The sequence below is a fragment of the Panacagrimonas sp. genome (genome assembly GCF_965216805.1).
GTDB lineage: Bacteria > Pseudomonadota > Gammaproteobacteria > Nevskiales > Nevskiaceae > Panacagrimonas.
Window position 1 is genome coordinate 794867 of the sequence record NZ_CBDCGN010000002.1, and the last position, 112744, is coordinate 907610.

General features: G+C 65.9%; 101 protein-coding genes and 1 tRNA gene (2 of these 102 cut by a window edge). 69 read left to right on the forward strand and 33 right to left on the reverse strand.

The annotated features are described in order from the left end of the window. The 5 genes in view from ACOOHP_RS03830 to ACOOHP_RS03850 are tightly spaced (at most 53 nt apart) and all read left to right on the forward strand, a layout consistent with a single transcriptional unit that may run on beyond the window. Positions 1–553, forward strand: partial view of a CpaF family protein gene (locus ACOOHP_RS03830; protein WP_420465132.1) — the 3' end only. It extends 668 nt beyond the left edge of the window; only the last 553 of its 1221 coding nucleotides appear in the window; the start codon falls outside the window, past its left edge; it ends in the stop codon at positions 551–553. Beyond that, positions 550–1491 carry a type II secretion system F family protein gene (locus tag ACOOHP_RS03835; protein ID WP_420465133.1) on the forward strand — a complete coding sequence of 314 codons (942 nt, stop codon included), beginning with the start codon at positions 550–552 and terminating at the stop codon, positions 1489–1491. The genes ACOOHP_RS03830 and ACOOHP_RS03835 overlap by 4 nt, the downstream gene beginning before the upstream one ends. Further along, the gene (locus ACOOHP_RS03840; RefSeq protein WP_420465134.1) at positions 1491–2429 is read left to right on the forward strand and encodes a type II secretion system F family protein; all 939 of its coding nucleotides are present in this window, start codon (positions 1491–1493) and stop codon (positions 2427–2429) included. The genes ACOOHP_RS03835 and ACOOHP_RS03840 overlap by 1 nt, the downstream gene beginning before the upstream one ends. Further along, the gene (locus ACOOHP_RS03845) at positions 2426–3166 is read left to right on the forward strand and encodes a tetratricopeptide repeat protein (RefSeq protein ID WP_420465135.1); all 741 of its coding nucleotides are present in this window, start codon (positions 2426–2428) and stop codon (positions 3164–3166) included. Before ACOOHP_RS03840 ends, ACOOHP_RS03845 begins: the two co-directional genes overlap by 4 nt. Positions 3167–3219: 53 nt before the next feature. Continuing rightward, the gene (locus ACOOHP_RS03850; RefSeq protein WP_420465136.1) at positions 3220–3492 is read left to right on the forward strand and encodes a DUF3613 domain-containing protein; all 273 of its coding nucleotides are present in this window, start codon (positions 3220–3222) and stop codon (positions 3490–3492) included. A gap of 66 nt (positions 3493–3558) precedes the next feature. Here ACOOHP_RS03850 and ACOOHP_RS03855 read toward each other — a convergent pair whose 3' ends face one another. Genes ACOOHP_RS03855 through ACOOHP_RS03865 form a run of 3 tightly spaced genes read right to left on the reverse strand, consistent with a single transcriptional unit; the run spans position 3559 to position 6485 of the window. Further along, positions 3559–5484: a TadG family pilus assembly protein gene (locus ACOOHP_RS03855; protein WP_420465137.1), complete on the reverse strand. Its 1926-nt coding sequence runs from the start codon at positions 5482–5484 to the stop codon at positions 3559–3561. A gap of 12 nt (positions 5485–5496) precedes the next feature. Then, the gene (locus ACOOHP_RS03860; protein WP_420465138.1) at positions 5497–5982 is read right to left on the reverse strand and encodes a TadE/TadG family type IV pilus assembly protein; all 486 of its coding nucleotides are present in this window, start codon (positions 5980–5982) and stop codon (positions 5497–5499) included. A gap of 23 nt (positions 5983–6005) precedes the next feature. Then, positions 6006–6485: a TadE/TadG family type IV pilus assembly protein gene (locus tag ACOOHP_RS03865; RefSeq protein ID WP_420465139.1), complete on the reverse strand. Its 480-nt coding sequence runs from the start codon at positions 6483–6485 to the stop codon at positions 6006–6008. Positions 6486–6839: 354 nt separating this feature from the next. Here ACOOHP_RS03865 and ACOOHP_RS03870 point away from each other — a divergent pair, with 354 nt between their 5' ends. After that, positions 6840–9902 (forward strand): diguanylate cyclase domain-containing protein, encoded by a 3063-nt coding sequence (locus ACOOHP_RS03870; RefSeq protein WP_420465140.1) that lies wholly within the window; start codon positions 6840–6842, stop codon positions 9900–9902. Positions 9903–9946: 44 nt separating this feature from the next. On the opposite strand, the gene ACOOHP_RS03875 is transcribed toward ACOOHP_RS03870, so the two are convergent. Continuing rightward, a complete protein-coding gene (locus tag ACOOHP_RS03875; protein ID WP_420465141.1) occupies positions 9947–10690 on the reverse strand; it encodes a glutathione S-transferase family protein in 744 nt (247 codons plus the stop codon). A gap of 168 nt (positions 10691–10858) precedes the next feature. Here ACOOHP_RS03875 and ACOOHP_RS03880 point away from each other — a divergent pair, with 168 nt between their 5' ends. Continuing rightward, positions 10859–12676 carry a long-chain-acyl-CoA synthetase gene (locus ACOOHP_RS03880; RefSeq protein WP_420465142.1) on the forward strand — a complete coding sequence of 606 codons (1818 nt, stop codon included), beginning with the start codon at positions 10859–10861 and terminating at the stop codon, positions 12674–12676. A gap of 107 nt (positions 12677–12783) precedes the next feature. Here ACOOHP_RS03880 and rnd read toward each other — a convergent pair whose 3' ends face one another. Next, positions 12784–13875: a ribonuclease D gene (rnd, locus tag ACOOHP_RS03885; protein WP_420465143.1), complete on the reverse strand. Its 1092-nt coding sequence runs from the start codon at positions 13873–13875 to the stop codon at positions 12784–12786. Positions 13876–13967: 92 nt separating this feature from the next. On the opposite strand from rnd, the gene ACOOHP_RS03890 reads away from it, so the two are divergent. From ACOOHP_RS03890 to ACOOHP_RS03910, 5 genes are all read left to right on the forward strand, one after another. Further along, entirely contained in the window at positions 13968–14546 is a 579-nt protein-coding gene (locus ACOOHP_RS03890; protein WP_420465144.1) for a hypothetical protein, read from the forward strand. Positions 14547–14558: 12 nt separating this feature from the next. Beyond that, positions 14559–15932, forward strand: coding sequence for a UDP-N-acetylmuramate:L-alanyl-gamma-D-glutamyl-meso-diaminopimelate ligase (gene mpl / locus ACOOHP_RS03895; RefSeq protein WP_420465145.1), 1374 nt, complete (start codon positions 14559–14561; stop codon positions 15930–15932). 226 nt (positions 15933–16158) lie between these two features. Next, on the forward strand, positions 16159–17856 hold the full coding sequence (locus ACOOHP_RS03900; protein ID WP_420465146.1) for a DUF4394 domain-containing protein: 1698 nt from the start codon (positions 16159–16161) through the stop codon (positions 17854–17856). Between the two features lie 153 nt (positions 17857–18009). After that, positions 18010–19371, forward strand: a complete 1362-nt coding sequence (gene pmbA / locus ACOOHP_RS03905) for a metalloprotease PmbA (protein ID WP_420465147.1) — start codon at positions 18010–18012, stop codon at positions 19369–19371. A gap of 228 nt (positions 19372–19599) precedes the next feature. Further along, on the forward strand, positions 19600–20112 hold the full coding sequence (locus ACOOHP_RS03910; RefSeq protein WP_420465148.1) for a DUF3617 domain-containing protein: 513 nt from the start codon (positions 19600–19602) through the stop codon (positions 20110–20112). 6 nt (positions 20113–20118) lie between these two features. On the opposite strand, the gene ACOOHP_RS03915 is transcribed toward ACOOHP_RS03910, so the two are convergent. Together ACOOHP_RS03915 and mgtE are read right to left on the reverse strand one after the other, a co-directional pair. Continuing rightward, positions 20119–21183, reverse strand: a complete 1065-nt coding sequence (locus ACOOHP_RS03915; protein ID WP_420465149.1) for a phosphotransferase — start codon at positions 21181–21183, stop codon at positions 20119–20121. Between the two features lie 55 nt (positions 21184–21238). After that, entirely contained in the window at positions 21239–22588 is a 1350-nt protein-coding gene (gene mgtE, locus ACOOHP_RS03920) for a magnesium transporter (protein ID WP_420465150.1), read from the reverse strand. Between the two features lie 213 nt (positions 22589–22801). Here mgtE and ACOOHP_RS03925 point away from each other — a divergent pair, with 213 nt between their 5' ends. After that, a complete protein-coding gene (locus ACOOHP_RS03925; RefSeq protein WP_420465151.1) occupies positions 22802–23755 on the forward strand; it encodes a MerR family transcriptional regulator in 954 nt (317 codons plus the stop codon). A gap of 16 nt (positions 23756–23771) precedes the next feature. Here ACOOHP_RS03925 and ACOOHP_RS03930 read toward each other — a convergent pair whose 3' ends face one another. From ACOOHP_RS03930 to ACOOHP_RS03940, 3 genes are all read right to left on the reverse strand, one after another. Next, positions 23772–25283, reverse strand: a complete 1512-nt coding sequence (locus tag ACOOHP_RS03930; protein ID WP_420465152.1) for a SpoVR family protein — start codon at positions 25281–25283, stop codon at positions 23772–23774. Between the two features lie 121 nt (positions 25284–25404). Next, positions 25405–26658: a YeaH/YhbH family protein gene (locus ACOOHP_RS03935; protein WP_420465153.1), complete on the reverse strand. Its 1254-nt coding sequence runs from the start codon at positions 26656–26658 to the stop codon at positions 25405–25407. Positions 26659–26762: 104 nt separating this feature from the next. Then, on the reverse strand, positions 26763–28685 hold the full coding sequence (locus ACOOHP_RS03940) for a PrkA family serine protein kinase (RefSeq protein ID WP_420465154.1): 1923 nt from the start codon (positions 28683–28685) through the stop codon (positions 26763–26765). Between the two features lie 296 nt (positions 28686–28981). On the opposite strand from ACOOHP_RS03940, the gene ACOOHP_RS03945 reads away from it, so the two are divergent. Next, on the forward strand, positions 28982–29857 hold the full coding sequence (locus ACOOHP_RS03945) for a DMT family transporter (protein ID WP_420465155.1): 876 nt from the start codon (positions 28982–28984) through the stop codon (positions 29855–29857). A gap of 9 nt (positions 29858–29866) precedes the next feature. Here the strand turns inward: ACOOHP_RS03945 and ACOOHP_RS03950 are convergent, their stop codons facing one another. Beyond that, complete coding sequence (locus tag ACOOHP_RS03950) at positions 29867–30274, reverse strand: DUF2845 domain-containing protein (RefSeq protein ID WP_420465156.1); 408 nt, start codon at positions 30272–30274, stop codon at positions 29867–29869. Positions 30275–30384: 110 nt separating this feature from the next. On the opposite strand from ACOOHP_RS03950, the gene ACOOHP_RS03955 reads away from it, so the two are divergent. From ACOOHP_RS03955 to ACOOHP_RS03975, 5 genes are all read left to right on the forward strand, one after another. After that, complete coding sequence (locus ACOOHP_RS03955; protein WP_420465157.1) at positions 30385–32481, forward strand: protein-disulfide reductase DsbD family protein; 2097 nt, start codon at positions 30385–30387, stop codon at positions 32479–32481. Between the two features lie 66 nt (positions 32482–32547). Then, on the forward strand, positions 32548–33219 hold the full coding sequence (locus ACOOHP_RS03960) for a thioredoxin family protein (protein WP_420465158.1): 672 nt from the start codon (positions 32548–32550) through the stop codon (positions 33217–33219). Between the two features lie 133 nt (positions 33220–33352). Next, complete coding sequence (locus ACOOHP_RS03965) at positions 33353–34222, forward strand: crotonase/enoyl-CoA hydratase family protein (RefSeq protein WP_420465159.1); 870 nt, start codon at positions 33353–33355, stop codon at positions 34220–34222. Positions 34223–34338: 116 nt separating this feature from the next. Further along, positions 34339–35313 (forward strand): NADPH:quinone oxidoreductase family protein, encoded by a 975-nt coding sequence (locus tag ACOOHP_RS03970; RefSeq protein WP_420465160.1) that lies wholly within the window; start codon positions 34339–34341, stop codon positions 35311–35313. Then, on the forward strand, positions 35310–35660 hold the full coding sequence (locus ACOOHP_RS03975; RefSeq protein WP_420465161.1) for a hypothetical protein: 351 nt from the start codon (positions 35310–35312) through the stop codon (positions 35658–35660). Before ACOOHP_RS03970 ends, ACOOHP_RS03975 begins: the two co-directional genes overlap by 4 nt. On the opposite strand, the gene ACOOHP_RS03980 is transcribed toward ACOOHP_RS03975, so the two are convergent. Beyond that, positions 35602–36894, reverse strand: a complete 1293-nt coding sequence (locus ACOOHP_RS03980; protein ID WP_420465162.1) for a class I SAM-dependent methyltransferase — start codon at positions 36892–36894, stop codon at positions 35602–35604. The two genes, ACOOHP_RS03975 and ACOOHP_RS03980, sit on opposite strands and share 59 nt — an antisense overlap. A 57-nt stretch (positions 36895–36951) precedes the next feature. Next, complete coding sequence (locus ACOOHP_RS03985; protein ID WP_420465163.1) at positions 36952–37530, reverse strand: lysophospholipid acyltransferase family protein; 579 nt, start codon at positions 37528–37530, stop codon at positions 36952–36954. Positions 37531–37665: 135 nt separating this feature from the next. Here ACOOHP_RS03985 and miaB point away from each other — a divergent pair, with 135 nt between their 5' ends. The 9 genes from miaB to ACOOHP_RS04030 all read left to right on the forward strand — a co-directional run bounded on the left by miaB (position 37666) and on the right by ACOOHP_RS04030 (position 46075). Continuing rightward, positions 37666–39012, forward strand: coding sequence for a tRNA (N6-isopentenyl adenosine(37)-C2)-methylthiotransferase MiaB (gene miaB / locus ACOOHP_RS03990; protein ID WP_420465164.1), 1347 nt, complete (start codon positions 37666–37668; stop codon positions 39010–39012). A gap of 44 nt (positions 39013–39056) precedes the next feature. Further along, the gene (locus ACOOHP_RS03995) at positions 39057–40040 is read left to right on the forward strand and encodes a PhoH family protein (protein ID WP_420465165.1); all 984 of its coding nucleotides are present in this window, start codon (positions 39057–39059) and stop codon (positions 40038–40040) included. Then, positions 40037–40510 carry an rRNA maturation RNase YbeY gene (gene ybeY / locus ACOOHP_RS04000; protein WP_420465166.1) on the forward strand — a complete coding sequence of 158 codons (474 nt, stop codon included), beginning with the start codon at positions 40037–40039 and terminating at the stop codon, positions 40508–40510. The genes ACOOHP_RS03995 and ybeY overlap by 4 nt, the downstream gene beginning before the upstream one ends. Then, positions 40503–41351, forward strand: a complete 849-nt coding sequence (locus ACOOHP_RS04005) for an HlyC/CorC family transporter (protein WP_420465167.1) — start codon at positions 40503–40505, stop codon at positions 41349–41351. The genes ybeY and ACOOHP_RS04005 overlap by 8 nt, the downstream gene beginning before the upstream one ends. Positions 41352–41405: 54 nt before the next feature. After that, on the forward strand, positions 41406–42905 hold the full coding sequence (gene lnt / locus ACOOHP_RS04010; RefSeq protein WP_420465168.1) for an apolipoprotein N-acyltransferase: 1500 nt from the start codon (positions 41406–41408) through the stop codon (positions 42903–42905). Positions 42906–42996: 91 nt separating this feature from the next. Then, positions 42997–43584, forward strand: coding sequence for a hypothetical protein (locus ACOOHP_RS04015; RefSeq protein ID WP_420465169.1), 588 nt, complete (start codon positions 42997–42999; stop codon positions 43582–43584). Positions 43585–43710: 126 nt separating this feature from the next. Then, the gene (locus ACOOHP_RS04020; protein ID WP_420465170.1) at positions 43711–43878 is read left to right on the forward strand and encodes a DUF2256 domain-containing protein; all 168 of its coding nucleotides are present in this window, start codon (positions 43711–43713) and stop codon (positions 43876–43878) included. Beyond that, positions 43875–45443, forward strand: coding sequence for a cryptochrome/photolyase family protein (locus tag ACOOHP_RS04025; protein ID WP_420465171.1), 1569 nt, complete (start codon positions 43875–43877; stop codon positions 45441–45443). Before ACOOHP_RS04020 ends, ACOOHP_RS04025 begins: the two co-directional genes overlap by 4 nt. 68 nt (positions 45444–45511) lie before the next feature. After that, complete coding sequence (locus ACOOHP_RS04030) at positions 45512–46075, forward strand: hypothetical protein (RefSeq protein WP_420465172.1); 564 nt, start codon at positions 45512–45514, stop codon at positions 46073–46075. A 72-nt stretch (positions 46076–46147) separates the two neighbouring features. Here ACOOHP_RS04030 and ACOOHP_RS04035 read toward each other — a convergent pair whose 3' ends face one another. The 4 genes from ACOOHP_RS04035 to rlmKL form a co-directional block, all read right to left on the reverse strand. Beyond that, the gene (locus ACOOHP_RS04035) at positions 46148–46624 is read right to left on the reverse strand and encodes a glutathione peroxidase (RefSeq protein ID WP_420465173.1); all 477 of its coding nucleotides are present in this window, start codon (positions 46622–46624) and stop codon (positions 46148–46150) included. Between the two features lie 26 nt (positions 46625–46650). Continuing rightward, positions 46651–47628 carry a hypothetical protein gene (locus ACOOHP_RS04040; RefSeq protein ID WP_420465174.1) on the reverse strand — a complete coding sequence of 326 codons (978 nt, stop codon included), beginning with the start codon at positions 47626–47628 and terminating at the stop codon, positions 46651–46653. A gap of 144 nt (positions 47629–47772) precedes the next feature. Continuing rightward, complete coding sequence (locus ACOOHP_RS04045) at positions 47773–49521, reverse strand: acyl-CoA dehydrogenase family protein (protein WP_420465175.1); 1749 nt, start codon at positions 49519–49521, stop codon at positions 47773–47775. Positions 49522–49631: 110 nt separating this feature from the next. After that, entirely contained in the window at positions 49632–51893 is a 2262-nt protein-coding gene (gene rlmKL / locus ACOOHP_RS04050; protein WP_420465176.1) for a bifunctional 23S rRNA (guanine(2069)-N(7))-methyltransferase RlmK/23S rRNA (guanine(2445)-N(2))-methyltransferase RlmL, read from the reverse strand. An 86-nt stretch (positions 51894–51979) separates the two neighbouring features. Between rlmKL and yajC the strand changes: the two genes are divergently transcribed. From yajC to secF, 3 genes are all read left to right on the forward strand, one after another. After that, entirely contained in the window at positions 51980–52318 is a 339-nt protein-coding gene (gene yajC / locus ACOOHP_RS04055) for a preprotein translocase subunit YajC (protein WP_420465177.1), read from the forward strand. Positions 52319–52410: 92 nt separating this feature from the next. Beyond that, on the forward strand, positions 52411–54267 hold the full coding sequence (gene secD / locus ACOOHP_RS04060) for a protein translocase subunit SecD (protein WP_420465178.1): 1857 nt from the start codon (positions 52411–52413) through the stop codon (positions 54265–54267). A gap of 16 nt (positions 54268–54283) precedes the next feature. Continuing rightward, entirely contained in the window at positions 54284–55216 is a 933-nt protein-coding gene (secF, locus tag ACOOHP_RS04065) for a protein translocase subunit SecF (protein ID WP_420465179.1), read from the forward strand. Between the two features lie 182 nt (positions 55217–55398). Here secF and ACOOHP_RS04070 read toward each other — a convergent pair whose 3' ends face one another. Together ACOOHP_RS04070 and ACOOHP_RS04075 are read right to left on the reverse strand one after the other, a co-directional pair. Then, positions 55399–56373 (reverse strand): phospholipase A, encoded by a 975-nt coding sequence (locus tag ACOOHP_RS04070; protein ID WP_420465180.1) that lies wholly within the window; start codon positions 56371–56373, stop codon positions 55399–55401. Next, a complete protein-coding gene (locus ACOOHP_RS04075; protein ID WP_420465181.1) occupies positions 56370–56987 on the reverse strand; it encodes a type IV toxin-antitoxin system AbiEi family antitoxin domain-containing protein in 618 nt (205 codons plus the stop codon). The genes ACOOHP_RS04070 and ACOOHP_RS04075 overlap by 4 nt, the downstream gene beginning before the upstream one ends. Positions 56988–57248: 261 nt before the next feature. Between ACOOHP_RS04075 and ACOOHP_RS04080 the strand changes: the two genes are divergently transcribed. The 3 genes from ACOOHP_RS04080 (at position 57249) to ACOOHP_RS04090 (ending at position 61850) form a co-directional block, all read left to right on the forward strand. Further along, entirely contained in the window at positions 57249–59069 is a 1821-nt protein-coding gene (locus ACOOHP_RS04080) for a monovalent cation:proton antiporter-2 (CPA2) family protein (protein ID WP_420465182.1), read from the forward strand. 175 nt (positions 59070–59244) lie between these two features. Then, entirely contained in the window at positions 59245–60537 is a 1293-nt protein-coding gene (locus tag ACOOHP_RS04085; RefSeq protein WP_420465183.1) for an adenylate/guanylate cyclase domain-containing protein, read from the forward strand. Continuing rightward, the gene (locus ACOOHP_RS04090; protein ID WP_420465184.1) at positions 60534–61850 is read left to right on the forward strand and encodes an adenylate/guanylate cyclase domain-containing protein; all 1317 of its coding nucleotides are present in this window, start codon (positions 60534–60536) and stop codon (positions 61848–61850) included. Before ACOOHP_RS04085 ends, ACOOHP_RS04090 begins: the two co-directional genes overlap by 4 nt. Before the next feature lie 90 nt (positions 61851–61940). Here ACOOHP_RS04090 and ACOOHP_RS04095 read toward each other — a convergent pair whose 3' ends face one another. Then, complete coding sequence (locus tag ACOOHP_RS04095) at positions 61941–62684, reverse strand: hypothetical protein (RefSeq protein WP_420465185.1); 744 nt, start codon at positions 62682–62684, stop codon at positions 61941–61943. Between the two features lie 90 nt (positions 62685–62774). Here ACOOHP_RS04095 and ACOOHP_RS04100 point away from each other — a divergent pair, with 90 nt between their 5' ends. From ACOOHP_RS04100 to der, 11 genes are all read left to right on the forward strand, one after another. Then, positions 62775–63959 carry a class I SAM-dependent rRNA methyltransferase gene (locus ACOOHP_RS04100; RefSeq protein WP_420465186.1) on the forward strand — a complete coding sequence of 395 codons (1185 nt, stop codon included), beginning with the start codon at positions 62775–62777 and terminating at the stop codon, positions 63957–63959. Positions 63960–63998: 39 nt separating this feature from the next. Then, on the forward strand, positions 63999–64790 hold the full coding sequence (gene lgt / locus ACOOHP_RS04105) for a prolipoprotein diacylglyceryl transferase (protein WP_420465187.1): 792 nt from the start codon (positions 63999–64001) through the stop codon (positions 64788–64790). 118 nt (positions 64791–64908) lie between these two features. Then, a complete protein-coding gene (ndk, locus tag ACOOHP_RS04110) occupies positions 64909–65340 on the forward strand; it encodes a nucleoside-diphosphate kinase (protein ID WP_420465188.1) in 432 nt (143 codons plus the stop codon). A gap of 37 nt (positions 65341–65377) precedes the next feature. After that, the gene (rlmN, locus tag ACOOHP_RS04115) at positions 65378–66523 is read left to right on the forward strand and encodes a 23S rRNA (adenine(2503)-C(2))-methyltransferase RlmN (protein ID WP_420465189.1); all 1146 of its coding nucleotides are present in this window, start codon (positions 65378–65380) and stop codon (positions 66521–66523) included. After that, entirely contained in the window at positions 66520–67308 is a 789-nt protein-coding gene (gene pilW, locus ACOOHP_RS04120) for a type IV pilus biogenesis/stability protein PilW (RefSeq protein WP_420465190.1), read from the forward strand. The genes rlmN and pilW overlap by 4 nt, the downstream gene beginning before the upstream one ends. Beyond that, positions 67305–68282: a helix-turn-helix domain-containing protein gene (locus tag ACOOHP_RS04125; RefSeq protein WP_420465191.1), complete on the forward strand. Its 978-nt coding sequence runs from the start codon at positions 67305–67307 to the stop codon at positions 68280–68282. Before pilW ends, ACOOHP_RS04125 begins: the two co-directional genes overlap by 4 nt. Before the next feature lie 21 nt (positions 68283–68303). Beyond that, a complete protein-coding gene (gene ispG, locus ACOOHP_RS04130) occupies positions 68304–69404 on the forward strand; it encodes a flavodoxin-dependent (E)-4-hydroxy-3-methylbut-2-enyl-diphosphate synthase (RefSeq protein ID WP_420466942.1) in 1101 nt (366 codons plus the stop codon). Continuing rightward, a complete protein-coding gene (hisS, locus tag ACOOHP_RS04135) occupies positions 69401–70681 on the forward strand; it encodes a histidine--tRNA ligase (protein ID WP_420465192.1) in 1281 nt (426 codons plus the stop codon). The genes ispG and hisS overlap by 4 nt, the downstream gene beginning before the upstream one ends. Before the next feature lie 18 nt (positions 70682–70699). Next, positions 70700–71341, forward strand: a complete 642-nt coding sequence (locus ACOOHP_RS04140) for a YfgM family protein (protein WP_420465193.1) — start codon at positions 70700–70702, stop codon at positions 71339–71341. Continuing rightward, complete coding sequence (gene bamB, locus ACOOHP_RS04145) at positions 71338–72513, forward strand: outer membrane protein assembly factor BamB (protein ID WP_420465194.1); 1176 nt, start codon at positions 71338–71340, stop codon at positions 72511–72513. The genes ACOOHP_RS04140 and bamB overlap by 4 nt, the downstream gene beginning before the upstream one ends. Positions 72514–72520: 7 nt before the next feature. After that, positions 72521–73912, forward strand: a complete 1392-nt coding sequence (gene der / locus ACOOHP_RS04150; RefSeq protein ID WP_420465195.1) for a ribosome biogenesis GTPase Der — start codon at positions 72521–72523, stop codon at positions 73910–73912. A 459-nt stretch (positions 73913–74371) separates the two neighbouring features. Here der and ACOOHP_RS04155 read toward each other — a convergent pair whose 3' ends face one another. From ACOOHP_RS04155 to ACOOHP_RS04175, 5 genes are all read right to left on the reverse strand, one after another. Continuing rightward, positions 74372–75325 (reverse strand): ribose-phosphate diphosphokinase, encoded by a 954-nt coding sequence (locus tag ACOOHP_RS04155; RefSeq protein ID WP_420465196.1) that lies wholly within the window; start codon positions 75323–75325, stop codon positions 74372–74374. A gap of 159 nt (positions 75326–75484) precedes the next feature. Further along, a tRNA-Gln gene (locus tag ACOOHP_RS04160) sits at positions 75485–75559 on the reverse strand. A 50-nt stretch (positions 75560–75609) separates the two neighbouring features. Continuing rightward, positions 75610–76482, reverse strand: a complete 873-nt coding sequence (gene ispE, locus ACOOHP_RS04165) for a 4-(cytidine 5'-diphospho)-2-C-methyl-D-erythritol kinase (RefSeq protein WP_420465197.1) — start codon at positions 76480–76482, stop codon at positions 75610–75612. Between the two features lie 25 nt (positions 76483–76507). Continuing rightward, positions 76508–77158 (reverse strand): lipoprotein insertase outer membrane protein LolB, encoded by a 651-nt coding sequence (gene lolB, locus ACOOHP_RS04170; RefSeq protein WP_420465198.1) that lies wholly within the window; start codon positions 77156–77158, stop codon positions 76508–76510. A 3-nt stretch (positions 77159–77161) separates the two neighbouring features. Next, on the reverse strand, positions 77162–78991 hold the full coding sequence (locus tag ACOOHP_RS04175) for a tetratricopeptide repeat protein (RefSeq protein ID WP_420465199.1): 1830 nt from the start codon (positions 78989–78991) through the stop codon (positions 77162–77164). A 151-nt stretch (positions 78992–79142) separates the two neighbouring features. On the opposite strand from ACOOHP_RS04175, the gene hemA reads away from it, so the two are divergent. The 5 genes from hemA (at position 79143) to ACOOHP_RS04200 (ending at position 83734) form a co-directional block, all read left to right on the forward strand. Then, the gene (gene hemA / locus ACOOHP_RS04180; protein WP_420465200.1) at positions 79143–80405 is read left to right on the forward strand and encodes a glutamyl-tRNA reductase; all 1263 of its coding nucleotides are present in this window, start codon (positions 79143–79145) and stop codon (positions 80403–80405) included. Positions 80406–80562: 157 nt separating this feature from the next. After that, complete coding sequence (prfA, locus tag ACOOHP_RS04185; RefSeq protein ID WP_420465201.1) at positions 80563–81651, forward strand: peptide chain release factor 1; 1089 nt, start codon at positions 80563–80565, stop codon at positions 81649–81651. Then, positions 81648–82562: a peptide chain release factor N(5)-glutamine methyltransferase gene (gene prmC / locus ACOOHP_RS04190; protein WP_420465202.1), complete on the forward strand. Its 915-nt coding sequence runs from the start codon at positions 81648–81650 to the stop codon at positions 82560–82562. Before prfA ends, prmC begins: the two co-directional genes overlap by 4 nt. Positions 82563–82653: 91 nt before the next feature. Continuing rightward, entirely contained in the window at positions 82654–83397 is a 744-nt protein-coding gene (locus ACOOHP_RS04195; RefSeq protein ID WP_420465203.1) for a HesA/MoeB/ThiF family protein, read from the forward strand. After that, complete coding sequence (locus ACOOHP_RS04200) at positions 83387–83734, forward strand: hypothetical protein (protein WP_420465204.1); 348 nt, start codon at positions 83387–83389, stop codon at positions 83732–83734. The genes ACOOHP_RS04195 and ACOOHP_RS04200 overlap by 11 nt, the downstream gene beginning before the upstream one ends. A 70-nt stretch (positions 83735–83804) precedes the next feature. Here the strand turns inward: ACOOHP_RS04200 and purH are convergent, their stop codons facing one another. The 3 genes from purH to prmA form a co-directional block, all read right to left on the reverse strand. Continuing rightward, the gene (purH, locus tag ACOOHP_RS04205) at positions 83805–85397 is read right to left on the reverse strand and encodes a bifunctional phosphoribosylaminoimidazolecarboxamide formyltransferase/IMP cyclohydrolase (RefSeq protein WP_420465205.1); all 1593 of its coding nucleotides are present in this window, start codon (positions 85395–85397) and stop codon (positions 83805–83807) included. After that, positions 85394–85684: a helix-turn-helix domain-containing protein gene (locus tag ACOOHP_RS04210; RefSeq protein ID WP_420465206.1), complete on the reverse strand. Its 291-nt coding sequence runs from the start codon at positions 85682–85684 to the stop codon at positions 85394–85396. Before ACOOHP_RS04210 ends, purH begins: the two co-directional genes overlap by 4 nt. A gap of 115 nt (positions 85685–85799) precedes the next feature. Then, positions 85800–86693 carry a 50S ribosomal protein L11 methyltransferase gene (gene prmA, locus ACOOHP_RS04215; protein ID WP_420465207.1) on the reverse strand — a complete coding sequence of 298 codons (894 nt, stop codon included), beginning with the start codon at positions 86691–86693 and terminating at the stop codon, positions 85800–85802. A 205-nt stretch (positions 86694–86898) separates the two neighbouring features. Between prmA and ACOOHP_RS04220 the strand changes: the two genes are divergently transcribed. Both ACOOHP_RS04220 and ACOOHP_RS04225 read left to right on the forward strand, forming a co-directional pair. Beyond that, positions 86899–88263, forward strand: coding sequence for an MATE family efflux transporter (locus tag ACOOHP_RS04220; protein ID WP_420465208.1), 1365 nt, complete (start codon positions 86899–86901; stop codon positions 88261–88263). Positions 88264–88363: 100 nt separating this feature from the next. Continuing rightward, positions 88364–89725: an alpha/beta hydrolase family esterase gene (locus ACOOHP_RS04225; RefSeq protein ID WP_420465209.1), complete on the forward strand. Its 1362-nt coding sequence runs from the start codon at positions 88364–88366 to the stop codon at positions 89723–89725. A 35-nt stretch (positions 89726–89760) separates the two neighbouring features. Here ACOOHP_RS04225 and ACOOHP_RS04230 read toward each other — a convergent pair whose 3' ends face one another. Then, a complete protein-coding gene (locus tag ACOOHP_RS04230; protein WP_420465210.1) occupies positions 89761–90660 on the reverse strand; it encodes a TIGR01777 family oxidoreductase in 900 nt (299 codons plus the stop codon). A gap of 236 nt (positions 90661–90896) precedes the next feature. Here ACOOHP_RS04230 and rarD point away from each other — a divergent pair, with 236 nt between their 5' ends. Continuing rightward, complete coding sequence (gene rarD, locus ACOOHP_RS04235; protein WP_420465211.1) at positions 90897–91811, forward strand: EamA family transporter RarD; 915 nt, start codon at positions 90897–90899, stop codon at positions 91809–91811. On the opposite strand, the gene ACOOHP_RS04240 is transcribed toward rarD, so the two are convergent. The 4 genes from ACOOHP_RS04240 to waaA all read right to left on the reverse strand — a co-directional run bounded on the left by ACOOHP_RS04240 (position 91779) and on the right by waaA (position 98787). Further along, positions 91779–94820, reverse strand: coding sequence for a TIR domain-containing protein (locus ACOOHP_RS04240; protein ID WP_420465212.1), 3042 nt, complete (start codon positions 94818–94820; stop codon positions 91779–91781). The two genes, rarD and ACOOHP_RS04240, sit on opposite strands and share 33 nt — an antisense overlap. A gap of 79 nt (positions 94821–94899) precedes the next feature. After that, entirely contained in the window at positions 94900–96480 is a 1581-nt protein-coding gene (locus ACOOHP_RS04245) for an ATP-dependent DNA ligase (protein ID WP_420465213.1), read from the reverse strand. After that, positions 96477–97532, reverse strand: a complete 1056-nt coding sequence (locus ACOOHP_RS04250; RefSeq protein WP_420465214.1) for a ligase-associated DNA damage response exonuclease — start codon at positions 97530–97532, stop codon at positions 96477–96479. Before ACOOHP_RS04250 ends, ACOOHP_RS04245 begins: the two co-directional genes overlap by 4 nt. Further along, complete coding sequence (waaA, locus tag ACOOHP_RS04255; RefSeq protein ID WP_420465215.1) at positions 97522–98787, reverse strand: lipid IV(A) 3-deoxy-D-manno-octulosonic acid transferase; 1266 nt, start codon at positions 98785–98787, stop codon at positions 97522–97524. The genes ACOOHP_RS04250 and waaA overlap by 11 nt, the downstream gene beginning before the upstream one ends. Before the next feature lie 101 nt (positions 98788–98888). Between waaA and lpxL the strand changes: the two genes are divergently transcribed. The 16 genes from lpxL to glmU form a co-directional block, all read left to right on the forward strand. Further along, positions 98889–99833 (forward strand): LpxL/LpxP family Kdo(2)-lipid IV(A) lauroyl/palmitoleoyl acyltransferase, encoded by a 945-nt coding sequence (lpxL, locus tag ACOOHP_RS04260; protein WP_420465216.1) that lies wholly within the window; start codon positions 98889–98891, stop codon positions 99831–99833. A 107-nt stretch (positions 99834–99940) separates the two neighbouring features. After that, a complete protein-coding gene (locus ACOOHP_RS04265) occupies positions 99941–100906 on the forward strand; it encodes a tetratricopeptide repeat protein (protein ID WP_420465217.1) in 966 nt (321 codons plus the stop codon). Between the two features lie 28 nt (positions 100907–100934). Beyond that, the gene (locus ACOOHP_RS04270; RefSeq protein ID WP_420465218.1) at positions 100935–102131 is read left to right on the forward strand and encodes a L,D-transpeptidase Cds6 family protein; all 1197 of its coding nucleotides are present in this window, start codon (positions 100935–100937) and stop codon (positions 102129–102131) included. Beyond that, positions 102115–102780 carry a 16S rRNA (guanine(527)-N(7))-methyltransferase RsmG gene (gene rsmG / locus ACOOHP_RS04275; RefSeq protein ID WP_420465219.1) on the forward strand — a complete coding sequence of 222 codons (666 nt, stop codon included), beginning with the start codon at positions 102115–102117 and terminating at the stop codon, positions 102778–102780. Before ACOOHP_RS04270 ends, rsmG begins: the two co-directional genes overlap by 17 nt. Beyond that, entirely contained in the window at positions 102777–103565 is a 789-nt protein-coding gene (locus ACOOHP_RS04280) for a ParA family protein (RefSeq protein WP_420465220.1), read from the forward strand. Before rsmG ends, ACOOHP_RS04280 begins: the two co-directional genes overlap by 4 nt. 189 nt (positions 103566–103754) lie before the next feature. Further along, positions 103755–104618 (forward strand): ParB/RepB/Spo0J family partition protein, encoded by an 864-nt coding sequence (locus ACOOHP_RS04285; RefSeq protein WP_420465221.1) that lies wholly within the window; start codon positions 103755–103757, stop codon positions 104616–104618. A 157-nt stretch (positions 104619–104775) separates the two neighbouring features. Then, positions 104776–105156, forward strand: coding sequence for an ATP synthase subunit I (locus ACOOHP_RS04290; protein WP_420465222.1), 381 nt, complete (start codon positions 104776–104778; stop codon positions 105154–105156). Positions 105157–105264: 108 nt separating this feature from the next. Beyond that, positions 105265–106128 (forward strand): F0F1 ATP synthase subunit A, encoded by an 864-nt coding sequence (atpB, locus tag ACOOHP_RS04295; protein ID WP_420465223.1) that lies wholly within the window; start codon positions 105265–105267, stop codon positions 106126–106128. Between the two features lie 110 nt (positions 106129–106238). Next, on the forward strand, positions 106239–106514 hold the full coding sequence (gene atpE / locus ACOOHP_RS04300) for a F0F1 ATP synthase subunit C (RefSeq protein WP_420465224.1): 276 nt from the start codon (positions 106239–106241) through the stop codon (positions 106512–106514). A 75-nt stretch (positions 106515–106589) separates the two neighbouring features. Beyond that, positions 106590–107060: a F0F1 ATP synthase subunit B gene (locus ACOOHP_RS04305; RefSeq protein WP_420465225.1), complete on the forward strand. Its 471-nt coding sequence runs from the start codon at positions 106590–106592 to the stop codon at positions 107058–107060. Between the two features lie 12 nt (positions 107061–107072). Further along, entirely contained in the window at positions 107073–107609 is a 537-nt protein-coding gene (locus tag ACOOHP_RS04310) for a F0F1 ATP synthase subunit delta (protein ID WP_420465226.1), read from the forward strand. A 57-nt stretch (positions 107610–107666) separates the two neighbouring features. Then, positions 107667–109208 (forward strand): F0F1 ATP synthase subunit alpha, encoded by a 1542-nt coding sequence (gene atpA, locus ACOOHP_RS04315; RefSeq protein WP_420465227.1) that lies wholly within the window; start codon positions 107667–107669, stop codon positions 109206–109208. Between the two features lie 112 nt (positions 109209–109320). Further along, positions 109321–110187, forward strand: coding sequence for a F0F1 ATP synthase subunit gamma (gene atpG / locus ACOOHP_RS04320; RefSeq protein WP_420465228.1), 867 nt, complete (start codon positions 109321–109323; stop codon positions 110185–110187). A gap of 47 nt (positions 110188–110234) precedes the next feature. Beyond that, a complete protein-coding gene (gene atpD / locus ACOOHP_RS04325; RefSeq protein ID WP_420465229.1) occupies positions 110235–111611 on the forward strand; it encodes a F0F1 ATP synthase subunit beta in 1377 nt (458 codons plus the stop codon). A gap of 122 nt (positions 111612–111733) precedes the next feature. Further along, positions 111734–112153 (forward strand): F0F1 ATP synthase subunit epsilon, encoded by a 420-nt coding sequence (locus tag ACOOHP_RS04330; RefSeq protein WP_420465230.1) that lies wholly within the window; start codon positions 111734–111736, stop codon positions 112151–112153. A 67-nt stretch (positions 112154–112220) separates the two neighbouring features. Further along, positions 112221–112744, forward strand: the beginning of a protein-coding gene (gene glmU, locus ACOOHP_RS04335) for a bifunctional UDP-N-acetylglucosamine diphosphorylase/glucosamine-1-phosphate N-acetyltransferase GlmU (protein ID WP_420465231.1). Its footprint extends 886 nt past the window's final position; 524 of the gene's 1410 nt are visible here — the first part of the coding sequence; the start codon lies at positions 112221–112223; its stop codon lies off the right edge, out of view.

Sequence of the window (112744 nt, forward strand, 5' to 3'; positions counted from 1 at the left end):
CACGTTTCTGAATCTGCTGTCGCAATGGATTCCGCGCACCGAGCGCGTGATCACCATCGAAGACGCTGCCGAACTGCGCCTGGAGCACGAGCACGTGGTGCGCCTGGAAACCCGCCCGCCCAATCTGGAGGGGCAGCGCGCGGTGACCGCGCGCGACCTGGTGCGCAATGCTCTGCGTATGCGCCCCGACCGCATCATCGTCGGCGAGATCCGCGGCGACGAGGTGCTGGACATGTTGCAGGCGATGAACACCGGCCACGACGGCTCGATGACCACCCTGCATGCGAACACGCCGCGCGACGCCATTCACCGTCTGGAGTTGCTGGCGGGGTTTGCCGGCTTCACCGGCAGCGACAACACCTTCCGCGGTCAGGTTGCGGCAGCCATTCATCTGATCGTGCACGTCGCGCGCCTCGCCACCGGCGAACGTCGTCTTATGTCAGTCGCCGAAATCACCGGGCACAACGAACAGGGCATGTCGATGCGCGAGATGTTCCGCTACGACCTCGATCTGGCCGAGCATCAGGATCTGCGCACCGGGGGCGTAGCGTGAGCCTGCCGGACGTGAACCTGATGGCGGTGCTGTTGTTCGTCATGGCCGCCGGCACCGCGACCCTGTCGATCTGGCTGCTGATGTACGCCGACAGCCGTGCGCGACGCGACGAGATGTTGCTGCGTCTGCGCGCCGGCGACGAGCCCGAACTTGCAGCCAAGGCCTCGCGCGATGCGCAACTGCGCAGTCCGCTACTACGCACCGCTTGTCACATCGTCTGGCGAGCGGGCTCCCAAGCCGAGCCGGATACCGTGGCCAAGGTACTGTGGATTCTGGGCGCGATGGTGCCGGTGACCCTGCTGATCTTCGGCTGGTTCGGTGGCAGCATCGTGGTGGCGCTGGTCCTGGCCTTCGGTTACGGCGTTCTGCGGCAGCGCGCCGCCCGCCGCCGCGCCAAGATCGTGGAGCAGTTGCCGGCGTACCTGGAAGCCGGACTGCGTGTGCTGCAGGCCGGCAACACGCTGGAAGAGTCGCTGGCGCTGGCGGCGGCCGAGAGCCCGGAACCGCTCAAGCCCTTGTTTCAGTCGGTGGGCCGACAGGTGCGCCTGGGCGCGCCGGTGGACCAGGTATTGGCGGAGACTGCGGAGATTCACCGCATCCGCGACATCAAGGTCATCGCGCTGGCGGCGTCGATCAACCGCAAGTACGGCGGGTCGCTGCGCAACGTGTTCCGCAGCCTGATTGCGGCGATCCGTTCGCGCGATGCGGCTGCGCGCGAGTTGCGCGCGCTGACCGCGGAAACCCGTTTTTCCGCGCTGGTGCTGGCGATCATCCCGGCCGCACTGACGACCTACATCTACATCCAGAACCGCACCTACTACAGTCAGATGTGGGAGCTGACCGGCGGGCGTATAACCCTGATCCTGGCGGTGGCGCTGCAGGTCGCGGGGGTGGTGGTGATCTACCGCATGATGAGCGCCACCGAGGATAACGAGTGATGAGTCCGGGCTTGTTCGCCATGCTCATCGCAGCCGCCATCGTGCTTGGCGGCACCGCGATCGTCGCCGTGGTGTACCTGATCGCGCAGGGCAGGGAAGCGGCTCGTCTTAAGCAGCGGCTCAACCCGCTGGGGGTGCAGCCCAACGAGTTCTCCGGCGCTGGCTCCGGCGAGTTGCTGCAGTCCATCGCCAGCGGCGGCAAGAAGCTCGACGCGCTGGTGGATACCAGCAACGAGACTTCTCGTCTGTTGATGCAGGCGGGATGGCGGGCTCCGCAGCATCGCTTGATCTTCTACACTGCCCAGGCGCTGGTGCCCCTGCTGCTGCTGGGCGGGGTGGCGCTGATCGCCGTGTTCGGTACCGGCAAGCTGGCGCAGCCGCCGATGCTGCTGCTGTTCGCCATCAGCGGCGTGATGCTGGGCATGCTGTTGCCGCGCATGGTGCTGCGGTCTTCGGCCGCTGCGCGCGTGCGCCGCATCAAGGCCGAGGTGCCGCTGTTCATTCACCTGCTGGTACTGTTGTTCGAGGCCGGACTGTCCACGCGCCAGGCGTTCGCCAGCATGGTGCGCGACGGCAAGGGCGTGCTGCCGGAGCTGGGACGTGAGTTCGAACTGATCCTGCGGCAGATGGAAGCGGGCGGCGAAACCGGCGAACTGTTGAACAATCTTTCCGCCGGCATTGCGCTCGAGGATCTCGGCAATGTGCTGGCGTTGCTGCGTCAGGTGGACCGCTACGGCGGCGAAGTGCGCGACCCCTTGCTGGAGGCGCTCAAGGTGATCGAAGAGCGGCGCACCCTGGACATGCGCGAAATGGTCAACCTGATGTCCGGCCGCATGACCGTGGTGATGGTGTTGTTCTTTTTCCCGGCTTTGTTGATTTTTGTGGCGGGTCCGGCGTTTCTGGCGGTGATCACCGCGCTCAGGGACGTCAACCAGTGAATGCCCGGCCGCATCCGATCGGTGCGTTCGCCCTGATGTCGCTCGGCCTGGGGTTGGGCCTGGGTCTGGGGGGCTGCACCACTTCGCCCGATCGCCAGCAGCTGGATCGCATGGTGGCGGAGGAAATACCCGACGACAGCCCCGACGCCCGGCGCAAGGTTCATACCGATCTGATTCGCGGCATGCTGCGCCAGCAGCAGTACTACGCGGCGGTGGCGCACATCGAGGCGCAGGTGCGCGAATCCGGGCCCAGCGACGAACTGCGCCTGCTGGAGGCCGATGCCCGTCGGCGGTTGGGACAATCTGCGGCCGCACAGGCCATCTACCGCGAGCTGTTGCGCACCGAGTTCGCGGCGCAGGCCTATCACGGTCTGGGTCTGACCAACGTCCAGACCGATCTGCGCACCGCGGTGTGGCAGATGCAGCAGGCTGTGCAGCGGCGTCCCACCGACACCGAGATGCGCAACGACCTGGGCTACGCGCTGATGCTGGCCGGCCAGCACGGCGCCGCCTTGACCCAGCTCGCCACCGCGGTGGAGCTGGAAACCGGCAGCGGCAGCAAGAAAGCCAGGCATAACCTGATCCTGCTGATGATCGTCACCGGCGACGAGCCGGCGGTGAAGAAGCTGGCGCAAGAGGCCGACCTGACCGACACCGCGCTTGCCGGCATGCGTCGCCAGGCGCAGAGTTTTCCGCAGCGTCCGATCGTGGCGCTGCCCATTTCTCCCAAGGGCTGAGCGACATCGTCGTTGCCTGCCACAGTCCTGACCAACCCGGAGCCGTTGCCATCATGATCGACAAAATCCTTGCATCCGCGGCAGTCTGGACAGCCCTGACGTTGGCCCTGCCACTCGCAGCGCAGCAGACCGCCGCACCTGCCCCAGCATCCGCACGTGACTGGGTGGAACTGCAAAAAGGCGGCACCGCCGCCTCGCCGGTTGCGCGGCCGCTGCCCGGCGACATCGCCGACCGTACGTATCGACGCTACGCGGAAAGCTTCAGCCAGCCGATTCCCGAAACCCTGGATCGCGAGGGGTTCATCGAGGACGGCGGCGGGCAGTAAGCGAAGGCACCGGCGGAGAATCCGGCGCGGGTACCGGACGGTCAACAACCGGTGCAGCGCTACTGCTTACTCGACCAGCGCTGCGTCGCCGCCGCAGGTCAGGCGCGCACCGACCTCGAGTTGCGCGAGGTCCAGTCCGAGAGTTTCCAGCAACAGGTTGACCAGCGGGTCGAGCAAGGGCGAAAGCAGATTGTTGATGATCGGCTGGAGGATGCCTTTGACCGTGTTGAACAACGTGCCGACGAGGTTGAGTACCCCGCCCAGTCCACCCCCACCATCCGGACCATAGAGTTGGATCTGCACCCCGCCCAGCGTTGAGGCGAGGCTGTCAACGATGTTTTCGGTCGCAAAGGTTTCGTAGATCGGGTCCTGATCAAGGTTTGGCGGATCGATGAATGTGTTGGTGAATGGCGCGCCAGCGACGGCGCTTTGAACCATGATGCCAATGCCGCCGCCCTCAAACGGTCGTCTGGCCTCGCAGGACGAAACGAGCCCTAAGAATTTCCGACAGGTCTTGACACCAACATCCACCAGCGGCACAGGCCCCACGCTGGGTGGCACATCAGATCCGAACACATAGCCGGGGGCGCCCGGATCGGTTTCCAGCCGGCCAACACGCAAATCTGCGACCGAGGTCAGGACGTCGGTATCCAGTTCCTTGCCTCCGGGCGCCGGGCAGTTGAAGCCAGTGACCTTGGCCTCGCCGCCACCGGCGTCGAGGCTGATATCGATGCGGGGATTACCCGGCACCACCTGAATGTCGGTCACTTCGTATGGAATGCCTAGCAGGGAGCCGACCAGGCCGGAGAGCGCGCTGACCAGGTCCAGAGAAAGCACGTCGTTCAATAGGGTGGTCACCGGGCTGGCGAGGTCGAGCACGGCATTGACCAAGCCGGTGACACCGCCGAGCGCTGGCAGGTTGACGGAAATGAGCGTCCTGACCTGCGCGGTGCGGACGTAGATCCGGTCAGGACCGTCGGGGTCCTGACGGGCCAGCTCGGGGTCGCCAATGGCCGAAATCTGCGGTGGCTCCAGCATCTTGACCTGGACGCTCAACGCTCCGAGGTTGACCGTGGCAGCAGCCACGTTCTCGGCGTTGGCGGCTTGTACGAATGCCTGCACCAGCTGGAATACCTGTAGCGCAGCGTCCAGTCCGGAGGCAGGGGTGCCGCTTTGCACTGCGATCAGATCGCCCAACCGGATCAGCGGCGTGCCCGGTGGGATGGCAAGACGCAGCACCTCCAATCCGCCCAGGGCGGCGTTGACTTCGCCGGTGCCCTGTCCACGATCCAGCAAGGCGATCGCGGCGTCGATCAACTCACCGACGCTGGCATCGGTCTGCAGCAACTGGTCGTAATCTCCAACTTGCACGCCTAGGTCGATCGCGAGCTGATCGAGATAGTCGAGCAACGAAATATCGGTATTGACCAGTCCATCCCATCCGACCGCGCTCAGCGACACGTTGCCGCCAAGCAGCCCGCCGAACAAGGAATTCAGAACGGCAGACTGGCTGGTATCCACGCTCACCAAGGTGCTGCGCAGATTCAAGGCGGCGCTGCGTGCGCCGGATACAGCGATGGCCTCCGCCGAAAGATTGCGACTGCCCACAAACAATGTGGGCACGGACCCGAGAATAATGGCGCGTATCGCGTTGGCGTTGTCCGCCGTCGCGGTGAAGCGGGGGACTGCCGTTGCAGTCCAAACGCCGCACTGCACCGTAGGGGCGTCGTGCTCGTGTTGCGCAAGATTGATGCTGGCGCTCTCGGTTCCCGCGAGTTCCGCTGCCACGCATCCGGCCGGCAGCACGCTGGCGCCCGCGGTCGCGGCCAAGTCTGCTGCTTTCTGATACTCGCGCTTGTAGTAGTAGAGCAGGCCCAGATCGATGCTGCCCAACAGCACCACCATGACCGACAGTCCGGCCGCGACATTGACCAGCACCGACCCACGCTGGCGGCGGGGTGTGAGGCCTTTGGCGATAGCGTGGATGTTCATGGGACGACGCCTTCAGAGTCGCACTATGGCGGCGGAAACCAGCGCATTGGGCAACCAGGACTCGGTGCCGCCGATGCCCGGAATATTGATTGCAGGCATCAGGCGCGTCCCGTCGTCGTTGCCGTAGGGAAAACTCAGGGTAATGGTGGCGCAGGTGCCGGCGACGGTCGCCGCGCAAGGTGCCTCCTGTACCGCGATGCGGGCGCGCACATGGCTTTCCAGCCAGGCCCGGCGCAGCGCAAAGCTCCGATTGCTGGCCGGCGGCACAATCGCTGAGTTGGCCAACGACTCGATGACTTCGGTCTTGACCCGTTCATAGTCGCGGCTTTCTTCTTCCGCTGGCGGCAGTAGCAGCCCGGCCGCGCGCGCGCCGTCGCTGACGGCGCGCGATACCGCCAATTGCGTGTACAAGATGGCGCCAAAGCTGATCAAGCCGTAAAGCATCAGGAACACCACCGGGAACACCAGCGCGAACTCGACGGCAGCAGTGCCAGACATCCGATGACGGAGAGATGTGGCGGTCATAGGGCCAGGGCGCGGCCGTCGACCAGCAGCCGGGCGCGTCCCAACAGGCGCTCCGGCATGACCAGGCCAAACCCGGGAATGGCGGGGAAAATGGGCTGCGTGTCGTAGGGATAAGCCACAGTGACCACGATCTGGCAGGTGTCTGCAAGGGACTCCCCGCAGGGCAGGGTATCGGGCAGCTTGATACCGCCGCTGGTCAGGCAATCGATGCCCACCGGACAGAAATCAGCCGCGACCTGCAGCGTGCCAAGCCCGGAGACCCAGCTTGCCGCATCGCGCGCCGCGGTCTCGGCAGCGGCCTCGCGCAGCGTTACTTGGACGTCCGCGGGATCAACCGGCAGTTGGTAGCGCAGCGCTGCCCGGGCCCCTTCTTCCGCTGCGTGCTGCAAACCCAAGCGCATGGTGAAGATCAGGCCGTAGGCGATGGTGCCGTACAAAAGCACGAAAAATACCGGGAAGATGATGGCGTATTCCACGGCATGAGCGCCCGACTGTCGTTGCCGAGTGCGCCAGCTGGAAACGTCGTTGCACCGCTGCATTGCCGCCTCCGGGTCGGTGTTCAGGGCATTGTTCTTTCTTGCTGCGGTAGACGATAACGGAAAGCGCTACCCACTTGATGCCGGTTGTCCATCGCCCCGCTGCCGCTTGTCGTATCTGTCACGCCGGTGCGAGGCGCAGCGCAACGGCCGCCACGTCTCTGCGGACGTTATGGATAGAATCGGCCGTCGCGTCACACTTCGCGCGATCGGGGATCGCGATAACGGTGGGGGCCGGTGCTCGAAGCACTCAGAAAAATACAGCCGCGAACGTTTGCGCTTGCTGCTGGCCTGGTGGCCGCCGTCCTGCTGGGTCTGTTCTCCACCCGGGCGTTGTTCCGCTCGGGCGGCCTGCAGGACGAGCTCAACCGTGGGCAGGCGCTGGACGTGGCGGCCGAGGAGCTGACACCGCTGATCCTGGCCGGTGGCGGCGACGCCCTGGTGCGCCGGGTGCGCTACCTGGTGCGCGAATCCGATCTAGGCCTGACCTACTTGGCCGTCGCAGATGCGGCGGGTGCCATCCTGGCGGTGGACGGGCGTTTCGAGCGCTTGGCCGTGCCGCTGCTGTCGACCCTGGCCGTACAGCGTGTTCGCGCCTGGCTGTACCGCCTGACCAGCGAGCGCGGCACCCTGAGCCTGGACTTGGGCCCACGAGCGATCGGAAAGATCGACTACGCGGTGTCGGCCGGCTTTGCAGTCGACGTGCGCGAACGCGCGGTGAGCGAGTTGCGACTGGTGGGGTGGATCGGGCTGTTGCTGGCCTTTCCCACTGCCGCGGCGCTGGCCTTTGCGATCACGCGCCGACCGTCGACGCCGACCGGTCAGACCCCCTTGCTGGCCCGCGTGCAAGGACAGGGGCGGGTGCTGGAGCACGACGTAGACGAGGACATCGTCGGTCCGGAGGTCACCGAAACGCTGCGTCAGCACGGCATTCACGCGCTGGATGCGCTCAAGCGCGCGCTGATCGTGGTGGACCCGGATGCGCGCATCCGTTTCATGAACCGCAGTGCGGCGGAGATCACCGGGTGGTCGGCTCAAGACGCTCGCGGCCGCCTGGTCTATTCGGTGTTTCACCCGCTGGACGAGCAGCAGGCGCCGCTGGTGACGCCGGCGGAGACCTGCCTGCGCGAAGGTCGCGAGTACGAACCCAAGGAGCTGTGGGTGCGTGCGCGCGACGCCAAGGTGCATGCGGTGGAGGTGATGGCCGCGCTGCTGCGGGAGCGGCCGGGTTCGGCGCCTACGGGTGCGGCCATGGTGTTTCATCTGATCGACGACCGCCGCGATCTCATCGACCGCCTCAAACGGCAGTCGCGATTATCGCTGGGCGTCATCGATCACTTGGTCGAGGGCGTGCTGACCACCGACACCGCCGGCGTTATCCGCTTTGCTAACGTGCGTGCGCAACGCATGTTCGGGTATGCGCGCGGCGAACTGGACGGGGTCACTCTGACCAAGCTGCTGCCGGTGCCGTTTCTCAACGTGCCGGGCCTGCACCTGACCGACTACATCGGCGGGCGCCATCACGGCCGTTTGCCGCGCGTGGTGGGCTGGCGCAAGGACGCCACCACCTTTCCGGTCGAGCTGCTGGTGCAGCCGATGAACGTGGAAGACTCAGAAGGCCTGGTGGTGATCGTGCGCGACATCACCGAACGCATGCGCAGCGACAACCTGGCGCAACGGCTTGGTCGTCTGCTCGACGCCGCCGCCGAGGAGGTCTACATCTTCGACGCGCAATCCTTGTACTTCGTCGAGGTCAACCGCGGTGCGCGGCGCAATCTGGGTTATCCGACGGCGCAGATCAACCGCCTGACGCCGCTGTCGATCAGTCAGGAGTTGGAGCCGGAGACCTTTCACACCCACTTGTCGCGCCTGCGCGGCGGCGAGGTGGATCACATCACCTATCGCTGCAAGCACGTCCGTGCCGACGGCAGCGCCTATCCGGTCGAGGTCAGGCTCAATTTCTCGCGCGAAGAAGAGCCGCCGATGTTCATGGCCATCGCGGTGGACATCACCGATCGCGAGGCGCAGGAAGATCGCATGCGCTTTCTGGCCCAGCACGATTCGCTCACCGGGCTGCCCAATCGGACCACCCTGCTGGATCGTCTGCACCAGGCGGTGCTCACCGCCAGCCGGTCGAGCCGGCTGGTCGGGGTGTTCTTCATCGACCTGGATCGGTTCAAGCAGGTCAACGACACGTATGGTCACGACATCGGCGACCGCGTGCTCGAAATTTCCGCGCGGCGCATTTCGGGGGTACTGCGCGAAACCGATACGGTGGCGCGCCTGGGCGGCGATGAGTTTGTGGTGGTGGCGCAGGGGCTGCGCGGCCTGGATGACGCCGAAGGGCTGGCGCGCAAGATCCTGGAGGCGTTTGGCCCGCGCTTCGATATTCCCGATCACGAACTGCGCCTGACGCCGAGCATCGGCGTGGCGCTCTATCCTCTGGATGAGTCGGATGCCGAGGGCCTATTGCGGCATGCCGACGCCGCGATGTACCAGGCCAAACAGTCCGGCCCCGGCCAGTACCGCATCTACAGCGTCGAAGTGCCACCGGAGAAGCGCCGGCGCCTGGAGCTGGAACGCAGCCTGCACGCCGCTTTTGCGCTTCAGCAGTTCGAAGTCGAGGTGCTGCCCGCGTTCGAGATGGCGGGCGACGAGCTGGGTGCGGTGATGCTCGACTTTTACTGGCAGCATCCCAAGCAGGGACGCATCCCCGGCGATGAGGTGCTGGAGGCCTCGGGCCGGGCCGGGCTGCTCGCCGACGTCGAGCTGTGGCTGGTCTACCAAGCCTGCATCCTGCTGCCGCCGCCGGAAGAAGGCGAAATCGACCAAGCCCCACTGCCGGTGGTGGTGGACATCTCCGGCTGGCAGCTCAAGGACCCGGATTTCAGCAGCTTCGTGTTCGAGCTCATGGAGCGTCACCGCGTGCCGCCGCGCCGGCTGATGTTCGCGTTGTCCAGCACCGGCCTGGGTGAAGCTCAGGAAGCTCCTGCCCACCTGACGCGGCGCCTGCTCGAACGCGGTGTGCGCTTCGCGCTTCGCGGTTCGTCGGAGTCGGTTTTCACCGCGCTCAACCGGGTTGGCGGTCTGCCGCTGGATCTGGTGATCCTGGACCCCGACGAAGTCGCCGCATCGGCCGAAGATGCCCAGGCGACCGAGCGGCTGCGCCTGGTGCTGCTGGCATCCAAAGGGCTGGCGATCCCGGTTCTGGCTGACGGCATCGCGGATTCGTTATCGCGTGAATGGCTGTCTACCCAGGGGTGCCGCTACGGCGCGGGCCCCTGCTTCCAGGCCAGGGTCGGTGCGCGCGAATTCAGAGCCAGTCAGCGCGAGTCGGCGCCGTCGGGCCACGGCTGACCCGTCGCGGATCCTTCAAACGGTCGAGACCCGCGCCATCGCGATCAGACCCGGGCATGGCGCTGGCGATAGCGCCGCCGTACCCAGTCGAATGCCGGGCGCTGCTGCCAGGCGCGCACCAGCGGCTCCAGCGTCCGGCGAAAATCGGCGCGACTGTAGACGGGATGTTCGGCCGGCCCCACCAACGGGGCCAGCAACGCGCAGGCGGTGATATCGGCAGCAGTCATCGAGTCGCCGACCAGATACTCGCGACCGTCGGCGAGCGCAGCGTCAAGTTCGTCCAGCGCCCTTTCGATGGTCCGTGCCGAGCGCTCGGCCGCGTCCGGTGAAATGCCACTGATGCGCGTGAACGCGGCCGCCAGCAGTGGGAAGGAGGTGGCGATGAAGCGCCGCTGCAAGGGGCTGGCATCCAGCGTCCACAGGGTCACCACAGCCTCGCGGTCGTCCAGCGCGGCACTGTAGGCGTAGCGGATGACATGAGCACCGATGCGATCGAAACGCTCCTCCCACTCCAATACCTGCTTGCGCGCCGTTTCGTCGCGCGGCAGCAACTGGAAACCCGGCATGTTGCAGTCCAGCCACAGCAGAATTCGGGTGCTGTCCTGCACATAGCCGCCGCGATGCCGCAGGATCGGCACGGTGGTGCCGATACGGCCGTGGGCCAAGGCGGGCAGCACATGGAAGAAAGGCGTCCAGCAAACTTCCCGGTACTCGGTGGCCGATGCATCGAGCAGCCAGCGCGCCTTCTCGCTGAAGTGCGACATGCGAAAAGTGAACAGTTCGAGCACGACCGGCTCCGGGATGTACGGTGTTTGTCGCAGTCTAGTGCGGTGCTCGGGGTCGCGCGTACCGGGGCGCCACGGGCGCCTGTCGCCAGGGCTGCTGCGTCGATGCGGTGCACAGGCCCTAAGCTGCCGCCGTTATAGGCCCCGCTGACGGGGCGAACCGGAATGCCCATGACCCAGACCTCCGACACCATCCGCCTGACCGATCTGGCCCGCGGCCTGATCAAGACGCTGCCGGGTGCTTTCAGGGCCAACCGCGGCCTGTTCAACCTGGTCACGCTCAAGCCCGATTCGGTGCAGTCCATCGGCCTGCGCCTGGAGCAACTGGCGCGGCGCCATCCGCGTCGCATTGCGCTGGCGTTCGAGGATCGGCGGTGGACCTACGCCGAGTTCAACAGCTGGGCCAATCGCATCGCTCACGTGCTGCGCGCACGCGGCGTGGTCGCGGGAGATGCGGTAGCCGTGGTGATGGAGAATCGCCCCGATGTGCTGGCCTGCGTGGCGGGCATCGTCAAGCTAGGCGCGGTCGCCGGGATGATCAATCACAACCAGCGCGGCGAGGTGCTGGCGCATAGTCTCAAGCTCACCGGCGCCGGGGTGGTGATCGTCGGCGAGGAATGCCGCGAGGTCCTGGGTACAACCCCCTACACGCCCAAGGGCGAGGCGGCCGGCAACGGGCTGCAACTCCTGTGGGACGGCGCCGGCGGCGCGCCGTTCGGCTACGCCAACCTGCGCAGCGAACTAGTCAATGCGCCCTCCACGAATCTGGTGGAAACGCAGTCGGTGATGGCGCGCAACTCGGCGTTCTACATCTTCACGTCCGGCACCACCGGGCTGCCCAAGGCGTCGGTGATGAGCCATTACCGCTGGCTCAAGGGCATGGCCGGCCTTGGCCAGATGGCTCTGCGGCTGAATGCCGAGGACATCTTCTACTGTGCGCTGCCGCTGTATCACAACAATGCGTTGACGGTGTCCTGGGGTGCGGTGCTTGGCGCCGGCTGCACGCTGGCGCTGGGGCGCAAGTTCAGCGCCAGCAAGTTCTGGGATGAGATTCGCCGCCACCGGGCCACTGGCTTCTGCTACATCGGCGAGATCTGCCGCTATCTGCTCAACCGCCCGCCCCAGGCCGATGATCGCGAGCACGAGGTCCGTGTGATTTGCGGCAATGGTCTGCGCCCGGAAATCTGGGACGAGTTCCAGCAGCGCTTCGGTATCGAGCGCATCGCCGAGTTCTACGGTGCCAGCGAGTCCAACGCCGCCTTCGTCAACGGCTTGGGGTTGTCGAAGACAGCGGGATTCTGCCCTTTGCCGTTCGCCATCGTGGAGTTCGATGCCGAGGCCGAAGCCCCGGTGCGCGGCGAGGATGGCTTCATGCACAAGGTCGCCCGGGGCGGCGTGGGCCTGCTGATCACCGAGGTCAGCGACAAAACCCCGTTCGACGGCTACACCGACGCTCAGGCCAGCGAGAAAAAGCTGTTCCGCAATGTCTTCGAGGAGGGCGACTGCTGGTTCAACAGCGGCGATCTGGTGCGAGACCAGGGCTTTCGCCACATCGCCTTCATTGATCGGGTTGGCGACACCTTCCGCTGGAAGGGCGAGAACGTTGCCACCACCGAAGTCGAAGGCGTGCTCAACCGCCATCCGCAGGTTGAGCAGGCGGTGGTGTACGGCGTGGAAGTTCCGGGCTGCGACGGTCGCGCCGGGATGGCTTCGCTGACCTGGACCGGTGGGGATTTCGATGGTGCCGGCCTGGCGCAGTTTGTCGCCGAACATCTGCCGGCGTACGCGGTACCGCTGTTCGTGCGCCTGCGCCCGGAGCAGGAAGTCACCGGCACCTTCAAGTTCCGCAAGGTCGAGGTCAAACAGGAGGGTTTCGATCCCGGCAAGGTGAGCGATCCGCTGTATGCCTTACTCGATGCTGGACGCGGTTACGAGCCCTTGAGCGCAGAGGTGTTTGCAAACATTTGCGGCGGCGGCGTGCGGCTTTGACGGTTGTTGTCGCCCGGGTTTCCGCTCCGTGAGGTAGCCCAGGCGCAGCCGGGGTCATGGGGGATGATCAACTGGACCGGAAGCCCTGGGTTGCACCCGGGCTACAACTACAGCATCTCCAGCAGGGCAGCGCCGACGGCCTCGCGTCGCCAGCCGCGCAGCAGCGGGATGTCGGCGTCGGCGCCGAGCAAGGCCAGTGCTTCGATGTCGGCGCGCGGTGCCAGCAGGCTGACGGAGATTTCCAGGCGTTCGGCGGTGACGCGCAGTGCATCCTGCACGCGCCTGATGCGCTGCTTCTCGATGTCGCTTAAACGCACTTCTTCGATCAGCGGCGGAGCATCGCATCGGCCGGCCTCCTCGATCATCTCGATCAGCGCGCGCCCGTGCCGTTCGATGGTCTTGGGCGGCAGGGCCTGCAGGGTGCCGAGCTGTGCCAGGGTCTGCGGCTGACGTTCGGCCAGGGCGTAGAGCGCTTCGTCGGGGAGAATCCAGCGACGCGGACGATTGCGCTGTTCGCCCACCACGTCGCGCCAGGCGGCCAGACGCGCGGCCACGTGCTGCGCCTTTCGCGGCAGTCGTACCAGGCCTTTGAGTCGGCGCCACTCGCGCTCGGGATCGACCCGATAGCGCTTGGGATCGGCCATGGTTGCGCAGTCTTCCTGCAGCCAGTGCAGGCGCCCGCGGCGCTGCAGGGCGTCGCGCAGATCGGGGTAGATCACCGCCAGATGGCGGACGTCGTCGGTGGCGTAAGTCGTTTCGCGCTCGTTGAGGGGTCGTCGCGCCCAGTTGGTGCGGGACAGGCTCTTGTCCAGGCGGATGCCGAGCTGCTTTTCGATCAGCGCGGCATAGCCAATCTGATCGCCCATGCCGAGCAGACCCGCCGCGATCTGGGTGTCGAACAGGCTGGAAGGTGCGCGCCCCGTCAACTGCACCAGGATCTCCAGATCCTGCCCGGCGGCGTGGAAGACGCGAGGGTGCTGGGCGTCGTGGATGCATGCCCACAGGGGCTGCAGATCCAATCCGGCGAGTGGATCGATGCAGACACTGTGTTCGCCGTCCCCGATTTGCACCAGGCAGAGCTGGGCGTAGTAGGTCTGCTCGCGGACGAACTCGGTATCCAGGGCCAGGAACGGCGCCCGGCTCCAACGCTGCAGCCAGGGATCCAGAGCGTTCTGGGTATCGATATACGGCGTGTTCACGGCAGCAGCGAATCTCGGCGGCGGGGGCAGTCTGTGCGCCTACAATACCGTTTCACGCTGCCCGTCGATCTTTCCCTACGCCCGCCACGCGCATGTTCCAGTCCGTACTCAACGCCACCGTCAACCTGCTGCTGTTCCGCATCGGGCCGCAGGACTTTCCGTTCGACATCAACCTGACGCGCGTGCTGGTGCCGGCGGCGGCGCTGGCCAACTACGCGGTGCTGGTGATGGCGGTGAATCCGGTGGTGGCGGCGGCCATGTCGATCGCGGTGGTGATGGGAACCGCGATGGCGGCGCACCTGATTCTGCGTGCGCGCAAACTCGAGGCACGCTTTACCCAGACGTATCACGCGATGCTGGCGGTCAGCACTTTGCTGACCCTCGGCCTGGTGCTGCCGTTTTCGCAGATCGCCCCCGAGCTCGAGAAGCTGGCGCAGAATCCCGAGGCGCTGGAAACCGCGTCGCTCGATATTCCGGGATGGGCGGCGCTGACCATGAACGCACTCAACATCTGGAACTTCGTGGTCAACGCGCACATTTTGCGCCACGCCGCCGGGATGGGGATCGGCGGCGGCCTGCTATTGGCCTTGCTGGTGGCATTCGGCGTGCTGATGTTCGTGCTGTTCTTCGCCACCCTGGCGGGGATGCTGGTCGGCGCAACGCCGGGCTGAGCGACCGTTCCGATGCATCTGCATATCCTGGGTATCTGCGGCACCTTCATGGCCGGAATCGCGGCGCTGGCGCGCGAGGCGGGCCACCGGGTGACCGGCTCCGACGCCAACGCCTGGCCGCCGATGTCCACGCAGTTGCAGGCGCTGGGCATCGAGGTCATGCAGGGTTACGCGGCCGCGCACCTGGAGCCCGTGCCGGACGTGGTGGTGGTCGGCAACGTGGTCGCGCGCGGGACGCGATTCCCCGCCATGGAGCAGGCGCTGGATCGTGGATTGCCGTACGTTTCCGGGCCGCAATGGCTAGCCGAAAACGTGCTGCAGGGGCGGCATGTACTGGCTGTGGCCGGCACGCATGGCAAGACCACCACCAGCAGCCTGCTGGCTTGGATGCTGGACCGGGCGGGGCTGGAACCCGGTTTCCTGATCGGCGGCGTGCCGCTGGATTTCGGGGTGTCGGCCAGGCTGGGAAAGGGCAGGCACTTCGTCATCGAAGCCGACGAGTACGACACCGCCTTCTTCGACAAGCGCTCCAAGTTTGTCCACTACCGCCCGCGCACCTGCGTGCTCAACAATCTGGAATACGACCACGCCGATATTTTTCCCGACCTGGCGTCCATAGAGCGCCAGTTCCATCACCTGATCCGCACTGTGCCCTCCAGCGGCCGGCTGATTGTGAATGGGCGCGATGCCAACCTCGCGCGCGTGCTCGAGCAGGGGGTGTGGAGCGAGGTGGAGCGCTTCGATGATGCCGCCGGCTGGTCTGCAAGCGACGCTGCCGAGGGCTTCGAGTTGCGCGCGAAGGGGCAATCGCTAGGTTTTGTGGCGACGCCGCTGGCCGGCCTGCACAACCGTTCCAATGCTTTGGCCGCAATCGCCGCGGCCGCGCACGTCGGTGTGCCGGTGCCGGCTGCGGTGCAGGCGCTGCGAGGCTTTCGCAGCGTGCGTCGGCGTCTTGAGAAAATTGGCGAGGCGGGCGGGGTGACGGTGTACGACGACTTCGCGCATCATCCGACGGCTATCGCGGTGACCGTCGACGCCCTGCGACGGCAGCCGGGCGGGCGCATCCTGGCGGTGCTGGAGCCGCGCTCCAATACCATGCGCCTGGGCTCCCACGCGGCCGAGCTGGCCGACGCGCTCAACCAGGCCGATCACGCCTTTGTGTTCGTGCGGCCCGATCTGGACTGGGACGTGCAGCAGGCGCTGGGTTCGCTCGGTGATCGTCTGACCGTGGCGCAGGGCCTGGACGAGCTGATCGGCAAGATCGTTGCGGCCTCGCGGCCCGGCGATCGCGTGCTGATCATGAGCAATGGGGACTTTGGCGGCATCCACGGCAACCTCCTGCGCGTATTGCTTGCGCTGCCTGCCGGGTTCAAGTCACCGGAATAACGGGCCTGGCTGGGCACCGTCATGCTGGCGTGACGAGCTGCAAAGCGAGTGCCCTGCAACGAGCGAAGCGGCTATTGCTCGTCACCGGTCTCCGCAACCTGCTGGCCGATTCGGCGGACTCAATCCGAGCGCCCGCCGGAAACCCTTGCTTCATCCATCAATGGAGAGGAACAACATGACGCGAACAATGCAGTCTCCTCCGTCGGCATCGACGGCAATCAGGTCCATGACGCGAGGCTCGGCGATGGTTGCCGGGGCGCTCCTGCTGGGTGCATGCGGGGGAAGCAGCAACAACAACGGCGGCGAACCCGGTCCCGATCCGGTCGGTACCGGCACGGTGGTCTATGGCGTGCGCGACGGTGCCGAGCTGGTCAAGTTCAATGCAGACGCGCCCGACAACGTAGAGTCGGTCGGCAACATCATGGTGGGGACGGGCGAGACGGTGGTGGGCCTGGATTTCCGTCCCGCCGACGGTAACCTGCACGCCGTCACCAGCAGCGGTCGCTCGCTGATCGTGGATCCGGACACCGCGCTAGCGACGGAAATTCAACCCATCACGGGTGAGGGCACCACGCCCGAAGGTGATCTGTTCGGCGTGGACTTCAATCCAGCCGCCAACGCCCTGCGCATCATCGACAACGACGGTCTGAATCTGCGCGTGCCGACGGCTGCACTGGTTGCGCCCGCGCCGGCCGAGCCGGTGAACACGTTCGTGGATGGCCGCATGGGCTATCTGCAGGGCGTGACGGCGGCGGCTTATACCAACCCCAATCCTCCCGCCATGGGAGGGTCCACCGAGCTGTTCGCGATCGACACCGACACCGACACCCTCTACCTACAGAGTCCGCCCAACAACGGCATTCTGGTGGCGCGTGGCGACCTGGGCGTGGACGCCTTTGCAGCCAACGGGTATGACATCGCCCAGGTCGGCACCGACAACGAGCATTACGCGCTGCTGTCGGTGGGCGGCGCGGTGGGCCTGTACACCCTCGACGCCACCAGCGGCGCCGCGACCCTGCGCTCCGCACTCCCCGGAGACAGCTACCGCGGCCTGATCGTGGAAAGTCCGGACGACGACATGTCGGCCACGCGAGAGGTGTTCGCCTTGCTTGAAGACGGCACCAACTACACCGTGGAGTCTTATACCTACACGGTGGCGACGGGAGTCCTGGTGGCGGGCGACGAGTTTGATGTCGTCGGCCTGCCGGCAGGGGAGACCCTGATCGGTTTGGACTTACGCTCGACTTCCCTGCAGCCGGACCTGGATACCGGCTACACGGTAGGTCGTTCCGGCGTGATCTATTCGCTGGAGGATGACGAGACCGTTGCCAACCAGCTCAATGCCACCGCGTTCGCCACCCTGAGCTTCCCGCCCGCGCCCGCTCCGCAAGCCCTGGCTGGCACCAACTTCGGCGTGGACTTCAACCCGCGCGCCGATTTGCTGCGCATCGTCAGCGACACCGGCCAGAACCTGCGTGTCAATCTGCAGGCTGATCGCATGATCGCGGGTGCCGACGGCGTGCCGGTTGCGCGCGCCGCCGGCTTCGCCTTCGTCGACGGCACCACGCGCCTGGCATCGCCTGCGCCGCAGATCGTGGCGACCGCCTATCGTGCGGCGCCGTCGATGGGGACTTTCCAGTTCGCGCTGGACGCCCGCGACAGCGCCTTGTATCGGGTGGCCGTGCCCAACGACGGCGCTCTGGCGCCGGTCGGCCCGCTCGGCGTGACCCTGGCGGCGGACAGCGAGCAGAGCCTCGATATTTCCGGTGCCGATGATGTGTCGGTGCTGGCTGCGCTGCGTAGTGCGGGTCAGGCGCAGTCGACGCTCTACCGCGTCAACCTGGGAACCGGTACCGCGACGGCCGTCGGTCCGATCGGATCGGCTGGCCCCGTCAACGCCGTGAGCGCGCGCGTCGAAGAGTGATGACGCGCCGAGTCGAAAAGAGCTGAAACGACGGCCCCGGATTCCGGGGCCGTTTTTTTGGAAAGGGCCGCAAACATCGGGCTTCCGTCGAAGCCCCGACCGACGATCGCGGTAATCTGTGGCCCCTGCCGCAGCCGCTCCGCTGACCAAACGATGACCGATCTCGCCGAATCTCCGCTGCCGACCTCCGACCAACTGCGCGAACAGGTTTCGCGCGTGCTGCAGATGGCGCGCGACCACGGCGCTAGCCAGTCAGAAGCGAGTCTGTCGTACTCGCGCGGGTACTCGGTGAGCGTGCGCGAAAGCGAGGTCGAGAGCCTGGAATTTCAGCGCGATCGCAGTCTCGGAGTCACCGTCTACTTCGGACATCGACGCGGCAACGCGTCCACCGGCGATCTTAGCGAGCAAGGGTTGCGCGCGGCCGTCGAGGCTGCGGTGACGATCGCGCGCGTGACTGAAGAAGACCCCTGCTCCGGCCTGGCCGATCGCGATCGCATGGCCACGGAATTTCCCGATCTTTCGCTGGATCATCCCTGGATGCTGACACCGGAGCAGGCCATCGAGCAGGCTCGCACCTGCGAGGCGGCAGCCAAGGGAGTGGACGCGCGCATCGAGCACAGCGAGGGGGCCGGCGTTTCCACTCAGCGCGGTATTTCGGTGTACGCCAACTCGCATGGATTTGTCGGTGCGCGCAGCGGCACCCAGCACAGCATGAGTTGTGCGGTGGTGGCTGCAGCCAACGGCCAGATGCAGCGCGATTACTGGTGGGACGGCGGTCGCAATCCGGCCCGTTTCGACAGCCCGGAGGCGATCGGCCGACGGGCGGGCGAACGCGCAGTCGCCCGTCTGGGCGCCAAAACCCTGTCGACGCGCAATGTGCCGGTGCTGTTTTCACCCGAGGTGGCGCGCGGGTTGTTCGGGCACTTCATCGGCGCGATATCCGGCGGGGCGCTGTACCGCCGCGCCAGTTTCTTGCTCGACAAGCTGGATCAGCCGGTGTTCAGTCCGCAGGTCGTGCTGCGTCAACAGCCCCATCTGCTGCAGGCGGCCGCCAGTGCTGCCTACGATCAGGAAGGCGTGGCGACCGCCGAACGTCTGCTGGTCGACCATGGGGTGTTGCGTGGCTGGTTGTTGGGCAGTTACTCGGCACGCAAACTGGGCCTGGAAAGCACCGGCAATGCCGGCGGGGTGTTCAATCTCGTGGTGGAGCCCGGTGCTCTCGATCAGTCCGGACTGATGCGCGAGATGGGGCGCGGTCTGCTGGTGACCGAATTGATGGGGCAGGGTGCCAACGGGGTCACCGGCGATTATTCGCGTGGCGCCGCCGGCTTCTGGGTGGACAACGGGCAGATCGGCGCACCGGTCGAGGGCATCACCATCGCCGGCAATCTGCTGGAGATGTATCGCAACATCGTGGCCCTGGGCAGCGACGTGGATGTACGATCCGGCGTGCGTTGCGGATCGGTCCTGATCGATCGCATGACCGTCGCGGGCGACGGCGAGGCCGGGCCCTGAGAACCTGTCCAAAGACCGTAGCGAGCATCGGTGAGTTCGCGTTCGGCGGAGCGCAGAAAGCGGAACGTACATAGAAGTACGTGAGCATTTCGAGCACCGTACGGACGCGAAATGCCGACCGCAGTCGATTTTTGGACAGGTTCAGAGCGCTTCAGGCAGCGTACGGTAGGGCGTGGCATCCTGCCGGTCGTCGATGCCAGCACGGCATTGTTTACGAGCCCAGGCCTCATGATTCGTCAACTGCAGATGTCGCTGTTGCTGGCCGGCGCGATGAGCGCCAGCGTTGCCGGCGCCGAAACCCGTCAGAAGCCCGGCCTGTGGGAAACCACGATCAGGGTCGATATGGGCGATTCGATGCCGCAGATTCCGCCGGAGATGCTGGAGCAGATGCGCGGCGCAGGGTTCAAGCTGCCGTTCGCCGAGCCTATCGTGCACCGCATGTGCCTGTTGCCGGAGCAGGTCACGCAAGACGCGATTCCCGAGTTCAGCGACCCTGAAAGCGGCTGCACCACGCGGGACACCCGACGGACCGGCGACGAGTTCAACGGCCGGATCGCGTGTAATGGTCAGCTGCGCGGCGAGGGCACCCTGAGAATGCAGCTCACCAGCCCCGAGACCTACTCCGGAACGACCGACTTCAGCGGCGTGGCCGAGAACAACCTTCCTGTGGAAGTGCGCACGGATTTCGCCGGTCGCTGGCTGGCGGCAGAGTGCGGCGACGTGCCGCCGATGGGCAGCTGACCGGCTTCAGCGTCGCGCGGCCTGAACCTGTTTCCACGCCAGGTCGGCCAGCGGTTCGGTGAACGAGGCCATCTGCCTGGCGTGTTCGCTGGCGGCGGTGCCGCGCACCACGCGACCGCGAATGCCGTGCAGGATCGCCGCCAGCCGGAACATGTTGAAAGCCAGATAGAAGTCGAGCTCGCCCAGCCCCGCGCGGCCGGTGCGGTCGCAATAGGCGGCGACGTACTCGGGCTCGCTGGGAATGTTCAATGCCGTCAGGTCGGCGCCCACCAGTCCCGCCGTGATGCCGGGCGGCATGCGGTACATCATCAGGTGGTAGGTGAAGTCGGCCAGCGGGTGGCCCAGGGTGGAAAGCTCCCAATCCAGGACCGCCAGCACGCGCGGCTCGGTGGGATGGAAGATCATGTTGTCACAGCGATAGTCGCCGTGAACGATGGCGGTGTCGTCGCCCGGCGGGATGTGGGCGGGCAGCCACTCCACCAACCGGTCCATGGCGCCGATGCGTCCGGCGGCTTCGTCGGCCAGATACTGCTTGGACCAGCGCCCGATCTGGCGTTCGAAGTAATTGCCGGTTTTTCCGTAGTCCTGCAGACCCAGCGCCGCGTAGTCCAGCGTGTGCAACTGCGCCAGGGTGCGGTTCATGGCGTCGAAATAGGCAGGCCGCTGCTCGCGCGGCACGTCGGGAAAGCGCGTGTCCCAGATCACCCGTCCGTCCACGCAATCCATGACGTAGAACCAGGTGCCGATGACGGATTCGTCCGTGCACAGGCCAAAGGTCTTTGCTACGGGGAAGCCGGCGCCGTGCAGCGCGCTGATGACCCGATACTCCCGATCGACCGCGTGCGCGGAGGCCAGCAAGTTGCCCGGCGGTTTGCGTCGCATCACGTAGTTGCTGCCCGGCGACAGCAGTTTGTAAGTCGGATTGGACTGCCCGCCCTTGAACTGTTCGACGCGTAGCGGGCCCTTGAAGCCGGCCACGTTGGCGTTCATCCACTCCAACAGGCGGGCTTCGTCAAAGCGGTGCTGATCGCGCACTTCGGCGGTGCCGGAAAACTGCTCCTGCTTGTTCATGCTCGCTCCTTTGTTCTAGTGCGAATGATGCGACGAGGCGCGGGGGCGAGGCCAATCACAGCAGGATCAGGGTGCCCAGGCCGAGGAACAGGAAGAATCCCATGACGTCGGTGATGGTGGTCACCACCATGGATCCCGCAAGCGCCGGATCCAGGCCCATGCGACGCAGCAGCAGCGGCACCAGCAGGCCGGCGGAGGCGGCCAGCAAAAGATTGAGCAGCAAGGCCAGGCCGATCACCAGTGACAACAGCGGCCACTGGAACCACCACCAGACGACGCCGGCGACCGCAGCCCCCCACAGCAGGCCGTTGAACAAGGCCACCAGCAACTCCTTGCGCAGCAGGGCGCCGGTGTTGCCGGCGCCGACCTGCCCAAGCGCCAGGCCGCGCACCATCAGGGCCACGATCTGGTTGGCGGCGATGCCGCCCATGCTGGCGACGATGGGCATCAGCACCGCCAGCGCGATGATCTGTTCCAGGGTCGCTTCGAACAGGCCCACCACCCGGGCGGCAAGAAACGCCGTACACAAGTTGAGTCCGAGCCAGATCGCGCGGCGGCGCGCGGCGCGCGGCACCGGCGCGAACAGGTCTTCCTGATCGTCCAGGCCCGCCATGGACAACAGGTTGCGCTCGGCTTCGGCACGGATCACATCGACCACGTCGTCAACGGTGATGCGGCCAATCAGGCGATGGCGCTGATCGTCGACCACCGGTGCGGATACCAGGTCCGAGCTCTGGAAGCGCTGCGCGACCTCGTGTGCCGGCATGCTCACAGGCAGAGCCTCCAGCTCGTGATCCATCACCTTCTGTACGAGCTGTTCAGGATCCGAAGTGAGGATCCGCTCCAGCGACAAGGTGCCCAGATACACGCCGTAGCGGTCCACCACGAACAGCGCGTCGGTGTGCAGCGGCAATTCGCCGCGCTTGCGCAGATAGCGCATCACCACTTCCAGGCTCACGTCCGGGCGCACCGTCACGGTGTCGGTGTTCATCAACCCGCCAGCGGTGTCCGGGTCGTGCACCATCACCGCTTCCAGGCGTGCGCGGTCGGTGTCCGACAGCGCGCGCATCACCTGCGCGGTGACGGTTTCCGGCAAGGAGTCGAGGAAGTCGGCGAGATCGTCGATCTCCATGTCCCCGGCTGCGGCGACCAGTTCGGCGGTGTCCATCTGCTCGATCAGTTCGGCGCGAACGTCCTCGGGCAGGTGCAGCAGGACCTCGCCGTCGTCGGCCGGGTCCACCATTTCCCAGATCAGGGCGCGCTCGCGCGAGGGGAGCGACGCCAGCAGTGAGGCCGACTCCGCTGGGTTCAGCGCAGCCAGCATGCGTTGCACCGGGGCCCAGCGGCCGCTTTCCAAGGCAGCGCGCAGGCGTTTGACGCGCTGTTCGGCTCCAGACTCAGCCATGACGGGCTCGGGGACAAAGGGGGTCGACCAAGGTAGCGGGCGGCATTGACAGCGTCCAGTCCCGAATCTGTCTAAGTAGATGGCACGAGCGTCGAATTGTTAGGGCCAGTTTCGCGGAGATTCCGCCAAAAAATTAGACAAATAGTCCGTTCAAGTTAGACATGTCTAAGATTGGGACGTGATCAATTGCCTGTTCCATTTTCGGAGCCTGTCATGTCCAAGTCTGCTGCGGCCAAGCTGATCGAAAGTCCGCGTTGTCCGATCAATGTCGCTGCCCGCCGCTCGGGCCTGACTGCACATGTGATCCGGGCCTGGGAGCGCCGTTATCGGGCCATCACGCCCGACCGTTCCACAACTGCGCGACGGTTGTATTCCGACTGGGAGGTTCAGCGGCTGGTGCTGCTGCGCCAGGCCGTGCAACTGGGGCATCGGATCAGCGAGGTCGCCAACCTGCCGATGGAAGAGCTGCACGCGCTGGTCGGTCGCGACACCCTGCCCGGGCTGGAGGCGACACCGCGAATTCCGTTTACCCGCCTCCGGCTGGTGGAGGTGGCAATCGCTGCCGCGGCGGGCATGGACTCGCAGGCGTTTCTGCAATCTCTGCTGCAAGCCACGCGCACGCTGACGGTGCCGGCGCTGTTCGAGGATTTCGTCGATCCGTTGATGCACGAGATCGGTGTGCGCTGGCGCGACGGTCGCCTGCGCGTGGTACACGAGCATTTTGCGTCGGCCCATCTGCGCACCTTTCTGGGCGATCTGATGACCAGCAGCAGCGTGGCGCCGTCCGGGCCCTGCATCGTGGTGACCACGCCGTTCGGGCAGCATCACGAGCTGGGCGCACTGATGGTCGCCATCACCGCGATGCGCGCGGGGTGGGAGGTGGTGTACGCCGGCTCCAGCCTGCCGGCGGAAGAAGTGCAGCATGCCGCGGAAGTCCGCAATGCACGCGCGGTAGCTCTGAGCCTGTGCTACCCGTCCGACGACCCCCGCATCGAAGGTCAGCTGACCAAACTGCGCAAACTGTTGCCGCAGACTTTGCCGATCTTCGTGGGTGGCAGCGCCTCTGAAGGCTATGCGCCGACCCTGTCCGCCATCGGCGCCCGCCGTCCGCTCGATCTGCGCGAATTCAGCGCCGAACTGGACGCACTACGCGCGCGTCTGGCCTGAAAGCGGCGCGGGATCTTCAGGCCGAGCGAAACTCGCGCACGCCGACCATCTGGTCGGCCTCGCCGACGGTTTCCAGGCGCACTGCAAATCCCCACAGCCGCGACAGGTGTTTGAGGACTTCCTCTGCTTCCGCTGCGAGCGGGCGATTGCGATGACGCCGGTGCTGAAGCGTCAGCGAGCGGTCGCCACGACGGTCGTAGCGGGTGACCTGGATGTCGGGCACCAGCCAGTCGCGGTTGTACTGGCCCGCGAACAGACGGCGCAAGCGGCGGTAACCCTGCTCGTTGTGGATGCTGTCTACAGTGAGCTTGTCGTCGCGTTCGTGATCGGCAATCGCGAACAAATGGAACTCGCGGATCAGGCGCGGCGACAGGTACTGCGCGATGAAAGATTCGTCTTTGTAGTTGCGCATGGCGAAATCCAGCACCGATCGCCAGTCGCCACCGGCGATGTCCGGAAACCATTCGCGATCTTCGGCGGTGGGGCTTTCGCAGATGCGACGGATGTCGCTCATCATCGCGAAGCCCAGCGCATAGGGGTTGATGCCGCCGTATCCGCGTTGGTCGTAGCCGCGCTGGGTCACCACGTTGGTATGCGACTGCAGCGTCTCCAGCATGAAGCCGGAGTCGACCAGTCCCTTGTCGAACAACCGATTTAGCAAGGTGTAGTGCCAGAAGGTGGCCCAGCCTTCGTTCATGACCTTGGTCTGACCCTGCGGGTAGAAATACTGGGCCATCTTGCGCGTGATGCGTACCAGTTCGCGCTGCCAGGGCTCCAGCTTGGGCGAATGTTTTTCCACGAAGTACAGCAGATTCTCCTGAGGCTCCGCGGGGAACTGGGAATCCGAATGCTTGCGCTCGCCGCGCCGCTTCTGCGGGACGGTGCGCCAGATGTCGTCGAAGCGCTTCCAGTTGTACTCCTCGCGTTCGCGCACGCGGTTCTGCTCTTCTTCGGCAGACAACGGTTGCGGCTGGTGGTAGCGATCGATTCCGTGGCTCATCAGCGCGTGGCAGGAATCGAGGGTTTCTTCCACCGCCGACAGGCCGTATCGCTCTTCGCAGGACAGCACGTACTTACGCGCAAACACCATGTAGTCGATGATGGCGTCGGCGTTGGTCCACTGCTTGAACAGGTAATTGTTCTTGAAGAAGCTGTTGTGGCCGTAGCAGGCATGCGCGATCACCAAGGCCTGCATCGCCATGGTGTTCTCTTCCATGAGATACGCGATACAGGGATTGGAATTGATGACGATCTCATAGGCCAGTCCGCGCGCGCCTTTGCGATACAGATCCTCGTTGCGGATGAACTCCTTGCCGTAGCTCCAGTGCGGATAGCCGATGGGCAGGCCCAGCGAGGCGTAGGCATCGAGCATCTGCTCGGAGCCGATGATCTCGATCTGGTTGGGGTAGGTGTCGAGCCGGAATTCGTTCCTGGCGATGTCGGCGATCGCGCGGTCGTAGCGCTCGATCAGATCGAAGTTCCATTCCGCGCCGGTGGAAAGATATCCGCTACTGCCATCTGCGCTCATGGACGGTATTTCCTTGAGAGTCGGGCCATTCCCGCTGTGCCTGGCCCGGGATGCGGAGCAGGGACCGCGCGCTGACTTGCGCGCTGGATTCCTCGCCACGCGAAAAAGACGACGGGCCCGCTCATACCGCGGCCTCGCGTTTGAACAGATCGCGCAGCACCGGATAAACACCGGCCCGCGAAGTCACGCTTTTCATGGCAAAGCGCGGGGATTCGATACGGGCGTAGGCGTACGACAGCGGACTGGTATGGTCTTCGTCGTCCGGCACCTCGATATAGGCGTAATACCGGCACAACGGAAGCAGCTGCTCGGCCAGCCAGGCGCGACTCTTCTCCGGATCGGCACCAAACGCGTCGCCGTCCGAAACCTGCGCGCCGTAGATGTTCCAAGCCTGGGAAGGGTAACGTTCCACCGCGATCTCGTGCATCAGCCTGAGCGCCGACTGCACCACGGTGCCGCCGCTTTGGGTGTCGTGAAAGAAGCGCTGTTCGTCGACTTCCTCGGCGTTGTCGGTATGCCGGATGAACACCACCTCGACCTTCTCGTATTTGCGGGACAGGAACAGGTACAGCAGCGTGAAGAAGCGCTTGGCCAGGTCCTTCTTGTCTTCGGTCATCGACGCCGACACATCCATCAGGCAGAACATCACGGCCCTGGAGATCGGCTGGGGTACCTTGACGCGGTGCCGAAAGCGCAGATCGATGTCGTCCAGAAACGGCACCCGATCAATGCGCCCCCGGAGCAGGGCGATCTGCTCTTCGATCTCTGCCCGACGGACCAGATCGTCCTCGCGCTCTTCCTGCGCCTCGAGTTCGGCGATCTGCCGCCTGAGCGGGGCAGACAGCGCGATACGACGTGCAGTGGCATTGCGCAAGGAGCGCGGCACTGAGAGGTTGGCCGGCACGCCGCTGGGCGTATAGCCGGCGCGCTGCATCTTGAAGTCGCGTACCTCGCCGAGGAAATTGCGCACCAGATGCGGCAGTTCCAGGTCGTCGAAGAACAGGTTCATGAACTCTTCGCGCGACAGCGTGAAGATGAAGTTGTCCTCGCTGCCGCTGCCGTCGCCCTCACCCGACCCACCGCCACCGCTGCCCTGGCCTTGCGGTCTGGGCAAGCGATCGCCCGCATTGAACGAGTGATTGCCCGGGTGCACGTACTCCTGGTCGCCGCCCGGTCCGTGATGGATGGTAGGCTCGCGAATGTCGCGCGACGGAATGCTGACGTCGCCCCCCTGCTCCATGTCGGTGATGCCGCGTTTGGCGGCCAGATCGCCGACCGCCCGCTGAATCTGCTCCTTGTAGCGCCGGATGAAGCGTGCGCGGTTGACCGCGCTCTTGTTGCGGTCGTTGAGGCGGCGGTCGATGACGATGGACATGGGCTACGCCGGGAATCGGGAATCGGGAATCGGGAATCGCAAGCCAATCGAATCGAGAGAGGATCGTTTGTTTGGCGTGTTCCGCATCAACGATTCCCGGCTTCTCACGCCGACTTCCTGACCCGCAGATACCACTCGGAAAGCAGCCGAACCTGCTTCTCCGTATAGCCCTTGGCGACCATGCGGCCGACGAAGTTCTCGTGCTTCTTCTTGTCCTCGTTGGACGCCTTGGCGTTGAACGAGATCACCGGCAGCAGTTCCTCGGTAGACGAGAACATCTTCTTCTCGATCACCTCGCGCAGCTTCTCGTAGCTGGTCCAGCGCGGGTTCTTGCCGCCGTGCTGGGCGCGGGCGCGCAGAACGAAGTTCACGATCTCGTTGCGGAAGTCCTTGGGGTTGGCAATGCCGGCGGGCTTTTCGATCTTCTCCAACTCGGAGTTGAGCGAGCCGCGATCGAACTGCTCGCCGGTTTCCGGATCGCGATAGTCCTCGTTCTGGATCCAGTAGTCGGCGAACGTCACGTAGCGATCGAAGATATTCTGGCCGTACTCGGAATAGCTTTCGAGATACGCGGTCTGGATCTCCTTGCCGATGAACTCGGCGTAGCGCGGCGCGAGCCAGCCCTTGATGAATTCCAGGTAGCGGCGTTGCTGATCCTGCGGTAGCTGCTCGCGCAGGATGCGCTGCTCCAGCACGTACATCAGGTGCACCGGGTTGGCCGCGACCTCGGTCTGGTCGTAATTGAAGACGCTGGACAGCACCTTGTACGCGAAGCGCGTCGAGGTGCCGGTCATGCCCTCATCGACGCCGGCGTAGTCGCGGTATTCCTGGAAAGACTTCGCCGACGGGTCGGTGTCCTTGAGATTCTCGCCGTCGTAGATGCGCATCTTGGAGAAGATGCTGCTGTTTTCGGGTTCCTTGAGCCGGGTCAGCACCGAAAACTGCGCCATCATCTCCAAGGTGCCCGGTGCACAGGGCGCGGCATTCAGGGATGAATTGCGCATCAGCTTCTGGTAGATGTGCACTTCCTCGGAGACCTGCAGGCAGTACGGCACCTTCACGATGTAGACGCGGTCGAGGAAGGCCTCGTTGTGCTTGTTGTTGCGAAAGCTGGTCCACTCGCTCTCGTTGGAGTGGGCGAGGATGACGCCGTTGAAGGGAATGGCGCTGAAGCCCTCGGTGCCCTTGAAGTTGCCTTCTTGGGTTGCGGTCAGCAGCGGATGCAGCATCTTGATCGGCGCCTTGAACATCTCGACGAATTCAAGCAGGCCCTGGTTGGCAAGGCACAGGCCGCCGGAGTAGCTGTAGGCGTCCGGATCGTCCTGCGAGTACTGCTCCAGCTTGCGGATGTCGACCTTGCCGACCAGCGAGGAGATGTCCTGGTTGTTCTCGTCGCCGGGCTCGGTTTTGGTGATTGCGACCTGCTTGAGCACCGAGGGCTGAACGCGCACCACCTTGAACTGCGTGAGGTCGCCATCGAACTCGGCCAGGCGCTTGACCGCCCAGGGAGAGGCAATTCCCGTCAGATAACGCCGCGGAATGCCGTATTCCTTTTCCAGCATGGGCCCATCGCGGTCCGGGTTGAACAGGCCCAGCGGCGATTCGTTGATGGGCGATCCCTGCAAGGCGTAGATGGGGTGGGCCTCCATCAGCACCTTGAGCCGCTCGGCGATCGACGATTTGCCGCCGCCCACCGGACCCAGCAGATACAGCACCTGCTTGCGCTCTTCCAGACCTTGGGCAGCGTGCTTGAAGAAGGACACGACCTGGCCGATGACATCTTCAAGGCCGAAAAACTCCTTGAACGCCGGATAGCGGCGGATGATGCGGTTGGAGAAGATGCGCGACAGGCGCGGCTCGTTGCGCGTGTCGACTATTTCGGGTTCGCCGATGGCTGCGAGCATGCGCTCCGCCGGCGAGGCGTAAGCCATTGGATCCTGCTTGCACAGCTCCAGATACTCGAGGAGCGACATCTCCTCGTTGCGAGCTTTGAGATACTGCTCTCGGTACGAGTCAAAGATGTTCATCCTGCGCGCCTCCCGGGATTCGCGACTGCAAAGGCCGAACGCTTCGGCGATTTCAGCTTTGCACATTGTGTGCCGATGCCCGAGCCGTTTGTCGGAATTCGGGCGCCGTGGAGCGAAAATCCAACTGCCATATTTTTCGTCATCGGTGAAACCTCGGACAAGCCGGTAGAGCACCGAGGCATGGACCACGACTCGCGCCGCCGGTTCGCAGCCACCGCCGTCCGGGTTCCACCGCTCGTCCGGGCGTATCGCGAGTAGCATGGCGCATTCCAGCGTGTGACCTCTCGACCCTCCGCATGATCCAGCGCAACGATCTGGCGCGCGCCGCCGTCCACGCGCTGTGGGCGTCGGCCGCGTTCGCGCTGATGGGAGCCTGCATCAAGGCGGTGTCGGCGCAGACCTCCACCGAGGTCGTGGTGTTCTTCCGCAACGCGGTCAGTCTGCTGCTGCTGCTGCCCCTGATGTGGCGAAGTGGCCTGCGCAACACCGTCCGGACCGACAAGCCGGGTGGTCACCTGTTGCGCACCGGCTTTGGTATGGCGGCGATGTACTGCTTCTTTTATGCCATCGGCCATCTGCCGCTGGCTGCCGCGGTGCTGCTGACCTATTCCACGCCTCTTTGGGTGCCTTTCATCGCCTGGCTGTGGTTGCGTGAGCGGCCCGATCCGATCGTCTTCCCCAGCGTGCTGCTGGGTCTCGCCGGCATTGCGCTGATCGTCAAGCCGGGCTCGGGCGCGTTCGGAGGAATGGCCGTGATCGTCGGGCTGGCTGCCGGCGTGCTGGCCGGATTTGCGATGGTCAGTATCCGCCGCATCTCCGACACCGAGCCGCCCGAGCGCATCGTGTTTTACCTGGCTGCCGTGGGTACGTTGATTTCCCTGCCGCCGCTTTACTGGGCCTGGCAAACCCCCGATGCGCGGACGCTGGTTTTGCTGGTCGGCACCGGAGCGTTCGCCACGCTCGGACAGCTCCAGCTTACCCGGGCTTACGGCTGTGCGCCTGCCGCCAGAGTGGGGCCGTTCGGTTACTCGGCGGTAATGTTTTCCGCACTGCTGGCCTGGGTGTTGTGGGGCGAATCTCTGGATCGCTGGGCGCTGCTGGGCATGCTGGTGGTGATCGCCAGCTGCATCCTGGCCGGCTGGCGCCGCCGCGAACCGCAGATGGAGGAGTAGGCGCAGGCTTCAGGGGTTGAACCCGCGGTCTGCGTTCTGCACGTCGACGACCGTTCCGTCCCCCAGGGTCACGACCTTCAGCGGGTGCCGCGGGCCGAAGTTGTAGACCCATTCCTGGCGGAACACTTCGACCGGGAAGTGCGATCGGGACCTGCTGATCCTGTCCGGGTGATGATGAGAGGCTGCGGGCACGAAGCCGATGTCGCGGCGGGTCAGAGGCTCGCCGCAGGCCTGCAGCAAACGATATTTGGGCAGGCCGTCGACCAAAAGGCCGGGCGAGCAGCGCGGCGTCACCGATCGGTGAAAGCCATAGCCTTCACGGTCGATGCGAACCAGCCGCCCGTTGCGCAGCCGCAGAACGTGCAGCAGCTTGTTGGGGCCGAAGTTGTAGGTCCACTGTTCGATATCGGCCAGCACGCCGGGGCCGTGCGCGGCCGGATCAGAAATGGCGGACGCAGGAACATGGACGCACCGGAACCGGACAGACGAAACTTGGTCACACAGCAGCCCTCCCCCCACTTGCACACATGATCTTCCGGCTCTTCCTGGCGATTGCGCTGTCTGGCGCGAGCATGATGGTGCGTGCGGTGCCGGTGCAGACCGACCATGTCGAGGCCGAACTGATCGCCGAGAACCTCAGCGCGCAAGGTGGAACCTACGACAACTGGATCGCGCTGCGGTTGCGCCCCGATCCTGGCTGGCATGTGTATTGGCGCAACCCCGGGGACTCCGGCATTCCCACCGAGTTGGAGTGGCGGGACTTGCCTTCCGCCGTCGAGGTCGGCGCCTTGCACTGGCCCTATCCCCACCCGCATTCCTTGGGCGATCTCACCAATTACGGATACGACCGCGAAACCCTGCATCTGCTCCCGGTGCGGTTGGGCGATGCTTCCGAGTTCAAGCTGAGCGCCAAGGCCAAGTGGCTGGTGTGCAAGGACATCTGCATTCCCGGCGAAGCCGATCTGAGCCTCCAGCTGCCGTTGGAAGCGCAGCCGCCGCAGCCGGACCCGGCGTGGGCCCAGGCCTTCGCCCAAGCGCGCGAGGAGATACCGCGTGCGGCGCCGGACTGGTCTGCAACCTACGCCATCGAAGGTGGCGATTTTTCCCTCGCGGTGGAGGGCGCGGCATTTCCGGCGGATGCGCGCGCCAGCTTCTACGCCTACGCCAACGATCTGGTCTCGCACGCGGCGCCACAGCGGGTCAGCATCGATGATCGCAATGGACTGCGGTTGAGTCAGACAGTATCCGACTACTTCGTCGAAGCGCCGGCCGATCTCGCCGGGGTGCTGGTGATCGAACAAGGGCAAGAACCTGCCAAGGCGTTCGAGCTGCGCGCACAGCCCGGCGACGTGGTACCGGTGCCGGCGGGCCCGGCTCCAGCGACAGCGGTAGTAGAGGGCGCATCGCCGGCGGGTGCGGCGGACGCATCGTTGCTGGCCATGCTCGGCTTTGCCCTCCTGGGGGGGGTTATCCTCAATCTGATGCCTTGCGTGTTCCCGGTGCTGTCGATCAAGGCACTGTCGGTGCTGCGGGCCCGCAGCGATGATGCCGCGCATCGTCGTAGACATGCGCTGGCCTACACCGCCGGCGTATTGGCGACCTTCGTGGCCATCGCCGGCGTATTGATCGGCCTGCGCGCTGGCGGTGCGGCGTTGGGCTGGGGCTTTCAGCTGCAGTCGCCAACCTTCGTGCTGGCATTGACCTGCGTGATCTTTGCGATGGGCCTGTCCCTTTCGGGGCTGGTGCAATTCGGAACGTCCTGGATGGGGGCCGGACAGCACCTGGTCGAGCGATCCGGCTGGTCTGGCTCGTTCTTCACCGGCGTGCTGGCGGTGGTGGTGGCAAGCCCCTGCACCGCGCCCTTCATGGCGCCTGCGCTGGGATTCGCGCTGGCACAGCCGGCGGCCTCGTCGCTGTTGGTATTCATCGCCCTGGGCTTGGGTCTGGCGTTGCCCTTCCTGCTCATCGGGTTTGTTCCCCGCCTGGCGGCCTGGCTACCCAGGCCCGGCGCCTGGATGGAAACCTTCAAACAGGTCATGGCATTTCCGCTGTACCTGACCGCGGTCTGGCTGCTGTGGGTGCTCGGCGGCTTGACCGATCGCCACGGCATGGCGCTGGGACTGTTGGCCCTGGTACTGGTTGCGCTGGTGCTGTGGTGGTCGGGCCGCGGCCCGGGAGTCCTGGGCAAGGCGACGATTGCCGCGATGCTGCTGGGACTGGTGGCATTGATGGCGCAAGTCTCGGCGCTGACCGGTGCACCGGGGCCGGCGCAGCATACCCAGGCCGGCTGGGAACCCTACAGCGATGCGCGCTTCGATGAGCTGCGCGCGCAGGGCCGGTCGGTGTTCGTGGATTTCACCGCGGACTGGTGCCTGACCTGCAAGGTCAACGAACGTGGCGCGCTGCGCTCGGCCGAGGTACGCGAAGCTTTTCAAGTTCATGACGTGGCCCTGCTGCTGGGCGACTGGACCCGCCCCGATCCGGCGATCACCGCCGTCTTGCAACGCTATGGCCGCAGTGGCGTGCCGCTGTACCTGGCGTCGCGGCGGGGCCAAGCGCCACAGGTTTTGCCGCAGGTGCTGACACCGGCCGTGGTCAGCGCCGCCTTCGAGCACGACTCCTGAAGGCGGCTTGTATGGGTTTGGCGTGGGGCCGTTCCATTTTCAGTTTTCAACAGCGCAGGAGTAGCCATGAACCCGATGCAGAAATCCAGTGCCACCCAAGGCGTCCGTAAGCCAATGAGCGCAGCGGGCTTGGTAGGCGCCGCAGCGCGGGCCGGTATGGCCGCTGTGCTTGCCCTTGTCGCTGTCGGCGCTGTGCATGCCAAGGCCGAGGTCGGCAGCGCCGCTCCCGATTTCCAGGTGCCGGGTGCCGCTGGCGGAATGGTGAAGCTTTCCGATCTCAAGGGTCGTTACGTGGTGCTGGAATGGACCAATGAAGGATGTCCCTTTGTGCAGAAGCACTACCAGGGCAATATGCAGGGACTGCAGAAGCAGTTCGTCGGCAAGAATGTCGAGTGGCTGACGGTGTTTTCTTCGGCGCCCGGCAAGCAGGGTCACGTCGACGCCGCTGGCGCAAAAAAATTCCAGACCGATTACGACGCGAAGCCCACGCAACTGCTGCTGGACGAAAGCGGCGAGCTGGGGCGCCTGTACCAGGCCAAGACCACGCCGCACATGTACGTGATCGACCCGGACGGCAAACTCATTTACATGGGCGGGATCGACGATGTGCCCAGTGCGGATGCCGCCGATATCCCAGAGGCCACGAACTACGTGCAACTTGCCCTGGGCGAGGCGCTGGCAGGCCAGCCGGTTTCCACCCCGGTGAGCAAGCCCTACGGCTGCAGCATCAAGTACTGATGCTCCGGCGAGGCTGGCGCGCGCGTCGGCGCGTGTTCGGTTCCGGGCGACGACATGATGCACGGGGGCTGGCAGCGTCTCCGCGGGCAGCGGTTAGACTGCGCTCCCACGACCCACGCCCGGCAAGATTTCGATGAACTACAACACCCTGGATTGGCAGGTGGAGCAGGGCATTCTGACCCTTACGCTCAACCGCCCCGAAAAGATGAACGCGTTCACCGTCGAAATGGCCGACGAGTTGGTCGACGCATTTCAGCGCGCCAGTCGCGACGACAGCGTGCGTGCGGTGGTGGTCACTGGTGCCGGGAAAGCGTTCTGCGCCGGCATGGATCTGTCGGTGCCAGGCAACGTGTTCGGGTTGGATGAAAGTCTGCAGCCGACCTTGGAGGACATGCAGCGTCGGCTGGACGACCCGGACATCCACCACGGCGTGCGTGATACCGGCGGCCGCGTGACGCTCGCGATCTTCGCCAGCACCAAGCCCGTCATCGCAGCGATCAACGGCGCTGCCGTCGGTATCGGGGCCACCATGACCCTGGCCATGGACTTTCGCCTGGCCTCTGACAAAGCCCGCATCGGCTTTGTGTTCGGCAAGCTCGGTATCGTGCCCGAAGCCTGTTCGAGCTGGTTCCTGCCGCGCATTGTCGGCATGCAGAACGCGCTGGAATGGACTTATAGCGCCGAGATCCTGGATGCCGAGACCGCGCGTGCGGGTGGGCTGATCAAGGCGATCCATGCGCCGGACGATCTGCTGCCTGCGGCGACGGCGCTGGCACGCAAGTTGGTCGATGGAAAGTCGCCGGTCGGTATCGCCCTGACCCGCCAGATGATGTATCGCAATTCCGCCCAGGCGCATCCGCTGGAGGCGCACCGCATCGATTCGCTTGCGATGTTCTACACCAGCATCCAGGACGGCAAGGAAGGAGTGCAGGGCTTCCTCGAAAAGCGCGCGCCGGAATTCAAATCCAGTACAGCCAAGATGCCGCCGTTCTATCCCTGGTAGTGTTCTGGGATCAAAAAAACCACGCAGAGACGCCTCAGAATCTTATTTGCGTGCTTTGCGCTTTCCCTCGCGCCTTTGCGTGATTCCTGGAAAATCATCTACTCGAAACCGAACCCATGAAAGCCATCGTCTGCAAGGAATTCGGCCCACCCGAGAAGCTCGTCTATGAGGACCTTCCGCTGCGTGCTCCCAGCGACGCAGAGGTGCGGATCAAGGTCGCTGCGGCCGGGGTGAATTTTCCGGACGTTCTGATCATCCAGAACAAATACCAGTTTCGCGGTACACCGCCGTTCGCGCCAGGTGGCGAGGTGTGCGGCAAGATCGTCGAACTGGGGGCCAAGGTCACGCAGTGGAAACTGGGCGACCGCGTCGCCGCGCTGACCATGAGCGGCGGATTTGCCGAAGAATGCGTGGCCCCGGCTGCGGCCTGCGTAGGCGTGCCCGATTCGATGAGCGCGCCGGTCGCTGCCGGATTCCACCTGGTTTACGGCACCGTTATTCACGCGCTGCAGGACCGCGGCCAGTTGCAGCCCGGTGAGACGCTGCTGGTACTCGGTGCGTCCGGCGGTGTGGGTCTGGCGGCGGTGCAGCTCGGCAGGATCATGGGCGCGCGGGTGATCGCGGCCGCCGGTTCGGCTGACAAGCTGGCGCTGTGCAAGGCTCAAGGCGCGGACGAGGTCGTCAACTATGTCGAAGCCTCGCTCAAGGACGAAGTCAAGAAACTGACCGGCGGCCAAGGCGCCGATGTCATCTTCGATCCGGTTGGCGGCCAGTTCGCGCAAGACAGCTTTTCCTGCATCGCCTGGAAAGGTCGTCATCTGGTCATCGGCTTTGCTTCCGGGTCGATCCCGGAAATTGCGCTCAACCGCCTGCTGCTCAAGGGCTGTGCCTCACTGGGGGTTTTCTGGGGCGACTTCATCCGTCGCGAACCCGAAGCACAGGCCGCCAACGTGCGCCTGCTCTACCAGTGGTTCGAGCAAGGCCGGCTCAAGCCGCTGGTCTCGCGCGAGTACCCCCTGGCTCAGGGCGCGCAGGCCTTGCGCGACATGGCGGATCGCAAGGTCACCGGCAAGGTCGTGCTGGTGGTATGAATCTGACGCTCCCGCTGCACCGTGCCGCACGCAACGCCGGGGCGATCGCGTTCGCGCTAGGGCTGGCGGCCTGCGCGAGCACGGCACCGGTCCCGGTCATGGAACAGCTGGGACCGGACTCCTACATGGTGACGGTGCCTTCCGATCCTGACGCCGGCGGCCACCCGGCGGCACGCGCGCTTGCCGAGCAGGAGGCCGAATCGCATTGCGGGGCCCTTGGTCGTGTGATGCTGCCGACGCACATGAGCTCCGGTATCTCGGCCTATCTCGAAGGCGGCGCTACCGAGCTCAATTTTCGCTGTCTTGCTCCGGACGATCCTTTGGTGGCGCTGCCGCCCGCGTCCTGACAGCGCGCAGCTTGCGCGACCGCTGCTGTCGTCGATCCCAGAAATTCGCCGCCGCCCGGCTTCGATACAGGTAGTCGCGGGTCAGTGGAACGGTCGCCGGCCGGCGTGCCAGTTGCAGCTGGAAGACCACCAGATCGCCCGATTGGAAGCTGGCCTGGGATGCCAGCAGGTAGAACGTCCACATGCGGCAAAATTCTTCTCCGTAGCGGTCGCGCCAACGGTCGCGCGTGGACTCGAAGCGCTGGTGCCAGGCCGCCAGCGTGTGGGCGTAGTGCTGGCGCCATATCTCCAGGTCCGTCAGGACCAGCGAAGCGTGTTCGATCGTGCCCAGGACTTCGGACGCGGCCGGGATATATCCGCCTGGAAAGATGTGACGGCGGATCCAGGGGTTGGTGACACCGGGCGGACCGGATCGGCCGATGGTGTGGATCAGAGAGGTGCCGCCCGGCACCAAGCGCTGCCTGACCATGCGGAAGAACTCTGCGTACTGCGGGCGTCCTACATGCTCGAACATGCCCACGCTGACGACAGCATCGAACTGGCCCTGGGTGTGGCGGTAGTCCTGCAGGCGCAGCTCCACGCGGCCGTGCAGGTCACGCGATGCCAGTCGCTCGCGGCCCAGTGCCAGTTGCGCCTCGGACAGGGTGACCCCGGTGACCCGCGCCTGATGACGTTCGGCCAGGTACATCGCCAGGCTGCCGAAGCCGCAGCCGATGTCCAGCACCCGTGCTCCTGGGCGCAGATTGAGTTTGCGGGCGATCAGCTCGCACTTGGCCTGCTGCGCCGCCTCTAGCGTCTGCTCGGCCCGTTCGAAGTAACCGCAGGAATAGTGCCAGTCGGCGTCGAGAAAGCTGCCGTAGAAGTCGGCGTCTCGATCGTAGTGGGCATGAACGTTGCGCCGGGCCCGCAGCGCGCTGTTGAGTTCGCCCAGCCAAGCCAGGCCCCGGCCCCACAGTCCCCGTCCCGTCGCGTCCCATTGAAGCTGGATGCGGGTGGCTACTTCCAGCACCTTCAGTAGATCGCCATCGGCAGGCGCCCATTCGCCGCGGGTGTAGGTGGCAGGTAGCTCGTAGCGGGGGTGCAACAGAATTCTGCGCAAAGTGGCGGCTTGCGCCAGGTTCACACGCGCGCAGGGCAGACCGCGCCCGAGCGTCCAGCGAGCGCCTATGGGGGTGACGAACTCCAGCTGCGCGTCATGCAGTTCTCGCCCCAGGAGGTCCAGCAGGGCTTGCATAGCATGAGTATAAAACGGTCTGCAGAACCTCCGATGAAGGGGGTCGGAGCGTGGCGGTCAACCCTCGGCCGCGAACCGCTGAGGATGGCGCGGCGTGACGTCGCGATAGAACTGCTGGATCTGCGCCAGGTCGGCGTCGTAGTCGCCGCTGGGCAGGATCAGCGGACCGGAACCGATCACCTTGCGCCGGTAGTCGAGGTAAGCCAGCAAAATCGGGGCGCCGCTGGCCAGCGCGATCCGATAGAAGCCGGATTTCCAGATCGGCGCCCGCCCGCGAGTGCCCTCCGGCGCCACCGCCACGTAAAGCTGTGACTTGGCGGCGAATATCGCGCTGGTTTGCTCGACGATGCCGCCCGCCGCCTGTCGCGCGATCGGCACGCCGCCCAACGCCACCAGCAGGCCGCGGAAGGGCCAGCGGAACAGGCTGTCCTTGGCGAACCAGTTGACCCGCACGCCCAGTGCCATGATGGCCGCTACTGCGACGATGCCGTCCCAGTTGGAGGTATGCGGTGCGCCCACGATCACCAGCTTGGGCAGCGGCGGAAACTCCACCTGCAACTGCCAGCCCAGCAAGCGCAGGGCGCTGCGCCCCAGCGCTCGGGCGAACGGTCCAGCCCACTGCGGTGCTTGGCTCATGGTCCCGATTGTTTGTTTAATTTAGTTTTATTTTATTAACAATAAACAATTAAATATCACGACGATGCGAATGCCGTCAGCGCGTCTGCAGCGCGTCCGTATAATGCACGGCCCGATCGGTTTACGGCCCTGCGGATGGCTGCACCCAAGCTTTTCGTCCTGACTCACGGTTGCCAGATGAACGAGTACGACTCGGCCAAGATGGCCGACGTTCTCGCGCGCTCGCACGGCTACAGCCGTACGCTGAATCCCGAAGAAGCCGATCTACTGCTGCTCAATACCTGCTCGATACGCGAGAAGGCGCAGGAAAAGGTCTTTTCCGAATTGGGGCGCTGGCGCGAGTGGAAACAGGCCGATCCGCGACGCCTGATCGGTGTCGGCGGTTGCGTGGCCAGCCAGGAGGGTGAGGCCATCGCCAAGCGGGCGCCGCAGGTGGACCTGGTGTTCGGGCCGCAGACCCTGCATCGCCTGCCGCAACTGGTGGATCAGGTGCGCAATCAGGGGCGTACCGCAGTCGATGTGAGTTTTCCGGAGATCGAGAAATTCGATCGGTTGCCGGAGCCGCGTGCCGAGGGCCCCACCGCCTTCGTGTCCATCATGGAAGGCTGCTCCAAGTACTGCAGCTTTTGCGTGGTGCCGTACACGCGCGGCACCGAAATCAGCCGGCCGCTGGATGGCGTGCTGGTGGAGATCGCGCAACTGGCCGCGCAAGGCGTGCGCGAAGTGACCTTGCTGGGTCAGAACGTCAATGCCTACCGCGGGGCCATGGGCGCTACTGCCGAGACCTGCGACCTTGCGCTGCTGATTCACTACGTGGCGCAGATCCCCGGGGTTGAACGCATCCGCTTCACCACTTCGCATCCGGCGGAATTTGGCGATGCTCTGGTCGAAGCGTTTGCCGAGGAGCCGAAGCTGTGTGCTTATCTGCACCTGCCCGTGCAATCGGGCTCCGACCGCATTCTGGGCATGATGAAGCGTGGCTATACGCGGACTGAATTCGTGCGCAAGATCGAGCGGGTGCGTGCGGCCCGCCCGGGCGTGTCGGTGTCGTCGGATTTCATCGTCGGGTTCCCCGGCGAAACCGATGCGGACTTTGCCCAGACCATGGAGCTGATCGGCGAGATCGGCTTCGATTGCGCGTTCTCCTTTGTTTATTCGCCGCGGCCCGGCACCCCGGCGGCCAACCTGCGGGACAACATCAGTCTGCAAGTCAAGCAGGAGCGCCTGGCGCTGTTGCAGGGGCGCATCCGTCAGTTCGACGACGCCTTCCGCAACGCTCTGGTTGGCAGCGTGCAGCAGGTGCTGGTGGAGCGTGGCGCGCGCCATGGGCAGGGCCGCATGGCGGGTCGCATCTCGGCCAATCGGGTGGTCAATTTCGAGGGCGACGAGACCCTGATCGGCCAGTTCGTCGACGTGCTCGTGACCGAGGCTGCCGCCAACTCTTTGCGCGGCCGTCGGGTTGACGCCGCCGTCGCCGCCTGATTGCCCGTTCCGGCCTGCTCGCGCGGGCAACCACGCCAACTCCCATGAGCGATCATCTCGATCTCGCTTTCGAAACGGACGACCACGCCCGCATTGCCAATCTGTCGGGGCCGTTCGACGAGCACCTGCGCCAGATCGAGGTCAGGCTGGGGATCGAGGTGCGCAGCCGCGGCAATCGCTTCCGCCTGGTCGGAAATCCGGTGGACGCAGCGCGCGCCGAGAAAGTGCTGCAGGGGTTGTTTGAACAGACCGCCAATGCCGTGCTCACGCCCGAGGATGTTCATTTGGCCTTGCTCGAAGCCGGCGGTGAGCGGCGCGAGCTCGATCCTGACCAGCGGCCGCTCGATCAGGGCGAGATTGTGGTTCGCACCAAGCGCGGCGTGGTGCGCGGACGCGGGCCGCTGCAGAAGCAGTACCTGCAGCACATCGCCACGCACGACCTGTCCTTTGGCGTCGGCCCTGCCGGCACCGGCAAGACCTATCTGGCGGTGGCCAGCGCCGTGCAAGCGCTGGAGAAGGATCGCGTGCGCCGTATCGTGCTGACGCGGCCGGCTGTGGAAGCTGGCGAGAAGCTCGGCTTTCTGCCCGGCGACATGACGCAGAAAGTCGACCCCTACCTGCGCCCGCTGTACGACGCCTTGTACGAGATGCTCGGCTTTGAGCGCGTGGCCCGCCTGATCGAACGCGCGGTGATCGAGGTGGCCCCGCTGGCGTTCATGCGTGGCCGTACGCTTAACGAGTCTTTCATCATTCTCGACGAAGCTCAGAACACGACGATGGAACAGATGAAGATGTTTCTGACCCGTATCGGTTTCGGCAGTGTCGCGGTGGTGACCGGGGACGTGACTCAGATCGACCTGCCGCGCCACCAGAACAGCGGTCTCAAGCACGCGATGAAGGTGCTGGACGGCGTCAAGGGCATCAGCCTTACCCAGTTTCGCAAGGAAGACGTGGTGCGACACCCGCTGGTGCAGGCCATCGTGCAGGCCTACGAGACGTTTGAAGCGCACAACCCGCCTCCTGCATGAGCGAGATTCTGGTTCAGCGTCGCGTTCCGGCGACCGGCATTCCCGCCGCCTCAACCCTTCGGCAGTGGGCGACGCTGGCACTCGGCGCGGTGGCGGGCGATGTCGCCATCCGCATCGTCGAGCCGGAAGAGAGCCGGGAATTGAACCGGCGTTATCGCGGCAGGGATGCTCCGACCAACGTGCTGTCGTTCCCCTACGACACCGAGGGCGCAGACATGCCGATCCTTGGCGATCTGGTGATCTGTGCTGTCGTGGTGGCGCGCGAAGCCACCGAACAAGGCAAGGAATTGCGCGCCCACTGGGCGCACATGGTGGTGCACGGCTGCCTGCATCTTCTGGGTTACGATCACAACAACGACCGCGACGCCGAGGCCATGGAAGCGCGAGAAATAAAACTGCTGGCGGAGATGGGCTTCGGCGACCCCTACCGCAGCGAGGCTGGCGGAGACGAGGCAACACCCGATGACTGACGAGCCCAGGCGATCTGCCGAAACCCCCAACCAGCGCTGGCTGCAGCGGTTGGCGCGTCGATTCGGCGGCGGCGGAATCAGGACGCGCGAAGATCTGCTGGCGTTGCTGGCCGATGCGCGCAATCTGCAACTGATGGATGCCGATGCATTGACCATGTTCCAGGGCATCCTGGAAACCGCCGAGACGCAGGTGCGCGACATCATGGTGCCGCGGGCGCAGATGACATTCGTGGAGCGCGTCTGGCCGCTCGAGAAGCTCGTACACGAAGTGGTGGAATCGGGGCATTCGCGCTTCCCGGTGATCGGCGAATCGCGCGACGAGATCGTCGGCATCCTGCTGGCCAAGGATCTGCTGCGGTTTTCCACGGTCGGCGCCGGGGCCTTCGATATCGCGCGCTGGCTGCGTCCGGTGCAGTTCGTGCCCGAATCCAAGCGCGTCAACGTGCTGCTCAAGGAGTTCAAGCGCGGCCGCAACCACATGGCTATCGTGGTCGACGAGTACGGCGGCGTGGCGGGTCTGGTGACGATCGAAGATGTGCTGGAGCAGATCGTCGGCGAGATCGATGACGAGTACGACGAGGTCGAGGGCGCGCATATCCTCAAGCAGGACGAACGCCGTTTCCTGGTGGCGGGCCTGACCCCGCTGGAAGAATTCAACGAATACTTCCAGGTTGAATTCCCCACCGAGGAATTCGACACCATCGGCGGGCTGGTGACGCACCGCTTCGGCCACATGCCCAAGCGCGGCGAAAGCTTGCGCATCGAGAAATTCAACTTCAACGTGCAGAGGGCCGACAACCGCCGCGTCCATCTGCTGCAAGTGACGCTGGCGCCCGGATAGCGGGACCGTCGCTCCCTGCCCGAGTAGATCGATGCCCGCGCGGGCCGGCCAGCCATGAACAAACCGATTCCTCCGATGCTGCGCCGGTTCGATGCGCTGGTCGCAGCCGCGCTGGGCGCGGTCGCGACGCTCGGCTTTCCGCCGTTCGACCTGTGGCCGCTTTCGGTGCTGGCCCTGGCAGGCCTGTTTGCACTATGTGCCGACCTGGGCCCGCGTCGGGCGGTCTGGATAGGCTGGCTGTTCGGACTCGGCCATTTTGCCACCGGCGTCTACTGGGTTTTCATCAGCACCCATTTGTTTGGCGGCGCACCGGCATGGTTGGCGGGCTTGCTCGCCGCAATCCTGTTTTCCTACCTGGCCGTTTATCCGGCCCTGATGTGCGGTGCGGCTTGCGCGTTGAGGGCGTGGTGTTCCGGCCTCGGGTGGCTGTTGATCCCGGCGCTGTGGGTGCTCAGCGAGTTGCTGCGCGGCTGGGTCTACACCGGCTTTCCATGGCTGTCGCTGGGTTACGTGGCGCTCGATTCGCCGGCCCAGCGCCTGATTCCGGTACTGGGCACGCACGGATTGTCGGCGCTGCTCGCTCTGTCAGCCTACGGCGTCTGGCGCGCGATCGGCGCGCGCGGCGCAGCGCGAATCCTGGCCATCGGACTTGCCCTGAGTCCCTTGTTCAGCCAGCTGCTGCCGCCACCGATGCGCTGGACCCAGGATGCCGGCGCACCGCTGTCGGTTGCCATCGTGCAGGGCAACGTGCCGCAGGATCAGAAGTGGGATCGCGAACAGACCGAGGCCATCCTGCGGCGCTACCGGGAGATGACCCTGTCGGTGGCTGACGCCGATCTCATCGCTTGGCCGGAAGCGGTGCCGAATCGTCCGCTGGACGAAGTGCTGCCCTATTTCGACGAACTCGACGCGCGCCTGCGCGAGGGCCGCGCGGCGCTGCTGGCGGGGGTGCTGATCTACGACGAACGCGTCAGCGTCTACAACAGCATGATCGCCGTCGGCAACGCGCGCGGACGTTACGACAAGCGTCATCTGGTGCCTTTCGGCGAGTACTTTCCGATTCCCGCCTGGCTGCGGCCGATCATGGATGTGCTGGATCTGCCTTATGGCGACATCAGCTCGGGCGGCGCCGCGCTGCCGCCCATCGAAATCCGGGGTGAGCCGCTGGGCATTTCGATCTGCTTCGAAGATGTATTCGGCAGCGAGTTCGCGCACGCGTCCCGGCACGCCGCCGTCTTGGTCAACGCCACCAACGACGCCTGGTTTGCGCGCTCCAGCGCCGCCCATCAGCACCTTCAGATCGCGCGGTATCGGGCCTTGGAAAACGGGCGCTGGCTGGTGCGCGCCACCAACACGGGCATCTCGGCGCTGATCGCCCCCGATGGCGACGTCGCCGGGCGCTCCGGCCACTACACCACCGAGGTGCTGCGGGGACAGGTCAGGCCGCGTTCCGGGAGCACTCCCTACGCGCGCTGGGGCGACCGACCCTTGTGGCTGTTTGCCGCTGCTGCACTGTTAGCGGGCGTCCTGCATCGAATACTGCGGCGTACCTGAGCGCGTCGGCACTGGAGCTTCAGCAGGCAGTCAGAATGGGGCCCAATACTGGTGCGGCCGATGAAGATCGGATCTACCTCAGGAGACCATAATGAAACGACATCTGATTGCCGCTGCCGCGGCCTGTGCATTTGCTGCCCCTGCCATGGCGGCTCAGGGGGATAACTTTATCGACGGCTTTTACGTGCCCTGGTACGAAGCCGATTTTGGGTCGGGTGACGACGACGGCGATGGGTTCGGCGTCAAGGGTGCGGTCAAGGTCGGCGAGCCGATCTACCTGACCGGCGAATTCCAGACCATCGAGCTCGACGACACCGAGCTGGACTTCGACGAATTACGCTTGGGTGTGGGCATCGGCGATGGCGCCGGGGCACGCGGCGCCGGCCTCTACGGTCGCCTCCAGTATATGGATCTGGACTTCGACGTCGACGATGACGACGGCGTCGCCGGCCACGTGGGCTATGCGCTGCCGGTATCGCCGCAATTCCGACTGTACGGCGAAGCCGGCTACATCCTGCTCAGCGATATCGACGGCCCCGAACTGCTCGCCGGAGCGACCTATCAGTTCGCCCCCAATCTGGCCGGATTCACCGATTTTCGTGCCAGTTATCTGGACCCGGATAATGGCGGCGATCTGGACCTGAGCCAGTTCCGCATCGGTGCGCGCTTCACCTTCTGACGAGCGCTGTGGTCAGATGCATCCGGAAGGCCCCGCTTGCGGGGTCTTCTCTTTGTCCGACGCCGGTCGAAGATGGCCGGTTCGCCACCGCAGGGCGGCGGGCCGCGATCCGGCTAGCCTGCTGCGATGCCTCCAGTCTCCAGTCGCGCCGGCCAACCCGCGGCCAAAATCTGCGAAACCTGCGGCCGCCCGTATGCCTGGCGCAAGAAGTGGGCGCGCTGCTGGAATGAAGTCCGCTATTGCTCCGACGCCTGCCGTCGCGGCCGTCTGCGGCATGGCTTCAAACCTCGATGAAAGCCTCGCGGATTCGGCGCCTGGTGGTGATTCTGGGCGATCAGTTGGACCCGCACTCGGCGGCGCTGGATCACTTCGATCCGCGCCAGGACCTCATATGGATGTGCGAATGTCGCGACGAGGCGACGCGGGTGTGGTCGCACCAGGCGCGCATCGCGCTGTTCTTCGCCGCCATGCGCCAGTTTGCGCAGACCCAGCGCCAGATCGGGCGTCAGATCAGCTATCGCCGCATCGGCATGCACAGCGCTTCGTCGCTGGCGCACGCGCTAGGCGAAGACCTCACGCGCTTGCAGCCCGCGGCAGTGTGCTGGGTCGAACCCGGAGAATGGGCGCTGGCCGGGGCCTTGCACGACATCGCGACTGCGTCCGCTAGCGAGGTTCAGGTGCTGCCGGACCGGCACTTCCTGTGTTCCACCACTGAATTCGAAGGCTGGATGGCGCACCGGCGGCAGCCGCGCATGGAGCATTTCTATCGTTGGATGCGCACGCGCAGCGGCTGGCTGATGCGCCGCGAACAACCTGAGGGTGGGCGCTGGAACTTCGACGAGGACAATCGCCAGGCTTTCGATGCGTCCGGACCGCCGCCGACACCGTCACCGCTGGCGTTCGAGCCCGACGCGATCACCCGCGAGGCGCTGGCCGACGTCGCCCGGCACTTTGCTGACCATCCGGGCAGCCTGCAATCATTCGACTGGCCGGTCAGCCGTGCCCAGGCGCTGCAAGCCTTGCAGGATTTCGTCGAGCATCGGCTGCCGCTGTTCGGCCGCTATCAGGACGCGATGTGGGCCGGCAGGGACTGGCCACGCACGGTGCTGTTTCACTCGCGCCTGTCCGCGGCGCTCAATCTGAAACTGCTGGATCCACGCGAAGTCGGGGCTGCCGCCATCGAGGCCTACCGCAGCGGCCATGCGCCGCTGGCGGCGGTAGAGGGCTTTGTGCGGCAGATTCTGGGCTGGCGGGAGTTCGTGCGCGGCCTCTACTGGCATCGCATGCCGCAGTATCTGACGAACAACGCACTGGACGCCCAGCATGCCCTTCCACCGTTCTACTGGCGCGGCGATACCGACATGAACTGCCTGCGCCAGGTGCTGGGCGAGACCCTGCGCCACGGTTATGCGCACCACATCCAGCGACTGATGGTCACCGGTCTGTATGCCCTGTTGTACGGGGTGCGCCCGCAGGCGGTGCACGAGTGGTATCTGGCGGTGTATGTGGATGCGGTGGAGTGGGTGGAGTTGCCGAACACCCTCGGCATGAGCCAGTTTGCCGACGGCGGCTTCATCGCCTCCAAGCCGTATGTTGCCAGCGGCAAGTACATCGACCGCATGAGCAACTACTGCCGCGGCTGCCAGTATCGGCCCGACCGCGCCACCGGCACTCAAGCCTGCCCATTGACCACGCTGTACTGGGATTTTCTCGACCGACACCAGGCGCGATTCGGCAATCATCCGCGCCTCAAGATGCAGGTGAACAACCTGCTGCGAAAGTCCGGAGAGGAACGGTCGGCGATCCGGGAGCAGGCCGCCGTTCATCGCCGACAGACGGGGATGACAGTTAAGTCATGATTCACCGGATTGGCCTAGAGTCCTCGCTCCGGCAACTCGCCGGTCAACCGTTCTTCTGGGGGCTGTCCATGAACAAATTTTCCGTCTCGGCTGCAGCGTTGTTGACGCTGGCCGTTTCCTCCGCTTTTGCGGTCGAGCTCAATACCGGGCTGGGCGTGAATCTCGGTGTCGGTGCAGGCGCCGACATTGACGCCACCAGCGAAGCACGGCTCAAGGCCGATGCTCAGGCCAAGGCACAGGCAGAGGCTGACGCCAAGGCGCAGCAGGCTGCCGATGCCGCTGCCGCCGGCGCCAATGCCAACGCCAACGCCAACGTCGGCGTCAATACCGGCGCCGCCGTCGGTACCGTCAAGAACAAGGCGGCCGCGGGTGTCGACGCCGGCGTCAATGCTGGCGCCAAGACGGGTACGGCGCTGAAGGGCGCGGCCTCGGCCACCGGCGGTGCCGTCAAGGACGGTGCCCGCAAGACTGCAGATGGCACCAGGAAGCTGGTCGGCGGTGTCGTCGGTGGCGTCAAGAATACCGGCAAGGCCGCTGCCGGAACCGCGGCTTCGGTGGGCGCAGGTGCCGCCGCCGCGGTACCCACGGTCGATGCCTCGGTCAATGTCGACGCCGACGCCGCGGTTCAGTAAGGCTTTCGTCGCAAGAAAGGCCGGGCATCGCCCGGCCTTTCTTGTTGCCGAAAATATCGAGGTCGAACGACCTCAGAGCAGCTTGGCCAGGTCCCGTCCAATGGTGGCCGGAGTGTCCGTGGGCGCGTAGCGCTTCACCACCTCGCCGTTGCGATCGACCAGGAACTTGGTGAAGTTCCATTTGATGAAGTCCATGCCCAGGATGCCGCCCTGTTCCTTCTTGAGGAACTCATAGAGCGGGTGGGCGTCGTCGCCGTTGACCTTGATCTTGGCAAACATGGGAAAGCTGACGTCGTAGTTGAGCGAGCAGAAATTCTTGATCTCGGCCTCGTTACCTGGCTCTTGGTGACCGAACTGATCGCAGGGAAAGCCCAGAATCTCCAGACCGCGGTCCTTGTATTCTCGGTACAGCGCCTCAAGGCCCTTGTACTGGGGGGTGAACCCGCACTTGCTGGCGACATTGACGATCAGCAGGGTCTTGCCGCGATAGGCGGCGAGTGCATGCGCGTCGCCGTCGATGGTTCTGGCTTCGAATTCGTAGATGCTCATGACCGCTCTCTTCCGGTGACCGGCGCTCAGTATCCCAGCTTGCGCGGCAGCGCGACCAGACCGGCGAGCTTGTTCTGCACGATCAGACGCAGCGGCTGGTAGATCGGCCCCAGGTAGCGCGGCGGCAGGTCCTCTAGATCGTCGGGCAGTTGCGCATTGGGCAGATCGCCGATGTTGCGATCGCTGGGTGCCGATACCGGCTGCACCAGCTGTGCCGGCTTGCCGGCAATCCGGTAGAACTGCATGGTGGAAAACACCGCCGCCTCGGTGTCGCCAAAGAAGCTGCGCGTATACAGGCCCGAGCCGCGCAGTTTCTGGCGGGTGCCGAACACGCCGTCGCTGACCGTGGGATAAGCCACGATGATCAGCATCGACAGGCGATTCTGCGAAATGATGCCGTCGAACTCGCGCTGGAAGGTTTCGGCAAATTTTTCGCCGTCCCAGGTTTCCATCCAGGTCGAGGCGTCCCGCCGCAGCGCGCCGGTGGCGGCGACGGCTACCGGCTGGTAGGGCGTGCGCGTGAGCAGGGCTTGACGCAGTTCCTCCATCACGTAGCCGCCGAAGTCGTACTGCACGTTGTAATCCTGCTCGTGATTGCCGAACGGCGTGGTGCCGGAATGCACGTGGCGCAGTTCGTTGCCGAGCAGACTCATGATGCCGACGCGGCCTGCCATGGGGGCCTGCACGCCCTCCGGTTCGGGTGGCGGCTGCCATGCGGGCTGTGAGGTTTTTCGCGCGGCGCTGCGCTCGGCGGTGGCGCCACTGAGCCGCTCGATGCGTTCCAGGCGCGTCTCATCGCCGAAGACCAGATCGCTGTCGCCGATCGGACCGGAGGGGCGCGAGTCGCTCGGGGTGTCGATCGGCGGCGGCGTCGGATCCACGCTATGGATCTCTTCGGACTCGACGTCGAGCACCTCGGGGCCGTCACCCTCGGACTGCGGCGCCTTCAGCGCGCAGGCGGAGATGCCAAACAGCAGAACCAGCAGCAGGGGGAACCACCTCATATGCGACCTCGCTCGCGTTGTACCGTCTTGAGCCGGACGGCCCTTGTGAGCTCGCATTCTGAGGCATCCGCCGCGATCGGCGCATCCTGCGAAACGTTCGGTGTCAGGCGTCCGACAACCGGACGCCTGACACGTCCGTCGACTTCAGAAATTCGCCGCTTCGAGTTCGCTCAGGCTGGCCGTCGGCGCGCGTACGGTACCCAACAGCGCGTGCACCTGCGGCAGCATGCGGGTCACGAAGAATTCGGCGGTGGCCAGCTTGCCCTTGCGGAAACCCTCGTCCGGGTGCTTGGCCACGGCCTTGGTCATGCGCAGCCAGTTCCAGCCCAGATAGGTCAGGCAGAACGCGCGCTGGTAGTCCACTGCGGCAAAGCCGGCGGTGTCGGGCGAGGTCTTGAACGACTCGATGAGAAACTGCGTGGCCGATTCCAGCTCGTCCACCGCGCGGCCCAGCGGCCGCGTGATCCAGCCCAGCGGTGCGTCGGCGTTGAGATCGCTGCGCACGGCGGCGAAGAAGCGTTCGGCCAGGCGACCGTTGTGCATCATCAGCTTGCGGCGCACCAGATCCATCGCCTGGATGCCGTTGGTGCCCTCGTAGAGGCACAGGATCTTGGAGTCGCGCGCGATCTGCTCCACGCCGTGTTCCTTGATGAAACCGTGGCCGCCATAGACCTGGATCGCGAGGCTGCCCAGCTCCACCGCGCTGTCGGTGCAGAACGCCTTGACCAGCGGAGTGTTCAGATCCACCCAGTCCTGCGCCTCTTCGCGCACCGCCGGATCGGGATGGTGATGGGTGACGTCGACGTAGTACGCGGTTTCGTAACCGAGCACGCGCGCGCCTTCGGTGGTGGCCTTCATCTGCAGCAGCATGCGGCGCACATCGGGGTGCTCGATGATCTCCGGCTTGCCGTTGAAGGCTTTGCCCTGCTTACGGTCGATGGCGTAGCGGATGGCGTTCTGCGTCGCGAGTTCGCACTGGCCCAGGCCCTGGAAGCCGACCATGATGCGCGCCAGATTCATCATCACGAACATGTTCTGGATGCCGGTGTTGGGTGCCCCCACCATCCAGCCCTTGGCCCCGTCGAACTGCATCACGCAGGTGCAGGAGCCGTTGATGCCCATCTTGTGCTCGATGTTGGCGGCATGCAGCTGGTTGCGCTCGCCCGGCGCGCCGTCGGCCTTCGGCAGGAACTTGGGTACCACGAAGGTGCTCAGACCTTTCACGCCCGGAGGGGAGTCCGGCAGGCGCGCGAGCACGAAATGAATGATGTTCTCCGCCATCTCGTGCTCGCCCGAGGTGATGAAGATCTTGCCGCCGTCGATGGCGTAGCTGCCGTCGCCGTTAGGGATGGCCTTGGTCTTGGCGGCGCCCACGTCCGAACCCGCGTGCGCCTCGGTGATGCACATGGTGCCGCTCCACTGGCCGGTGGAAAGCTTGGGCAGGTAGGTCTGCTTGATCTCGTCGCTGGCGTTGGCGTAGAGCGCCTCGAAGCAGCCGGTGGTCAGGCCGGGGTAGAGCGCAAACGCCACGTTGGCCGAACACAGCATTTCCTCGACCACCTTGGCCAGCGTATAGGGCAGCCCCTGGCCGTCGAAATCCGGGGTGTTGCACAGGCTCATCCAGCCGGCTTCGGAGTACAGCTTGTAGGCATCGGCGAAGCCTTCGGGCACGCTGACCACGCCGTCCTTGATCCTGCAGCCCTGCTGGTCGCCGACGTGGTTGAGCGGCGCGATCTGGTTTTCGATGAGCTTGGCGGCTTCGTCCACCAACCCCAGCAGCATGTCGGGTGTGGCCTCGGCGAACGCCGGAATCTGTTCGGCCAGACGGCCCACGTTGAGCACGTCGTTGAGTACGAAGCCGATTTCGCGAATCGGGGCTTGATAGGTCGCCATGGTGCTTTCTCCGGGTATCGGGGACGTCGGTCAGTCCGCAAGAGTATGAAACCGGGCGCCGTGCGGGCAACGCCTGATCGGGTAGGCGCAGGCCGGCGACCCAGTGCTGTTCAAGCCGTGATGCGCCAGCAACGATGCGCGGGCGGCGGGCGTTTGAAGTCCTCATCCAGCGTCTGCGCAGTGATATCGACGCAGTCGGCGCCTTCCGCCGCCGCCGGGTCCAGCTTGAACTTGCGTCGATTGGTCGAGAAATACAGCACCCCGCCCGGCGCCAGCAGCGCGCGCGCGCGCTGGATCAGGGTCGGGTGATCGCGCTGCACGTCGAACACCTCGGTCAGCCGCGCGGAATTGGAAAAGGTGGGCGGGTCGCAGAAGATCAGGTCGAAGCGTTGTTGCGGGTCGGCAGCACTGCGCTCCAGCCAGGCCATGCAGTCGTCGCGGACCGTGAGGTGGGGCGCGGGAGCGAATCCTGACGGGCGAGAACGCGTGCCGGGTGCGCGCGCCCATGGCGAGCGCGAACCGCTCGCGGTCGGCGGCTGCTCCCGCGCCAGCTCGCCCACCTCGAAACCGTTGAGACGAAAATTGCGCTGCGCCCAGTGCAGGTAGGTGTTCGACAGATCCACCGACACCGTCTGCCGGGCACCGCCCAGCGCGGCCTGAACGCTGGCGACGCCCGTGTAGCAAAACAGATTGAGCACGCGCCTGCCCGCTGCCTCCTTGCGCAGACGCATCCGCAGAAGCCGGTGGTCGAGGAACAGGCCGGTGTCCATGTAGTCGTCCAGATTCACTAGCAGCTTCGCGCCATGCTCCTCGACCTCGAGCACCCGCAGCTGCTCGCCCTGTTTTTCGTACTGCAACGCGCCGCGCTGTACCGCACGCTGCTTGAAGTGCAGGTGCGAGGCCGGCAACCGATACGCCGCCAGCAGCTGCGCAAGCGCCTCGCGCAGACGCTTCTCGGCCTTGATCGGGTCGACGGTTTTGGGCGCCGCATATTCCTGCACGTGCAGGTGCAGTTCGGCCCCGGCCGCCTCGTAGACATCTACCGCCAGCGCGTATTCCGGCAGGTCGGCATCGTAGACGCGGTAGCAGGTGACGCCGGTGCGGCGGGCCCATTTGCCCAGGTGTTTGCGGTTCTTGGCCAGGCGGTTGGCGAACTCGCCGCCGCCGGCGGCCTCGGCTATGGAAGCCGCGGCCGGCTCAGCGGACGGCGTCGGCGGTCCGGCGATGCCGAACTGCAGCAGCTTGCAGGGCAGGTCACCGTTATAGAACGAGTGGATGGCGTCGGCGCGCAGGCCGGTGCGGGGTCCCAGGTCGGGCCTGGCGGTGAGCACGGCGGCGCGCCAGCCGCCGAAATGCTGTTTGAGCGTGCTGCCGAGCAGGGAATAGAGCTTGATGACTTCACCCTCGGCGCCAAGGCGTTCGCCGTAGGGCGGGTTGGTGGCGAGCAGGCCAGGGGTGTGGCCGTGCGGCCGCACCTGCAACACGTCGCCGGCCTCCCAGGTGATGGCCTCGCCGAGCCCGGCGTTGAGGGCGTTGCGCCGCGCGTGGGTCAGCACGCGCGGGTCGAGGTCCCGACCCAGCAGCGGCGGCAGCTGCTTCAGGCCAAGATCGCGCCGTGACTGAGCCTCGCGCTTGAGTTCGTTCCATATCGCAGGCACGTGGTCCAGCCAGGCTTCGAAGCCGAACCGCTGGCGCGACAGCGCGGGCGCGACGTCGCTGGCCATCCAGGCCCCCTCGATCAGCAAGGTGCCGGAACCGCACATGGGATCGATCAGCGCGCCGCCGCGGGCGGCAATATCCGGCCAGCCCGCACGCAGCAGGATGGCGCAGGCCAGATTTTCCTTGAGCGGCGCCTCGCCGGTGCCGCTGCGGTAACCGCGCCGATGCAGGCTGTCGCCGGACAGGTCCAGGCTCACGCCTGCGTGCTCGCGCTCCAGGTGCACATGCACCCGGATGTCCGGTGCGTCGGTGTCGACGTTGGGGCGGCGGCCGCAGTGTTCGCGGAACCGGTCGGCAATGGCGTCCTTGACCTTGAGTCCGGCGAAGTGCGTGTGGGTGACCTTGGGCGAGTGTCCAGCTACGGAGATGGAAAACGTGGAATCCGCCGCAAACAGGTCCGGCCAGTCCACCGTCCTGGCCCCGGCGTAGAGGTCGTCAGCGCCTTCGATGGCGAATCGGCCCAGTGGCAACAACACGCGGCTGGCCAGGCGCGACCACAGGCAGGCGCGATAGGCCAGCTCGCGCGGGCCGCTGCAGGTTACGCCGCCAGCACGCTCGTAGGCCTCGCCTGCGCCCAGGGCATGAAGCTCGGTCACCAGCAGAGGTTCAAGGCCACGGGGGCAGGTCACGAACAGGGAAAGCGCGGTCGTCATCCGCGCATGATCGCACGCGCAAGCCGGCCTTCCGGGGGCCTGTGGCATAATCCGCGGCCATTTTTTGACCGCCGAAGCCCCAGCCGATGAGCCTGATCGATTTCGTCCTGAGCCCTGCCTATGCGCAGGCCGCTGCCCCGGCCGCGCCCAACCCGCTGGTGCAGTTTGCGCCGCTGGTGATCCTGATCGTGATCTTCTATTTCATGCTGATCCGGCCGCAGATGAAGCGCAGCAAGGAGCACCGCCTCATGCTGGGCAGCCTCGCCAAGGGCGATGAGGCCGTGACCAGCGGCGGCCTGGCCGGCAAGGTGGTGAACATCTCCGAGGGCTACGTGTCGCTGGAGGTCGCCGAAGGCGTCTCCGTCAAGGTGCAGAAGGCGGCCGTGACCGCGGTGCTGCCCAAGGGCACGCTCAAGGCGCTCTGACACCTGCTGCGGTCGCGCTTGGCGCTTGCGCGCGGACGCGATCGCGCGCGGATCGCAGCCCGCGGCAACCCAACGGGAAGGGATAGGCAACCATGCGTCCATACGCGAAGTGGAAGTACGTCGTACTGCTGCTGGTGCTGCTGCTCAGCACGCTGTACGCGGCGCCCAACCTGTTTGGCGAGCAGCCGGCAGTGCAGATCACGCAGAGCTCCGGCGATCCGCCGGGCGCAGGGTTCGATGCTCGCATCGACGGCCTGCTGCAGGAGGCGGGTCTGGTGCCGGCTGCGTCGGGACTGGAGAACGGCCAGTGGGTGGTGCGTCTCGAATCCGAAGACGATCAATTGCAGGCCAACGACGCGCTCAAGCGCGGGCTCGGCAATCAGTATGTCGTCGCGCTCAACCTGGCGCCGCAGACGCCGGCCTGGCTGCGCAGCCTGGGCGCCCGGCCGATGGCGCTGGGCCTGGACCTGCGCGGCGGTGTGCACTTCCTGCTGGAAGTGGATGTCGACGACGTGCGCAGCAAGGCCATCGAAAACTATGTGACGGAGATTCCGGCCGCGCTGCGCAAGGAGAACATCCGTTACAGCGGCCGGCGCCAGGCCGGCGGCGACGTGGTGCTGGATTTCGCCGACAGCGAGCGCCTGGAAGCGGCGCGGCGCCTGATTGCCGACGAGTACCGCGAGCTGGAGGTGGCAGTCGACGATGCGGCGCCGCTGAGCCTGCGTGCGCGCATCACCGAGACCGAGTCGCGTCGCATCCAGGACTTTGCGGTCCAGCAGAATCTGATCACCCTGCGTAATCGCGTCAACCAGCTCGGAGTGGCCGAGCCGGTGGTGCAGCGGCAGGGCGCCAATCGCATCGTGGTGCAGCTACCCGGCGTGCAGGACACCACCCGGGTCAAGGATCTGCTCGGTGCCACGGCGACGCTGGAGTATCGGGCGGTGGCGGAAGACGATGCCGAATTGGCCGCCTCCAGCGGCGTGGCGCCGGTGGGCACCGAGCTGTATTACACGCGCGACGACCGCCGTCCGGTGCTGCTCAAGAAAGAGATCATCGCGGCCGGCTCGCAGTTGGTGGATGCGCAGCCGACGGTCGATGAAAACAACCAACCGGCGGTGAGCGTGACTCTGGACGGCGCCGGCGCCAAGAAGATGTTCGAGTTCACCCAGGGCAACGTCGGCAAGCCGATGGCAGTGCTGTTCCGCGAACGCCAGGTGGTCACCACCTACAACGCCAAGGGCGAGCCGATCCGCGAGTCGCGCGATATCCAGGAAATTATTTCCATCGCCAACATCCGCGGCGTATTCGGCAAGCGCTTCCAGACCACCGGCCTGGAAAGCAAGGAGGCCCACGACCTGGCGCTGCTGCTCAAGGCCGGTGCGCTGGCGGCGCCGGTGGATATCGTGGAAGAACGCACCGTGGGCCCGAGCCTGGGCGCCGACAACATCGAGCGCGGGTTCCAGGCGGCGATGCTGGGCGTCGCGATGGTGGCGGTGTTCATGATCTTCTACTACCGCGTGTTCGGCTTCTTTGCCATTGCGGCGCTGGCGCTGAACCTGATGATCCTGATCGCGGCCCTGTCCATTCTGCAGGCCACGCTGTCGATGCCCGGCATCGCTGGCATCATCCTCACCGCCGGTATCGCGGTGGATGCCAATGTGCTGATCTACGAACGCATCCGCGAGGAGTTGCGCAACGGCGCCAAACCGCACGCAGCGATCGAAGCGGGCTACGACCGCGCGTTCCTGACCATTGCCGACGCCAATGTCACTACCCTGGTGGCCACCGTCGTGCTGTTCGCGCTGGGCAGCGGGCCCATCAAGGGCTTCGCGGTAACCCTGTCCATCGGAATTCTGGCCTCGCAGTTCACCGCTATCGTCGGCACCCGGGCGCTGGCGCATCTGGTCTTCGCGCGGCGCGCGCGCATGACCGATCTGCCTATCTGGTAAGCAAGGGGCACTACCGATGCGTTTCTTCTCCAAGGTTCCCAACATCGACTTCATGGCCCAGCGCCGCGTGGGTCTGGCAGTGTCTGCCATCGCCACGATTGCGGTGGTGTTGCTGGTGATGTTTCGCGGCCTCAATTTCGGCATCGATTTCACCGGCGGCGTGCTGGTGGAGGTGCATTACCCGCAGGCGGTGGAACTGACCGAGGTGCGCGAGGCGCTGGGCAAGGCCGGTTACGAGCGCGCGGTCGTGCAGTTCTTCGGCACCAGCCAGGACGTGCTGATCCGCCTGCCGCCAGCGGGTGAGGCGACCACCGCCAACGTCAGCACCGCGATTCTCGACGCCCTGGGCAGCGAGGTGGACGGCATCGAGTTGCGCCGCGTGGAGTTTGTGGGCCCGCAGGTGGGCGAGGAGCTCACCGAAAAGGGCGGCCTGGCGATGCTGTTCGCGTTCATGGGCATCATGGCCTACATCGCCTTTCGCTTCGAATGGAAGTTCTCGGTGGGCTGCGTCGCTGCGCTGATCCATGACGTGGTGATGACGATCGGGATTTTGTCGATCTTCCAGATCGAATTCGATCTCACCACTCTCGGCGCCATCCTGGCGTTGATCGGCTACTCGAATAACGAGACCGTGGTGATCTACGACCGCGTGCGCGAGAACCTGCTCAGTCAGCGCCGGGCTGCGGTGGAAGAGGTGGTGAATCTGTCGATCAACCAGACCCTGCTGCGCTCCATCATCACCCACCTGACCACTTTGCTGACCATGTTCGCACTGTTCTTCCTGGGTGGCCCGAGCGTGCACTCGTTCTCGGTGACGCTGATCATCGGGGTGCTGGTGGCGACCTACTCCTCCATCTATATCTCCACCGGCCTGGCCATCGTGCTCGGGGTCAAGCGCGAAGACCTGCTGCCGCCCAAGGACGATCTGGAAGATAAAGAGGTGGTGTGAACCGGGGAAAAGCATTTGCCACGGATGACCCGGATTGAAAATCGGCGACTCGACAGCGCCGATCCGGTCACCCGATCGGTGAAGCAACGATGCTCGGCAGGTTTATGTTTTTGATCCGCGGTTAACCGTGAAATCCGTGGCGAAAGCGATTCGATTCGTCGTTGGCGCCAGCGGGCGCAACCTCAGCGCGACATCGAAAACCCTACCCCGATGCGGGTGACGCTGTCGTCGTAATCCATCAGGCTTTCGCCGTAGCCGTGCCAAAGGTAGGCGTGCCAGAAAAGGTCGCCGTCGGCGATGCGCCAGTCGTGCTGCAATTGCAACGCGCCGTGACCGGTGGACGGATTGCCGCGCAGCATCAGGTGCAGACGACGACGGTCGCCGATGCGGCGGTACAGGTGCAGCTCGCCATAGCCGTAGTGGCGTTCGATGTCGGGGTTGTCGTCGCCACGCGCATCGTTCTCGTCTTTCTTGCGATCCTCGGGAAAGCGGAACCAGACCTTGAGCTGCACCGCGGTGCCGCCGCGTTCGATGAAGGGTGCAACGTAGAGCCTATCCCAGGAGCGCGAATCGGGGATGTCCTGGCCGTTGGATTCATGCTCGTAGCCCAGGTCCGCGCCCCATATGAAGTCGCGTTTGAGGTCTCCGCCCAGACCGCCCAGGTCCTGCGGCGGGAACCAGCGCCAGAACACTTCCGGGTTGTAGACGGTCTCGCGGAAGGGGCGCGAGCGTGACTCGTCGTATAGCGACCAGAACGAACGCTGCGAGTAGGCGAAATAGATCGGCAGGCCGATGGGGCGCAGCTTGGCGCTGACCTGGAACAGGGTTTCGGTGCGCTTGCCCTCGTAGTCGCGCGAATAGCTGTAGGGCAGGATGAAGATGGGCTTGTGCCAGCCGACGTCGCAGTGCGGGCCGAACACGCTGCTGGCGATCTCGTCGCTCGCGAAGTGGCGCAGCCATCCGTGCGACCGATCGCTGCCGTCTTCGCAGTACAGCCAGCTCGAAGGTTTCAGGGGCTCCGCGTTGTGGTCCGCCTCCAGCGTCGGCTGGGCCGACTCGGGCGCGGCTTCGATGGCGCCGGATACGGCCTGCGCCCACAAACCGCCGCACCAGAGCATCAGCGCCGCGCCCAGCGCCGCGAACCTACGGTGGCTCATGCCAGCGCATCCACATAGGGTTTCATGACGCGCTCAACCCGGCACAGACGTGCGTAATGCCAGAGCCGGTCCTGCTTGACCCGGCGGGTCTGCAGCGCAGCGCGCAGCGCATCCACCGCGATATGGGGGCCGATCTTGTTGCGGAACTTGAACAGGTCGGCCAGGGTTTTCTCCAGCGTGTAGACACGAATCTGCACGCCTTCGATCGGGTGGGTTTCGACGCCTTCGGTGAAGGCTTCGCCGCCGAGGCGGGCGATGCGCAGCACCGGGTAGTCCAGCCGCGGCCGTGCCGCGCGCCGTTCTATCGCGACAAACACCTCGTTGCGAGGCGTCTCCCCAAGACGATGAAAGGCCAGCGCCGAAGCCAGGCACAGCACCCCGTTGGGCACCGCGCGGGCGACAATGGCCAAGGTCAGCTCGGGGTTGACCTCCTTGGCGGACAGCACGTAGCTGCCGCGTCCCACTTTCTTGATGACGCCCTTGTCGCAGGCGCGGCGCAGGTACTCCGCCTGTATGCCTTGCGCCGCGAGGTCCTTGGGACGCAGTACGCCGAGCTGGCCCGCCAGTTCGACGATGCGCTCGGACTTGCTCGGTTCGTCGACGCGGGTGTGCAAGAGCGTGAACTCTTTGGTTAAGTGCAAATACTTCAGCACAAGTTAGAAAGTGTTGCAAGAAATATCTATAACTAATTATTTAACATCAACTAAGTGACACTTTAAGATGCGTAGAGATGGGCTTTCCAAGCCTGGAAACTGAACCCCACGGTCTGCGGTCCTGGATCGCGTGGCTGTGCTCGCGCTGCATTCGCGGCATAACTTCTCCATCATCCACGCCGCAGCCAAAGGGGCTTGAGGGCGACGCGCAAGGGGAGCGACATGGCGGTCGAGGCGCACGGTAACGATCTGGTTCGGGTGGTGGCCTTACTGGCCGCCGGTGTGGTCGCGGTGCCTCTGTTCAAGCGGTTGGGCCTGGGTTCGGTGCTGGGCTACCTGGCCGCAGGGCTGGTGATCGGGCCGTTCGGCATCGGGCTGTTCACCGACCCGCTGGCGATCCTGCACGTGGCTGAGTTGGGCGTGGTGATGTTTCTGTTCGTGATCGGTCTGGAGATGCAACCCTCGCGGTTGTGGAGCCTTCGTCGCGAGATCTTCGGACTGGGTCTGGCCCAGGTGGCGATCTGCGGCTTGATGCTGACCGGCGTGGGTCTAATCGTGGGCCTGAGCCCGCCGGTGGCTTTTGTCGCCGCGATGGGATTCGTGATGACCTCCACCGCCACCGTGATGATGCTGCTGGACGAGCGCGGCGAGACCTCCACACCGCGCGGCCAGCGCATCGTGTCGGTGCTGCTGCTGGAAGACCTGGCGATCGTGCCGCTGCTGGCCACGGTGGCGCTGCTGGGGGCGGCCGACGTCGCCCAAGGGTCGCGCTGGGTCAGCGTGGGGCTGGCGCTGGTGGCCATCGCCGGTCTGTTCGGCGCCGGCCGCTGGCTACTCAACCCGATGTTTCGCGTGCTGGCGGCGGCCCACGCCCGCGAGGTGATGACGGCGGCCGCGCTGCTGGTGGTGCTGGGCTCGGCGCTGCTGATGCAATGGGGCGGGCTGTCGATGGCGATGGGCGCGTTCATGGCCGGCGTGCTGCTGTCCGAGTCCACCTTCCGTCACCAGCTCGAAGCCGATATCGAACCGTTTCGCGGCATCCTGCTGGGGCTGTTCTTTCTCGGTGTGGGCATGGCGCTGGACCTCAGCGTGTTCGCCACGCATTGGACGCAGATCGGCCTGTTCGTGCTCGCGTTCATGCTGGTCAAAGGCGTGGGCATCTACGCGGTCGCGCGCATGTTCGGCGGCACGCACGGCGACGGTGCGCACCGCACGGTGCTAATGGCGCAGGGCGGCGAGTTCGCCTTCGTGCTCTACGCCGCCGGTGCCGCGGCTGGCGTACTCGATGCGCCGAACCTGGCGGTGTTCACCGCGGTGGTGATTCTGTCGATGGCGCTGACGCCGCTGGCGGTCATGACCCTGCGTTGGCTGCTGCCGCGCGAGACCGCCTCGATGGATGGCGTCGACAGGGCGGAGAACCTGGAAGGCAGCGTGCTGATGATCGGGTTCGGCCGCTTTGGTCAGGTCGCCAGCCAGGCGTTGCTGGCCCGCGGGCTGGACGTGTCCATCATCGACTACGACGTCGAGATGATCCGCAGCGCCGCCGGGTTTGGCTTCAAGGTCTATTACGGCGACGGCACGCGGACCGACGTTCTGCACGCCTCAGGGGCCCACAAGGCACGCGCCATCGCCGTGTGTGTCAATCAACCCGAGGCCACACTGCGGATTGTGGAAACGGTGAAGCGTGACTTCCCGCATGCCAAGCTGCTGGTGCGCGCGATCGATCGGCAGCATGCGCTCAAGCTGATGGAAGTGGGGGTGAACTTCCAGGTGCGCGAGATTTACGAATCCGCCAGCCTGTTCGGCCAGGCCGCGCTGCGCCTGCTCGGGGTGCCGGACGACGAGGCCGCCGAGATCGCCGCCGACCTGCGCCGTCGCGACGCCGAGCGTCTGCAGTTGCAATTCAATGGCGGCCTGCGCGCCGGCGTGGACCTGCTGCACAGCAACCGCATGAAGCCGCAGCCGCTGACCGCGCCGAGGCAAAGCGGTGAAGCGCTGAGTGCGGAAACCGCTGCGGTGACCGGCGCGGAGCCGCCAAGCTGAGTTTCTTGCCAAGGATCGACACTGATCGACGCGGATCAAAACGGACAGAGGCCCGCGATGGCTCGTGCATTTCTTCCGTGCTGGTCCGCGTAAATCCGGGGCAAACGCGTTTGGCCGGGCCAGCCGCCAACCGGCCGCGATTCCGGGATAATCGCTGACGCTTGGTGATCCGCCCATGTTCGAAATCTCCCTGCACACGCTGGTATCGCTGATCGCCTTGGGCATGGCGCTGGCTTTTCTGAGCGTGGACGCGGCCTCGCGCACCTCGCAGGCACTGGCGGTATCGCTGGGCGCCACCGGCGTGGCCATCTTTCTCAATGTGTCGCTGATCGATCTGGCTGCACGGCCGCCCGCGTGGTCGGGCTGGCTGGCGATTCCCGAGTCGCTGGCGCTGATGGCGATGCTGGAATGGTTGCTGCGCGTGCGCCGCACCTTGCCGGCGGCGGCCAATCTCAACACCCGGTTCGGTGATCGCACCTTGCGCGTCGGGCAGATCAGTGCGGCGCTGTACAGCGTGTTTGCGATCCTGGCGCCGGAGCTGCGCGTGCAGTATTTCTTCCGCGCAGCGATGCGGCCCGAATCGTTGCAGGACTGGCAGTTCTGGCTGTTCGCCGCGCCCATCGAGATCGCGGCGCTGACCGGTCTGGTGGGCATCGTGCTGCTGCTGCGGCGGCGGCCGGATCGCATCGAGAAGCTGCGCGTGCTGGCGATGGCATTTGCGGTGCCGTTCTTTCTGATGGGCTTCGTATTGCCGCACGATCTGGCGGCGGTGAGCTGCGTGATCGGCGAGATCATTCTGCTGATCGGCTCGGTGCATTACTACATGGCGCAGGGCCAGCGCGGCCAGTTCATGGCGCGCTTCCTGTCGCCGGACGTGGCGCGGCTGGTCGCCGAGCGTGGGCTGCAACGGGCGATGCAGGAAAACCAGTTGGAGATCACCGTGGTGTGCGCCGATTTGCGAGGCTTCAGTCCCTTTGCCGCCACCCATCCTTCGGCGGACGTGCTACGGGTGCTGCGCGAGTACTACGACGCCGTTGGCGAGGTGGTGGCCGCGCATGGCGCCACCATCAAGGATTACGCCGGCGACGGGGTGCTGGTGCTGGTCGGCGCGCCCCTGCCGATGGCAGACCACCCTGCACGCGGGATCGCGCTGGCGCGACAGATTCGCAGCGCCTGCGAACGCCTGGCGACGCAATGGCGTCGCGAGTCTTGGGATCTGGGCATCGGCGTCGGCGTGGCCAGCGGGACCGTCACCGTCGGCATCATCGGTTCGGCGGCGCTGGAGTACACCGCGGTCGGTCCGGCGGTGAACCTGGCGTGCCGCCTGTGCGAGCAGGCCGCGCGCGGCGAGATCCTGATCGCCGAGCGCACGCGCCAGCTGGCTCCCACCGAAGCCATGGAACCGCGTCCGCCGCTGACGGTGAAAGGGTTCGCCGAGCCGGTCGGTCTGTATGCCGTCCCCGCATGATGGCCGCGATTCCGGTCGACTGGTTACCCAGCCAACTGGTGGCCCTGGTGAGCCTGGGCATCGGCGCCGCCTTCATCAGCGCCGATTATCGCGCACCGACCAGTCGTGCGCTGGCGCTGGCCTTCGTCGCATTCGGCATCGCGGTGGGCCTGAGCCTTCCGCTCAGCGGTGGCGACGGACCGGTGCCGCTCGCGGGGCGCTGGCTGGCACTGGCCGACGCGGTAGCGGTGATGGCCTCGCTGGAGTGGGTGCGCCGGGTACGCCGTACCATCGACGCCGAGCATCTGCATGTGAGCTTCAGCGACGCGCTACTGCGCACCGGCCAGTTCGCCGGCCTGCTGTTCGGCGTCGCCGGGGTGGCGTTGCCGGAGTTGCGGCGTGACGAATTTCTGGGCGCGGTCAACGATCTCGCCGCGCTGACGCGGCCGGGCTTCTGGATTTTCGGCGGACCCTTGCTGGTCGCGATCTTCGCCGGAGCCACGGCCACCGGTCTGCTGCTGATGGCACGACCCGACCGCTCCGAGCGTATCCGCATTGTGGCGGCCATCGTAGGCTTTCCGCTTATCGTGATCGGACTGCTGGTGCCGGCCAAGGTCGGCGCATTGCTGATGGTGGCGGGGCAGATGGTGTTCCTGATCGGCGCCATGCAATACCTGATGGTGCAGGGCGAGCGCGGCCAGTTCCTGGCGCGTTTCCTATCGCCGCAGGTGGAAAAACTGGTGCGCGAGCGCGGCCTCAAGCACGCGGTACAGCACCGCACGGTGGAGATCACGGTGGTGTGTTCCGACCTGCGCGGCTTCACCGCGTTCGCGCAGGCGCATCCCTCGTCCAGCGTCATCAAGACCCTGCGCGAGTATTACGACGAGGTCGGTAAGGTGGTGGCCGAGTTCGGCGGCACCGTCAAGGACTACGCCGGCGACGGTATCCTGATCCTGGTCGGCGCGCCGTTGCCGGTGGCGCATCACGCGCGCTGCGGCATCGAGATGGCGCGGCGCATCCGCACCGTCGGTGGCGCGGTGACACGACGCTGGAGCACCGCGCAATATCCCCTGGGTATCGGCGTGGGCGTGGCCAGCGGCCTGGTGACGGTGGGCATCATCGGCTCTGCCTCGCGTTGGGAGTACGCCGCCGTGGGCCCCGCTGTGAACCTGGCTTGCCGCTTGTGCGAAAGCGCCCAACACAATCAGGTGCTCATCGACGCGCGCGCGGTGGAAATGGCCGGCAAGGCGGACCTTCAAGCGCATGCGCCACTGCGGATCAAGGGTGTCGAAGAGGAAGTGCCGGCATGGTCGTTGCCGGAATCAGACGCGTAGGGGATTGGTAGTCGCCTTCAAAGACGCCTGCGCGCCCCGCGGACGGCGACGCCGTGGACCGCGAAGGGGAAGGAATCGATCGTTCAAAGCTCAGAAGCGGTAATGCAGGCCCAGCCGCAGAATCGGCCACAGGTCGTAATCCTGGGCATCGTCTTCCAGGTTCTGCCGTTCGCGATCCAGCTCCGCGCGAAAAACCTGCGCTTGTGGCGAGTTGCCGGTCACGTCAAAACTCTCGACACCATTCGGGTCACAGCCCGGATTGGCGGTGGCGTCACAGGCGCGACCGCGCGGCACCGCGAGCGCCACTTCCGGGTTGTCGGTGAACAGCACGCCCAGATCGAAGCTCATGCCGAAGCTGCGAGTGCCCGCAGTGCCGCCCCAGCCCAGCCCCAGGTAGGGCGCGCCGCTGCCCAGATCGAGATCGCCCAGCAACAGCACGTCGCCGGTGTAGGTGCGCTCGCCGATGTCGTAGTCATCCCGGCCCTGGGCTTCCAACTCCAGATCCGGCGTGCCGGTGTAGTAGCCGGCGGAGATGCGAAAGCCGCCGCGAAACGGCTTGAAGTCCGCCAACAATCGCCCGGACGAGAATTCCAGATCGGCGTCGTAGTCGATACCGTCCTCCTCGCGGTCCAGCGACAAGCTGCCGAAGTCGTAGCCCGCACGCAGGTCCAGATAAGCGTTCAGCGGCAGCGCATAGTCCACCCCGAGGCCACCGGTGCCGACGCTGAGGCCAAAGGCCCCCGCATGTAGTGATGATTCTTCCGCTATCGCCTTAGAGGCAGACAGTGCCCATAGGACAAGCATGCCGGCCACCTTGCTCGCTCCGCTGCTCATGTGCCCCCTTGATTGGGTCAGGTGATCGTTCCGGGCCCTGCAGCGAGATGTAGCACAATGCGCGCCCTTGCCCTAGTGACAACGCCCGTCGTGTCTGAATCTCTGCCCTTGCTGCGCCTCAACCCCAATGCCGAACGGCGCCTGCGTGTGGGCCATGCCTGGGTGTTCAGCAATGAGGTCGACACCACCCGCACGCCGCTCAAGGGGCTGACGCCGGGGCAGCTGGTCAACGTGGTCGATGCGCGGGCGCGAAGTGTCGGCACCGCCTATGTCAATCCGAACAGCCTGATTGCCGCGCGCCTGCTGACGCGGCATGCGGATGCGGTGATCGACCTCGACTGGGTGCTACGGCGTCTCACCGTGGCGCGCGATCTGCGCGATTCGATTTACCCCGAACCGTTTTACCGACTGGTCTACGGCGAGTCCGACGGCCTGCCCGGTCTGGTGGTGGACCGCTACGACGACGTGCTGGTGATGCAGGTCGCCACCGCGGGCATGGACCGCCTGCAGCCGCTGGTGGTACAGGCGCTGCAAAGCCTGTTCGAGCCCCGCGGGATACTGCTGCGCAACGACGGCGGCGCGCGCGAGCTCGAAGCGCTGCCTGCGACGGTGAAGACGATGGGCGAGGTGCCCGACAAGCTGCAGGTGATCGAGTCCGGGGTGCGCTTCGAAGTGCTGGCGCGCAGTGGCCAGAAGACCGGCTGGTTCTATGACCAGCGCGATAACCGTGACCGCCTGGCGCGCTACGTGCGCGGTGCCCGGGTGCTGGACGTGTTTTCGTACGTCGGCGCATGGGGCGTCCGCGCGCTGGCGGCGGGCGCGCAGTCCGTCACCTGCGTGGACAGCTCCCAGGTAGCGCTGGACCTGGCGCAGGCCAACGCGCAGCTCAACGGATTCGAGCTTGAAGCCCGCCGCGGCGACGCACTGGACCAACTCAAACTGCTGCGTGCCGAGGGTCGCCAGTTCGACGTGGTGGTGGTGGACCCTCCGGCGCTGATCAAGCGCAAGAAGGACCACGAGGCCGGCCTGGAGCACTACGCCGCGCTCAACCGCGCGGCGCTGCAGGTGCTGGCGCCCGGCGGCACCCTGGTGGCCTGTTCTTGCTCCTTTCATCTGGCGCCGGAAGATTTGCAGCGGGTGCTGCTGCGCGAGGTACGTCACGCGCAGGGGCGGCTGATGATCCTGGAGCAGGGCGGGCAGGGACCCGATCACCCGGTACACCCGGCGATCCCGGAAACCCGCTATCTCAAGGCGTTCTACTGCCGCCTCGCTTGAGCTGGTAACTGGAAACCGCCAACTGGAAACCGCTTCCGAATGCTCGTTCACCCCAACTTCGACCCCGTCGCCCTGGACCTGGGTCCGGTGCAGATTCACTGGTACGGCCTGACCTACCTGATCGCCTTTTACGGCTGCTGGTGGCTGGCGATCCAGCGCGGCAAGGCCCGGCATATGCCGTTCGCGGCGCCGGCGGTGTCGGATCTGCTGTTTTTCGTGGCCCTGGGCGTGATCCTGGGCGGACGCATCGGCTATACCTTGTTCTACAACCTGCCGAATTTTCTGGCCGATCCCATCGAGATCTTCCGCATCTGGAAGGGCGGCATGTCCTTTCACGGGGGATTGCTGGGCGTGGCGGTGGCGGTGTGGTGGTACGCGCGCTCGCGCAAACTGACCTTCTTCTATGTGATGGATTTCGTCGCGATCGTGGTGCCGTTCGGTCTGCTGATGGGCCGTATCGGCAATTTCATCAACGCAGAACTGTGGGGCGCCCCGTCCAGCCTGCCCTGGGCGGTGGTGTTTCCGACCGATCCCGAAGGTGTGCCCAGACATCCCAGCATGCTCTACGAAGCCTTCCTGGAAGGCGTGGTGATGCTGGCCATCCTGTGGTGGTTCACCTCGCGGCCGCGTCCGGCGGCGTCGGTGTGCGGCCTGTTCATGGTGCTCTACGGCGTTTTCCGCTCGCTGATCGAATTGGTGCGGGTGCCGGACGCGCATATCGGCTACCTGGCCGGCGGCTGGGTCACCATGGGCATGGTGCTGTGCGTGCCGATGATGCTGGGCGGTACGCTGCTGATGGCCTGGGCCTACCGACGCGCGCCCGCGGCCTGAATTGCCGCACTGCGGCATAGACCGCTACACTTTCGTGCTTGATTCGGGCCCGTTCAGCCGGCCCGCTGTCTCGCTCTTTCCAGGCTTTTCGGCAAGCACACCACAGGAATCTTTGGCCATGGCGGTTGAACACACCCTATCGATCATCAAACCCGACGCGGTTGGCAAGAACGTGATCGGTCAGATTTACAGTCGTTTCGAGCAGGCCGGCCTGCGCGTGGTGGCGGCGCGCATGTTGCACCTGACGGAAAAGGACGCTGGCGCGTTCTACGAAGTGCATCGCGAGCGGCCTTTCTTCAAGGATCTGGTGAGTTTCATGACCAGCGGACCGGTGATGGTGCAGATACTGGAAGGCGACAATGCCGTGACCAAGCATCGCGACATCATGGGCGCCACCAATCCCAAGAATGCTGCGCCGGGCACCATCCGCGCCGATTTTGCCGACTCCATCGACGAGAACGCCGTACACGGCTCGGACAGCGCCGAGAACGCAGCGCGCGAGATCGCATTCTTCTTCCGCAGCACGGAGTTGTGCCCGCGGACGCGCTGAAAGCCGGGAGACGGGAGACGTGAACCGAGAGACGAACATGGCAGAACGGTGGGAGGGCGCGAATGCGCCCGTCTCCCGTCTCCCGTCTCCCGTCTCCCGGGTCAACCTGTTCGGCATGGATCGCGAGCGCCTGCGTGCCCGCTTCGCCGAGATCGGCGAAAAGCCCTGGCGTGCCGATCAGATCATGCAGTGGATTTACCGGCGCGGCGTCGACGACTTCGGCGCGATGAGCAATCTGGCCAAGGACCTGCGCATGCGGCTGGAAGCGAGTTGCCGCGTCGCGCCGCCGGAACTGCTGGGCGAGCAAAAGTCGGTGGACGGTACGCGCAAGTGGGTGCTCAAGGTCGGTGGTGGCCAAGCCATCGAAACCGTGTTCATTCCCGACAAGGAACGCGGCACGCTGTGTATTTCGTCGCAGGTCGGCTGCGCCATGGACTGCTCGTTCTGCTCCACCGGCCAGCAGGGCCTCAATCGCAATCTGGACACCGCGGAGATCGTGGCGCAGGTGTGGTTCGCCGCCAAAGCCTTGGGCGGAAATTTCCAGACCGAACGCGTCATCTCCAACGTGGTCTTCATGGGCATGGGCGAACCCCTGGCCAATTACGGCGCCGTGCTGCCGGCGGTGAAGATCCTTCAGGACGATTTTGGTTTTGGCCTGAGCAAGCGCCGCGTTACCGTGTCCACTTCGGGTCTGGTGCCATTCATGGACCGGCTGCGCCAGGACGTGGACACCGCACTAGCGGTGTCCTTGCACGCGCCCGACGATGCACTACGCGACGAGCTGGTGCCGATCAACCGCAAGTACCCGGTGGCCGAATTGATGGACGCCTGCCGCCGCTACACCGCGGGGCGCGACCACAAGATGCACATCGTCTACGAATACGTGATGCTGGACGGCGTCAACGACTCGCCGGCGCTGGCGCGCGACCTGGCCAGGCTGCTCAATGGGATGCCGGCCAAGGTGAACCTGATCCCGTTCAATCCGTTTCCGGAAACGCGCTACCGGCGCAGCAAACCGGAAGCCATTGACGCCTTCGCCGGTATTCTTCGCGGCAAGAACATTCTGGCCACGACGCGCAGGACTCGCGGCGACGATATCGATGCGGCCTGCGGCCAACTCGTCGGCAAGGTCCACAACAAGCAGAAGCGGCGTTTGTCGGACATCCCCGTGAGGGCAGCGTGAGTGAGTGGCGTACCATCGGCCTGAGCGTGGTTCTGCTATGCGCGCTCGCGAGTGCCGGCTGCGCTCGCGTCACCACTTCCGAACGCGCGCCGCCGCCGCCGCGTGCGCCCGCGGACATGGAGGAAGCGGCACGCGTGAACACCGAACTGGGTGTGGCCTACGCCCGCGAAGGTCAGTTCGATGTGGCGCAGGAAAAGCTCGAGCGCGCGCTGCAGCAGAACGGCAATTACGCGCCGGCGCATTCGGCTCTGGCCATCGTCTACCAGCAGCGGCGTGATCCGATTAAGGCTGAGGAGCATTTCCAGCGCGCGCTCAAGCTCAACCCACGCGACCCTCACACGCGCAATAATTTCGGCGTGTTTCTGTGCGGTCAGAAACGTGTCGACGACGCCGAGGCGCTGTTTCTGCAGGCCGCCGCCGACCCCGATTACCGCGAGCCCGAAGCGGCATTCACCAATGCCGGTGTCTGCGCCCGGCGGATCCCCGATCTGGACCGCGCCGAGCGGCACTTTCGCGAAGCGCTCGCGCTCAAACCCGATTTTGCCGAAGCCCTGGCGCAGATGGCGTCGTTGTATTACGAGCGTAAGGACTACCTGCGTGCGCGGGCCTTTCTGCAGCGCTACGAGCGGGTCGGGCCGCCGACTGCGGCGACCCTGTGGATCGGCGCCAAAGTGGAATTCGCGCTGGGCGACGAACTGGCCGCCAGCGACTACGCCCAACGGCTCAAGTCGGCATTTCCCGAGTCCGAAGAGCATCTCAACATCGCGCCTCGACCTGCCTCATGAGTCCCGAACAAACGCCACCTCCACCTCCCGCCATTTCCTACGGCAGCCCTGGCTCCGCCATCCGTGCCGGCCGCAAGCGCGTGGGCATGTCCATCGAGGAGCTGGCTTCGCGTACGCGCCTGGCCAAAGCGACCCTGGAAGCGATGGAGGCCGATGCGTTCGACCAGTTGCTCGAACCGGTTTACGTGCGCGGCTACTACCGCAAGTGCGCGCGCATCCTCGATCTGGCCGAAGACCCGCTGATCGAAGCCTACGAATCGATGTACACACCGCCACCCAAGCCGGCGCCGCCGGCGCGGCTGCGGCTGGCCTCCGGCGGCGATCTGGGAACGTCGACGCGATTGCCGCGCAGACTGGTGGTCCTGGCGCCGCTGGCCGCCATCGTCATCTCGATCGTCGTGTGGGTGTTGCGCGACACCGCGCCGACCTCGTCAGTGCCCGGCGAATCGACGGTGACCCTGATCGACCCACTCAGTGGCGAGGCCGTGGTGTCCGACACCATGCCGCCCATCGATGCCCCGCTGGAAGCAGAAGCCGGCGTGCCGGTGACGGGCACGCCGATCGATCCCGCTGTCCCGGCCCCGACCGGTGCAGCACCGGATGGGGCCACTACTGCGGTGGCCCCGCAGGCGTCCGTACCGCAGTCGGCTGAATCGACGACAGCCGGCAGCAGCGCCGCTGCGCCCGCCGAGACCGCGACTGCAGCGACCGCCACGCCGGTGGGGACCAAGCTGGTCCTGGTGTTCGATGCCATTTCCTGGGCGCGGGTGGAGGACGCCAGCGGGCGTTCGATGATCTCCGGCGTGATCGCTGCTGGCGAGCGGCGCGAACTGGATGGTCAGCCGCCGTACTCGGTGTTTCTGGGCAACGCCCCAGGGGTGAAAGTGGAGTTCGGCGGCCAGCCGGTGGATTCCAGTCCCTACGTCAAGGGCAATTCCACCGCGCGGTTCAGCGTGCCGCCGGCCGGTGGCTGACGACAGACGCCCACCATGGCAATGAAGGCCCAGCACGTGATCGAGCGGCGCCAGACGCGCAGCATCCGCGTGGGCCGTGTCACCGTGGGTGGTGACGCGCCGATCTCGGTGCAGACCATGACCAACACCGATACCGAAAATGTCGAGGCCACCGTCGCGCAGATCCGCGCGGCGATGAAGGCCGGTGCGGACATGGTGCGGGTGTCGACGCCGACCATTGCCGCCGCCGAAGCCTTCGGCAAGATCAAGAAGGAAGTCGGCTACGTGCCGCTGATCGCGGATGTGCACTTCAACTACAAGTGCGCGCTGAAAGCCGCGGAAATGGGCGCGGACTGCCTGCGTATCAACCCGGGCAACATCGGTTCGGATCGCAAGGTCGAGGAAGTGGTCGCCTGCGCCCGCCACCACGGCATCCCGATCCGCATCGGCGTCAACGCCGGTTCGCTCGAAGGCGACCTGCAGGAAAAATATGGCGAGCCGAATGCAGACGCACTGGTCGAATCTGCGCTGCGCCACATCGAGATCCTCAAGCGCCACAACTTCGAGGACTTCAAGGTCTCGCTGAAGGCCAGCGAGGTCTTCATGACCGTGCAGGCCTACCGCAAGCTGTCGAAGCTGATCGATCAGCCGCTGCATCTGGGCATCACCGAGGCGGGTGGGCTGCGCAACGGTTCGGTGAAGTCGGCGATCGGCCTCGGGATGATTCTGGCCGACGGCATCGGCGACACCCTGCGCGTGTCGCTCGCCGCCGATCCGGTCGAGGAAGTGAAGGTCGGCTGGGACATTCTCAAATCCCTGCACCTGCGTTCGCGCGGCATCAACCTGGTCGCCTGCCCGAGTTGCTCGCGGCAGAACTTCGACGTGGTGAAAGTGGTGAACGAGCTCGAATCGCGCTTCGAGGAGATCGAAGAATCGATCGATCTGGCGGTGATCGGCTGCGTGGTGAACGGTCCGGGCGAATCGCGCGAGGCGGCCATCGGCGTCGCCGGCGGCTACCCGAATTCGATCTATGTCGACGGGCGGATTGCGCACAAGGCGCACAACGACGTGCTCGTCGACACGCTCGAAAAGCTGGTGCGCGAGAAGCTCGCGGCGCGCGCGGCGGCGAAAGCCAGCGCATGAAGGTCCAGTCGATCCGCGGCTTCAACGACGTGCTGCCCGCCGACTCGGCGCTCTGGCAGCACCTGTTCGACACCGCGCGTAACCTGTTCGAGGCCTACGGCTACCGTGAGATGCGCATCCCGGTGGTCGAGTCGATCGCGCTGTTCAAGCGCGCGGTCGGCGAAGTCACCGATGTGGTGGAGAAGGAGATGTACGCGTTCGAGGATCGCGGCGGCGAGCACATCGCGCTGCGTCCTGAATTCACCGCCGGCGTGGTGCGCGCCGGCATCGAGCATGGGCTGTTTCACAACCAGCAGCAACGCGTCTGGTGCGCCGGTCCGGTGTTCCGCTACGAGCGCCCGCAGGCCGGCCGCTACCGCCAGTTCCATCAGCTCAACGTCGAGGCCTACGGCATTCCCGGTCCGGACGTGGACGTGGAACTGATCGCGATGACCGCGCGGCTGTGGAAGGCGCTGGGCTTCCGGAATCTACGGCTGGAGCTCAACTCCCTAGGTGGGCCGGAGACGCGCACGCGCTACCGTGCGGCGCTGGTCGGGTTCCTGTCGCGGCACGAGGCGAGCCTGGACGAGGACTCGCGGAAGCGTCTGCAGACCAATCCGCTGCGGGTGCTCGATTCAAAAGTGCCGGCGACACAGAGCATCGTGAAGGACGCGCCCAGCATTCTCGATTACCTGGATGCGGATTCCGCTGCCCATCTCGACGGTCTGCGCCAGGGATTGAGCGATCTGGACATCGCGCATCACGTTAACCCGCGCTTGGTGCGCGGACTCGATTACTACACCAAGGGGGTGTTCGAGTGGATCACCTCCGAACTCGGTGCGCAGGGAACGATTTGTGCTGGCGGGCGCTATGACGGGCTGGTCGAACAGCTCGGCGGTTCGCCCACGCCCGCGGTGGGCTGGGCGGCCGGGGTAGAGCGCCTGATCCTGCTCCTGCAAAAGCTCGGCACCGCCCCGCTCGCAGCCGAAGCGGACGTGTACGTCTGTTGCTTCGGCGAGCAGGGCGAGCGCGCGGGCCTGGCGCTGGCCGAAGCTGCACGCGATGCGCTGGGCCAGAAAGCGCGTGTGGCGCTCAATGTCGGTGGGGGCAAGCCTGGTGCGCAGTTCAAGCGCGCCGACAAGTCGGGCGCTCGCGTCGCCCTGGCGATCGGCGACGACGAAGTCGCTGCAGGCACCGTTCAAGTAAAATTTTTACGCGAGGACCGTCCGCAGGTCGCCGCGACACGCTCGGAACTGGCCGCCCTGCTGGCGAGTCTGTTCCCTCCCAAGCACGCATAACCAGACCAAGGCGCGACCGTGGCGACTCACATAGACGACGAAGAAGATCTCGAAAAACTCAAAACCTGGTGGAAGGAAAACTGGATCGCGCTGGTCGGCGGGCTGGCGATCGGGTTTGGGGGTATCGGCGGCTGGGAGGGTTACAAGCGCTGGCGCGATGCCAAGGCCGAGGATGCCTCGCAGATGTACGAGGACATGCGCAAGTCCGTGGACGCCGACCGGCTCGACGATGCCGCTGAGGTGGCCGACGCGCTCGCCGCCAAGCATGCCAGCAGCCCGTACGCGGCGGCGGCCGCGCTGGTGTTGGCGCAGCGTGCGGTGCGCGACGACAGGCTCGACCAGGCTGCCGAGCGTCTGGCCTGGGTGGCAGAGCACTCCGGCGACGAGCCGCTGGCCGGCATTGCGCGGCTGCGCCACGCGCGGGTACTGCTGGCCAGTGGCAAGCATGACGCTGCGCTCCAGGTTCTGGACGCTGTCGGCGACGTCTATGCCGGTCTGCGCGAGGAATTGCGTGGCGATATTCATCTCGCCAGGGGCGATGCTGCGAGTGCACGCAGCGCCTACGAAAAAGCCCTGGCGGCGACCGACCCGAGCGGCGCGGGCCGCAGTCTGTTGCAACAGAAATTCGAAAACCTGACGGTTGCGAGTAGCGCCTCATGAACCCTGTCACAAACCCCAACCTGATCCGCGGCGCCGTATGCCTGAGCGTCGTGCTGGCGCTGGTGGCCTGCTCGGGCAAGAAAAGCTCGGTGCGCGAGCCGATGCCGCTGCAGGACATTTCCAATTCCGAGCTCAAGCCCAAGGCGGTCTGGCGCGCGCGTGCCGGCAGCGGCAGCGACGGCCACGTATCGGGCCTGCGCCTGCAACTCGAACCCGACGCGCTGTACACCGCAGACGTCGACGGCCGCGTGTTCGCCTACGCCCGCGACAGCGGAAAGCTGCTGTGGCGCGCCGATACCGATTCGCGCGTCATCTCCGGGCCCACCGTGTCGGGCGACACCGTGCTGCTGGGCACCCTGGATGCCGAAGTCATCGCGCTGCAGCGCTCCGACGGCAGCGAGCAGTGGCGTCAGACCGTGTCCAGCGAGGTCATGGGTCCGCCGGTCGCCGAGGGCGATACCGTGGTGGTACGGTCGGTGGACGGTCGCGTGTTCGGGCTCACCTCGGCGCAGGGCCAGCCGGTGTGGAACTTCGATCGCGGCGTGCCCAGTCTGGTGTTGCGCGGCAATTCGGCGCCGCTGGTGGGTGGTGGACGCGCCATCATCGGCATGGACAACGGCCGCGTTGCCAGCCTCAACCTGGCCGATGGCCTGCCGCAGTGGGAGCAGGTGGTGGCGGCACCTTCCGGGCGTACCGAGCTGGAGCGCATCACCGACGTCGACGGCGATCTGATCGATACCCAGACCTGCGTCGTTGCCGCCAGCTTCGGAGGCGAACTGGCTTGCCTGAATTTCGAATCCGGGCAGGTGCAGTGGCGTCGCGCCATCCGCAGCTACGCCAACATGGCGGTGTCCGCCGACAAACTGTTCGCCAGCGACGAAGCCGGCGTGGTGTGGGCGCTGGACCTGGCCACCGGCGCGGCGGCCTGGAAGCAGGAAGGTCTGCAGTACCGCAGCCTGTCCGGTCCGGCGTACTACAACGGCCACGTGGTGGTGGGCGATTTCGAAGGCTACCTGCACTGGCTCGATCCCGGCACCGGCACCGTGGTGGCGCGCACCCGCGCCGGCTCGGATCCCATCCTGATGGCGCCGGTCGCCGACGAAGAGCGCCTGTACGTGACCAACGCCTTCGGTCGCATCACCGCTTTCGAAACGCGTAGCGACGGATCGTAGGCTCTTGATGTCCACCGGCCTGCCCGTGATCGTCCTCGTCGGCCGGCCCAATGTCGGCAAGTCGACCCTGTTCAACCGCCTCACCGGCACCCGCGACGCGCTGGTGGCGGACTTTGCCGGCCTGACCCGCGACCGCCAGTACGGCTGCGGCAGTTTCGAGAACCGACGTTTCGTGGTGGTGGACACCGGGGGTCTGATGCCGGAGTCGGCGGACCCGTTGGCCGGCCTGGCCGAAGACCAGGCGCGCCTGGCCCTGGAAGAGGCCAGCCATATTCTTTTTCTGACCGATCTGCAGGCCGGACGCCATGCCTCCGACGCCGAGATCGCGCGCCTGCTGCGTCGTACCGGCAAGCCGCTGACCTTGCTGGTCAACAAGGCCGAAGGCCACCACAAGCCCAGCGCCGCCAGCGAGTTCTACGAACTCGGCCTGGGCGAGCCGCTGCCGGTGTCGGCGCAGCATGGCGATGGCATCGCCGCGTTGCTGCGCAACATTCTGGCCGACGTGGCGCCGGTGGAAGAACAGCCGCTGAACGACGACGAGGTGCGCGTGGCCATCGTCGGCCGGCCCAACGTCGGCAAGTCCACCTTGGTCAATCGCCTGATCGGCGAGGAGCGCGTGGTCGCCGCCGACCAGCCCGGGACCACGCGCGATGCCATTCGCGTGCCGTTCGAGTACGAGGGCAAGGCCTTCGTGTTGATCGACACCGCCGGCGTGCGACGCCGTTCGCGCGTCGAAGAGGTGATCGAGAAGTTTTCGGTCATCAAGACCCTGCAGGCGGTGGAGCAGGCGCACGTGGTGATCGTGGTGGTGGACGCGCAGCACGACATCGGCGAGCAGGACGCGCGGCTGATGGGTCTGGTTGCCGAGCGCGGCCGTGCCATGGTGCTGGCGGTCAACAAATGGGATCACCTGAAGTACGACGAACGCGATCAGGTGCGTTACCAGGTTGGGCTCAAGATGCCCTACCTCGACTACGTGCCGGTCCATTACATCTCCGCGCGCCACGGGTCGGGCCTGGGCGAGCTGATGATCGATGTGCAGCAGGCCTTTCTGGGCGCCACCATCGAGATGCCGACACCGGAACTGACCCGCATCCTCGAGCGCTCGGTGGATGCGCACAACCCGCCGGCGGTGCTGGGCCGGCGCATCAAGCTGCGTTATGCCCATCAGTCGGGCAGCAACCCGCCCAAGGTGTTGATCCACGGCAACCAGACCGAAAAATTGCCGGTCGCCTATCGCCGCTATCTGGTCAACGAATTCCGCGCGGCCTTCAAACTCAAAGGCGTGCCGCTGCAGGTCGAGTTCAAGACCGGCGACAATCCGTTCAAGGACAAGAAGAACAAGCTCACCCCGCGGCAGATCGCGAGTCGCAAGCGGATGATCGATCGCTGGCACTGAAGGTCGTCGCCGCCATCGTGCACGGCGCACTCACGAATCCTGTCGACCGCGACCCGGCTCCGCATCCGACTCTCCTGCCATCAGGCCAGGTCGGGCACAGAACGCCAACAACCGTGTCGTGGTGCAGGTCGCCCCGCGGCGAGGTCGGCTGTCGGCAAGGTGGCGCGAACCCGCCATCGACGAGGTCGGACCGGCCGCCGGTTTCTTCCATCAGGCAAGGACGGCGGCCACGGGCCGCCCTACGGGGGTCGTGCGGAAACCGGGCACTTCGATGCGAGCGGCGGGATTCGCCGCCTGCTGCCGGTTTGCGAGCCTTAGTCGATGTACAGCGACGACACCGATTCTTCGGCGCTGACGGGGCGGGTATCGACGTGAGCGCCCCGTCGAGGGGCCCGCCGCAGGCGGGATCGACGGCAACGCGAGCGGCGGGGTTCGCCGCCTGCTGCCGGTTTGCGAGCCTCAGTCGATGTACAGCGACGACACCGATTCTTCGGCGCTGACGCGGCGAATCGTCTCCGCCATCAGTCCTCCGATCGAAAGCTGCCGGATCTTGGGGCAGGCCTCGGCGGCGGGCGACAGCGGAATGGTGTCGGTGACCACCAGCTGGTCCAGTCGCGAGTTCATGATGTTGGTCACCGCCGGGCCCGACAGCACCGGGTGGGTGACATACGCCACCACCTTGACCGCGCCGGCATCCTTGAGCGCACCGGCCGCCTGGCCGAGGGTTCCGGCGGTATCGACCAGATCGTCGACCAGCACGCAGGTCTTGCCGCGCACGTCACCGATGATGTTCATCACCTTGGCCTCGTTGGGGCGCGGGCGGCGTTTGTCGATGATGGCCAGGTCGGCGTCGTCCAGACGCTTGGCCACCGCACGGGCGCGCACCACGCCGCCGACGTCGGGCGACACCACGATGAGGTTGTCGTACTTCTGGCGCCAGATGTCGCCGAGCAGCACCGGGCTGGCATAGACGTTGTCGACCGGAATGTCGAAGAAGCCCTGGATCTGGTCGGCGTGCAGGTCCACGGTGAGCACGCGGTCGGCGCCGCACTCGCCGATCATGTCGGCCACCACCTTGGCGCTGATCGGCACGCGCGTGGAGCGCGGCCTGCGATCCTGGCGGGCGTAGCCGAAGTAGGGGATCACGGCAGTGATGCGGGCGGCCGAGGCGCGCTTGAATGCATCCAGCATCATCACCAGTTCCATGAAGTTGTCGTTGGTCGGCGCGCAGGTCGGCTGGATGACGAACACGTCCTTGCCGCGCACGTTTTCCAGGATCTCGATCTGCACCTCGCCGTCGGAGAAACGGCCGACCATGGCCTTGCCCAAGGAAATGCGCATGTAGTTGGCAATCTCCTGCGCCAGTTGCGGATTGGCGTTGCCGGTGAACAGCATCAAGGAGGATTCGGCCATCGGGGTCTTCGTGGTGAGCGTTGATCTTGCGTTGACGTCACACCCGCGCAGGCGGGAGTCCAGTGGTGAAACGCCGCGTCTGCCGCGAGGCGGGGCCCCGCGCATGGCTCTCGGGGACCTTGGTTCTCGCAAGCCGCTTCGCTGCTGACGAAAACGCAATGGCTGGGGCGCTAGGATTCGAACCTAGGAATGACGGGATCAAAACCCGTTGCCTTACCACTTGGCTACGCCCCACCGGTTATCTGCCGACAACGCACAAGATTATAGCCTCGACTGCGGGCCGCTTAGCCGGCGCGCAGGCGCGCAAGCGGCGATTCGTTGAGTCCGCGCGCGATGAAGCCGGACCAGTTCGCCGGCATCGCCGAACGCGCCATCAGCGCTTCCGGGCGCGAGGCGAACGCGGCGTACACCGAAGCGCCGGTGCCGGTCATCCGCGCGGGAGCAAACCGCGCCAGGCGCTCCAGCGCTTCGCCGACCTGCGGATGACGCGCGCGTGTGACCGGCTCGCAGTCGTTGCGGGTGCTGGATCCGGCGCGGAACTGGCGCAGGGTCAGGCGCGGCGTGTCGCGCTTGAGTTCGGGCGCCTCGAAGATTTCGCGGGTCACCACCTGCACCGGCGGCGTCACCACCAGGAACCAGGGTTCGGGCAATTCCAGATGGCTGAGCTTTTCGCCGATGCCTTCGGCAAAGCTGGCGTGGCCGTGGATGAAGATCGGTACGTCGGCCCCCAGGCGCAGGCCGATCGTGGCCAGCTCGTCGCGCGTCAGTCCCAGATTCCACAGGCGATTGAGCGCCACCAGGGTGGTGGCGGCGTTGCTGGAGCCGCCGCCCAGCCCGCCACCCAGTGGCAGGCGCTTCTCCAGGCGGATGTCGGCGCCCAGGCCGCAGCCGCTGGCCTGGCTGAGCAGGCGCGCGGCGCGCACGCTCATGTCGCGCTCCTGCGCGATGCCGGGGATCTCCGGTTCGCGCTGACACACACCGTCGCCGCGCGGGCGGATGAACAGGGTGTCGCCGTGATCGAGAAACTGAAAGACCGTCTGCAGCTCGTGATAGCCGTCGGCGCGCCGCCCGACCACGTGCAGGAACAGGTTGATCTTGGCGGGCGCCGGCCAGGGAAATTCGGCGGTCAGAGGGACTTCGGAAGGAAAGCGCGACATGTTCCGGCGCAGGAAGGTGGGGTTCTTAGTTGTCGGGCAGCACGTCGGCTGCCAGCTCGTCCGGCAGCGGCGCCAGTTCACGCCATTGGTCTGCCAGCACGATGACACGGGTGTTGCCGTCGCTGGCGTCGATGCGACGCGGCAGGGCAAGCAGCCCGCCCGGAAGATATTCGATGTAATCGAGTACCCAGCCATTCTGCTCGATCCGCAGCGCGCGGCCGGCGGCGTCCAGGCTGAGTTGGTGCGGCGCTGCCGGGTCGGGCAATCCCAGCGCCCACCAGCGCAGACCGCGCACCGGCAGCCGCACGCCGATCGCCTCCTGCAGCCAGATTTCGGGATCGGTGGTGACCTCGGGCTGATCCTGGCCGGTCCGCACCCGCACGCGCTCGGGCGTGCCCGACAACTCCGCCGCGCGCGCGCCGAAGGGGCCGGCCACGCGCATTTCGAAATGGTCGTCGGCGAACTGTTTCCAGCGCAGGTCGGCCTTGAAGCCCACCGCACTGCTGGCCACCCGGCCCTGCACCGTGAACGTGGTCACCACCGACAGCAGATTCGCGCGCTGCAGCCACAAGCGCTGCACCTGGCCGCCGCTGGCCGGCTCCGGCGGTGGCGTGCGCAGCAGCGCACAGCCGGGCAGCACCGCCAGACACACGGTCAGGACGAGGGCGCGGATCATGGGCTAGCGGGTCAGGCGGTCGACGGTTTCGCGCAGCACGCGATGATCGGGATCGCGCACCAGCGCCTTGTCCCAGACCTCGCGGGCGCGCTCCTGTTCGCCCAAGGTCCACAGCACTTCACCCAGGTGCGCGGAAATTTCCGGATCGTCGGCCTTGGCCAGCGCGCGTTCCAGATAGCCGCGCGCCTGCTGGGCCTGCCCCAGCTTGAACAGTACCCAGCCCATGCTATCGATCACGGCAGCGTCGTCCGGTTCCTGGCGCAGGGCCGCTTCGATGAGGCGGTGCGCCTCGTCGTAACGGTCGGTATTGACGGTGAGCATGTAGCCGAGCGCGTTGAGCGCGCGCGCGTTGTCGGGGTCGCGTTCCAGGATGCTGCGCAGGTCTTTCTCGGCGTCGGGGAAGCGACCGAGTTTTTCGAACACCAGCGAACGGCCGTAGAGCAGGGTGTCGTCGTCCTGGTTGTCCTTGAGCGCGGTTTCGTACACGCCCAGGGCAGCCTGGTCGAGGTCGGCCTCGACCAGCATCTCGGCTTCGGCCCGCGTCAGGCGCGGTCCCAGCGGCGGGAACTGCTGGCGCAACTGGTCGAGCAGGCCGCGGCCTTCGTCGACCTGGCCCAGGCGCGTCATCACCGCCGCCTGCCGCACCGCCGCCTCGATGGCCTGACTGCCGGTGACGACCTTGCGATACTGCTCCAGCGCCAGCTCGAAGTTGCCGCGCGCCTCGGCGATGCGGCCCAGCTGATACCAGGCGTCGCCGCCGCGATCAGGGTCGTCGGTCAGCGGATTGAAGTAGGCCTCGGCCGCGTCCAGCTCGCCGTCGGTGAACGACATGATGCCCAGCGCGTAGCGCGCGTCGGCATTGTCCCGGTTGGCGTCCAGCGCCGCTTCGATCTGCGTGCGTGCGTGCTCGCGATTGCCGGCGTCCAGCAGCAGTCGCGCATAGGTCATGTGGACCTCGCCGCGCTGCTCGTCGGTTTCGGCCTGTTTCAGCAGTTCCCGCACCAGGGGGTCGGATTCGTCGCTGCGATCGGCCCGCACCAGAACGCCGATCAGCAGCAGCGAGTAGTCGCGGGAATCCGGCCGCAGTTCAAGTGCGCGCCGCGCCGCAGATTCGGCCACATCCAGTTCCTCGAAGCGCAGTGCCACCAGTGCGCGCGCGTAGGCGGCGCCGGCCAGTTCAGGGTGATTGGCGGCCAGACGATCCATCATCTGCATCACCGCCGTGCCATTGTCGGCGTCGCTGGACAGCAGCAGCGCCACGTGGCGGAAACCGTCTTCCAGGCCGCCGGCATGGCCTTCGACGATCGCCAGGGACTGCGCGTACACCGTGTCCAGATCGCCTTTTTCCAGTGCCAGTCGCGCCAGCACCTCGCGCGCCTCCAGCGCGGTGGGCTCGATCTCCAGCCAGCGCTGTGCGGCGGACTCGGCGACCTGCAGATGCCCGGCGCCCAGCGCCAGCTGGGTGGCGCGTGCGGCCAGCGCGGCGTCCGGTTGGATCTGCAGGGCCTGCAGAAAGGCCTCGGCTGCGAGGCCGGGTTGACCGCGGCCGGCGGCCATCTCGCCGGCCATGATCTGGAACTGCACCTGGGTCTGCTGCGCGGGTGTCAGCGTCGAAGCGGCCGGAGCTTGTTCGTCGTCCGTCGCGCTGGCCGCCGAGTCGGACTCGGACTCGATATCGGGCCCGGACTCGGTCACGGACGGCTGCGCAGTGGGCGCCGCTTCGCCGGTGACGACCGGTTCGGCGTCCGCGCCGTCGGCTTGCAGCTGCGCGGTGGTCAGCGTGCACCCCAGGCACAGCGCGACGGATGCAAGGATCAAAAAACGAAATGACACGGAGGAATTCCTGCTCTCGAGGAGACATGCGTGGGACCTGCATATGGTATCCCGGTTCCGGTGCGTGCCCGCGCCGTTTGAGTCGGGATGCCCGCTTCGCGGAAAATGCCTGCAGCGAATCGTCCGTCCCGGCGGTTCGGTTGGGATAGCGATGGCCTTCATCACCCTGGGTCTCAGCCATCACAGCGCGCCGGTGGAGGCGCGCGAGCGATTGGCGTTCACCGATTCCGAGCTGCCGGCGGCGCTGACCCGCCTGCGGGCGCTGGCGGGTGTGGACGAGGCCGCCATCCTGTCCACCTGCAACCGCACCGAGATCCTCACCATCGCCGACCCCGACCATGCCCAGGTCATCGTCGACTGGTGGCGGCACGAATTGAACGCACCTGCGGGTCTGATCGAGCAGTTCGTCTATACCCATCGCGACCAAGCCGCCGTTCTGCACAGCCTGCGGGTGGCGTCGGGACTGGATTCGATGGTGGTGGGCGAGCCGCAAATCCTGGGGCAGATGAAGGACAGTTTTGCGCTGGCGTCGCAAACGCGCGCGCTGGGTCCGGTGCTGTCGCGCCTGTTCCAGCACGCGTTTGCGGTGGCCAAGCTAGTGCGCAGCAGCACTCAGGTCGGTGCGCACCCGGTGTCGGTGGCCTATGCCGCGGTGCAGATGGCGCGGCAGATCTTCGCCGACCTGAGCCGTCAGACCGCCTTGCTCATTGGTGCCGGCGAGACCGTGCAACTGATTGCGCGCCATCTGCGCGGACAGGGCATCGGCCGCATCGTGGTGGCCAACCGCAGCCTGGAACGCGCGGCGACGCTGGCGCGCGAGGTTCAGGGCTATGCCATCGCCCTGACCGATCTGCACAGCTACCTGAGCGAAGCCGACCTGGTGGTGTCGTCCACCGCCGCGCGCGAGCACGTGGTGGAGCGCGCGGCGATGGAGCGCGCCCTCAAGAAGCGTCGACGCAAGGCCGTGTTCATGATCGACCTGGCGGTACCACGCGACATCGATCCTGCCATCGGCGAGTTGGAGGACGTGTACCTGTACACGCTGGACGATCTTCGTAACGTCATCAGCGCCAACCTGCAGGCGCGCGCCGAAGCCGCCAAGCAGGCCGAGGTCCTGGTTGCGGAGTACGCCGGGCAGTTCGTGCGCTGGCTGGAGTCTCGCGATGCCGGCAAGCTGATCCGCGACCTGCGCGAGCGCGCGCGCCGGCAGCGCGACGAAGTGCTGGACAAGGCGCGCCGCAAGCTGGCGGTGGGCGCCACCCCCGAGGAGGTGATGGGTTTCGTGGCGGACACGCTGAGCAACAAGCTGCTGCACGCACCCAGCCACCGGCTGCGCAGTGCCGACGGCGTGGAGCAGGCGCTGCTGCTCAATGCTGCGCGCAAGCTGTTCGATCTGCCGGAGGACGAGCCATGAGGAGGGAAACGGGAGACGGCAGAGCTTGGATGACTCTGAGGCGGAAGCGGTTCTCCGCGGATCGACGCTTGTAGAGACGCGACTCCGCTTTGCTCAGTAGCTTGTACTGTCTCCCGTCTCCCGTCTCCCGTCTCCCGTCTCCCGTCTCCCGTCTCCCATGCTTCCCTCCCTGATCCGCAAACTCGAACAAATGGCCGATCGCCGCGCCGAGATCGAGGGCGAACTGGCGCAGCCGCAGACGGCCGCCGACGCCGATCGTTTCCGTCGCCTGTCGCAGGAATATGCCCAGCTCGGCCCGCTGGCCGAGAGCTTCGCGGGCTGGCGCAAGGCGCTGGCCGAGATCGAAGACCTGCGGGCAATGGACGACGATGCCGACCCCGAAATGCGCGCGATCGCGCAGGCCGAGCTCGAACCGGCACAGTCCAGGCGCGACGCGCTGGAGCAGGTGTTGCGCAGCTATCTGGTGCCGACCGACCCGCTGGACGCCAGCAACGTGTTCCTGGAGATCCGTGCCGGCACCGGCGGCGACGAGGCGGCGATCTTTGCCGGCGACCTGTTCCGCATGTACCAGAAGTACGCCGAGGGCCGCGGCTGGCTGCTGGAAATGCTGTCGGCCAGCGAGGGCGAACACGGCGGTTACAAGGAAGTGATCTCGCGCATCGCCGGCTATGGCGCATATTCCAGGCTCAAGTTCGAGTCCGGCGCCCATCGCGTGCAGCGCGTGCCGGAAACCGAAGCACAGGGCCGCATCCACACCAGCGCCGCCACCGTGGCGGTGCTGCCGGAAATCGAGGAAGCCGAGGCCATCGACATCAATCCGGCCGATCTCAAGGTCGATACCTTCCGCTCCTCCGGGGCGGGCGGCCAGCACGTCAACAAGACCGAGTCGGCCATTCGCATCACCCACCTGCCCAGCGGCGTGGTGGTCGAGTGCCAGGAAGAGCGCAGCCAGCACAAGAACCGCGCCAAGGCGATGGCGTTGCTGGCCTCGCGCCTGCTCGATGCCGAACGTGCCAGGCAGCAGGGCGACATGGCGGCCACACGCAAGAAGCTGGTCGGCAGCGGCGATCGTTCCGAGCGCATCCGCACCTACAACTTCCCGCAAGGGCGCATCACCGATCACCGCATCAACCTGACGCTCTATCAGTTGGAGCGCGTCATGCAGGGCGAGCTGGACAGCGTCATCGACCCGCTACTGGCCGAGTACCAGGCCGAGTTGATGGCCAGCATCGGGGAGTCGGCATGAGCGCCATGCCGCTGCCGCCGATCCGCGATACCCAGCCGCGGCCGGTCGCGCCGGTCGAAGGCTTGGCGCCCGGTACTGCGCAGGACTGGCTGGGCTGGGCGGCGCGCGAACTGGAAGCCCATTCCGACAGTGCCCAGGCCGACGCCGAGGTGTTGCTGGCGGCGCTGCTGCAGACCCCTCGTTCGCAACTGCGCGGCGCGCTGGAGCAGCCGCTGAGCGCGGCCCTGGTGTTGCGCTATGCCGCGCAGGTCGAGCGCCGCCGCCAGGGTGAACCAGTGGCCTATCTCAGCGGTCGGCAGGGTTTCTGGACGCTGGATCTGCAGGTGGACAATGGCGTTCTGATTCCGCGGCCGGATACCGAAACCTTGGTGGAATGGGCGCTGCAATGGGCGCGCGATCTGGCGGCGCCGCGCCTGCTCGACCTGGGCACCGGCAGTGGTGCCATAGCGCTGGCGCTGGCCGATGGTCTGCGCCAGCGCACACCGGCGGTGTGGGCCACGGATGTGTCGCCAGCGGCGCTGCGCATCGCGCGCGACAATGCACGCGAACTGCAGCTGCCGGTGGAGTTTCGCGAAGGCAGCTGGTTCGAGGCCTTGGAGTCGGGTGTGTCGCCGTTCGATCTGATCGTGTCCAACCCGCCCTACGTTGCCGCGGACGATCCGCACCTGCCCGATCTGCGCTACGAGCCGCGTCTTGCGCTGACCGCCGGGGTCGATGGGCTGGACGCGATTCGCGACATCCTGTGCGACGCCGCGACGTGGCTGAAACCCGGCGGCCTGCTACTGCTGGAGCACGGTTGCGATCAGGCCGCCGCGGTGCGCGCGCTGTTGAATCAGACAGGCTTTGCCGGCGTGCAGACGCGGCGCGACCTCGGTGGTCGCGAGCGCGTTAGCGGCGGACTTCGCCCATGAGCGGGTGTCGATGTGCCGATTGCGCCGGCGGCGGACGCCGGATCCGGCGCGCGGGCGGAGCGCCGACCTGCAGAATGTCCCGGAGGCGGGGATGAGCGGCTTTGCGCGTTACGCTCGCCAGGTGGTGCTCCGCGAGATCGGTGTCAACGGTCAGAGCGTGCTGCGGGATTCCTCCGCCCTGATCGTCGGACTCGGCGGACTGGGTACGCCTGCCGCCTTGTATCTGGCGGGCGCCGGCCTGGGGCGGCTGCTGGTCAGCGATTTCGATCGCATCGCCGCGTCCAACCTGCACCGGCAGATTCTTTATCGCGAAACCGACATCGGCCGACCGAAGCTGGAAGCCGCGCAGGAAGCACTGTCGGCACTCAACTCCGAGTGCCGGATCGAATGTCTTGCCGCGCCGATGGACGAGGCCGCGTTGCTGCAGGCCGTGCGCGCGGTCGATGTAGTGCTGGATTGCAGCGACAACTTTCCCACCCGCTTTGCGGTGAACCGCGCCTGCGTCGCCGCGCGTCGGCCGCTGGTGTCCGGCGCTGCGATCCGCTTCGAAGGCCAGCTCGCGGTGTTCGACACGGCGCGGGGCAGCGGCTGTTACGCCTGTCTGTATCCCGCCGCGGGTCAAGCTCAGGAAACCTGCGAAGAAGCGGGCATTCTGGGTCCGGTCGTCGGCGTGGTCGGCGCACGCCAGGCGCTGGCTGCGATCAAGCTCCTGCTCGGCCTGGGCGACGAGGCCGGCAGCCTGTGGCTGTGGGACGCGCTGACGCAACGCGAAAGACGGCTGCGCATTCCGCGCGAACCGCATTGTCCTGTTTGTGGAAACTCCAATGAATCCTGAAGCCGAGCTCGTTATCCCGCGTCGTCTGGCCATCCAGATCCTGCACGAGGCGCAGATCGCGCAGCCCGAATCGATCTGTGGCGTGGTCGGCGCGCTCGGCGACCTGCCCGCGACTTTTCTGCGCGCCGGTGGCGAGCAACTGGCCGCATCGGGCCAGCGTCTGTGGGCGCGATTGTGGTCCAACCCGACTGCGCCCGCGGTGCCGACCGCCGATCAGCTCAGCGGCGGCGGGTTGTACCTGGTGGTGTCGCTCGACACCAAGGGCGTGCTGGAGATGCGCGCCTGGGAGTTGCGTGGCGGCGCGCCGTACGAGCGGGTATTGAAGGTGCAGGATTGAGGTGGAGCAAAGATTCTTGTGCGGCCCCGCCTGCGAGACGCGCCTCTGGCGCGCCCCAAAGCGCCCGGATTCAGTGCCGGAAGTGCCGCACGCCGGTGAACACCATCGCCATGCCAGCTTCATCGGCGGCGGCGATGACTTCCGCGTCGCGCATGGAGCCGCCGGGCTGGATCACGGCGGCGATGCCGGCGGCAGCGGCGGCGTCGATACCGTCGCGAAACGGAAAGAACGCGTCGCTGGCCATCACCGATCCGCGCACTTCGAGTTTTTCGTCTGCGGCCTTGATGCCGGCGATCTTCGCCGAGTAGACCCGGCTCATCTGGCCGGCGCCGACGCCGATGGTTTGCAGGTTGCGCGCGTAGACGATGGCGTTGGACTTGACGAACTTGGCAATGCGAAAGGCAAACAGCAGATCCTCGATCTCGCCCGGCGAGGGCGCGCGCTTGCTAACGATCTTCAGGTCGTCGCGGGTGATCTGACGATTGTCGCTGGTCTGGATCAGCAGCCCGGAGCCGACGCGCTTGACGTCATGCGCATTCTGCCCCCGCGACCAGGCATCGCTGGCATTGCGCTGCACGCCGTCCAGCGGTACGCGCAGGATGCGTGAATTGGCCTTGGGCTTGAGCGCTTCCAGCGCCTCCTCGCTGTAGCCTGGTGCGATCAGCACTTCCATGAACAGCTTGCCGATGGCCTGCACGGTCGGGGCATCCACCGGCACGTTGAACGCGACGATGCCGCCGAACGCAGAAGTGGGATCGGTGGCGAGCGCGCGCTGATAGGCCTGTGCGGCATCGGTGCCGAGGGCCACGCCGCAGGGATTGGCGTGCTTGACGATCACGCAGGCGGCGCCGTCCGTATTCGGGTCGAAGGTCTTGACGCATTCCCAGGCGGCGTCGGCGTCGGCGATGTTGTTGTAGCTCAGCTCCTTGCCCTGCAACTGCTCGGCCAGTACCAGCGAGCCCGGCGCGGGATACAGGTCGCGATAGAACGCGGCGCTCTGGTGCGGGTTCTCGCCATAGCGCAGATCCTGGACCTTGATGAAGCTGCCGTTCGACTGCGCGGAGAATTCACTGCGCGAGCCGTCGGCCCGCAATGCGGAAAGATAATTGCTGATCGCCGCGTCGTAGCTCGCGATGCGGTTGAACGCGGCAACCGACAGCCGATACCGGGTCTCGCGGCTCAGTTCGCGACCGCGGCTCAGTTCCTCCATCACCTCGCCGTATTGGGCAGGATCGGTCAGCACCGCGACATGCAACCAGTTCTTGGCGGCAGAGCGCACCATCGCCGGGCCGCCAATGTCGATGTTCTCGATGGCCTGCTCCAGGGTGCAGTCAGGCCGGGCCACGGCCTGCTCGAAGGGGTAAAGATTCACCACCAGCAGATCGATGGGGGCGATGTCGTGCGCCTCCATCAGGCCGTCGTCGATACCGCGACGACCGAGCAGGCCGCCGTGGATCTTGGGATGCAGGGTCTTGACGCGGCCGTCCATCGTCTCCGGGAAGCCGGTGTGCTCGGAGACTTCGGTGACTTTCAGGCCTGCATCGCGCAGGGCGCGGAAGGTGCCGCCGGTGGATAGCAGTTCGACATCAAGCTGAACCAGCGCGCGGGCGAATTCGATCAGTCCGCTCTTGTCGGAGACGGACAGCAGTGCGCGTCGGATCATCGGCCGGGGCTGGCAACAGAGGAACTGACTGCACGCAGTCCGATCTTGTGCTGGCGCAGCTTCTTGCGCAGCGTGGCGCGGTTGAGGCCCAGCACCTCGGCGGCCTTGGACTGGTTGTTGTCGCAGTACCGCAAGGTGGCGCGCAACAGCGGCGGCTCGATCTGGTCGAGCACCGTTGTGTACAGCTCGGCGGGACGGTGGCCGTTGAGACTGCGGAAGTAGTCGTCGATGCACTCGGCGACGGACTGACTCAGCGGCTTGGGATCTGAAGTTCTATGAGCGGACATTCGCGAGGGTCGCCCTGGTAAGTCCGGCCGATGACGTTGGTCGGGCCTGGTCGCAAAACGGGGGCGCAATCATAGCGCCAAGATCGCGAGGGGAAAACGTTGGCAGCGGATTAAATTATTTGCCGCTGCTATCGGCGCGCTTGCAACCGGCCAGGCGCGTCCATCCTTCGCGACGCTGGTCGTCTTCAAAGTCGATGTGCGCGGCATACGCGGCGCGCACATCATCAGCCTGACGATCCAGCAAACCCGCCAACACGATCTTGCCGCCGGGCTTGAGACTGGCGAGCAGCAGTGGCGCCAGTTCGATCAAGGGGCGCGCCAGGATATTGCCCAGCACCAGGTCGGCAGCGAAGGGCTCGAACACGCGGTCGTGCCCCAGCGCGGTAAGGCGGTCTTGCACTGCGTTTTGCTGCGCGTTGTCGCGCGTCGCCTGAATGGCCTGCGGATCGATGTCGACCGCGGTGCAGTGTGCAGCGCCAAGCTTGAGCGTAGCGATGCCCAGGATGCCGCTGCCGCAGCCGAAGTCCAGCACCTGGAAACCGCGGAGTTCATTGCGCGCAATCCAATCCAGGCATAGCGCGGTACTGGGGTGTGTGCCGGTGCCGAAGGCCAGGCCCGGGTCCAGCAACACGGTCACGCAGCCGGGCTCGTTGACCTGCTTTTCATGCGGGCACACCCACAGGCGCTCGCCGAACTTGAGCGGCGGGCAATCCTTGAGCCAAACGCGCACCCAGTCCTGATCTTCCACACGCTCGGTCGATAATTGCAGCGCGTCACCCTCGGGCAGGTGTTCGCGCAGCATGTTCCGCACATGCTCGATATCGGCCTCGATATCGAACAGGCCCAGCGCCACCGTGCGCGACCACAGCGGTGTTTCACCTGGCGCGGGCTCCAGCACCGGATCGTCATCGGCGTCGATCAGGCTGACACTGAGCGCGCCGCAGGCCATCAGCAGTTCCTCGGCAAACTCGGGATGCGCGGACAGCACGCGCAGTTGCAGAAAGGCCATGACCAGAGATCGAAGTTCGAGCGGGCGCAGAGTGTAGACCTGCTCGCAATCAGACCCATGCTGCCTAACGCCTAACCGGGGCTGCCGCCCGCCGGGTCGGTGCACGCGAGTGCCAAGTCAAGGCACTCGCGTAGGCTCGCACCGCCCCGGCCCTAACGTCCCGCGCGCAGCGCGTAGAATGCGCCGCCGCTCACCCGCCTCGCTCATGGCCTTGCCCTTGATGTCCGTTCTGCGCGGTGAAGCGCGCGCCAACCTGAAGCTGGCACTGCCCCTGATCGCGGCGCAGATCACCTTCGTCAGCATGGGGACCGTCGACACCATCTTTGCTGGCCAGCTCGGTGCGTCCGAACTGGCAGCGGTGGCGGTGGGCAGCAATGTGTGGTTCCTGGTGTTCGTGATGTTCATGGGCATCGCGATGGCGGTATCGCCCATCGTGGCGCAGCGCGTCGGTGCCGGGCAGCTTCCCGAACGGATCGGCGCCTTCGTGCGCGGCTCCCTGGGAGTGGCGCTGGTGTTGGGCGCGATCTGGTTTGCGCTGATGTGGGTGGCGACGCCGCTGGCGCTGTGGCTGCTGGAGCTGGACGCGAAAACCCACACCTACGCGCGCGACTATCTGCACGCGCTGGCCTGGGGTGCGCTGCCATTCACGCTCAGTTTCTTTCTGCGCAATGGTGCCGAAGGCCACGGGCTGACTCGCGTGCCGCTGGCCGCCGGACTGGTGGGTCTGACGGTCAACGCAGTGTTCGACTGGCTGCTGATGTACGGCCGCTGGGGCTTTCCCGAGCTCGGACCCGAAGGCTGCGGCTGGGCCTCGGTGATCGCGGCCTGGGCCATGGTCGGGGTGTACCTGACCGCCTATCGGCGCGTGCCGACGCTGCGCGCGCTGAACCTGTTCCGGCGCGGCTGGCTGCGATTCGCGCGCGAGGACTTCGAAGTGCTGCGCGTCGGTTTGCCGGTGGCCGCGATCCTGATGGCGGAGGCCTGGCTGTTCTGTTCCGGCACTTTGATGATGGCGCGCTTCGGTGCCGACACCGTGGCGGCACATCAGATCGCAATCAACTTCGCGTCGCTGTGTTTCATGGTGCCGACCGCGATCGGCATGGCCACCACCGTGCGCGTCGGCCACGCCGCCGGTGCCGGACAGCACGCGGTGATCGGCATGCGCAGCCTCACTGGGGTCCTGCTCGGTGTGACGTTCGCCTGTCTGTCGGCTTCGTTCATGGCGCTGGCACCCGGCGCGATCGTCGGCGTGTACACCGATCTGACGCACCTGGCGATTCCCGCCATGCACTTCCTGATCTTCGCGGCGGTGTTCCAGGTGTTCGACTGCATCCAGGCCACCGCCAATGGCGCTTTGCGTGGGGTGAAGGATACCCGCGTTCCCATGATGATCACGGTGCTCGCCTACTGGGGCGTGGGGATGCCGCTGGCAGTGGGCCTGGCCTTCTTCAGCGAAGTGGGACCGGATGGCGTGTGGTGGGGTTTCATCGGCGGGCTGGTCGTCGCCGCGGTGGGCCTGAGCCTGCGCTTGGTGGTACGTGCGCGACGCGTGGCTGCGGCAGCGGCCTGAGTCGCCTGGCTTGTGCAGGCCGGCAGTTGACCTGACCTGAACGACAGGTCAGCCTCTGGCCATCGGGTTTTTCGATCGTTTTGATTTCGGGGGCAGGATCATGATGCGCAAGTCGGCGATGGTGAGCGGCTTGGTCGGGCTGGTGATGTTGCTGGGATCCGGGCAGGCATGGTCGGGCTTGCGGACGCTGCTGCTGCCGGGAAACACCGACTCTGCTGCCGAGGAGGAGCCAGCACCGGGTCAGCTGGGCGCGCTGGGTGAACTGCTCGCACCGCAGGGGGACGCGCAGCCCAGCTTGCAGCAATCGCTGGACGTGCTGGTGCAAGGCCTGCTGCAACCCAGCGGCCGCAATCGCGCGGGGACGTTGCCGGCAGCGCAGGGCTCGCTGCTGGCGCAGCAGATCGATGTGGGTGCCGATGCGGTGCGGCGCCATTTCCTGCTGTATCAGCCGCCGTCGGCGGCGCTCGATCCGGCACGCACGAACTATCCTCTGGTGCTGGTACTGCACGGGCTGAATCAGAGCGCGCAGCAGATGTCGAGGAGCAACAGCGGGCGCATCTGGCAGCTGGCGGCCGATGGCATGTTCCAGGACTTGGTCGAAGGCGGTTTCTACGTGGTGTTTCTGAGCGGCACCGGCATCGGTGGCGGCTCCCTGGGGCCGGCCAGCGCCGCGACCTGGAACGACTGCGACACCATGCGTTTCAACAACCCTTCCAGCGCCGACGACGTTGGCTACACGCGCGCAGTGGTGGACTATCTGGACGAAGCCTTTCCGTCTGCCGCCGCGACGCCTGGACTGCCGATCGACCGCACCCGCGTCTATGCCTACGGGTTCTCCAATGGCGCAGGCATGGCGCTGAGACTGGGCCGCGAAGCCGGCGATCTGGTGGCCGCGGTGTCCGCGGTCTCCGGCGTGGACCCCGGCGACGCTAACGACGAGTGCCTGGAGTTCGAGGTGGACGGCATTTCGGCACGACGACCGGCGGCGATCATGCATGGCACCGCCGACCTGCTGACGCCCTACGCCAACGCCGCCTGCGGAGGTAACGGGCTGGCGCAGAACTGCCGGCTCGGGCACGCCGACACCGTCACCGCATGGAAGACCGCCAGCGACGGAAATTTCATGGTGGAACCGCTGCCGATCGCCTTTGCGAAGTCGGCGGTGAACGCGCGTCCGGCGTCTGCTCCGGCAGACCGCACCGAGATTGCGTGCTTTCACCATCTGCGCAACATCCGGCTGCGCGCCAACGGAACGCCGTTCCGGGATTCGGCAGGCAACCTGCTGCCGGCACAGCCCGACGATGTGCGGGTGGAAGATTGCATCATCGCCGGCGGCGGCCACGTGGAGCCTTCGATCCTCACCTATGTCGGTCGCGCCACCGAGTTGTCCTTAGGCCGCCAGAACAACGATGCCGAGTCGGTGTTCCTGGCCGCGAGGTTCTTCGCCCGCCATCGGCGTTGAGGCTTGCGCGCGGAATCGGCCGCAGCGATGGGTCGCTATGTGGTTTGTGGCCGCAGCATCGAGATCAGTGCGGCGTCGATGCGGCCGTGATCGAAGCTGAATCCCGCATCTACCGCCGCGACCGGTAAAACGTGCTGACTGCCCAGCAGCAGTTCGGCCATTTCGCCGAATAGCGCGCGCAACACGAATGCCGGCATCGGCATGACCGCAGGGCGATGCAACGCACCGCCCAGCGCACGCGCGAAGTCCGCCTGTCGCAGCGGTTCGGGAGCGGTGGCGTTGAACACGCCGGCGGCATCCTCCCGTGCCAGCAGCCACACCAGCAGCCGTACCAGGTCCGCGCGTGCGATCCAGCTCATCCATTGACGGCCGCGACCCAGCGGTCCACCGGCGCCGAGCTTGAACGCCGGCAGCATCCGGGCCAGCGCACCGCCGTCTGGATCCAGCACCACGCCGATGCGCACCCGACACACGCGCAATCCCAGGGCTTCGGCGCGCTGCGCGGCGGCTTCCCAGTCGCGGCACAGTTGTGCCGCGAAGTCGTCGCCGGGGGTCGCCGATTCGTCCAGTACCTGATCGCCGCGGTCGCCATACCAGCCGATGGCCGAGCCGCTGACCAGCACGCTCGGCGGCGCCGACTGCGCGGCGATCCAGTCGACCAGCGCGTGCGTGAAGTCGACGCGACTGCTGCGAAAACGCTGCTTGCGCGCGGCGTTCCAGCGCCCCTGCGCCAGATTCTCGCCCTGCAGGTTGATCACCGCATCCACTGCCCTGACTTGATCCAGCGCAACTGCGAACGCCACCGCGGTGCCCAGTCGCCTTTGCGCTGCGGCCGGATCGCGCGTCAAAACGCAGGGCTGGTGTCCGGCCGCGAGCAATGCCGGACACAGCGCCTGACCGATGAAGCCACTACCGCCGGTGATCAGGATTTTCACAGCTGCCTCGGTGAGATGAATTGGGAAGATCGCGGGCCCGAAGATGCACGGGAAGGGTCGCTGTCGTTTTGCGCTGCCCTCGGGATCAGCGACTCCCGCAAGTCGCTTGCGCGGCGGCAGCGGCCCGCCATCCGCGCATTGTCGCTGGCAGACCTGGCCATCGTGCGCCCTGTCCAAGGCTTTGCAATCGACCTCGGGGGACGCAGACTGCGCGCCCGTTCCCGCTTGGCCTGCGCATGTCCACACCGCTGCCCGCCGATCCCGGCATCGAGTACCGCCGTGGCCTGGTGGCGACGGTGGGGACCTTTGCGGTCTGGGGCATCTTTCCGCTGTACTGGCGTCAGCTTGAAGCGATTCCGTCCCTGCAGATCACCGCGCACCGCATTGCCTGGTGCACGCTGTTCGTGGTGGGCTTCCTGCTCTGGCGCAACGGACTGCGCTGGCTGCCGAACACCCTGGCGCGGCCGCGTGCCGCCCCGCTGTTGGTGGCCAGCAGCATTCTCATCTCGATCAACTGGGTGCTCTACATCTGGGCTGTCAACGCCGGCTACGTGGTGGAAACCGCGCTGGGCTATTTCATCAATCCTCTGGTCAACGTGATGCTCGGCGTGTTGGTGCTGCGCGAGCGGCTCAATTCGCGGCAGTGGTTTGCGGTGGCGCTCGCCGCGGCCGGCGTGGCCTGGCTGACCTGGAGCGTCGGACGCTTGCCCTGGATTGCGCTGACCCTGGCGTTCTCGTTCGGGCTGTATGGGCTGATCCGCAAGATGGTGTCGGTGGAGTCGGTGCCGGGCCTGGGCGTGGAGAGCCTGATCATGTTCCTGCCGGCGCTGGGCTTTCTGGCCTGGTGCGAGTACGGCGGCGTCAGTGGTTTTGGGCATGTGGGCCGCTACGAGGACGCCCTGCTGATCTTCGCCGGTGTGATGACGGCAGTGCCGCTGATCTGGTTTGCCTATGGCGCGCGGCGGATTCCGCTGTCGCTGGTCGGCATCCTGCAGTACCTGGCGCCGACGATGCAGTTGCTCACCGGCGTCTTTCTGTTCGGCGAACCGTTTTCGTCGCAGCAACTGATCGGCTTCGGCTGCATCTGGGCGGCGCTGGCGATCTATGCCGTCGACGGCCTATGGCGCATCCGCATGCGCGGGTACGGCTGAGGCGGCGACGGCGTTACAGTTTACCGGCGCTCGCTTCAGCAAAGTCTCATCTTCAACGAGCCAGATGGTGCTGCAGCGCTGCGTTGCGTTGGGCTCGGCGAGCGGATGTGGATCAGTGCGCAATTCGATCAGCGAGACGCGATTGTCCGCCGAACCGATCAGCAGCTGCCCGCCGTCCGGATGTAGGGCCGCCGTGTTGATACCTCCAGCGTGCAGTCGCCACGCCGCTAATTCGCGACCGCTGGCGGAACTCCATAGCCGCGCGCTGCCGTCGAATGATGCGGTTGCCAGGAATTTGCCGTCGGGAGCGAAGGTGAAGCTGTGTACGGTGCCGCCGTGCCCGAGCAGGGGTTGCAATTGCTGGCTCTGCAGGGTCCAAAGCTCAATTGCCTCGTCCTGGCGCATCAAGGCCACATAGCGGCCGTCGGTGGAAATTCCCGCGATCACCGCTGGCACGTTTCGCTCGTCGTGGCTCGCGCGCAGCGTGCCGGACCGAGCGTCGAGCAGCGCCAGGCGACCATCCGACAGGCCGACGAACAGATGGTGACCGTCAGCCGAAACTGCAAGCGTGGCGACTTCCGCTGGGTCGCCGTTCAACGGTGGAATCGGCCATGACCAGACTGCGGAGTCGTCGCGCGGGTCGCCGACGCGAACGGCGTCGGCTATTGCGTATGCCCAGGGCCCGACGCCAGCCGTGGCCGGCATCGGCGCTACCGCCGTGATCGCGGTCAAATCGTGGAACTCACCGGATGCAAGCTCGATCAGGGTGATCGGGCGGTCGGGATTCTCAGTTGGCAACAGGAGCTGCTGCCCATCGGCCGACAGATGACGGCTCACCCAGAAATTCTGAATCCAACCGGTCTCCCGGACCAAGGTCTGACTGCCGCTGGCCACCTCGAAACGGCGCACCACGCCGTCGTACTGGATCGTCACCAAGCCCTTGCCGTCCGGTTCCCACAGCAGCACTTCGACGCTATGAAGGTGTCCCCCCAGGGTGCGTTGCAACTGACCATCGCTGCTGCGACGAATCTGCACGCGGCCATCGGTGGCCGCAGAGGCAAAGTAGGTTCCGTCCGGCGAATAGGCGACGTGGGTCACTGCCGTGCCGGAACGCCGATGCAGGGCGTCACCATGCGCGTACTGCACCAATGGAAACGCCGGATGGCGCCACAGGCTCACATTGCCGTCGGCGCCGCCGATCACCACATGGCGCCCCGCGGCATCGAAGTCGGCGTCGAAGGCACCACCGAGATGGGCGTCGTAGTCATGTACCACCCGACCGGACGCGGTGTCCATCAGGATGGCGCGATCGCCGTCGGTAAGGACCAGCTGTTCGCCGTCTGGGTGCAGGGCGGGCCAGTGCGACTGTGCGTGTGCCAGATCCGGCGCCCGGATCAGCGCGCCGTTGCGATTGTCCCAGACCCGCACGCCGTCGTCGGCCAACGACAGATAGCGTCGCGCGTCGTGCGAGAACTGCAGACCTTCGACCGCAAAGCGGTGACCAGCGGTGGCGTGCAGCTCGCCGCTGGCGGTCTGCCAGATGCGCACGGCGCCGGATGCGTCGCCGGCCGCCAGGTAGCGACCGTCAGGGCTGAAGGCCAGTGTGATGACAGGGTCGTCCAGGCCTTCGTAGCGGCGGATCGAACGGCCGGTGTCCTGCGCGTAAAGCGTCACCCCGCCGTCGATATCGCCCACCGCGATCTGCATGCCCTGCGGCGCCAGGGCGGCGACACGGGCACGCACCGGCAGGCTCAGGACTTCTGCAGCCTGCCGTCGCTCCAGGTCCCAGATCGTCACGCCGCCGTCGGGTTCGACCCAGGTGGCCCAGCGGCTGTCGGTCGAGAACGAATGGTTCCAGCCGTGCGGATTGGAAGCCGCGACCGGTCCGTCGAAGCTGTCGCCGCCGCGTTCCAGGTCGATGATGCGTAGCTGCGAGGGCGCCCCCGACACTGTTCGTAGCAGGCGCAACAGGTAGCGTCCGTCGGCGCTGAACAGAGGTTTCGCCGGGCTTTCGAACCCGGTGCCCGACGGCTCGCCGCGGAACAATTCGGCGCCACTGGCCGCGTCCCACACCGCGATGTGATCGTGTTTGGAGACAGCGGCCGCACGACGGCCGTCAGCGCTCAAAGCCACGCGCCGCGCGGGTGCGCCCAGCGACCAGCGCCGCAGCCAGGCGCGGCTGACCGCGGTGGCCTGGTGCAAGGCCAGGTTCAACGCCGGCTCGTTGCCGCCGAGTGCGACAGCCTGCTTCAACGCGGCGGTCGCCCGTGCGTAGGCGCCCTGCTGCAAGGCCTCGCGGCCGATCGCGGTCAGACGTTGCACGCTCTGCTGGCGCCCGGTCTCGGCGATCTGCCGCTCGCGCCATTGCCAGGCGCTCGATGCTGCGGCGAGCAGCGCGACCGACAGCGTCGCGGCACTTGCCGCGCGCCAAATCAGACGTCGCCGCTCGCGCCGCTGCAGCGCGTCGAAGCCGATGCCGAGCATGCCGGCGAGCAGGCGCAGCCGTGCATGGCGACGGCTGTCGCGACCGCTCCGCACGTCGGCGGCAATCGGCTCGACCGCCTCGGTGTCCAGCACGGTGCCGTCCACGGACACGCGCCGGCTGAGTGCCGGGGCAAAGCATTCGGCGCTGGCGCTGCCGGGTTCGCCGTCGACGATCAGCGCCAGCACGCGTGCCTCGCGGCCCATCGCCTTGAAGTGGCGGATCTCCTCGTTGACCCAGCGCGAAGCCGCCGAGCGCGGCGAACAGATCACGATCAGGTAGCGCGACTGCGCCAGCGCCTGGCGGATGGCGCCGCCGAGTTCATGCGAAGAGGACAGCTCGTCGCGATCACGGAAGACCGGGAACAGACGCCGCGGAATCGGGCCGTCCTGATGCGGATGACCGACCAGCCGCCACGGCACGCGCCAGGTTTCGATGGCGCCATGCAGCCAGCGCGCCCAGGCCTCGTCGGCGTGGCTGTAGCTGATGAAGGCCCAGTAACGGGGATCGGCAACCTCTGCCGCCATGACGTGATCGCTCCCGGGGCTCAGCGGTGCAAGGGCTTGGTTCGTACCTGAACGATACGTCAAACCCGGGCCATCGCGCTCAGGGCACCAGCAGCCTCTTGAGCCCATCGAGGGTGTCGATGTCCGCCGTGCTTTTATCGCGCCGCCAGCGCGCGATGCGCGGAAAGCGCAGCGCCACGCCGGACTTGTGGCGTGGACTGGCCTGGATGCCTTCGAAGGCGATCTCGAACACCTGCAGCGGCTCCACGCTGCGCACCGGCCCGAACTTTTCGCGCGTGTGGGCGCGGATCCAGCGGTCCATGGTGACCAGTTCGGCGTCGGTCAGGCCGGAGTAGGCCTTGGCCACCGGCACCAGCGTGTCGCCGTCGCGCACGGCCAGGGTGTAGTCGGTGTGGAGATTGGAACGTCGGCCGTGACCGGCCTGGGCGTAGACCAGCACGGTATCAACGCTCAGCGGGTCAAGCTTCCACTTCCACCAGTGGCCGCGCTTGCGGCCGGCCACGTAAGGACTTTCGAGGCGCTTGAGCATCAGACCTTCGGCGCCGCGTCGACGGGCGTCTTCGCGCAGCTGAGAAATCATGTTCCAGTCGGCGGCTTCGAGGCGCGCAGAGACGTCCATGCCGGTGCCCGACAGCAGTATTTCCAATGCCGCGCGACGTGCAGACAGGGGCTGCGCGCGCCAGTCCTCGCCGTCGCGTTCGATCAGGTCGTAGGCCATGAAGCGCACCGGCGTCTGCAGCAGGATCCTTCGCGGGGGCTGCTTGCGGCCAATGCGTTGCTGCAGGGCTGCAAACGGCATCACGCCGTGATCGTTCCAGGCCAGAATCTCGCCGTCCAGCACGGTGCCGTCGGGCAGCGCCGCGGCTGCGTCTTCGATTTCCGGGAAGCGGCCGTCCAGCAGTTCTTCGCCGCGTGACCACAGATGACACTCGCCGCGGCGGCGGATCAACTGGCCGCGGATGCCATCCCATTTCCATTCCGCCAGCCAGTCGCTGGTTTCGCCCAGCGAGGATGCTTGGGCCTCCAGCGGCGCGGCCAGGCAGAACGGGTAGGGACGCGCGGCGTCCTGGCGTTCGTCCTCGCGGCTGCAGAGGGCGGCCAGGGTGTCGGCGGCGGGCGTCCAGTCGCCCATCAGGCGCGCCTGCACCACCGCGGGGTCCAGTCCGGCATGTTCGGCCAGTGCGCGCGCGGCCAGGCCGGCGGAGACCCCTACCCGCAGCGCGCCAGTCAGCAGCTTGTTGAACAACAGACAGGGCAGGGTCGGCAGCCGCCGCCAGTAGCCCAGCACCACCTGCCGCTGGGTGGCCTCGTTGGCTCCGGCCAGCCCGCGGAGGACATGTACGACCCGATGCAGGGGTTCGTCGAAACCGGCCTCTGCCGGTCCGCGATCAAACAGCAGCGCGATGGTTTCCGCGAGGTCGCCGACGTGCGCGTAGCTGTCCTCGATCACCGCGGTCGGCAGGCCGCTGGCCTGCGCCATCCACGCACGCAGATGCATCGGTGCGATCACGCGTTTGAGCCGACGACCGAGCAGGAAGTACAGACCCCAGGCAGCGTCCTCGGCGGGTGCTGCGCCGAAGTAGCGGCGCATCGCCGCGAGTTTGCGCGAGGTGGCGCGGGTATCGTCGAGTTCCGCGTAGAGCGCGGCGAAGCGCTTCACGTGACACCGTTGGCTGCTTCCTCGACCGCGTCTAGCCCGCCGCCGCCGTGCGCGCCCTCGAACGGATCGTGCAGCGGCGCCGCATCGATGCCGCGCGCGCGCAGGGTCTCGATCAGCGCATCGGTGTTGCCGTGCATGGCCAGCACCCGCCGCGCGCCGCTCTGTTCGATGCTCTGCAGCAGTCCGTCCCAGTCGGCGTGATCGGACAGCACGAAGCCGCGATCCCAGGCCTGGCGTCGGCGCGAGCCGCGCACCCGCATCCAGCCGGAGGCGAATCCGGCTGCGTAAGGCTTGAAGCGCTTCATCCACGGGGTGCCGGCGGCACCGGGTGGTGCCAGCACCAGGCGACCGCGCCAGTCGAAGAACTTGGGCTGGTTGCCGACCGGTTCGGTGGGCAGCATGGACACACCGGCCTGGCGATAGAGCTTGACCAGCGGCGCCATGGCGCCATGCAGATACACGGTCTCATCGGTATGGCGCAGCAACTCGGCGAGAATGCGCTGCGCCTTGCCCAGAGCATAGGCGCACAGGATCGCGCACTCGCCCTTGGCCTTGCAGGCCTGCCACCAGGCATGAATTTCGGCGGCAACATCTGCCGGATCGGGCCAGCGATACACCGGCAGGCCGAACGTGCATTCGGTGACGAACACATCGCAGCGTACCGGCTCGAACGCGGCACAGGTGGGATCGGGATTGCGCTTGTAGTCGCCAGAGACCACCCACACGCGGCCGCCGGCCTCGATGCGCACCTGCGCCGAGCCCAGCACGTGGCCGGCCGGGTGCAGCGACACGAGGGCGTCGCCGAGCGTGAAGACCTGGCCGTAATCCACCGCGCTGATGCCGCCGCCGTAGCCGACTCTTGCACGGGTCAGGGCGAGCCCTGGTGTGCTGCACCAGTAGTGCTGTGAGCCGCTGCGTGCGTGATCGGCGTGGGCGTGGGTGATGACCGCGCGCGCGACCGGCTTGCCGGGGTCGATGTGGAAGTCCCCGGCCGCGCAGTACAGGCCGCGGTCGGTGACGCGGACCAGATCCGCGGACGGGTCAATGCTCATCGAGTCGCTCCAGCAGGCGAGCCAGCGCGCCGCGATTCATCGCCACTGCGCGGCGTCCGGCCTTGCCCATGCGCGTGCGCAAGACCGGGTCGCGCAGCCAGTCGATGAGCAGGCGCGGCAGGCTGTCGATCTGGGTGACCTCGCGCGCCGCGCCGGTACTCAGCAGCAGTTCACGGGCCTGCGCGAAGTTATGCATGCTGGGGCCGAACATCACCGGCCGCTCCAGCACCGCGGGCTCCAGAATATTGTGGCCGCCCGAGCTGCCGAGGCTGCCGCCGACGAAGGCCACGTCGGCGGCGGCCAGATACATCCACATCTCACCCAGGCTGTCGCCTAGCAGCACGCTGCCGGCATCGGGACTCGCGGGTCCGGCGTGAAGGTCCAGCCCGCTGCGGCGCAGATGCGCGAAGTTGCGCCGTTGCAGCAGGCGCGCCACTTCGTCGAAGCGTTGCGGGTGGCGCGGCACCAGGATCAGCAGCGCATTGGGCAGCCATTCGCGCACGCGGGCGTGGGCGGTCAGCGCGGCGGCTTCCTCGCCCTCGTGAGTGCTGGCCGCCACCCACACCGGACGGTCGGCGCCCAGCAGCATGCGCAAACGCTGTCCGGCCTGCACCTGATCCGCGGGCGGTTCGATGTCGAACTTCAGATTGCCCATGATCTCTACCCGCCGCGCACCCAGGGCTTCGAAGTGCGCCGCGTCCAGCGCGCTCTGCGCAGCGATCAGGGTGGTGTCGGCCAGCACCCGCCGCGCAAACTCACGCACCCGCGAATAGCCTTGGTAGGAATGCGGCGACAGCCGCGCATTGGCGATGGTCAGCGCGATGTTACGTTCGCGCAGCGCGCGAAACAGGTTGGGCCACAGTTCGGTTTCCATCACCACCGCCTGGCGCGGACGCACGCGGTCGAGGAAACGCGACACCACCCAGGGCAGGTCGTAGGGCGCATAGGAATGCAGGACCTGATCGCCCAGCAGGTCGTTGATGCGATCACTTCCGGTGGGCGTGGTGGTGGTCACCCAGACTCGCTGCGGACCGTGCCGCGCGACCAGTTGGCGGATCAGCGGCAACGCGGCCAGCGATTCGCCGACCGAAACCGCGTGGACCCATACCGCGATGGGCTCGGCTGGCGCCGTTACGCCGCCAAAGCGTTCATGAATGCGCAGGCGATACGCCGGCTGGCGCAGTGAGCGCCACAGCAGGCGCAGCAGCACCCAGGGCGTGATCAGAATCAGTAGCAGGGTGTAGAGGCGGTACACCGTGTGAGTGTGAGGGTGGAGCGTCGCGCGCGCCAAGCGACGTACGGCGATTACCGCTGCCGCACTGGCGCGACGCGAAGCATGCCCCGACACTGCGCGCCATGTCCGCCACCCCGACGTCCACTTCCGCTTCTGCGCCGAGCTTTTCCTGGCGCTTGCTGTTGCCACGCTGGTGGCCGACATGGCTCGCCGTCGGCCTGATTCGCGTCATCACCTGGTTGCCGATCACCTGGCAGTTGAGCTTCGGCGAGTGGCTGGGCCGCAGCCTGGGTCGCGTCGCCGGCAAGCGTCGCGAAGTGGTCCGAACCAACCTGCGGCTGTGTTTCCCGGAGTTGCCGGATGCTGAGCGCGAGCGCCTGGTGGATCAGCACTTCGCCGCGCTCGGTCGCGGCTTGTTCGAGACCGCGCTGGCCTGGTTCGCCAGCGACGCGCGCCTGCTGCCGCGATTCGAGATCGAAGGCCAGGAGCACCTGGAAGCGGCCCGCGCCAGCGGTGCGGGGCTGCTGCTACTGACCGGTCACTTCAGCACCCTGGAGATCGGTGCTCGCATCGTCTGCAGCCAGGCCGGGTTGCCGTTTCACGCCATGTACCGGCCCTACGACAACCGCGTGATGGATTACCTGATGTATGGCTGGCGCGCCCGCCGTTCCGGTCTGCCGGCGCTGCCGCGTGACGACCTGCGTCGACTGGTCAAGGCGCTGCGCGAGGGCCACGCCATCTGGTATGCGCCGGACCAGACTCTGGGCGTTCCGCAGTCGGTATTCGCACCTTTCTTCGGCGTGCCGACCTGGAGCGTGAGCGCCACCTCGCGACTGGCGAACATGGGCCGGGCGCGGGTCCTGCCGTACATGCCGCGGCGCACCGCGCACGGCTGGTGCGTGCGCTTCCTGCCGATGATCGAGGACTTTCCCGGCACCGACGAGCTCGTCGATACCACCCGCGTCAACCAGACCCTGGAACAGGGGATCCGCCTGGCGATGCCGGAGTACTTCTGGATCCATCGGCGTTTCAAGCGGCGCCCGCCAGGGGCAGCGAGCGTCTACTGAATGCGGGCTCTGCCGCGACGCACGGCAGGGGCGCGCCTATGTCGCCCCGGGGCGTGCTGATAAACTCCCGCGTCGAACTTCCGCTGATCTATCCACGAGGCTTGCGCGTGAAACGTACGATTTCCTGCCTGACGGCTGCGGCCGCGTTCCTGTTCTATTCGCAGGGCGTCCTGTCGGCGGCGGCGGTCCAAGAAGCCCAGACCCTGATCGAACAGGGCCAGCTGGATCGGGCGCTGCAGCGGCTGGACGAGCAGCTCAAGTCGGCGCCGCAGGATGCCGAGGCGCGCTTCCTGCGCGGCCTGGTGCTGACCCGTCTGAACCGCGCGGAAGACGCCATCAAGGCCTTTGCCGACATCACCCGCGATTATCCGCAACTGCCGGAGCCGTACAACAATCTGGCGGTGCTGTATGCCCAGCAGGGCGACTACGAAAAAGCCCGCGATGCGCTGGAAGCGGCACTGGCCACGCACCCGAGTTATGCCACCGCGCACGAGAATCTGGGCGACATTTATGCCGCGCTGGCCGGCGCCGCCTACAACCGCGCGCTGATGCTGGACCAGGGCAACCAGACTGTGCGCAACAAGTTGAGCTTCCTCAACCGCATCAGCGGCGATCAGGGCGCCGCAGTGGCGGCCGCGCCCGCCGCGCCGGCCGCACCCGCTGCGGCGGCTCCCGCCGCCACGGCATTGCCGGCGGCACCGGCGCCGACGGTTGCCGCCGACGAGGTCGATGTCGACACCACCGCGGCGGTGCGCCAGGCGCTGCTGGCCTGGGCGCAGAGCTGGTCGCGCCAGGACGTGGAGGGTTATCTGGGCGCCTATGCCGGCGATTTCCGTCCCGAGGGCGGCGTCGCCCGAGCCACCTGGGAAGCGCAGCGGCGCGACCGCATCGCGCGCCCTGCGCGCATCCAGGTCAACGTGGTGGGCCCGCAGTTCGTGGCCCTGGCCGACGGCACGGTGCGCGTGACTTTTCGCCAGGAATACGAATCCGACAGCTTCTCCGACCAGGTGACCAAGGTCATCGAGATGCGCGACGAGCAGGGCTGGAAGATCGTGCGCGAGTACACGCGCTAAGCGCGGGGGGCGTCGCGATCCGACCGGCATGAGCGGGCGTCGCCTCAGGGGGTCGGCGGCGCTGGCCTGGCTGCTGCTGGGTTCGGTCCCGGCCCTGGCCGGCCCGATCGCGCCGCTGCGCCCGCAGGTATCGCCGCCATCGCCGGAGTTCCTGCTGGTGTCGGCGATGGAACTGGCCGAATCCGGACGCATGCGCGAAGGCATTCGCGCGCTGGAAGAGCTGATCCGGCAGCAGCCCAATTTCCGTCTTGCACAGTTGCTGTACGCCGATCTGCTGGCGGCGCGCTCCGGCGTGCGCGGCATCATGGCCGATGCCGAAGACCCTCGCGTGCTGGAGCTGTTCGACGAGGCGCGGCTGCGGCTCGACCAGGCGCGTTTCAACCCGGCGCCGGGTTCGGTGCCGGACACCGTGCTGCAACTGTCGGCGGAATACCCCTATCTGGTGCTGGTGGATCTGCCCCGCTCGCGCCTGCACCTGATGAAGAATGTGGATGGTTATCTGCAGCCCGTCGGCAGTCGCTATGCCTCGATCGGGCGCGCCGGCTACGGCAAGCAGGTGGAAGGCGATTTACGCACGCCGGTGGGGATCTATCACGTCACCGGCTGGATGGAGGACCGCTCCCTGCCCGAGCTGTACGGCGCCGGCGCGCTGCCGCTCAACTACCCCAATCTGTGGGATCGCCTGGAGACGCGCACCGGCTACGGCATCTGGCTGCACGGCGTGCCGCGGCAGACCTACGTGCGTGCGCCGCGCTCCAGCGAGGGCTGCGTCACCATGGCCAACGAAGATCTGGAGTGGCTGCGGCCGTTCGTGGAAAAGACTCGCGCGCCGGTGGTGCTGGCCGACGAGTTCGACTGGATCCCGCAGTCCAAGGCGCGCGAGGAGCGGCGCGAGTTTCTGCAGCGCATCGAACACTGGCGCCGCGCGTGGTCGGCGATGGACAGCGAGGCCTACCTGGATTTCTACGGCGAGGATTTCGTCACCGCCGGCCTCGACAAGGCGGCGTTTGCCGAGCACAAACGCCGCGTCAACGCCGGCAAGCGCTACATCGACGTGACGGTGTCCGACATCAGCCTGTTCCGCTATCCGGGCGAGCGCATGATCCTGGCCGAGTTCACGCTCGATTATCACAGCGACAACTTCGATTTCGCGGCCAAGAAAGAGCAGTACTGGCGCCAGGACGGCGAAGGACAGTGGCGCATCTTTCGTGAAGAAAACCGCTGAGCCCTCGTTGCGGTTGCAGCAGGGTCTGCAGGCTCTTGGGTTGTCGGCGAGCCTGGAGGCGCCGCTGCAGGCGTACTTGCACGAGCTGGCGAAATGGAATGCCAGCTACAACCTGACCGCGGTACGCGATCCGGCGCAGATGGTGACCCGGCATCTGCTCGATTCGCTGGCGCTGCTGCCGGCGCTCGACGGCCTGCCGATCGCGCGTCTGCTCGATGTGGGCAGTGGCGCCGGACTGCCGGGCATTCCGCTGGCATTGGCACGCCCGCACTGGCGGGTCGCGGTGCTGGACAGCAACGGCAAGAAGGCACGTTTTCTGCGCCATGCGGTGCGCACGCTGGCACTGCGCAATGTCGAGGTGATCGAGGCGCGCGTCGAAGCCCACCAGCCGGATCGTCTCTACGACGCGATCTGCGCCCGTGCGTTTTCGGCGCTCGGCGAATTCTGCTCGTTGACCGAGCCCCTGCTGGCCGAGCGGGGACACTGGCTGGCGATGAAGGGACGACTGGACGACAATGAACTTGCTGCACTTCCCCCCTTCGTTTGCGTCCCGCGCGCAGTTCGACTTGACGTGCCCGGACTGTACGAGGAGCGTCATCTCGTGATTGCTTCCCGTTCTGCGCCCTCCGCTTCCGGTCTCCCGACATGAGTTACATCATCGCCGTCGCCAATCAGAAGGGCGGAGTGGGCAAGACCACCACCGCCGTGAATCTGGCCGCCTCGCTTTCGGCGATGCGGCGCAAGGTGCTGCTGGTGGACCTGGACGCGCAGGGCAACGCCACCATGGGCGTGGGCGTCGACAAGGCCAGCTTGAAGGTCTCGGCGCGCGACGTGCTGGTGGAAGCCGCGCGCGCCGCGGATGCCATTCAGTCATTGGGCGAACTGAAGTTCTCGCTGCTGCCCGCCAACAGCGACATGACCGAGGCCGAGATCAAGCTGCGCGACCAGCCAGCCGGAGATTTCGCGCTGAAGACCGCGCTGGCCGATGTCGCCGACCAGTTCGACTACATGATTCTCGACTGCCCGCCGGCGCTGTCCAAGCTCACCTTGAACGCACTGGTCGCAGCCGACGGCGTGCTCATTCCGATGCAATGCGAGTACTACGCCCTGGAAGGGCTGAGCGCCCTGCACGACACCATCCGAAAGATCCGCCGCGTGATCAACCCGCGGCTGGAGATCGAAGGTCTGCTGCGCACCATGTTCGACCCGCGCAACAACCTGTCCAACGACGTTTCCGCGCAACTGCTGCTGCACTTTCCGGACAAGGTCTATCGCACCGTCATCCCGCGCAACGTGCGCCTGGCCGAAGCACCCAGCCACGGCCTGCCGGTGATGGTGTACGACGCCCAGTCCAGCGGCGCGCGCGCCTACCTGGCACTCGCCGGAGAGATGCTGCGGCGCCACGACGGCGGACAGTTGCAGCTGGATTCCTGAACGCAAAGCCCTCGGGGTCCAACGCCTCGCGCTTGACGGTCGCCATGCGACAAACCCTGCGTGCAGGTCCTCGAGCCGCACTGCCGTTCGACACGCGAGTGCACGCCCGGTGCGCCGTGCGCCGCCATTCGCGGGCCCGCTGCGCTACGCTTGTCGCAGTCGGGGACGCATTCGAAGAGCGACAGCGGGATGAGCGTGCAAAAAAAGCGGGGATTGGGACGGGGCCTTGATGCGCTGCTGAGCACCGCGAGTAGCGATGCCGAGAACGCCGACGCGGGCGAGATCCTGCGCGAGATTGCGCTGGATCGCGTGCAACCGGGCGCTCACCAGCCGCGTCGTCATTTCGATGCCGAGGCGCTGGACGAACTGGCCAGCTCGATTGCCGCGCAAGGTGTGGTACAGCCCATCGTGGTGCGTCCGCTGGCCGACGATCGCTACGAGATCGTCGCTGGCGAGCGGCGCTGGCGCGCGGCCGGGCAGGCCGGCCTCAAGACGGTCCCGGCCGTGGTGCGCAACCTCGACGAGCGCGGGGCCATGGCCGTTGCGCTGGTGGAAAACATCCAGCGCGCCGATCTGAATCCGCTGGAAGAGGCCGAGGCCCTGCAGCGGTTGATCGCGCAATGCCGGCTGACGCACGAGCAGGTGGCCGAAGCGGTGGGACGCTCGCGCGCGGCGGTGAGCAACCTGCTGCGCCTGATCGAACTGGCGCCGGAGCTGCAGCAGTGGGTGCGCGAGCGTCGGCTGAGCCTGGGCCACGCCAAGGTGCTGCTGGGCGTGCCGGCCGAGCGTCGGGCCGCCATCGCCACGCAGATCGTCGAAGGCCAGTTGAGCGTTCGCCAGGCCGAGGCGCTGTGCAAGTCGCCGCCAGAACCCGCCGCGGTGCCGTCACCCCGTGCCATGCCGGCGTCGACGCCGCCGGAATTGCAGCAGCGCGCGGCGCGATGCATCGGGTTGCCGGTGAAGCTGCGGCAGGATGCCAGCGGCCGCGGCCAGATCACCATCCGTTTCGGAAACGATGCGGAGTTGCAGCAGTTTCTGGCGCGTTTGGGGTGATTCGCGAGCCGTTGGCGGCAGATGGCGTCGCGTTTGCGCTCGCAACCGGTCGGTTTGCGTTGACCCGGTAGCGACGGTTTCTGTAGACTCCGCGCCGCTCGCAAGGGCTGCAAGACGGCTCCACGGCGTCATCTACGCGGCGGAACCGAAGAGAAGCATGGGCAGGGTGCATTTGCGGGGAATCAGTCTGGCTTGGGCGGTGTGTACCGCGCAGGCCGGAATCGGTCTGGTTGCCGCCGTTATCGCAGCACTGCTCAGTGGGATGTCAGCCGCGCTGGCGGCAGGCTACGGCAGCCTGATCGCGATCATCCCCACCTTCTACTTCGCCTTGCGGGTTTACTGGCGGCAACGGGGTGGCGATCCGCGCGAGGTGGTGGGTTCGTTCTACCGCGGCGAGATCGGAAAGATGGCGTTGACTGCGCTGATGTTCTTCTTCGGCGTCGTTGGGTTTGCGGAGAATTTTCTTCCGTTGCTGTGCGCTTACGTTGCCTGTCTGGCGGCCTATCCGACGGTGTGGCTCGTCGCCAGGATCGACTGAGCGGGTTGACCGGGCAGGTTATTGCGAGGATCGCGTGGTGCGTGCGCCAATGAAGGCCACGGCAACATGTCGAACCGAAGTTAAAAATAGATCGGGACGAAGGACAACATGGCGGCAGACCAAGGACACGGCGACGGTGAGGCGCACGGCTCTGGTGAGTATGTCCTGCACCACTTGACCAACCTCAAGCTGGACCTGCAGACCATGAGCATCGACGCCCAGGCCAAGGGCTTCTGGGTACTGCATCTGGATTCCGTGATTTTCTCGGTTCTGCTCGGTCTGCTGTTCATCTTCCTGTTTCGCCACGCCGCTGCCGGCGCCACCGCAGGCGTACCCTCGGGTCTGCAGAACTTCGCCGAAATGGTGATCGACTTCGTCGACACCCAGGTGCGGGAAATCTTTCCCCACGCCGACAAGTTGGTCGCGCCGCTGGCGCTGACCATCTTCGTGTGGGTGTTCCTGATGAATTTCATGGATCTCATCCCGGTGGACTTGCTGCCCACCGGCGCCGCAGCCGTGGGTATCCCCTATCTGAAGGTGGTGCCCAGCACCGACGTCAACATTACCGCCGGGCTGGCGCTGGGCGTGTTTGTGCTGATCTTCGTCTACAACTTCCGCTACAAGGGCGTCGGCGGGTTCTTCAAGGAAGTGTTCACGCATCCCTTCGGCCCCTGGTTGGCGCCGGTGAACCTGGTCCTGCGCATCGTCGAGGAAGTGGCTCGCCCGGTATCGCTGGCGCTGCGACTGTTCGGCAACCTGTTTGCGGGTGAACTGATCTTCATCCTCATCGCATTGCTCATGGCGCAGGCCTTTAATGGCGTGCTGGGCGCGGTGCTGGCCGGTATGGGCGTGGCGCTGCACTGGGCCTGGGCGGTGTTCCACATTCTGGTCATCACCTTGCAGGCCTTCGTCTTCATGGTGCTGACCGTGGTGTACCTCGGCGCAGCCGCCGAAAGCCACGCGGACCATTAGCAGATTGCATGGGGGCTTGCGCCTCGCCGCACCGGATTCGATTTCGTTTCAGCTTCAACCCACACCGCTTCTTCTTAAGTCGTCGTAAACACCTCGCAGGAGACTTTGTAATGGACGTGATTCTCAGCAACACCGCCCTCGCCGTTGGTCTGATCCTCGGACTGGGTGGCGCCGGTACTGCCATCGGCTTCGGTCTACTCGGCGGCAAGCTGCTGGAAGGTGTTGCGCGCCAGCCTGAAATGGCCGGCATGCTGACCGGCCGCATGTTCCTCGTCGCCGGTCTGCTCGACGCCGTGACCTTCGTCGGTATCGGTATCGGCATGTACTTCGTGTTCGCCAACCCGTTCGTCGGCCAGCTGGCGGCCGCGGTTGGCGCGGGCGGCTGATCGAACGATTGGCTGTCCCATCCGTTGCGGAACCGCCGGGTGCGGTTCCGCGATCGATCTATCCGGGATGACACGATGGACCTCAATGCAACCCTGATTTTCCAGATGGTGGCGTTCGCGCTATTCGTCTGGTTCACGATGAAGTTCGTGTTCCCGCCCATCACCAAGGCGATGGACGACCGCAAGGCGAAGATCGCCGACGGTCTGGCCGCCGCGGAGAAGGGTGCCAGGAGCCTGTCCGACGCGGCGGCGCAGAGCGAAGAAGCGCTCAAGCAGGCGCGCGTGCAGGCGCAGGAAATCCTGGCAGGCGCGAACAAGCAGGCGACCAATCTGGTCGAACAGGCCAAGGTACAGGCGAAGACCGAAGCCGATCGCATCGTGGCCGCCGCCGGCGACGAAGTGGCGCGCGAAACCGCCAAGGCCCGCGAAGAACTGCGCAAGCAGGTTGGCGAGTTGGCGGTGCTGGGCGCGGCCAAGATCCTCAAGCGCGAAGTCAATGCGCAAACCCACGCCGACGTGCTCCAAGAGCTCGCAGGCCGGGTCTGAGGAAGAACGTTCATGGCCGACCTTTCAACGCTTGCCCGTCCCTACGCCAAGGCTGCTTTCGAACTGGCACGCGACAGCGGCCGTTTCCAGCAGTGGGGCGCGGCGCTGGGCGCACTGTCCGCCGCGGTCAAGGCGCCGGAGCTGGCCAACCTGATCGGGCACCCGGCGCTGCTCAAGGCCGACCTCGCCGACGCCCTGTCCAAGGCGCTGGGCGGCGAGCTGGGCGCCGAAGGCACGTCGTTGGTCAAGTTGCTGGTCGAGAACAACCGCGTCAAGGCCGCGCCCTTCATCGCCGAGCAGTTCGAAGCCCTGCGGGCAGAGGCCGAATCGCGCGTCGACGTGGAGATCACCTCGGCCGTGGCGGTGCCGGCCGCCGAGCAGGAGCGCCTGGCCGACGCGGTGGGCAAGCGCCTGGACCGCAACGTTGACGTGACATGGAAAACCGACGAATCGCTGGTGGCCGGTGCAGTGATTCGCGCCGGCGACTTGGTGATCGACGGCTCGGTCAAGGGCGAGCTGGAAAAGCTCAAGACGGCGCTGGCGAATTAGTTACCTATCCGCGGGCCGCATTCGTGTCCCGCCATTTGATGTGAAGGTCCCATACACATGCAACTGAATCCTTCCGAAATCAGCGACCTCATCAAGTCCCGCATTCAGAACTTCGAATCGGCGACCGAAGCGCGCAACACCGGCACCATCGTGTCGCTGCAGGACGGCATCGTCCGCATCCACGGTCTGTCGGATGCGCTGCAGGGCGAAATGCTGGAATTCCCCGGCAACACCTTCGGCCTGGCGCTTAACCTGGAGCGCGACTCCGTCGGCGCCGTCGTGCTCGGCGGTTACCAGCACCTGTCGGAAGGCCAGACGGTCAAGACCACCGGGCGCATTCTCGAAGTGCCGGTGGGCGAGGCGCTGCTCGGGCGCGTGGTCAACGCACTCGGCCAGCCCATCGACGGCAAGGGCCCGATCAATGCACAGGGCAGCAGCCCGATCGAAAAGGTCGCGCCCGGCGTCATCACGCGCCAATCCGTCAGCCAGCCGGTGCAGACCGGCTACAAGGCAGTCGATTCCATGGTGCCGATCGGCCGTGGCCAGCGCGAGCTGATCATCGGCGACCGTCAGACCGGCAAGACCGCGCTGGCCATCGACGCCATCATCAACCAGAAGTCCTCTGGCATTAAGTGCATCTACGTTGCCATCGGCCAGAAGAATTCGTCGATCGCCAACGTCGTGCGCAAGCTTGAGCAATACGGCGCCATGGCCTACACCACCGTGGTGTCCGCCTCCGCTGCCGAATCGCCCGCGCTGCAGTTCATCGCGCCGTATTCGGGCTGCTCGATGGGCGAGTACTTCCGCGACAAGGGCGAGGACGCGCTGATCATCTACGACGATCTGTCCAAGCAGGCCGTCGCCTACCGCCAGGTGTCCTTGCTGCTGCGTCGCCCGCCGGGCCGCGAAGCCTTCCCCGGCGACGTGTTCTATTTGCATTCCCGCCTGCTCGAGCGCGCGGCCCGCGTCAACGCCGAGTACGTGGAGAAATTCACCAACGGCGCGGTCAAGGGCAAGACCGGTTCGCTGACCGCGCTGCCGATCATCGAAACGCAGGCCGGTGACGTGTCCGCCTTCGTGCCGACCAACGTGATCTCGATCACCGACGGTCAGATCTTCCTGGAAACCGACCTGTTCAACGCCGGTATCCGCCCCGCCATGAACGCCGGCATCTCGGTGTCTCGCGTCGGTGGTTCGGCGCAGACCAAGGTGGTCAAGAAGCTCGGCGGCGGTGTGCGTCTGGCCCTGGCGCAGTACCGCGAGCTGGCGGCCTTCGCGCAGTTCGCCTCTGACCTCGATGAAGCCACCCGCAAGCAGCTCGAGCGCGGTCAGCGCGTCACCGAGCTGATGAAGCAGAAGCAGTACGCGCCGCTGTCGGTGTCGCAGATGGCCGCCACGCTGTACGCGGTGGAAAAGGGCTACATCGATACCATCGACGTTGCCAAGGTCCTGGCCTGGGAAGAAGGCCTGCATCAGTACCTGGCCAACAATGCCAAGTCGCTGATGGACAAGCTCGACGAGAAGGGCGACTGGAACGACGCGCTGGAAGCCGAGCTCAAGGGCGCGATGGATACCTACGCCAAGCAGTCGGCCATCTGAAGATGGCCGGCGGGAATCGGGAATCGGGAATGAGGAATCGAAGAAACGGGCAGCGCGAATCGGGTGGTTATGACGATTCCCGATTCCCGATTCCCGATTCCCGGAGCTAAAAATGCCAGCCCCAAGAGAAATACGCACCAAGATCAAAAGCGTGAAGAACACGCAGAAGATCACGCGTGCGATGGAAAAAGTGGCGATGTCGAAGATGCGCCGCGCCCAGGAACGCATGGTGGCTGCACGCCCCTATGCCGAGAAAATCCGCGTGGTGCTCGGGCATCTTGCCGCCGCCAATCTGGAATACAAGCACCCGTTCACGGTGGAGCGCGAAGCCAAGCGCGTCGCCTACCTGGTGGTATCGAGCGACCGCGGTCTGGCCGGCGGTCTCAACATGAACGCCTTCCGCGCCACCGTCCGTAACATCAAGGAATGGAAGGACAAGGGTGTCGAAGTCGATGTCGCGCTGGTCGGCAACAAGGCGATTGCGTTCTTCAAGCGCATCGGCGGCAAGGTGCTGGGAACCGCCAGCCAGCTCGGCGACAAGCCGCAGCTCGAGCAACTGCTCGGTGTGATCAAGCTGTTGTCCGATGCCTACCGCGAGGGCAAGGTGGATCGCGTCTACGTGGTGTCGACCGAGTTCGTCAACACCATGACGCAGAAGCCGGTGACCCGTCAGTTGCTGCCGGTGGAGCGCATCAAGGACGAGGGCCTGCTGTCGAACTGGGATTACATCTACGAACCCTCCAGCGCGGAACTGATGGACACCGTGCTGCAGCGCTATGTGGAATCCCAGGTGTATCAGGCGGTGATCGAAAACGCCGCCTCCGAACAGGCGGCGCGCATGGTGGCGATGAAGTCCGCCACCGACAACGCCGGCAAGATCATCGGCGACCTGCAGCTCTCCTACAACAAGGCGCGGCAGGCGAGCATCACCAAGGAATTGTCTGAAATCGTCGGCGGCGCCGCAGCGATCAGCGGTTAATCAATTTATATACGGGGCCGGTTGGCCCCGCTTGAGAGTGATGACATATGTCTACCGGAAAAATTGTTCAGGTTATCGGCGCGGTCGTCGACGTGGAATTTCCGCGCGATTCAATCCCCAAGATTTATGACGCGCTGAAGATCGAAGGCTCGCCGCTGACGCTCGAAGTGCAGCAGCAGCTCGGTGACGGCACCGTGCGCACGATTGCGCTCGGTTCGTCGGAAGGCCTGAAGCGTGGTCTGGTGTGCAGCAACACCGGCGCGCCGATCTCGGTGCCGGTCGGTCAGGCCACGCTGGGTCGCATCATGGACGTGCTTGGCGCGCCCATCGACGAAGCGGGCGAGGTCAAGGCCGAACAGCACTGGGCGATCCACCGCACCGCGCCTTCGTACGAAGACCAGGCCGGCTCAACCGAACTGCTGGAAACCGGCATCAAGGTCATCGACCTGCTCTGCCCGTTCGCCAAGGGCGGCAAGGTGGGTCTGTTTGGTGGCGCCGGCGTGGGCAAGACCGTGAACATGATGGAGCTCATCAACAACATCGCCAAGGAACACTCGGGTTTGTCTGTGTTCGCCGGCGTGGGTGAGCGTACCCGTGAAGGCAACGACTTCTATCACGAGATGATGGAGTCGAAGGTCATCGACAAGGTCGCGATGGTCTACGGCCAGATGAACGAGCCGCCGGGCAACCGTCTGCGCGTCGCGCTGACCGGTCTGACCATGGCCGAGTACTTCCGTGACGAGGGCCGCGACATCCTGTTCTTCGTCGACAACATCTACCGCTACACGCTCGCCGGTACCGAAGTGTCCGCGCTGCTCGGCCGTATGCCGTCGGCGGTGGGCTACCAGCCGACCCTGGCCGAGGAAATGGGCGTGCTGCAGGAGCGCATCACCTCGACCAAGACCGGCTCGATCACCTCGATCCAGGCCGTGTACGTGCCCGCGGACGATCTCACCGATCCCTCGCCCGCGACCACCTTCGCGCACTTGGACGCCACCGTCGTGCTGTCGCGCGACATCGCGGCGCTCGGCATCTACCCGGCCATCGACCCGCTCGACTCCACGTCGCGCCAGCTCGACCCGAACGTCATCGGCGCCGATCACTACAACACCGCCCGCGACGTGCAGGGCGTGTTGCAGCGCTACAAGGAACTGAAGGACATCATCGCGATCCTAGGCATGGACGAGCTGTCGGAGGACGACAAGCGCGCCGTGTCCCGCGCGCGCAAGATCCAGCGCTTCATGTCGCAGCCCTTCCACGTCGCCGAAGTGTTTACCGGCTCGCCCGGCAAGTACGTGGGTCTGAAGGAGACCATCCGTGGCTTCCGCGGCATCGTCGACGGCGAGTACGATCATCTGCCGGAGCAGGCGTTCTACATGGTCGGCGGCATCGACGAAGCGGTCGAGAAAGCGAAGAAACTGTGATACTGCCGGGAACCGGGGATTGAGAATCGGGAATCGCAGAAGCTCAGCGACGCAGTGGTTTTAGCGATTCCCGATTCCCGATTCCCGATTCCCAGGTTTTCAACCGACTCCCGGATTTTCAAATGGCAAACCTCCACATCGACATCGTTGCCGCCGAAGGCCACATCCATTCCGGTGAAGCGGTCATGGTGTTCGCGCCGGCTTCGATGGGTGAAGTCGGCATTGCGCCGCGGCATGCGCCGCTGCTCACCACGCTCAAGCCGGGCACCGTGCGGGTCAAGCTGGCCGATGGATCCGAACTGCCGTTCTTCGTCGGTGGCGGCATCCTGGAAGTGCAGCCGCATCTGGTGACGGTGCTGGCCGACACCGCCCTGCGCGCCAAGGATGCCGACGAATCCGCGGTGGCCCGCGCCAAGGCCGATGCCGAGGCCAGGCTCGCGGGCGCCAAGACCGAGATGGACATGGCCAAGGCCCAGGCCGAGCTGGTGGAAGCCGCCGCCCGCCTGGAGTTCGTCAAGAAGCTCAAGAAGCCCGGTCACTGAACTCATCGCGGTTGTGTAGGCTAAAGGCCGCGCTTGGCGCGGCCTTTTTGCATTCAGGGACGAAACCATGGCACCGAAGCCCCGCACCGATCGTTCCGCCGCGCCGCTGCATGTGGTGATTCTCGCGGCCGGGCAGGGCACCCGCATGCGCTCCGCGCTACCCAAGGTGCTGCATCCCATCGCCGGACGGCCGATGCTGGAACACGTGCTGGCCACGGCGCAGTCGCTGGGTGCGGCGTGCTGCCACGTGGTGGTCGGGCATGGCGCCGAGACCCTGCGCGCATGGCTGGCCACCGCCCACGCGGGCGCCACCGACTTGCAACTGGCGGTCCAGGCCGAGCAACTCGGCACCGCACACGCGGTGCAGCAGGCCATGCCGAATATTCCGGACGAGGCGCGCGTGCTGATCCTGTACGGCGACGTGCCACTGATTCAGGCCGACACTCTGCAAGCCCTGTTACAGGTTTCCGGCGACGGCCTCGGCGTGCTGACCGCGGTCGCGCCGGACCCCTATGGCTACGGTCGTATCGTGCGCAGTGCGGCTGGCGCGGTGCAGCGCATCGTCGAAGAAAAGGACGCCACTCCCGCGCA

Excerpts from the sequence above, each read along its gene's own strand:
- atpE (WP_420465224.1), top strand. The coding sequence starts at position 106,239 with ATGGACGTGATTCTCAGCAACACCGCCCTCGCCGTTGGTCTGATCCTC.
- ACOOHP_RS03985 (WP_420465163.1), bottom strand. The coding sequence starts at position 37,530 with ATGAGCCAAGCACCGCAGTGGGCTGGACCGTTCGCCCGAGCGCTGGGG.
- ACOOHP_RS04155 (WP_420465196.1), bottom strand. The coding sequence starts at position 75,325 with ATGGCCGAATCCTCCTTGATGCTGTTCACCGGCAACGCCAATCCGCAA.
- ACOOHP_RS03980 (WP_420465162.1), bottom strand. The coding sequence starts at position 36,894 with ATGCAAGCCCTGCTGGACCTCCTGGGGCGAGAACTGCATGACGCGCAG.
- ACOOHP_RS04330 (WP_420465230.1), top strand. The coding sequence starts at position 111,734 with ATGGCAAACCTCCACATCGACATCGTTGCCGCCGAAGGCCACATCCAT.
- ACOOHP_RS03945 (WP_420465155.1), top strand. The coding sequence starts at position 28,982 with ATGATCCAGCGCAACGATCTGGCGCGCGCCGCCGTCCACGCGCTGTGG.
- atpA (WP_420465227.1), top strand. The coding sequence starts at position 107,667 with ATGCAACTGAATCCTTCCGAAATCAGCGACCTCATCAAGTCCCGCATT.
- ACOOHP_RS03900 (WP_420465146.1), top strand. The coding sequence starts at position 16,159 with ATGACGCGAGGCTCGGCGATGGTTGCCGGGGCGCTCCTGCTGGGTGCA.
- prfA (WP_420465201.1), top strand. The coding sequence starts at position 80,563 with ATGCTTCCCTCCCTGATCCGCAAACTCGAACAAATGGCCGATCGCCGC.
- ACOOHP_RS03855 (WP_420465137.1), bottom strand. The coding sequence starts at position 5,484 with ATGAACATCCACGCTATCGCCAAAGGCCTCACACCCCGCCGCCAGCGT.
- ACOOHP_RS03935 (WP_420465153.1), bottom strand. The coding sequence starts at position 26,658 with ATGTCCATCGTCATCGACCGCCGCCTCAACGACCGCAACAAGAGCGCG.
- ACOOHP_RS04095 (WP_420465185.1), bottom strand. The coding sequence starts at position 62,684 with ATGAGCAGCGGAGCGAGCAAGGTGGCCGGCATGCTTGTCCTATGGGCA.
- ACOOHP_RS03880 (WP_420465142.1), top strand. The coding sequence starts at position 10,859 with ATGACCCAGACCTCCGACACCATCCGCCTGACCGATCTGGCCCGCGGC.
- atpB (WP_420465223.1), top strand. The coding sequence starts at position 105,265 with ATGGCGGCAGACCAAGGACACGGCGACGGTGAGGCGCACGGCTCTGGT.
- ACOOHP_RS04015 (WP_420465169.1), top strand. The coding sequence starts at position 42,997 with ATGAAACGACATCTGATTGCCGCTGCCGCGGCCTGTGCATTTGCTGCC.
- rlmN (WP_420465189.1), top strand. The coding sequence starts at position 65,378 with ATGGCAGAACGGTGGGAGGGCGCGAATGCGCCCGTCTCCCGTCTCCCG.
- ACOOHP_RS04085 (WP_420465183.1), top strand. The coding sequence starts at position 59,245 with ATGTTCGAAATCTCCCTGCACACGCTGGTATCGCTGATCGCCTTGGGC.
- ybeY (WP_420465166.1), top strand. The coding sequence starts at position 40,037 with ATGAGCGAGATTCTGGTTCAGCGTCGCGTTCCGGCGACCGGCATTCCC.
- prmA (WP_420465207.1), bottom strand. The coding sequence starts at position 86,693 with ATGGCCTTTCTGCAACTGCGCGTGCTGTCCGCGCATCCCGAGTTTGCC.
- ACOOHP_RS04305 (WP_420465225.1), top strand. The coding sequence starts at position 106,590 with ATGGACCTCAATGCAACCCTGATTTTCCAGATGGTGGCGTTCGCGCTA.
- ACOOHP_RS03860 (WP_420465138.1), bottom strand. The coding sequence starts at position 5,982 with ATGTCTGGCACTGCTGCCGTCGAGTTCGCGCTGGTGTTCCCGGTGGTG.
- ACOOHP_RS03840 (WP_420465134.1), top strand. The coding sequence starts at position 1,491 with ATGAGTCCGGGCTTGTTCGCCATGCTCATCGCAGCCGCCATCGTGCTT.
- lpxL (WP_420465216.1), top strand. The coding sequence starts at position 98,889 with ATGTCCGCCACCCCGACGTCCACTTCCGCTTCTGCGCCGAGCTTTTCC.
- ACOOHP_RS04035 (WP_420465173.1), bottom strand. The coding sequence starts at position 46,624 with ATGAGCATCTACGAATTCGAAGCCAGAACCATCGACGGCGACGCGCAT.
- ACOOHP_RS03965 (WP_420465159.1), top strand. The coding sequence starts at position 33,353 with ATGAACTACAACACCCTGGATTGGCAGGTGGAGCAGGGCATTCTGACC.
- ACOOHP_RS04285 (WP_420465221.1), top strand. The coding sequence starts at position 103,755 with ATGAGCGTGCAAAAAAAGCGGGGATTGGGACGGGGCCTTGATGCGCTG.
- ACOOHP_RS04030 (WP_420465172.1), top strand. The coding sequence starts at position 45,512 with ATGAACAAATTTTCCGTCTCGGCTGCAGCGTTGTTGACGCTGGCCGTT.
- ACOOHP_RS04090 (WP_420465184.1), top strand. The coding sequence starts at position 60,534 with ATGATGGCCGCGATTCCGGTCGACTGGTTACCCAGCCAACTGGTGGCC.
- rarD (WP_420465211.1), top strand. The coding sequence starts at position 90,897 with ATGTCCACACCGCTGCCCGCCGATCCCGGCATCGAGTACCGCCGTGGC.
- secF (WP_420465179.1), top strand. The coding sequence starts at position 54,284 with ATGCGTTTCTTCTCCAAGGTTCCCAACATCGACTTCATGGCCCAGCGC.
- ACOOHP_RS03925 (WP_420465151.1), top strand. The coding sequence starts at position 22,802 with ATGTCCAAGTCTGCTGCGGCCAAGCTGATCGAAAGTCCGCGTTGTCCG.
- ACOOHP_RS04210 (WP_420465206.1), bottom strand. The coding sequence starts at position 85,684 with ATGTCCGCTCATAGAACTTCAGATCCCAAGCCGCTGAGTCAGTCCGTC.
- ACOOHP_RS03850 (WP_420465136.1), top strand. The coding sequence starts at position 3,220 with ATGATCGACAAAATCCTTGCATCCGCGGCAGTCTGGACAGCCCTGACG.
- prmC (WP_420465202.1), top strand. The coding sequence starts at position 81,648 with ATGAGCGCCATGCCGCTGCCGCCGATCCGCGATACCCAGCCGCGGCCG.
- ACOOHP_RS03970 (WP_420465160.1), top strand. The coding sequence starts at position 34,339 with ATGAAAGCCATCGTCTGCAAGGAATTCGGCCCACCCGAGAAGCTCGTC.
- ACOOHP_RS04270 (WP_420465218.1), top strand. The coding sequence starts at position 100,935 with ATGAGCGGGCGTCGCCTCAGGGGGTCGGCGGCGCTGGCCTGGCTGCTG.
- ACOOHP_RS04290 (WP_420465222.1), top strand. The coding sequence starts at position 104,776 with ATGGGCAGGGTGCATTTGCGGGGAATCAGTCTGGCTTGGGCGGTGTGT.
- ACOOHP_RS04125 (WP_420465191.1), top strand. The coding sequence starts at position 67,305 with ATGAGTCCCGAACAAACGCCACCTCCACCTCCCGCCATTTCCTACGGC.
- ACOOHP_RS04195 (WP_420465203.1), top strand. The coding sequence starts at position 82,654 with ATGAGCGGCTTTGCGCGTTACGCTCGCCAGGTGGTGCTCCGCGAGATC.
- lolB (WP_420465198.1), bottom strand. The coding sequence starts at position 77,158 with ATGATCCGCGCCCTCGTCCTGACCGTGTGTCTGGCGGTGCTGCCCGGC.
- ispG (WP_420466942.1), top strand. The coding sequence starts at position 68,304 with ATGAAGGCCCAGCACGTGATCGAGCGGCGCCAGACGCGCAGCATCCGC.
- ACOOHP_RS03915 (WP_420465149.1), bottom strand. The coding sequence starts at position 21,183 with ATGAACAAGCAGGAGCAGTTTTCCGGCACCGCCGAAGTGCGCGATCAG.
- ACOOHP_RS04310 (WP_420465226.1), top strand. The coding sequence starts at position 107,073 with ATGGCCGACCTTTCAACGCTTGCCCGTCCCTACGCCAAGGCTGCTTTC.
- mgtE (WP_420465150.1), bottom strand. The coding sequence starts at position 22,588 with ATGGCTGAGTCTGGAGCCGAACAGCGCGTCAAACGCCTGCGCGCTGCC.
- atpD (WP_420465229.1), top strand. The coding sequence starts at position 110,235 with ATGTCTACCGGAAAAATTGTTCAGGTTATCGGCGCGGTCGTCGACGTG.
- ACOOHP_RS03890 (WP_420465144.1), top strand. The coding sequence starts at position 13,968 with ATGTTCCAGTCCGTACTCAACGCCACCGTCAACCTGCTGCTGTTCCGC.
- hemA (WP_420465200.1), top strand. The coding sequence starts at position 79,143 with ATGGCCTTCATCACCCTGGGTCTCAGCCATCACAGCGCGCCGGTGGAG.
- ACOOHP_RS04020 (WP_420465170.1), top strand. The coding sequence starts at position 43,711 with ATGCCTCCAGTCTCCAGTCGCGCCGGCCAACCCGCGGCCAAAATCTGC.
- ACOOHP_RS04045 (WP_420465175.1), bottom strand. The coding sequence starts at position 49,521 with ATGGCGACCTATCAAGCCCCGATTCGCGAAATCGGCTTCGTACTCAAC.
- ACOOHP_RS04005 (WP_420465167.1), top strand. The coding sequence starts at position 40,503 with ATGACTGACGAGCCCAGGCGATCTGCCGAAACCCCCAACCAGCGCTGG.
- ACOOHP_RS04250 (WP_420465214.1), bottom strand. The coding sequence starts at position 97,532 with ATGAGCATTGACCCGTCCGCGGATCTGGTCCGCGTCACCGACCGCGGC.
- ACOOHP_RS04070 (WP_420465180.1), bottom strand. The coding sequence starts at position 56,373 with ATGAGCCACCGTAGGTTCGCGGCGCTGGGCGCGGCGCTGATGCTCTGG.
- ACOOHP_RS04040 (WP_420465174.1), bottom strand. The coding sequence starts at position 47,628 with ATGAGGTGGTTCCCCCTGCTGCTGGTTCTGCTGTTTGGCATCTCCGCC.
- yajC (WP_420465177.1), top strand. The coding sequence starts at position 51,980 with ATGAGCCTGATCGATTTCGTCCTGAGCCCTGCCTATGCGCAGGCCGCT.
- ACOOHP_RS03960 (WP_420465158.1), top strand. The coding sequence starts at position 32,548 with ATGAACCCGATGCAGAAATCCAGTGCCACCCAAGGCGTCCGTAAGCCA.
- secD (WP_420465178.1), top strand. The coding sequence starts at position 52,411 with ATGCGTCCATACGCGAAGTGGAAGTACGTCGTACTGCTGCTGGTGCTG.
- ACOOHP_RS04225 (WP_420465209.1), top strand. The coding sequence starts at position 88,364 with ATGATGCGCAAGTCGGCGATGGTGAGCGGCTTGGTCGGGCTGGTGATG.
- ACOOHP_RS03995 (WP_420465165.1), top strand. The coding sequence starts at position 39,057 with ATGAGCGATCATCTCGATCTCGCTTTCGAAACGGACGACCACGCCCGC.
- ACOOHP_RS03955 (WP_420465157.1), top strand. The coding sequence starts at position 30,385 with ATGATCTTCCGGCTCTTCCTGGCGATTGCGCTGTCTGGCGCGAGCATG.
- ACOOHP_RS04220 (WP_420465208.1), top strand. The coding sequence starts at position 86,899 with ATGGCCTTGCCCTTGATGTCCGTTCTGCGCGGTGAAGCGCGCGCCAAC.
- ACOOHP_RS03910 (WP_420465148.1), top strand. The coding sequence starts at position 19,600 with ATGATTCGTCAACTGCAGATGTCGCTGTTGCTGGCCGGCGCGATGAGC.
- ispE (WP_420465197.1), bottom strand. The coding sequence starts at position 76,482 with ATGTCGCGCTTTCCTTCCGAAGTCCCTCTGACCGCCGAATTTCCCTGG.
- rlmKL (WP_420465176.1), bottom strand. The coding sequence starts at position 51,893 with ATGACGACCGCGCTTTCCCTGTTCGTGACCTGCCCCCGTGGCCTTGAA.
- ACOOHP_RS03930 (WP_420465152.1), bottom strand. The coding sequence starts at position 25,283 with ATGAGCGCAGATGGCAGTAGCGGATATCTTTCCACCGGCGCGGAATGG.
- ACOOHP_RS04240 (WP_420465212.1), bottom strand. The coding sequence starts at position 94,820 with ATGGCGGCAGAGGTTGCCGATCCCCGTTACTGGGCCTTCATCAGCTAC.
- ACOOHP_RS03940 (WP_420465154.1), bottom strand. The coding sequence starts at position 28,685 with ATGAACATCTTTGACTCGTACCGAGAGCAGTATCTCAAAGCTCGCAAC.
- der (WP_420465195.1), top strand. The coding sequence starts at position 72,521 with ATGTCCACCGGCCTGCCCGTGATCGTCCTCGTCGGCCGGCCCAATGTC.
- mpl (WP_420465145.1), top strand. The coding sequence starts at position 14,559 with ATGCATCTGCATATCCTGGGTATCTGCGGCACCTTCATGGCCGGAATC.
- ACOOHP_RS04200 (WP_420465204.1), top strand. The coding sequence starts at position 83,387 with ATGAATCCTGAAGCCGAGCTCGTTATCCCGCGTCGTCTGGCCATCCAG.
- ACOOHP_RS04025 (WP_420465171.1), top strand. The coding sequence starts at position 43,875 with ATGAAAGCCTCGCGGATTCGGCGCCTGGTGGTGATTCTGGGCGATCAG.
- bamB (WP_420465194.1), top strand. The coding sequence starts at position 71,338 with ATGAACCCTGTCACAAACCCCAACCTGATCCGCGGCGCCGTATGCCTG.
- ndk (WP_420465188.1), top strand. The coding sequence starts at position 64,909 with ATGGCGGTTGAACACACCCTATCGATCATCAAACCCGACGCGGTTGGC.
- ACOOHP_RS03975 (WP_420465161.1), top strand. The coding sequence starts at position 35,310 with ATGAATCTGACGCTCCCGCTGCACCGTGCCGCACGCAACGCCGGGGCG.
- purH (WP_420465205.1), bottom strand. The coding sequence starts at position 85,397 with ATGATCCGACGCGCACTGCTGTCCGTCTCCGACAAGAGCGGACTGATC.
- pmbA (WP_420465147.1), top strand. The coding sequence starts at position 18,010 with ATGACCGATCTCGCCGAATCTCCGCTGCCGACCTCCGACCAACTGCGC.
- lgt (WP_420465187.1), top strand. The coding sequence starts at position 63,999 with ATGCTCGTTCACCCCAACTTCGACCCCGTCGCCCTGGACCTGGGTCCG.
- ACOOHP_RS04280 (WP_420465220.1), top strand. The coding sequence starts at position 102,777 with ATGAGTTACATCATCGCCGTCGCCAATCAGAAGGGCGGAGTGGGCAAG.
- atpG (WP_420465228.1), top strand. The coding sequence starts at position 109,321 with ATGCCAGCCCCAAGAGAAATACGCACCAAGATCAAAAGCGTGAAGAAC.
- miaB (WP_420465164.1), top strand. The coding sequence starts at position 37,666 with ATGGCTGCACCCAAGCTTTTCGTCCTGACTCACGGTTGCCAGATGAAC.
- lnt (WP_420465168.1), top strand. The coding sequence starts at position 41,406 with ATGAACAAACCGATTCCTCCGATGCTGCGCCGGTTCGATGCGCTGGTC.
- ACOOHP_RS04080 (WP_420465182.1), top strand. The coding sequence starts at position 57,249 with ATGGCGGTCGAGGCGCACGGTAACGATCTGGTTCGGGTGGTGGCCTTA.
- hisS (WP_420465192.1), top strand. The coding sequence starts at position 69,401 with ATGAAGGTCCAGTCGATCCGCGGCTTCAACGACGTGCTGCCCGCCGAC.